The following is a 115,343-nucleotide window of genomic DNA, read 5'->3' as shown; positions in this document are numbered from 1 at the left end:
CGCTCCGTCACCCGACGTTGGCGACCCGGATCGACGTTCTTGCTGGTCAGACGGCCGTCCTACTTGCACCACCAGCGGACATAGAACCTGCTGTCCCCCGGAAAACGGCAGAATCAGGCGGCTTCCCGGACGCCGGCATCCAGGATCCGGGCGGCTTTGGTGATACTGCCCGACATCAGGTGCGCTCCTCGCACTGCTTGCCGAGCGCGTCCCGGAAGCGAATCGAAGGGCGGGCCGCCGGTGGCGAGCGGCGCCCCACCGCCCGGACCCGGGTCAGCCCGAGACGCTCGCCCGGCCGTTCTCGATGTGCCCCATCAGCCGGCGCCGGAAGGCGTCGTCCCCGTCGACGCTGACGTCCAGGTCGTACCAGCCGTGCGCGTCGGCCGCCGAGTGCACCACGGTGCGGCTGCGCCCCGGCTTGACCTTGACGGTCCTGGTCCAGTCGCGCAGGTCCGCCTCGTCGACGTACCCCAGCGGCCGCACCGTGAAGGTGAGCGTCGTCCGCCCCGTGTTGCGCAGCGTGAGATGCAGATCGCGCTCACGGGCGTCGACCCGCGACGCAACCTCGGCCGGGGCACCGTCCTTCGCGGACCCGGCGAACTCGCGGCGGAAGCCGTTCGGCCCCGTCACCGTGAACCGGTACGCCGCGCCGGTGACGGGCACCGTCCACTGCGTCGTGCCCTTCACGTCCCGGTGCTGCGGAACGGGGAACTCGCCCGCGTACGGATACAGCGCGAAGTGCGCCGACGAACGCCCCGTGTTGCTGAGGACCACCTGCACCGCACCCTTCACCACCTTCGCCTGCGCGTCCGGCTGGTACGGCAGCGCACGGGCCGGGCGCGCGCCCGGCTCCTGCACGGGCATGTGCTGTACGAGGGGCGGCCTCGGCGACCAGCGGCCACTGAACGGCGGAATGGCGCCCGGCTGCTCCGCCTGGGGCCGGCGACGCCCTCGCGAGAAGTCGAAGGCGGAGGTCAGGTCGCCGGTGACGGTGCGCCGCCAGTCGCCGATGTTCGGTTCCTCCACCCCGGTCCAGCGCTCCAGGAAGCGGATCACGGAGGTGTGGTCGAAGACCTCGGAGCAGACGTAGCCGCCGATGGTCCATGGCGACACGACGAGCATCGGCACCCGGATGCCGAGACCGGTGGGCTTGCCCTCCCACTGCTCCTCGGTCACCTCGGGCGGGGCGACCGGCGGCGGCACGTGGTCGAAGAAGCCGTCGTTCTCGTCGTAGTTGATGATGACGGCGGTGTGCCGCCACACGTCGGGGTGCTTGCCCAGCGCGTCCAGGACCTTGTAGACGATCGTCGCGCTGTGGATCGGCGAGGAGACACTCGGGTGCTCCGAGTCGACGGCGGACGGCACCAGATAGGAGACCTCCGGCAGCGTGCCCGCCGCCACGTCCTTGGCGAACTCGTCGGCCAGCGTTCCGGTCTCCACCCGGCGCAACGCCCGCTCGAAGAGGCGGCGTTCGGCCTTGTCCAGGGTTGCGACGCCCTGCTCCAGCAGGCCGAACAGCCGCTCCCGCTCGGCTGCGTCCGCGTCCCGCACGGCGGAGTAGAACGACTCCATGTACGTGTGCCCGCCGGTCTTCGCCAACGCCTTGCGGGCAATGGCCTTGAAGGTGGCGAAGAACTCGATCTGGTTGTCGGTGAAGTTCTCCCACTCGGTGTACGTGCGCCAGCTGCGCCCGGCCTTCTCCAGCCGCTCCGCGTAGGTGCCCCAGTCGTATCCGGGGTGGGTGCCCTCGTCGTACGCGTCGTTGCCGACGGCTCGCTTGCCGTTCGGCTCGTTGCCTGTCTTCCCGCTCCACAGGTGGTTGCGGTTGGGGCTGGTAGAGGAGTGGATGGAGGAGTGGTAGGCGTCGCAGACCGTGAAGGTGTCGGCCAGCTCGTAGTGCAGCGGGATGTCACGGCGGTCGTAGTACGCCATGGTGGCGGCCGTCTTCGCGGATACCCAGCCGTTCATCCACCCACCGGCCCACGCCTTGCCGCCGCCGCTCCAGGAGTGGTCGAGCGCACCGATGTACTGGAGGTCCTTCTTCTGCGTCTCGGCGGCGCCTCGCACCGGGAACGGCAGCACGGAGGTGCCCAGGGGTGCGGGCTGCTCGAAGACCGGCTTGCCCGAGGGCAGCTCGACGGCGTTGCGGTCACCGAAGCCCCGTACGCCCCGGAGCGTCCCGAAGTAGTGGTCGAAGGAACGGTTCTCCTGCATCAGGATCACCACGTGCTTGATGGCTCCGAGCCCGTCACGGCCGCCGGACCCCGCCGAATGTGCCGGCTGCGCGGCTATCGCGGCCTGCAGCGAAGGCGGCAGCAGCGACCCCGCCGCCGCAGCGCCGAGCGCACCGCCGCCGAGCGCGAAGAGCCGTCGCCGTGAAATGTCCGTGGTCAAGTTGAGCCTCCCGAGTTCTGTCGTACAGCCGGGAAGCTAATCAAGCCGGGTGGCGCGGGGAAGGATTTCGTACGGCTACGCGGTGAACCTCCAACAGGTCGTATGGGAAGTCCAACCGCCCAGCACGCACCCCAGCAGACCCGCACCGCACCGCCCGCATCGCTCGCCCCGTCCGCATCGCTCGCCAACGAGCCGGCCGAGCCGGCCGAGCTGGCCAGCCTGCCGAACCAGGGAATCCGTGCTCTCCGCGCGAACGGAGGCGAACCGTACTTGGGCGACATGGCCATGCGGGCGGATGCAGCCCGGCGGCCCTGGTTGTCGGGTGGCGGCGGGCGGTCAGGCCTCAGGGTCGACTTCGGGGTGCGTGAACCGCACGGGCTTGCCCAGCGACCGGGCGTAGGCGATTTCGGCTCGGGTGCTGTCTCCGATGTAGTCGCCGACCACGAGCACCTCATCGGCGAGCCGGATCTTCGCCCGGTGCAGATCGTCGAGTCGAGCCTTCAGCGCCTCGGCCTCGACGGGATCGGACCAGAGTTCGTGCGGCGACTTCATGTCACAGCCCGGTTTGACCACGATCCTTCCGGCTCCGGTCTCCCGCAGATCGGCCTCGTTCATCTCGGTCATGAAGCGGGTGGATCCGCAGATCACGACGATACGCGGAAGGCTCAACTGCTTCTTCGCGTCGGCGAGCCTCTCCTCGGGGGTGAGCAGTCGCGGGTAGGACACCGGTTCCTCCTGGTGGTGTGGTCCAAGGGATGCCTGCGGAGACGAGAAGGAGGGTGTCCAGGATCGTTTTTTGACGAATCGACGTGGCCACCCTCGCGACGGCACTCTATGCGACGACCGACGACATGCTGAAGGAGCGTCCCGACCTGGCGGCGTGGCTCCCGCCGGTCGGCATTGCGCCCCGCCTGAGCGATGCCGAAATGGTCACCCTCGCCGCGATGCAGGCCGTAATCGGCTGCACCTCCGAGGCCGATTGGCTCCGCCCTGCCCGTGGTCACCTGCGCCACCACCTCGAACGGCACCGAGGCGCACACGCAGAGGTGTCGTGGCCCGCGCCGACGACCAGCGCCTACGCGCCGTCGTCGACGGGCCGAACGTTGCCTGCCGCGGCAACAGATCTCTTCCGGTCGGCTGTCATCGGTTGCCCGAGGGCTCACACGGCCCAGGTCACTCCGGCCCCGCCCTCTCCTCGGGCGGTGTGTTCCGTGGGGCGGGCCGGGACACGAGTGCGGGCAGGGAGCGGGCCGCCGGCGCGCCGATCAGCTCGGGGTGCACGAAGAACCCCTTCTCCTCCTCGGGCTTGACCGCGTCGGTGGTCAGCGGGTTGGCCCTGGCCCAGTCGTCGCAGCGGACTCCGGTGATCTGCCAGCAGACCTCAAGGCCTGCCCCGCCCCCCGCGATCGCGAAGGTGTGGTCGGCGAGGGGGCGGCTGACGTGGAGACCGGGGGCGGGGGCGCCGACGGCGGTGAGCTGATAGCGGAAGGACTCGTTCAACGACTCGAACCAATCCGGCAGTTCGACCGTCGCACTGCCGTCCTCGTCGAGGACGGCAGTGCCGTCGTAGACGTTCTTCAGCTCGGAGGAAACGACCGCGGCGTGGACCAGATAGCGGTCCTCGGGCTGGATCGGGTGGTCGATCCTCACGCGGTTCGCGCCTTCGTAGAGCGTTCCGGTGATCACGACGTCGCCGTCCAGATAGGCGGCTCTCGACGCCCCCTTCGCGTACAGACCGGTGGCTCCATCCGCTTCGACTCCGTAGCCCTGGGCGCTGGTGCCGTGGACGCCCGAACCGAAGGTGCAGGTGCCCTCGACGCCGGGATTCGTGCCGCCGCCCTTGCCGAACACCCCGGCGTTTCCCGTACTGCTCCCGGACAGGCCGGGTCCGGCACCTCCGGTGCCCTGCACTCCGGGGTTCGCGCCGCCGCCCTTGCCGGACACTCCCACGCCCTGCGTACTCGTGCCCGAGACACCGGTGCCCTGTGTGCTCGACGCGGAGACACCCGCGCCACTCGTGCTCTCGGCGAGGACTCCCGCACCGCTGGTGCTGACGCCCTTGAGGCCGGCCCCGCCGCTGCCGGTGCCGACGACTCCGGCGCTGGATCCGCCTCCGGTACCGGTGACGCCGACGCCTCCAGCACTGGCGCCGGACACGCCCGGACCCGAGGCGCCGGTTCCCTCCACTCCGGCGTTCGCACCGCCGCCCTTCCCGGTGACGCCCACCCCCTGCGTGCTGCTGCCGGAGACTCCGGAGCCCTGCGTGCTCGTACCGAGCACACCCGCGCCGGACGAGCCGACACCCTCGACGCCGGCGGAGGCCCCTCCGCCCGTTCCGTGGAGGCCCGGACCGCCGGTGCTGGTGCCCGAGACTCCCGGGCCGCCGACTGCGCGGCCCGAGACGCCCGCGCCCTTGCCCTTGCCCTCACCGGTGACACCGTCGCCCTTTGTGCTGGCGCCCGAGACTCCGGGACCTTCCGTGCTCGTGCCGGACACTCCCGGTCCGGCCGGGGACTTCCCGTCCACTCCCGGGGAGGTGCTGCCCGCCTGGCCTACGACTCCGGAGCCTTCCGCACTCGTTCCGGACAGCCCGGGACCTGCGGTGGCCGTGCCGACGACGCCCGCGCCCCTGCTGCCGCCCGTGCCCGTGACGCCGTCGCCCTGGGCGCTGGATCCGTCGACCCCTGGGCCGGTGACGCCGGCACCGATGACTCCCGGGCCGGAACCGGTGCCCTCGCCCGAGATGCCGGGGCCGCCGGCACTCGTGCCCGACACACCGGGGCCGGCGGCCGAGGACCCGCGCAACCCGGGGCCGGGGCCGGTGGCCGTTCCGGACACACCCGCGCCCTGGACGCTGTTGCCTTCCACTCCAGGACCCTCGATGCCGATGCCGAGGACGCCGGGGCTCTTGAGAGCTCCCTCGCCCGTGACCCCGACCCCTTGCGTGCTCTCGCCCTTCACGCCCGGGCCTTGACCACCGGTGCCGAGCACCCCGGGGCCGATTCCCTTGCCCAGGCCCGAGACCCCGATCCCGCCGACGCTGATCCCGGCAACGCCCGTGCCCCCCTGGACGTGCTGGGACCGGCCCACGACTCCTACGCCGCCGTCCTGTTTGTTGTCGCCGAACACACCGCCGACCGGTTCCTCGGCCGTGCCCGTGTTCCCGCTGCTGCCGATGACGCCGCTCCCCCTGGAGCTGTCCCCCCACACACCGAACACCTGCGGCTCTGTGTACCCACTGGATTCGTCCTGCCCTGTGATCGGTCCCGCGGCTGACATGGTCGTCTCCTCTCGGTGCGCCGAAGGGCGCTCCGGACGGTCACTGGTAGGCCAGTCGGACGCAGAAGACCTTCACCGCCTTGTTCGCTTCCGCGCCGTCGACGTCGACCTTCAGGTAGTAGCGGCGCGACTCGTTCGAGATCTTCACGTCGCCGTCCAGTGGGACGGGAGTGCCCAGATTCGTGGACTCGACGAGGACGTTGGTGCCGCCTCCGGTGTTCCTGATGTCACGGCCGATGAGACTCACCTTCAGCGTGCCGGTGCCGGACAGATTGGTCCCGGTCACCAACAGCGACCGTACGAAGGCACCGTCCGGGAGTACGACGTTCATGAAGCCGTGCGCCTCGGTCTTGCTGTCCTGCTTCTCGACCATGTCGATGGCCTGCGACCAGGCAACCCGCTCGGCTCCGGCGTCGGTGTAACGCACCAGGGCCGGGGTGAGTGTGAGAAATCTCGTCGGTGCGCCCAGCGCGTCGATGATCTTGTTGATCTGGTTCTGCGCCAGCCCGGCGAACTCGGCCTCCAGCAGGTGGAAGCGCTGGTTGAGTCCGTCCTCGCCGCCCGCCTGGACGCGGTCCCGGTTGTCGATCCAGTCCTTGTGGCTGAACTGAGGTCGGTAGAGGTCAATCATGACGGTCGTCCTTGCGTAGGTGGATGAAGGGCGATGAGAAGGGATCCGCGACGTGATACGTCGGGAAGGTGTGGAGGCGGGGCCGTTCCGTCTCCTCGGGGTCCAGACCGGCCAGGCTCCTCAGCCGGTCGGTGCGGCACTCCACGCCGAGAGGGTGGAACCAGTTGAGGACGTTGAGGATCAGGTCGTACTGCTCCTTCGTGACGGCGGCGCCGGGCTTCGACTCCAGCGAGGGTTTCAGCCGGACCTCGCACTGGTAGGGCCGCAGCCCCTCACCGGGGAGGTACGTGGTCCGGATGCTGACCCGTCCGGGCACGCGGCCGACGACCTCGCACACCGGGGCGCCGGGCGTCGCCGGTTCGGCGGCGCCGTTGCCGTCCGGAGTGGACGACCACGCAAGTACCTCACCCATGCCGGTGCCCAGCGGAAGCTCGGCGTCGAGCCGCGGCGGAGCGGGCGGACGTTCACCGAGCGGTGCGGGATCGGCAAGGAGCACGGTGCCGCCGTGGCGCGGAGCCATGACGAGGCAGGGCGGGTACGGGGCACCGGAGGGACTCGCGGCGAGGGCGGTCCCGCCTCGTCCCGGGCTGAACACCTGCGGCAGGCGAGCGTCGGTGGCGACGTCGACGAGGTGCACCCGGCCGGCCGCCGATGGTGTGCCCTCCGTCGCCGTGTACAGCAGCTTCCCGTCGCCACCGAGGCTCAGCGCCACCGGCTCGGCACCCGCGGGGAATCCGTCGATGAGTGCTGTCGGATTCTCGTCCGGCGGGTGGTAGACCCGGATGCCACCGCCGCCGTCCGAACCTGCTCCGGGGCAGATCACGTACAGCTTGTTCCCGTCAGGTGTGACGGCGGCGGAGTGGGCCTTCGGGTCGCCGGTGTCGACGGTCTCGCGCAGGGTCAGCGTCGCGCGTTCCACGCGGCACCACCGGCCGTTGTCGAGAACGGCGAACAGGAAGGGACTGCCGGCGGCAACCACGAGGGACTTGGGTACGGCAGGCAGTTGCAGCGGGGTCGCCTGCTCGCCGGTCGCCAGGGCGAAGGCGCGCAGTGTCCTGTCGCCGCAGCCGGCGTAGAGCCGGTCGGTGTCCGTCGCCAGGGATACGGGGCCGGGGCAGGTGAGCTCCGAGGGGGTGGCCGGCTCCAGGTTCGCGGGAGTCAGGACCGAGATGCGTCGGAGCCGTTCGTGCGCCACGAAGAGGCGTCCGCCGCCGAAGGCGAGAGCACCGGGGAAGGGTGCGACCCTGCGTGAGGTGCCCGGACGAATCCGCGGGGCGGGGCGCTGCGATTCGGCCTGGAGGGCGAAGGAGGTGACCCGGTGCGTGCCCGGCTCGGCGAGGAAGAGACGTGAGCCGTCGCCGGCGAAGCAGGCCGCGGTGGGTTCGGCGGCGGGGGCCGTCTCGAAAAGGGCGGACTCCTGGGTGTCGACCTCGCTCGGGCCGGTCACCGTGAGCTGCTCGCCGGGGGCGACGGCGACGCGGACGGTCTCCGGTCCGCCCGGCTCGTCGGGTCCGTCGATCCGGATGAGGTCGAAGCGTGCCGCGAAGGCCCGTGCCGCGAGGGCCGACGCGGTCAGCGTGGGGTGGCGGAGCCGCAGGGCCCGGCCCTGGGCGTGGAGGGCGGTGTCGGGGTCGGGGCCGGGGGCGGCGGGGCCGTCCGGGGGCGGTTCGCCCTCGGCCTCCGGGACATACGACTTGAGCACCATGAGGTCACCGGTCAGGTCCGAGAGCCGGTCGAGCAGCCGGTCGAGGGCGTCGGCGGTGACGCGTTGCATCATCCGGTTGCCGGGCTCGGTGCCGTAGTCGACGCGGCGCGGGGGCTGGGTCAGGTCATCGGTGCGCACGTGCAGCATGTGCGGGTCGAAGTCGGTGGTGGGCGGACCCGCCGCGGCCACCTCTGCGGGGTCGCGGCGACCGGTGCCGCTGATGCTCTGTCCGGCCGTGAGTGCGCTGTCGGAGAGGCCGATCCGGATCAGGCGGGTGCCGCTGCCGACGTGGCCGTGGCGTACGACCTCGACCCGGACCGAGACGTCGCCGGCGCCGAGGGCGTGCAGGGTACCGGGCTCGCGGGGCAGGAAGACGGCGTCACCGGCACCCGAGCGGAGGACGGACCAGCGGATCTCGGCATCGGTGAGGTGGGAGAGGTCGGGCTCGATGCCGAGGACGAGTGCGCCGCCCTCCGTGACATCGGGCAGGTCGGAGGGCGTGTCCGCGGGGCCCGTGGTGATGCTGAGGACATCGCCGCGCGGCTGGGCGGCGTAGATGTGGCCCTCCCTGGTGTGGTGGACCCAGCCGAATCCGGCCGCATGGGCGAGCGCGCCGAGTTGTGTGGGGCCGATGTCCGGCTCGTGGGTGAGGAGGACGGCCCGCCCGACGCCGTGCAGGCCGGTGGCGGTGGCGTCGTACGCCTTGAGGACGTGAAGTGAGCCGGTGGCCGGGACATCCGGTCCCGTGGGCCGGTCCAGTGCGGCGAGGCGGCGACGTAGTGCGTCCAGGGCACGTACGACGACGAGTTGCATCCGGCGGCTGTCCTCGCCGTCCGCGAAGGTCAGTCCGGGATCGTCCGGATGGCTGATGAGCCAGGCCGGGTCGAAGTCGGGTTCGTCCCGTGCGGCGGTGCCGACGGCGGACTCCTCCGGCGTGCCGAACTCGCCCTCGGCGGTGACGGACTGGCTCACCAGGAGTTCCGTCGGGAGCACGCGCAGGGAGTGACCTCCCGTGGCCACGGCTCCGGTTGGCTCGCGCACCTCGAAGGGCTCGGGGTCCTCCGGGGCCACGGCGATCGCTTCGGCCGCCGCGTTCACCGCGGTCCGGAATCCGTCAGTGGTGGGCAGCAGCCAGCGGTGGAAGATACGGAGCCGGCGGCGGTACTGCTCATCGGCTTCGCCGGTGACCGGGCCGAAGGTCGAACGGGCCGCGTCGGAGATCCGGACCTCTTCGATCAGGCCCGCGTACTGCGCGGTGGACTCTCCGTCGTCCAGAGCCTCCGTGCCCCGGCCGATCACGAGGTCGGCGGTGCTGGTCAGTGTGCCGAGGGCTGTTCCGGTGGCGCGGTGGGCCACCTCGTGTCCGTCGAGGTACAGCAGGACGGTGGCGGTCGGTCCCTCGCGGTCGAGCGCGCCTGCGATGTGGTGGAAGGCTCCGTCGCCGAGGTCGCGGTCGGCGAACAGGGCGACCTCGGTGCTGCCGTCGGAGACGGAGAAGCGGAGGTTGTGGTCGATGCCGCGGAAGGTGCCCACGGTCAGGGACCAGCCCTTGTCCTCGGGGGTGTTGAGCTTCCTGCGTTTGGAGATGACTGCTCCGGTCGTCGCGGTGGTGGCCCGGTCGGGTCGCACGACCGCTTCGACGGTGAAGGGGGCGGTGGCGGGGAGGTCGAAGACCGGAGCGTCGTCGACGCTGATGAGGCCCTTGCCCGGCCCGAAGCCGAATGCGTGCGAGAAGCGTCCCGTCCGGCCGCTGTGGGCGCCGGTGTTGTGCCCCTGCCGGGTGGGTGTGCCGGGTGCGGCGGCGTCGACGACGGTGGTCACCTCGGCTTCGGGGTCCGGGGGTTCGTCCTCGTCGGGCGGCGGGACGTCGTCGAGGTGGAAGAGCGCGGTCGTGTCGTCGTCCACCGCATGCGGCCGGGGCGGAAAGCGGGGTGCACCGAGGTCGAGGCCCAGCAGGTCCAGGCTGACGCCGTGGGCGGTGTCGGTGTTCCGCTGGGCCGTCACGTCCCGGAGGTGATCGGCGATGGTCTCGTGTTCCGCGCCGATGACCCAGAGCAGTTTGGCCATGTTCCCGAGCAGTGCGGTGACTTCCCAGCTGACGGTCCCGAAGGTACGGGCGGGGGCGACGGGGGCGAGTTCGACGAGCTGCAGCCGGTCGGTGATGTCGGCCGCGGAGCCGGAGATCGGGACCGTCACGGCGCGTCCGGCCGGGTGACCCGCCGGGATCGGCACGTCCACGCGCTCCGGGGCCGCTCCCACCTCCCGGGTGAAGGAGACCCGGACCGTGAGGGGTTCGGTGACGTCCTGCCGGGGGGCGAGCAGGTAGCGGGGCGAGGCGGGCGGCTTGCCGTAGAAGCGTTCGTAGGCCGCGAAGCCGTACTCGCCGACGACGATCGTCCCGTCGTCCCGCGCGGTTTCGAGCGGAACGGTCATACGCTCCATCCCCCGGTCGTACGTGGCCGGGAGGGCGTCCCGCATGACGGCCAGTGCGCCGCCCGGCAGCGGGTCACGGAAGCGGGGAAGGCCGCAGGGATTCGGCGTGCTCATGTGACCACGACCTGGAGGTCGGCCATGGAGGTGTCCACGGAGAAGCGGGCGATCTCGTCGGGGGCGAGGTCCAGGTTCTCGCCCACGGACAGTTCGTGGGAACCGCCGTAGGTGCCTCCGCCGTAATAGGTCTGCCCGAAGGCGGGGGCGAAGCGCCGCAGACGCAGGCTCTGCACGTCCACCACTCCCGCGGCGGTGCGGGCGCCGAGGACGATGTCGGAGTGGAGCACGCCGTGTCCGAGCCGGAGCCGGTTGACGGAGGCTCGTACGGCGTCGAGGATCTCGCCCTTGACGGCTTCCTCGTCGTGGCCCGCCTCGACGACCAGCGTGGCGCGTATCCCGACGTCGACCTGGTTGGCCGCGAGGATGTCGGGGAACACCGATATCGGCCGCCACTGCCGTACGACGTCGAGGACTTCGTCGTACACGCCGGGGACGAGCGCCTCGCCGCTGTTCCAGGGCCAGCCGGGCTCGGCGGCGACGACGAGGTCGAAGAAGTAGGGGGAGCCGGTCTGGCGCTCCCTGGAGAAGGCGCGGCTGCCGAAGCGGAAGGTTCCGAAGGAGCGCCGGGTGGCCTCCACCCCGCCGAGGGGGTCGAAGATCGCCGCGTCACGCACGCCGTTCACGTCGAGCACCTGGGCGAGCAGCGCTTCCTGGGTCCACACGGTGCGGGGGACGCCGAGCAGACGGGCACGGTAGACGGCGTCGGACTCGCCGAGGTTCCCGTCGTGGAAGGTCTGCTGCACGACGGGCTTCACCTCGGCGGTGCCCAGGTTGAGGTTGTGCCGGGCCCACTCGGGGTCGAGTCGCAGCTCGCGGCCGGCGGGAATGTTTCCCGCTGCGCCGCGCGCGACGGCCTCGACCTCGACCGGGGCGGACGGCTGCTCCGTGGAGAGGACGACTGCCCGTGTGCTCCGGAAGGCCAGGATGCGCTCGTCGGGCGCGGGCACGGTCACGACGAGCGTGCCCTGCGGGAAGACGTAGCGGCGGTCGGCCTCCGGCTGGGCGATCGTCAGGCCGACCGGCCCGCGGGCGCGCAGTTCGCGGCGGGGCAGTCCGAGGTCGCAGCCGAGCAGGTCCAGGCTGGGGCCCGCGGCGGTGGTGATGAAGGTGCCGTAGTACTGGGATTCCAGGGCCCGCCACAGCTCGTGGCTGGAGTAGGCAGCGGCGTCCAGGACCTTGCGCAGGGCGCTGCCGGACGTGAGGTCGACATCGTCGCCGAACATGGCTCGGGCGCGGGTCTGCTGATCGGCGATGATCCGGTCGATGCCCTTGACGACGAACCCGTCCTCGGCGACGCCGAACCGTTCCTCGGAGGTCATGGGGTTCCCCTTGCTCGGAGGGTGAGAGTGGTGTTCGCGACGGTGTCGACGACTGCGTAGACCGCGTAGATCCGTGCCGCGTGCGCGGCGGCCACCTCCCGGCGATGGGTCTCCTCGTCGAGTCCGGGCCGCAGCTCCAGATAGCGCGGGTCGTCGTCGAAGAACACCTCGCGCACGTCGGTGACCCGGAAGTCGGAGCTGAGGCAGCGGACGAGTTCCATCGTGAGGAACTCCTTGCGCGTGGGCAGGTCCTGGGCGTAGGCGCCGATTGCCAGGCGGTCGAAGCCGAACCGGGTGTTGAGCCGGTCGCTGCCCGCCTGGGTGGCGACGCCCAGCTCCAGTGCCTGGTTCAGGGCGTCGGCACCGACGACGAGGGCGAGGTCGTGGGAGCGTCCGTCGAGGACGAGATCCCCGTCGTCGAGGGCAAGGCTCCGGCCGAGGCTCGGTGCGCCTTCCCGGGGGACCTCGCCCGACAGGTACGGGCGGATGCCGGCGGCCGGCTCCCCGACTGCGGCCGAGGGGTCGAAGGCGGTCGCGGGCGTCGCGGTGGGCGGCGAAGCGCCGGCCCTGAGCGAGTCTCCGGCCTGCCCGCCGGGCCGGTCCGCGGCCTCGGCGCCGCCGGCAGGAGGGCCCTCGCGCCGCTCCAGCGGTTCGTTCCCGGTCATAACAGGGCCTCCAGCACGCTCTGGCCGGTCGTCTCCACCGTCCACAGCCCGGGTCCCTGCCCGCTCGCGGTGACTCCGGAGGCCGTGGCCAGCAGGACCGGGGTGCCGCCGACGGTCAGCTTCTTCGACCAACCGTCGGGGGTCGCCGGGGTGATGACGCAGGGCTGGGGGCCGGCCGGAGTGGTCGCGGTGCAGGGCGTGATCATGCCCGGTACGGGGGTGGCCGCCGAGCCGAACACGAGGCCGCCCTCCTTCCCGGCGAGGATGACGCCTCTGCCCTGGACGGTGACCCGGGGGTCGCCTGCGGCGAACGTGAGCCTGCCCTGGTGGGTGCACTGGATGATCGCGCCTTCGACCAGTACGAGGGGCATCAGCTGATCGCCACCTTTCCCTTGCCGATCGTGAGGGTCGCTCCCCCGGACTTGAGCACCACGTCCTGGCTTCCGCCGTCGACGGTGACGTTGCCGTCGGCGTCGATCTTGACGGTGGTCCCCGACTTGTGGGTGAGCAGGAAGACTTCGGCGTCCCCCTCGGTGGGCCGTTCGCCGACGGGTGAGCAGGCTTTCTCGCCGATCGCGATCTTCAGCCCGATCGCCTCCACGACCCGGCGGCCGTCCGCGGCGGTCAGGTCGTTGACGCCCTTGCCGGTGGGCTTGGGCGAGTTGCCGCTGGTGAGCTCGGTGGGCAGGCAGAGCCACCAGTCGCCCTCCTTGGACTTCGGGCGGTCCGCCTTGGGGTCGTTGGCCCACAGGAATCCCGTCACCACGGTGTCGTCGGGGTCGTCCTTGACCTGGTTGAGGAGTGCGCGCATGCCGCTGTACACCGGGACCGACAGACCGACGTTGTGCCAGGCGAAGGGTGACGCGACAGGCTTGTCGTGCCGTTCCCCGTTCTCCCCGGTGACCGCCACGTCCACGCTGGGCGACGCCATGGCCTCGTTGGGCCGCTGGCCGACGAGTACGCTCGCCACCCGCTGGGCCGGATCGGCCTTGTCGACGTGGCCGACGTCGACGGACGGGTTGACGGCGGCGCGCTCCTGGGCCTTGCCTGCGATCAGGTCGGCGATGGAGTGGGCGCTCGCCTTGCGGGCGAGCTCACTGCGCCGGTGGTTGCCGCCCTCCATGCTGAACTCCACGGCGCGGCCGGTACAGGTGTATCCGGTCCGCGGCGAGAACGTGTGGGTCAACTGCAGGACGCGGAAGCCCCGGAGCGGCTTCTCGTAGCCCTCCACTCCCGCTGCCACCATCTGCCCGGCCCGCAGAGAGGGGACGCCCAGCACCGTGAAATCGAAGACCCCGACCTTCTCCGGGTCGGCCGGGTCGGTGGTGAGAGTCTGTTTGCCGACCGCTTCCAGCTGTGCGGGTTTGAACTCTGCCAGCCGGGCGGCGGTCATCGTCCTGTGCGCGACGAGGCATTCCTCGCTGAGCATCATCGCCGCGAGCACCGCGTCCTTGGGAATGTCGGGGAACCTGCTCTTCTCGGGCGGATGGCTGAGGGTCTTCCCGCACTGGACCGCCCCGTCCTGGACGAGGATTTCGTACCCCCATTCGTCGGCCATTGTTCTGAGCAGTGCGAAGGCGTTCTTCCCGGTCCTGTTGATCTCGCGGAGATAGGCGCAGGGTTCCTCCGGACCCACCGTCTTGACCCCGGCGAGCCCGGCGATGTGCTCCGCCGCGTCAAAGGGCGTCGTCCCGGCCTTCGAGAAGGCGGCCCTGGCCGGACTGCTGCCCGGGTCGGTGTGGTTGAGCAGCCGGTACGCGGCCTCCTCGAACCCGGTGAGGCGCATGGCGAGCGGAGGGAACCGGGTCGTCGACTTGATCGCGTCGACCCTGCCCGACAGAACCACTTCCCGCGCGGAGGGGTCGTCCAGGTATCCGAGGTGGATGTCGACGTCGACTCCGGCCTCGGGGCCGGTCTTCTCCACGAGAGCGGCCGTCAGCGCCTTGTGAAGGTCGATCGGCAGGTCCGCGAAGGTGATGTCGAACGTTCCCGGTTCACCGATCTCGTACTTGACGGTGATCTCGGCGTCGGCCAGCACCGACCCGCTGCGGGCGTCGTTCGAGATCTTCTGCCGCAGGATCGGGAAGTCGAGCAGGTACCAGAGGATCACGCCCATCGCTGTGCCACCCCGATCACGATCCGGGAGCCGTAGTGGCCGCTTCCGTTGAGGTTGCCGCGGGCCACCACCGCCTCTACGAGCTTGACTGCCAGCGGTCCCGCCGCGTGGACGAGATCCGGCTCGGGAACGAGCTTGCGCAGGAAGAGGACGCGCGGGCCGTCGGCGCCGGGGCCACTCACCCTGAGCACCAGGTGGCCTGGGGGCACGGGCTGCAGTTCGGGTCTGATCGGCTGGGGCGACCGGCTCCACTCGGCGAGGTCGTACAGCGTCTCGGGCGGATCGTCCTCACCCCCGTCGAAGTTGGCGTACAGGGCGAAGTCGTAGGCGATGTCGCCCACCGGGCACCGGAATGCCTGTGGAAGCCCCGCGTCGGGCTCGACCGGAAGCCGGTGGAAGAGGAGTTCGGCGGTCATAGTCCGCCTCCCAGCTGGCGGGCCGGGGAGATCATCTCGCTGACGCTGGGGATCGCGACGGAGCCGGCGGCGAGCGCGATGTCCATGGCTTCCCCGAGCATCGCGGTCAGGCTGGAACGAGGTACCTGTTCGAGACTGATGGTGACGTCGAGGGCGTCGCGCTTCTGGTTGGACTGGGTGAAGCGCAGGCTCGTGATCTGCATGTCGAGGCTGACGGTCATCCCGCAGACGACCGGCAGCCCGGCCACCTTCATCAAGGGTGCCGTGGAGCCCGCCAGCGCACGCGAGGTGAGCGCCATCGCCTCCAGCCCCTTCTTGGACAGCAGACGGGTCCTGCCGACGAGTACGGCTTCCACACTGATCGATCTGGTCGTCGGCGCGACGAGCTGGGCGAGGCGGCTGCCTGCGATCCTGGCCACCTGATACCCCTCGCTCAGGGACAGACTGGTGACCGTGAACAGCGGCACCGCGCCGATCAGGACGGGAACGTTCACACCGGCGGGCATGGTCCACGCCTGCTTTCCCTGGTCATTTCTCCCGGCCTCCTTGCTTGTTCGCCCGCTTCTTCTTCCGTGCCGGCTTCTGCGGGTCCTCGACGACGTCGTGCAGCGGTTCGCCCAGCACGTCTTCGGAACCCACATCGACGCGCGTGCGGGGTTCGGGCTCCACGCGAATGCGCGGCTCGGGCTCCACGCGGATGCGCGGTTCGGGCTCCACGCGGATGCGTGGCTCGGGCTCCACGCGGATGCGTGGCTCGGGCTCCACGCGGATGCGTGGCTCGGGCTCCACGCGGATGCGGGCGGCGTCTGCGGACGGCTCTGCGGGCTGAGCCTCGGTCGCCACCCTCGTGTGCGCTTCCGCTTCGGGGAGGGGCTCGGTCTCGGACGTGGTCGCGGACTCGGGCCTGACCTCCGGCTTGGCCTCGGGCTTGGCCTCGGACTTGACCTCCGGCGGTGCGGCCTCGGTCTTGAGCTTCGCCTTGCGCTTGGGTGGGGCCTCGGATCCGGCCTTGGCGTCGGGCTCGGGCTTCGCCTTGGGCCTGGTCTCGGACGCGGGCTTCACATCGGCCTTGGGCCTCGCCTCGGACGCAGGCTTCACATCGGCCTTGGACTTCGCATCGGCCTTGGGCGACACATCGGACGCGGGCCTCGCCTCGGACGCGGACTTCACCTCGGACGCGGACTTCGCCTCGGATACGGGCTTGGCCTCGGCTACCGGCTTGGCCTCGGGCTTCACCTCGGGCTTGGCCTTCGCCTTCGCCGGGGGCTGAGGGTTCGGGACCGGCCCGGGGCCCGTCGTCCTCGGGCTTGCCTTCCGGGGCGCCCGTGGCGCCCTCTTCCTACGCGGTGGGGCCTTCACCTTCTCGAGCAGCTCGAGCTGCTCCGCGTCGGTCAGCCACTCCAGGTTGTGCTTGTACCCGTCGAACCACTGGGCGAAGTTCTCGCTTCCCGCACCCGTGGCGGGGGGAGGGTGCCACCCGTGGATGAGGTCCTCCTTGATCCTGGACATCTCGTGGACCACACCGTCCGCACCACTCTGCTTCCTGGCCTCGACCAGTCGCCTCGTCATCTCCTTGTAGTAGTTGTCCGTGTGCAGAACCTGATGACGTGTCCCGGCCTGAGCGATGATCTTCGGGTCCGTGGAAGTCTTGGGCAGGTAGATACCGTTCAGCGGGTCGTCGTCCGGATTCACACCCGCCCATTCGAGGATGTCCCTCACCGGCTCGGCACGGCGGTCCGACGCCGGCGCGAGGTGGTGCGCGTCCTCCCCGTACGCCTTGTGCTGGCCGATGCCCTCCATGGACGCCGTCAGCTCGTGCGACGGCGACCCGGCCTCCCCGGTCTTCGACTTGAGCTTGTCGCGGGTACCCAGCTGCTCCGCCGGGGCCTCACCGGGCTCGTGGTGCAGGGCCTTGGCCTCACGGCTCGCCTTCGCCTCCGCCTCCGCGAAGATGTCGGCGACGTGGCCCTCGGTCGTGCCCTGGGCCCTGAGCGCATCCTCGAACTTCTCCAGGTGCTCCATGGCCTTCGCCGGGTCGGTCTCGGACATCCGCGCGATCTGCTGCAGCGCGTTCCCCATCGCCTTCGGGTTCTTGACCTTGTTCTTCGGGAACCGCTTGCGCAATTCCTTGATCCGCTGCAGTACCGGGGCCCGTTCGGCGACCGTCGCCCTGACAGGGGGTGCCTTGAGCGGCCGGTCCACCCTCCGCCAGGCACCCTTCTTCCCCTGGCGCAGCTTGTCGAGGAGTTCGCTGAACTCCACCGCCTTGCCGTCGGCGACGTCCTTCGCACGGATCTTCTCAAGTCTCGCGATCATGGCGTCGAAGACCTCCGCCCCTCCGGCGGAGCGGGCGTGCATCTGACCCACGACCGTGATCCCGTACTGGTGGACGGCGTCCATGCGCCGGCTGTCCCCGGCCAGCATCGCCAGCAGGTCGGCCTTCACCTCGGCCTGGGCCCCGATGCGGCCGAAGCCGATCTGTTCCAGCATCTTGGTGAACCGAGCACCCTCGCCCTCCTGGAGCGCGTCTGCCACTCGGCCGACCTCGGCTATCGCGAAGCCGTCCTTCCCGGTCAGCCGGCCGAAGGCGTACGCCAGTTCCGGCGTGAGGCCCCCCGACTTGGCGCCGAACACGCGCAGGACCTCGGCCTTCCCTCTGATGTCGGTGAGGACGGGGCCGAGCCGTGGATGCTCCATCAGCGCTGTCAGATGGCTGCCCTTGGGCACCTCGACCTCTTGCAGGACCGCGCCGAGGCGGGCGCCGTCCTCCTCGGGCAGCATGATCAGCAACTCCGCGACCGCGTGCTCGTCCTTGAGCCCGTTCAGTACGGCGCTGCCCGCGTGCAGCGCCTCGGCCAGCCGGGTGAAGCGCGCGGCGATCCTCTCGCCTTCGAAGACCTTGAGCATCTTGAGAAAGCGCAGGACGGCGACGATCTTCTCGATCTTGACGAGTGCCTCGACTGCGGCCTGGATCTCCGTGATCCAGGTGAGCGCCTCGATGATCACGGCCCATTTGATCCTCGTGGCCACGCGTGGGCCGACCCCGAAGAGAGCGGCACCGCGCAGACCCTCGACGAGCGTGGCACCGACCTTCGTGAGCAGAACCTGCAGTTGCCTGGTCGACTCGGCGTGACCGTAACTGGCCAGGTAGCAGGTGACCGTGAGCTTGTGGAGCTCCCAGAGCCCGGAGAGAATCTTCTCGGGCTGGGTCAGCATGATCTTGAAGGAGTCGAGCGTACCCAGGACGAATCCCATCGCCGCCCTGATGGCCTCCTCGAACTCGATCATCATCTTGAGGTCGACGACAGCGGTCTGCTCCTGCTCGACGTTCCGGCTCAGCCCGGTGTCGTGGTGCATCGACAGATTGAGTGACTCGGCCACGAGTCCGATGAACTCCCGCACGGTCAGGGACTTGTGGTCCCCGAACTTCTTGCCGACCTCCGTGAGCAGCTCCCAGAGCTCGCCTCCCATGTCGGCGAAGAGCTGCTCGTACAGGCCGGCCCGGATCAAGCGGTCCCGGACCGCCTGCAATTGGGCCAGGCCGTCCAGCGATTTCATGATCTCGATGATCGCGTGCCGCTGTTCCTCGAACGTCCACGCCTTGACCAGGATCTCCAGGTACTTCTCTCTCGTCCTCTCGTCCACCAGGGCGAAGGCCTTCGCGTTCATCTCGCCCAGCTGGGCGGCGGCCTTCTCCAGGCTTTCGTCGTTCCCGGCGAGGCCGGCGTCCACCAGGCGGTCGAGCTCCTGAAAGGTGAGGAACTTCAGTTCCTCGGCCGAAAGCCAGTGTTCCTGCGGGGACTTGCTGATCCGGATCCAGCGTTTGCCCTCGTCCGCGCTCCCCCACACCCAGCCGCGTTCCTTGGTCCACAGCAGATTCACTCCGTACCGGTGACCGTCGAGCGTGGTGACGACGGGCAGGACGTGGAAGCCCGTGAAAGTGCTTATCCTCTGGCCCTCGAGCTCCCAGCTCGCCACCTCTTTGCCGATGATCTCGTCGGTGACGGTGGGTGCGGTGGCGACGGCCCAGTAGAAGCTGCCCGACGTTCCGAGCGGCCCCTCCAGGACGGCGAAGGAGCGGGCGCCGAAGAGGTGGTCGCCCAGTTGGACCGCATGGATCAGGCTGCGCGAGCGTACGTGGCGGGTCGCCTCGCCCAGCATCACGAGCTGGGTGGCGCCGATGACCATCACGGCGCGTCCGTCGACCGGGCTGGGCCCCTGGATGACGTCGCTCTGCGGATCCGTCACCACCGTCACGTCGGGGTCCTGTTCGGAGTCCGCCTCGGTAGCCCCGCCGGACCCGCCGGCCTCGCCGGACGCGGGTACGGATGCCGTCGTCGCGTCTGTGCCGATCGTGGCGGTAGGGGCGGTGGGCGCGGCCGCCTCGGGGAGGGGCGGCGGCTGCGACGCGGTGTCGGTGGTGGGGGCACCGGTCTCGCTGTCGCCCGGGTCCGTGTCCGGGTCCGTGCCCGTGTCCGTGGTGGCGGCCGTCTCGGAGGTCTCTTGTGTGCCGGCCGCCGGCGAGCCGATGTGTGCGGCGGTCTCCTCCGTACCGTCCCCTCGTTTCTCGCCGGGACCGGCCGCGCCGGTCCCCTCTCCGGCACCGCCCCTTGCCTCCTTCTCGTCCCCCTCGTGCCCTCCCGGCCCTTCTCCCCCGCCGTCGTCCGTGCCGTCCACGGCCATGGCGAAGGTGAGGTGGCCGGAACTGCCCGGATTGGGCTCCACCGGTGTTCCGGCCTCCGCCCCGTCGCCGGACGGCGGCGCCCCCGGCTGTGGGCCGGTGATCCCCGCGCCCTCGTCGTCCTTGTCGATCGCATCGGCTACCGCGCGGAGCAGCAGTGCTTCCAACAGCCCTTCGTAGGTGGGACGTTCGGCGTACCCGGTGAAAGCGACCGACGTCGGCAGATGTAGTCGCCGGAATGCCACGCCGCGTACCGCCGGCTGCGCGGCGGTGCCGGGTGTGGCTTCGACCGGTGTGTTCACGGCGCCGCCCACGAGCGGTCCGGCTCCTCGGCCGGGATGATCTCGGTGTATCCCGCCGCCGCGATCCTGGCCCGCGCGAAACGCAGGCGTGCGATCAGGGCCTCCTCGACGACCTCGCCCAGTCGCTGCAGAGCGGCGGGCGAAGGACTCCCCGTGACCCTTACGGTGATGGGGAAGTGACAGGTGATCGTGGGCATGTGAACACTCCTGTCGCGGTCTCGGCCGACGGCCTCGTACATGGCCCGGCCGACGGCCGCGAACTCAGCTGAGGGCCTCGTGCAAGGCCTCGTAGATTCCCGACACGAGGTCCTGGCGGGTCTCCTCGGCGATGTCTCCCACCAGGACCACCTCGATCGGGAAGTGGAAGTGGAGGTCGGCCCCCGGACCGGAGACCACGACGGGCTCCGGCCCGGCGACCTCGGGCAGCGTGCCCTCGGGCTCGGCTTCCTGCTGTGACATGGGGTCCTCCGCACTCCGGTCAGGCGCTGGTCGGGGTGACTTCCAGGCAGACGCAGTTGAAGGTGGTGGTGGGCACGCCGTCGATGAGGATCGTGCTCGCCGCGGACGTGATGTAGCAGTCGTTGAACACGATCTGCTGGAACGTCCAGTCGCTGCCGGAAGCCTCCTGGAGCCCGATGTTGAAGCTCTTGTGCTCCAGAGCCATCTGGGTGAGCTTGGCGACCGCCGGGCCGATCGCCTTCACCGCCATGGAGAAGGTGAACGCCTTGGGCTGGACGACGTGGGCGACGTTGTCGGCCTCCAATGAGTGCAGAGGCTGCACCGGACTGTTGAACGTGGGATTGAAGGAGTCGATGGGGGTGACCACAGTGGTGTCGAGCATCACCGTCAACCGGGTGTCCCACTTGACCTCGGGCATCTCATCGCTCCTTAACCTTTGAGAACCAGCTTGACTGCGATCTGGTGGATCACGCCCGCATAGACGACCGAGACCTCCATGTCGACGCTCCTGCCGCTCCGCCCGTCGCCGATCTGTTCGAGCTCGTCGGCGCTCAAGGTGGCGCGCTCGCGTTCCAGGAGCACGAGCAGCGGGATGTGGACGGTGTAGTCCTCGATCACGCCGCGGGTGACGAGCGGTGAGAGCACGCTCTGGACGAGCGTCACGACCGTACGCAGGCCCGGGCGGTCGATCCGGAGGTCGCCGACGGCCTCGATCAGCGCGGCCTTGATGCGGAAGCCGATGTCGTCGAGCGTCCGCACGATGTCGATGTACTTCTTGTTGCCGCTCGGGCTGGCGGTGAGTCCCTCACCCAGGTACAGGCTGTGGCCCGGGAGCATCACCGGACTCGTCACCCAGTTGATCGAGTTGTCGTAGTAGGTCTGGATCTCGGTGGCCGTGAAGAGGTCGGGCATCTCGATGGAGAGGGACTTGAGCAGGAGGGAGATGTGGGGTTCGTGGCCCGCGATCACGCCGGCCACCGCCGCGGCCACATCGTCCTTCTCCGACTTGTGGGCGACCAGCACCATCCGGTTGTCGTGGATCGCTCCCTTGTTCAGGGCGACCTGCTTGTCCTGCGTCAGCGTCCGGTCCAGCATGGCGACCCCGATGCGCTCCTTGCCGTCTCCGCCGGTGTTGGAGACCTCGATGACGTGCTTCGCCAGGAGTTCGACCGGGTGCTTGGTGCTCGGCTGCTCGTTCAGCGGTGTGTTGGCGAGCATCACGATCTGCGCCGGAACGTCCTCCGCCGCCGTGAGGGCGGTGGACCAGACCGGATTGTTGAAGGCCACCTCGATGCCCCAGACCTTGGTCGGGGGCGGGGTCTGCCGGAAGGCCAGGGAGATGGCGGCGGCGAGTTCGCTGAGGTCCAGCCCGACCACCGGGTCGTCCGCCGCGTGGGCGCTCTTGAGGTCTTCGTCGAGAGTCAGGGTGAACTTGCCGGCCGCGTCGGCCACCGCCTTGATCGTACGAACCTCGGCCTCCCCCTCCTTCCCGATCGCGACCTCTGTACCGACAGGGAACTTGGCCGCGGAGGTGACGGTGCCGGTGGGGGGTTCGACCTTGTCCGCCAGCTTCGTCGCCCCCTGCGGGTACGCCTTCACGGCCTCGCTCGGGTACGTGAACGACTGGGCGCCCGAACCCGCGCTCCCGAGGGCTCCCTTGCCGATGACGAGGATGTCCCCGAAGGCTCTGGTGGCGGGCGTGAAGAGATCACTGCTCGCTTTGACAGTGACGTAGTTGAACGGCATCGACTGCTCCTCACCGTGTGCGCGCCCGGTCTTCGAGGACGAGGCGCGGCCGGTTCCCGCCGGACTTCAGGGCGCCGTCTCGAAGGCGGCGACGAATCCCTGGGTCGCCAGCAGATCGCCGACCAGTTGCTCGGTCGTCTGTGACGGTTCGTCAGTCGTGGTGGCGGGGAAGACCGCCAGCCACGCACTGGAGGCGAGCATGGTGCCTCCGTCGTGGACCTCGGGCTGTGGGCTCGCCGCATCGACCGCCCGCTTGGCCTGACTGAGCCGGCGCAGCGCGTCGGCGAGGTCGAGGCGGTCGAAGAAGAGCGTCGACACCCGCAAGGGCAGCCTGCGGGCCGGCGCTGCAGGATCGAAAGAGGGTGGATCCGCGTACTGGAGCCGGTAGGGCCGCTCGAACCCGTCCCGCCGTGCCCCGGCACCGTCCGCTGCCGCCCATGCCTCCGCGTCCACGGAGGTCAGGAGGCTGCCGGCCGGTGCCGCCTTCACCGCGACCACGGTCTCCAACGACATGTCGATCCAGTGCACCGGGGGTGTCGCCGGGATCTCGACGGTGGCCCGGGCCTGTTCGGTCGTGGGGACCGACTTGTCCCACGACCCGTGGACGGCGATCGAGGCGTGGACGGCGGTCTGGAACTCCCTGTGGACGACATCGACGGACTCCACCGACCTGATGTCGAGGAAGGACGGATCGTAGGCGGAGACCAACAGCGACCGCACCCGCTCGTGCTCCGGGTCGGTGGCCGGAAGCAGCAACGCCCTCACGTTCTCCGGTTGCAGGTACCGGAGCATCAGACCGTCCGTGAAGGGGATCGTCGCTGACATCTTGTCATCACCATTTCCCAGCGTACCCCCCGGAGAGGGCCGGGTCATTTCGGGCGCGGAAGTCTCCGACTCCTCACGATTCAGCCAGTGTTGAACTGGGGGAGGCAGTAGGCGCAGCCGTTGAAGCCGCGGACCAGAGCCTCCTCTATGCGTGCGTACGGCTTCTTGTTCGCCGGGCTGAGCTGTTCCCAGAAGGGACAGGTGTCGATGTGCACCTCGCCGCTCTTCGGGTTGCCGAAGAACCACTCGTGCAGGTCCTTGACGGCGGTGATCTCGATCGTGATGCGTCCGGCCACCTCGTGGTCCTGGAGCTGGGTGGCGATGAAGTCGTAGTTCTTGAGGTGCACGGCCTCGTGGGCGAAGTCGATGGTGAGCTCGGCCGACACGTCGTCGTTGGCGTCGAGCCGGAAGCCGTCGACGTCCGCGGTATTGCCACCCGACATCTGCAGCGTGGAGCGCACCTGCCCGGTCTCCGTCACCTCGACGTTGCTGAGGGTGGACGGCTCGACGATGCGGCTCAGGGTCCGGATGGTGATCCGGGTGTCCGGCGGCATGGCCGTGGCGTCCAGTTCCCACGCGCCGTCCGTCGCCGTCGGCGCCCCCCTGAGCGCGATGGTCATGGTGGTCTGGCCGCCGAGGACGGACTTCTGCGGGTACACGTTCCGCTGGCCCACGTTGTTGTCGAAGCGTACGAGGCGGTCGTGCGGCACCGGCTTGCCCGATGTCGCGACGACGGCGGGGTCGTCCGCACCGTGCACGACCGCGATCAGGCATTCGTGATCGGGGATGGTCGGTGTCCAGGGGAAGGGTCCGACGCGCACCGATCCGCCGGGTGGGATCGGTGCGTGGATCGTCTCCGTACTGATGACCTTGAAATGGTCGGGCCACGTCATGCCGGTGCCCGGGTCGCACCGGCGTGTCTCGACCGTGAACCTGTCCGGCTGGGCCTCGGCCGTCCCGCGGTTGTGCACGCGCACGTACAGGTAGTTCGGCCGGTTCATGATGGGTTCCTGGTGCCCTGCCTCAGGGTCGTCGCCGGGGCCGACCGCGTTGCGGACCCAGATGTCGGGGGACGTCCAGAACGGGTCCGTGTCGCTGCCGCTCGGCACGAGACCGGTGTCCCCCGGCCTGTCCGCGATGAAGACGTCGACGTCGGGCTTGGCGAAGAGTCCCTGGCGGACGAACGCGTCACTCATCACGTTGCGGTACACACCGCCGTTGACCGTGACGTCCGAGGCGATGAGCGTCTCGGCCAGGTGGACAGCGTTCTTCTTGCTCTGTGTGGTGTCCGCCCCCAGGCGCGGCACCATCGCCAGCATGGTCTTGATCATCTTGTCGGCGGCCTTCTGACGCACGACATCGTCCTTCGATTTTCCCCCCATGCCCAGGTAGCACTGCCACAGGGCCGAAGCCAGCATGGAAGCACGCAGGTCGGGGGTGTAGTCGCCGAAATCCGCGTCGTCGAAGCGCTGCGTCAGGTCGAGCCGACGGCCCTGGCTCCACTCGTCCTGCAGGTTGTTGTCGAAGGGGAACGTCTCGGTCCGGCGGTTGCCCGCGGGGTTGAACCGGTCCCGGTAGATGCCCGCCATGGCGTCGCAGATGCTGTGCTCGTACTCCAAGGGACCGGTCGCGCCGGTCCGGAGCCACTGCACGACCCCGTGCGTGTACTCGTGCACGATGATGCCGAGGTCGGCGGCCCCGGGCACGAACTTCATGTCGAAGCGCATCCGCGGGGGTGTCGTCGTGCCGATCCACTCGCTCCTGTCGGTGCTCTCGGCTCCCTGCGGGTCGACCTCGACCTGGACCATGCGGGCGTTGAGCGCCGCGTTGCCCAGGCTGCGGAGATAGCGGGCGAAGGAGTCGGTCCAGTAGTAGGCGTTGGCACTGAGGAACGCCTTGTCCTTGGGGTGGGTGTCGAACACGAAGGTGGGCGAGTCCGATGCGGGCTGGGGGAAGTCCGGGGCATCCCAGTCGCTGCAGCGGCACCACTCCCCCTCCAGGTGGAACATTCCGTCGCCGTCGGCCGGGCCGATCTCCGTCTGGACCTCGTGGGCGAACGGCTTCAGCTTTTCGTCGTCCGACAGGGAGCTGAGCGAGCCGTCGTCGGACTCCGTCACGGGGTCGGGCAGGTAGACCTTGAGCGTCGCCGTCACGTACTTCCCCGCGCCCTCGATCCAGAGCAGTTCCCCGCCGACGGCGTCGACGACGACCCGGAAGTGCTCGAAGGGCCCGCTGGTCTCGACGATGAGGTCGTGGACCAGGTGCAGTCTGCCGTCCGGTCGCCTCCTCCCCTCTCTCAGGAGCGCGACCGAGGCGGAGGGGCTGCCGGCCTCCGGCAGCGGGGGCCTTGCGGTGTCCCGCAGGTAGACCAGGTTGTCGCGGACGACGGCAGCGGCTTCGTACCCTTCACGGAACGGCGCGAGCGCGCTCGTCCCGACGACGTCGAGGTCCTGGGCCTCGCTCACGTCCGGGGCGTCGGAGACGTCGAGTTCCGTGGCGTTGTCGACCTGAACGACAGCTGCCTGCCCGGTGTCGGCCACCATCTGGAGCGTGGCTCCCAGGATGGGAACGTCCTGGTGGAACTGCTGATAGCGGACGTTCAGCGTCGCCGTGTCCTGGTCGTGGGCGACTTCACGGAGGTCCGCGCCCTCCGTCCCGAGTTCCTTCGCACGCTCTCGTACGAAGGTGTTGACGGCCCTACGGGCGGTTGGCGCACGGAAGAGGGTCGCGCCCGGATCGAAGTACCTGCGCAGGACGCCGTCGGCGCCTCTGTCCTCACCCACCCCGGGTACCAGCCTCAGGGGCAGGCCGGGCTGTGGGCCCGGGTCGTTCCTGTGCCTGCGTTCCTCGTTCCGGCCCATGACGTGCTCCTCTGCGCACATGGATCGACACCTCCTGGCAGCCCGCCCCTCGGTGATCGGCGCCGTCGCACAGACATGGCAGTCCGCCGGCCGCGGCGCCGCGGACGACTGTGGCGCAGCCGATTACGCCGAAGAGCGTGGCCTCGGTCTCCGTCTCGGCCAGGCCGGCGCTGTGGAAGCGCATGCGACATGTGACGAGAGCCGTGCCCCGCTGACCGCGCAGGGCCGGCCTTGACGAGGACGTGGGGCACACAGCCCGGTCCGTCGAGCGGCAGTCCCGACGGAGGTCCTGTCCTGATGCTCCGTCATCACCTGGATGAACGTGCCGTCGATCCGGGAGAGCGAGGAGGTGCGGGCAAACTCCGCCGCACATCTCCTGTCGAGAACCGCCGTGCACGTTTCGAAGGCGGTGAAGTCCTGCCTGCCGCTCATGGCTCCTGCTCCCATCGCCTGCGGCCGCGTACCCCTCATCAGCTTAAACCCGTGCACGCCGGTAGACCACGCAGCCAGATTGGTTGAATGCTTCCTTGTCCGGCAGCCGTCCCTGTCTGCCGGACAAGACCGCGGACGGGTCCCGAGCCGGCGGTCAGCGGAGTGCGGGCCGCTGGACCCGGGGCCGGCAGTACGACAGCCACCGCGTCGTCGGCGACCGCCCGCCCGAGCTCGGCTGAGGTGACGTCAGGCCTGCGAGGGGGCGTCAGGTGCCGCCGACAGCCGGGCGGGCACCGGCTCGATTCACGGAGCCGCAGCACGGAGTGAGCCGCGGCACGGCAAGGAGCACCGTCCGGCCGGAGGACCAGGACCGGCGCTCCGAGCAGGACGTCGCCCGACGCCTGCTCGATCCGGCCGCGAAGCCGCCCTACGACCCGGCCACCGAAGCGGACCGAAACGCGCCCCTCAACACGGGCCACCACGGCGCGAGTCCGGAGTGGAACACCCTCTACGGCACCGCCTACTGGCAGGAGTTGGCCGACACAGCGCAAGGCACTGACACGCCGGCCCTTCGACGGCGGCGGGGACCGGGCATCCGGCTCCGTCAGTCCCCCACGAGCGCCAGCTGATCACCGATGGATTCGGCAGCTCGGCGGACGGCCGCCAATACCTCCGGGAGCCGGCGGTCGGGGACCCGGTGCTCCAGCGCCGCGACGCTCACCGCTGCGACGGCACTCCCGGAGGATCCGCGGACCGTGACGGCGATACCGAGAATGTCCGTGTCCAGTTCGCCCCGGCTGATGGCGTATCCGTCACGACGGATCTCGGCGAGCCGCTCCATGAGAGCGTCGACATCCGTGATCGTCCGCGCGGTGAACCGCTGGAGCCGCTGAGGCGCCAGCAGTTCCCGGCACTCCTGCTCGGGCAGCCACGCGAGCAGCGCCAGGGCGGACGCGCCTGCGTTGGGCGGCAGCACGCTGCCGCGTTCGTAGGAGATCCGCACCGGGTGGTCCGCCTCGCATCGCTCCACGCAGATGGCAGCCGCTCCGGCGCGGCGCGTCAGCAGCACCGTCTCACCGACCTCGGCGCACAGATCCCGCATGACTGGCAAGGCGATCTCCGACAAGCCGTACCCTCGCCGAGCCAGGCGCGCCAGCTCCAGGACGCGCAGGCCCAGCCGGAAACCGCCGCCCGGGTCCTCTTCGAGGAAACCGCTGCCGACCAGGCTCTGGAGGTAGCGGTACGCGGTCGAGCGCGCCGTCCCCAGAGCGGTGGCCACTTCCTGCCCCGAGATGGTCAACTTGGCCTCGGAGAACAGACCGAGGATGTCCAGCGCGCGATCCGCGGTCGAGTTGCGTTCGCGGTACTGGCCTACTGGAACAGCTTCTACCGACTTACGTCCTGCCATGCAGGACATCATACCCGGCGAACCGCCCCGCCCCCTTCGACTCGGCAGAATTGCCTGGAGCCCGCCGGGCCCGGACGACAGCCGGGCCCCACCTCGGCGCTCCCGCGCCCGGGCACTCCCACGCTCCACCGAGATGGCGCCCCGCACGTGAACTCCCGCCAGGAGAGGAAGCATCGGAGGCGGGAGGGTGCTCGCCGGCCCTCGACTACTGCACCGGCTGGTAGGCGGCCCCGCCGTCGAGGAGCAGACGCTCGGCCTCCGCGCGGATCTCCTCGGCCGAGCGGCCGAAGTCGATGGTCTTCCGGAAGGGCTGCCGCACGTCCCGCTCGATGCGCAGATAGACCTCGTTGCGGTTTCCCTCGGGGTCGAAGAAGTAGATACCGAAGGCGTTGCCGTGGGTCACCTCCTGCTGGACCACGACCCCTTCCTCCTCGAAGCGCCGGTGGAAGTCACGCAGATTCTCCAACGACTCCACGCGCCAGGAGATCTGGTGCTGCTGCTTGTCACCGATGGGTGAGGTGCGCCCGGCCTGGAGCACGAACTCATGGTGCTCCTCGTCCGGCCGCGCACTGAGGAACACGATCCCCAGGTCCCCGTCCTCATCGGTCACCGTCAATCCCATGACGCGGGCGTAGAAGTCCCGCATCTTCGGCAGGTCGTAGACCCACAGCCCGGTGTGGCCGAGCCCGGTGATGGCCATGGCGCCACCTTTCACTCTGTCTTGTTTAACAGGACGTCTATCCTGCAATACGAGACGAGACTACGATCACCTCGGACATCAGTCAACGAAGGAAGAGAAGATCCGCTATGCGACTTGCGACTCTGCACACGGACAACGGAACGCGGGCGGCCCGGCGCGACGGTGACGCCTACACCCTGCTTCCGCACACCGACGTGGGCTCCCTGCTGAGTTCGGGCGACGACTGGGCCCGGCGGGCCGCCAACCGGGGAAGCGAGCGCATCGGCGCGGCCGAGGCCTCGTTCGCGCCCGTGGTGCCCCACCCGAACAAGATCATCTGCCTGGGGCTGAACTACGCCACGCACATCAAGGAGATGGGCCGGGACACGCCCAGGTACCCGACGCTGTTCGCCAAGTACGACGGTTCACTCATCGGGGCCCACGACCCGGTCACCCTGCCGCTGGTCAGCGACACCGTGGACTGGGAGGCGGAACTGGCCTTCGTGATCGGCCGGCCCGCCCGTCACGTCCCGAAGGCCGCGGCCCTCGACTTCGTCGCCGGTTACACGGTCTGCAATGACGTGACCGTACGCGAGTACCAGCGCCGCACCCGGGAGTTCCTGGCCGGGAAGACCTTCGAGGCGACCACTCCCCTGGGTCCCGAGCTGGTGACGGCGGACGAGTTCGGCGGCGAGGAGCCGGACCTGGAGATCCGCTGCGAGGTCGACGGCGAGGTCATGCAGACCTCGCGCACGTCGGACCTGCTGTTCGGCATCGCCGACATCGTCTCGTACGTCAGCGACATCGTCACCCTGCTACCGGGCGACGTGATCTGCACCGGAACGCCGGGGGGCGTCGGCGACGGACGTGACCCCCAGGTCTACCTCCGCGAGGGCCAGCTCCTCCGGACCGTCATCGAGGGCCTCGGCGAGACACGCAATCGCTGCGTACGAGAGGCGAAGGTCCAGGGCTGAGCAGTCGCGCGGGGTCGAGGGCGGCGCCCCCGGCCCCGGCCTCCGCGGCAGTCATCCCGACGAGTGACCGGTGGCCTCGTCAGCCATTCGCTCGAACTCGGCGAGGAGTGTCTCCAGGGCCGGCAGGGCAGCCGCGAGGCGGTCCATCTCCTGGGGCGGAACCGCCGCCAGGGCCGCGTCCACGACCCGGACACGCTCTTCCCTGAAACGCTGCAGAACAGCCTGTCCGTGCACGGTGGGTGCGAGCAGCACCGACCGCCGGTCGAACTCCGACGGCCGACGCTCGATCAGTCCGTCGTCGACCAGGTCGCGAACGAGGTTGCTCACCGTGGACCGCGCCAGCCGGAGTTCGTCCGCCACGGCGGCCGGCGCCATGGGTCCGGCCGCCACGAGTGTGCGCAGGATGGACACCTGGGATTCCAGCACGGGCATGCTCGCGTGCGCGGGAGTCGCCCGCACCATGAGCTTCCACAGCGCCGACACCAGATGCGAGAGTTCGGCAGCCGCCTCGGACCGTCGTACATCCGTGGACGCCACGGGCCGAAGCTCGCCTGTCACCTGAGTCTCCTTCCCCATGGACCGAGTCTAGCGTCCGCCCTGCCGCGCCTGGCGCGGGAGGGATGTGGCGTCGCGCCGGGGAACGGGCCGGGCGACGCGGCCCACACCGAGCGCGCCCCGGCCGCGGCCACGGGGTTCCGGGCACTGCTCGTTGCGCAAGTCAGGACACCTCGCCGCACGGCATGCAGCACAGACATACTTAGGTTGCGCAACAAAACCATGTGCAAGGGGCGGCGGCGATGAGAAGGTGGCGTGCCGAGCAGACAGGCCTTCTCGCACCCGTCTCCCCGCGTCCGGATCACTCTCCGCCAGGAGGAAGAACATGACTTCCGACACGAAATCCAAGAAGCTCGCCCACAGCCTCCACCACGCCAATATCCCGGTCACCGACTTCGACCGGACCACCGAGTGGTACGCGAAGGTGTTCGGGCTGGAACCGGTCAGCATCAAGAAGTTCGTCGAGAACCCCACAACGCTTCTGATGAGCAACGGCAACTTCCACGTGCACTTCGAGCTCTACCCGGATGTCGTGATTCCACGTTCGACGTTCGAGCACCGCCGCGGCGCCAACCTGTTCCACTTCTGTATCGAGGTGACGGACTGGAACGAGTTCATGGCACACCTCGACGAACTCGGCATCGAGCGGTACGACATGAAGGTCCGCCCGCAGGACAACTCCAAGTCGTGTGACCTGCTGGACCCGGACGGCCACCAGGTCGAGGTCGCCTGGCACGGCAATCGCTCCTGGTGAACCAAGGGCATGTGGTCCGGGACCGCTCCGGTCCCGGCGGCCGGCCGCCCTCGTCACGCATCTGATCGGGTGCTCCGGCACGGCGTCCGCCGCGGTCCGCCCGCACCACCGTTCGCGTCACGGCCCGTCGGGCTCGCCACGTCCCACAGCATGCCCATCGGCTCTCTGCGACGTCGCCGCCCGGCCGCCCCGACGATTTTCCCCTCCCGCATGCCCGAAAGTCCGGCGTGCGCGGCCACGCGTGAACCGAGGATCTCATGTTGCATTCCCTGCGGGCTCTTTCTGTCCGCAACTATCGCCTTTACGCGGCCGGCGCGCTCGTCTCCAATCTCGGCACGTGGATGCAACGGATCGGGCAGGACTGGGTCGTCCTCCAGCTCACCGGCAACAGCGGCGTGGCTGTCGGTGTGACCACCGGACTCCAGTTCCTTCCGGCACTGCTCTTCTCACCGATGGCCGGTGTGATCGCCGATCGCTTCCCCAAGCGCCGGCTCCTGCAGTGCACGCAGCTCATGATGGGCATACCGTCGCTCCTCCTCGGAATCCTGGCGGTCACCGGCGCCGCACAGCCGTGGCAGGTCTACGTGATCGCCTTCGTCTTCGGCCTCGGGTCCGCGCTCGACGCACCCGCGCGGCAGTCCTTCGTGCCGGAGATGGTCGATGAGGACCTGCTGACCAACGCCGTCGCGGTGAACTCGGTGTCGTTCAACGGAGCCCGCATGGTCGGCCCCGCCCTGGCGGGCGGAATGATCTCGCTCCTCGGCGGCGGCTCGGAGGCCGCCGGCTGGACGATCCTCATCAACGCGGTCACCTACGCGCCTGTCATCGTGGCACTGCAGTTGCTCGATCCGGCGAAGCTGAAACCCCCTCGCCGGCCCCGTGTGCGGGAACGCCACCAGGTTCTGGCCGGCATCCGCTACGTGCGCGATCGCCCGGACCTCACCCTGATCTTCTTCGTCACGATGTTCTCGGCCACCTTCGGCATCAACTTCCAGCTCACATCGGCGCTGATGGCGACGCAGGTCTTCCACCGCAGTGCCGACGGGTTCGGTGCCATCGGATCCATGCTGGCGATCGGTACGTTCGCCGGAGCCGTGTGGGCGACGCGACGGACAACGGTCACCGCCAAGGTGGTCGTGGCGGCCTCGCTCTGTTTCGGCATCGCGCTCGCCGTAGGTGGCTTCGCCCCGTCATACGTGGTGTTCCTCGCGTGGGCACCGGTCATCGGCCTGTGCACGATGACGATGGTCACGAGTACCCAGATGACGGTCCAACTGTTCACACCCCCGGAGTTCCGCGGCCGCGTGACCTCCCTGTACGTGCTGCTCTCGCAGGGCGGAGCCGCACTCGGCGCCCCGGTGATCGGCTGGATCGGACAGTACCTCGGTGCCCGCTGGACCTTGCTCGTCGGCGGCATCGTCGTCGTGACGGCCTCCCTCGTCGGCTCTGCCGTGCACCGCCGGCTCACGGCTGCGGCCGTGCCCGGGGCCGGCGAGGTCTCCCGGCCGGACGACGGGCCCACGCCCGGGAACCAGGCGCCGGGCGCCGACAGGAGGGGCGCTGTATGACCGCGCGGGGGTGACGGGTGCCCCGGCACGCGAACAGGGCCGGTCGGGCTGCTGCCGACCGGCCCTCCCTTGATGCCTCAGCGCGCGAAGAGCTCCTCCACGCCGAGCCGCCTCGGTGTGATGCCCTGCTGCGCGGCGTAGTCCAGGAACTCCTCCAGCGTCGGCCTGCTGGACTCCACGCCGTACGGCCAGACGTCGGCACCCAGGAATTTCATGGTGCGGTTCGCGTTCGACGTCGTCCACGGCAGCGGGTACATCGACACCGAGACCTGCGTGGCACGGGCGACGGCCCGGTCCTTCGCCTCGGTGAAGACCCGGACCAGGGCGTCGGCGACCTGTGGCCGCTGCCGCAGGAACTCCCGCCGCACGGCGAGCGCGTGCATGATCGGGTAGATCCCGGTCGCCTCGACGTAGGACATCTCCTCGAAGGTCCACTTCGCGAACAGCCGCTTCACCGGGCTGTTCCTGCCCTTGAAGGACGCCGGGGGCCGTGAGCTGATGACGGCGTCGAGCCGGCCGTCGGCGAGCATCGCATCCAGCGTCGGGCCGGGCACCGGTGTGATGTCGAACGCCCCGCGTTGCGGTGTACGGGCAGTGGCGCCGGGTGTGTTGAGTCCACCCTGGAACCAGCGGATGTCCTCCAGCCTGATCCCGTACCGCGATGCGAGCAGGCCACGTACGAAGATGCCGCTGGTCTGCGACCAGTTGGTGATGCCGATCCGCTTGCCGGCCAGCTCTGCCGGGTCCTCCGGGAATCCGGCGCCGACCCAGATCGCACCGTGCCGGAACGCACGTGCAAGGAACACCGGCAGCAAAACCAGGGAGTCGTCCCCGGCGCCGATCCGTTCCGTCACCTGCGCCAATGACACCTCGGCTGCGTCCCATTCGCCGTCGGCGAAGCGTCTGAACACCTCGCCGGCCCTGTCCGGGACCGTGCAACGGAGTGTGACGTCGGGTGAGGTGACCCGCCCGTTCCACAGGTCCCGGGTGTGGTCGTAGTCGGCGAACCCGACTCGTACAACAGGTATGTCCGTCATCTCTTCCGCTCCTTGCTCGAGTTCCCGGGCGTGTTCACCCCTGCCGGGCCGGCGTGTCGAGGCGCTCGACCCGGTGGGTGCCCGAACGGACGCAGCTGCCGGTCGCTATTCCGAGTGGCTCGGCGCGTCGGCAGCTGCGTCCCGGATCGGGGACAGTCGGTGCAGTGGAACGTCCAAAAGGGCTCCGCGCTCAGTCCGCATCCACGATCGGGAAGTGGCAGGCGGCGAACTGACGTGGCCGGACCTCCCGCATCCCGGGACTTTCGCTTCGGCAGATCTCCCGGGCCTGCGGACAGCGGGTGTTGAACCGACAGCCGCTCGGCGGTGCCAGGGGCGAGGGGACGTCTCCCTCAAGTGCCGGTCCCTCGAAAGGGTTCTCCGGATCCGTGGTCGGCACCGAGTCCAGGAGTGCGCGCGTGTAGGGATGCGCCGGACTGTCGTACACCTCCGCCGAGTCACCGAACTCGCAGACCGCTCCCAGGTACATGACCATCACGACATCGCTCACCGACCGCACCACGCCCAGGTCGTGGGCGATGAAGACGACCGTGAGGTCGTAGTCCGCCTTGAGGTCCTCGATCAGGTTGAGGATCTGGGCCTGCACCGAGACGTCGAGTGCGGAGACCGGCTCGTCGCAGAGGAGCAGCTTGGGCCCCACCGCCAGGGCTCGCGCGATGGCGACGCGCTGGGCCTGTCCGCCGGAGAGCTGACGAGGCAGTACGTCGGCGAACCGCTCGTCCCCCAGCCCCACGCGCTCGAGGGTGGAGGACGCCACCTCCGCCTGTTCCCTGGCGGACTTCCCCGCGACCGCGAGCCCCTCGGCCACGATGTTCCTCACCGAGCGCCTGGGGTTGAGCGAGGCGACCGGATCCTGGAAGATCATCTGCATGTCACGGCGCAGTTCGCGCATGCGCTTCTCCGGAGCCTGATCGACGCGCTCGCCGTCGAAAGTGATCCGTCCTGCCGCGCCGTGGTCGAGCCGGAGGATCGCACGTCCGGTCGACGACTTCCCGCAGCCCGACTCGCCGACGATCCCGAGGGTTTCACCCGGCATGACGTCGAAGCTCACTCCGGCCACGGCCTGCACCGTGCCGGCCGCCGTGGTGTACTCCACCACGAGGTCCTCCACCGTGAGAAGAGCACTCTCTCCTCGAAGGTGCGCGTTCCCGCTACCGGGCAACGGACTCTCCTTCCGTCGAAGCAACGGTCGTCGTCCCGACCGGGTGAACGCACCAGACCTGACGCCCCTCGTCCACCTGGCCGATGCCGAGGAGGTCACCCGCCGAGCACGCGCCGGACGCGGCGTGGCAACGAGGCGCGAACCGGCACCCCGGTGGCGGCCGGGTCGGATCGGGCAGCGCACCGCTGATCAGATTGAACCGGGCATGACGCTCGTGGCCGAGCGTGGGTGTGGCTTTCAGCAGCGCCTCGGTGTAGCGATGCCGCGGCGCCTCGAACACGTCGGAGGTCGATCCGAGCTCGGCCATGCGCCCGGCGTACATCACGCCGACCCGGTCGGTCTGTCCCGCCACGACCGCGAGGTCATGGCTGATGAGCATCATCGACATCCCGTACGTGCGCTGAACCCGGCGCAACAGATCGAGGATCTGCCGCTGGATCGTCACGTCGAGAGCGGTGGTCGGCTCGTCCGCGATGAGCAGGTCCGGCTCGCAGGAGAGCGCCACCGCGATCATGACGCGCTGCCGCATACCGCCGGACATCTCGTGCGGGTAGTTGCGCAGCCGGCGCTCGGGGTCGGAGATGCCGACCTCCTTGAGCAGTTGAAGCGCGCGGCCATGGGCCTCGCTCCTGCTCACTCCCAGGTGTTCCCGCATGCCTTCGGTGAGCTGGCGCTCCACGCGGACCACCGGGTTGAGGGAGCGTCCGGGGTCCTGGAAGACCATGGCGATCTCCTTGCCCCACACGCTCCTGCTCTCCTTCCGGGAGAGGGAGAGCAGGTCACGTCCCTTGAACACGGCCTCACCGGAGACACCGGTCAGCCGTGTCGACAAGCCCATGATCGAGCGCGCCATGACCGATTTCCCGGAACCGGACTCCCCCACGACCCCGAACGACTCTCCCTGGCCAATGTCGAACGAGACCCCGTCGACCGCCCGGACGATTCCACGCGGTGACCTGATGTGCGTACGCAGGTTGCGTACGGTCAGAAGTGGCTCACTACTCATGCTGCTGGGGGCCTTCCCGGACGTGGCCGCATCGGTTCCGGGCGCTGCCGGGTCCTGTGTCGCCATCAGTCCCGCACCGTCCTGTCCAGGCGGCCGCGCAGATGGTCGCCCACCTGGTTGAGGGCGAACACGGTGAAGAAGATGCACAGGGACGGGACGAACACGATGTGCGGGGAGTCGGACAGCGCCGACTGCCCCGAGCTGATCATTCCGCCCCACGACGGCCGCGGTGACGGGATGCCCAGACCGAGGAAGCTGAGTGACCCCTCGGCGACGATCATGGACGCCATCACGACGGGCAGGTACGCCGCCAACGGCGGGATGACGTTCGGCAGGATCTCCTTGAACAGGAGACGTCTGTGGCCGGCTCCCATGTTGCGCGCGGCCCGTACGAACTCGCGCGTCGACCAGGACAGGGTGTTCGCCCTGGCGAGCCGGATGAAGGTCGGAATGCCGACGATGCCCAGGCCGAGGGCGACCGTCTTGATGTCCGGTGTCACGACGGAGGCGATCGCCAGCAGGAAGATGAGCGGAGGGAAGGCGAGCATGACGTCCGTCAGCAGGGCGATGCCCGTGTCAAGGCGCCGACGGAAGTATCCGGCGGTCAGCCCGACGAAGGAACCTACGACGAACCCGAACACTCCCGCGCACGCCGAGACGACGAGGGAGACCTGTGCGCCGGAGATGACGCGGGACAGCTCGGACCTGCCGAGGTCATCGGTGCCGAGAAGCAGCGCGAAGGAGTCGAAGCCGGGGCCGAGCCTCGGCAGTCCGGCCGGTGTCGCGTAGGAAGGCAGCGGCAGGAGCGGAGCGATCACCGCCAGCCCGACCGCGGTGAGGAGCCAGCCGTAGGAGATCCATACCAGGAACTTCCGTTGACTCCTTCCGGCCGGGACCTCGGGGCCCGCCTCTACGACGACGCCGACGAGTTCACTCGCGGATTTCTCGTACCCCGGACCGGAGGTGGCTTGTGCTTGCGTCATGCCGCCATCACCTTCCGCACGCGCGGGTCGAGCAGCCCGTAGCTGGAGTCGACCAGAAGGTTCATCACCACGTAGATCGCCGCCACGAACGTCACCACGCCCTGAACCATGATGATGTCGCGCGAGGTGATCGACTGGACGAGGAGCCCACCGACCCCGGGCAGTGAGAAGAGCACCTCGACGATGACCGTCCCGCCGAGGAGACGGCCCAGGTTGATGCCGAGCACCGTGATGAGGGAGAACGACGACGGCCTGAAGGCGTGGCGGAACATCACGTACATCCGGCCCATGCCCCGGGCCCGGGCCGCCGCGATGAAGTCCTCGCCCAGCGTCGAGATCAGGTCGGTGCGGAGCAGGCGGTGCAGGGCGGCGATCTCCTGGATCGCGATGGCCAGTGCCGGCAGGAAGGCGGTCCGGAGGTTCGCGCCGAGCCCCTGGCCGAGCGGAGCCCATCCCAGTACGGGGAACAGGTGCAGCTGCATCGCGAAGAAGTAGACGAGCAGCGGTCCGGCGATGAAGCCCGGGGTGGAGAGGAAGACCGATGTGGTCGCGTTGAGGGCGCGGTCGATCCGGCTGCCCGGATTCGACGCGCCGACGACGGCGAAGAGCGTGGCCACCACCATCGCCAACGCCATGCCGAGGAACGCCAGCTCGAAGGTGACCGGCAGGCGCTGGACGACGGCTTCCAGCACGGGCTGCTGACTGACCAGGGAGTTGCCGAGGTCCCCGTGCAGCGCGCCCCCGAGCCAGTCGAGGTACTGCTGCCAGGCCGGCTGGTCGAGGCCCAGTTCCCTGTTCAGATCCGCGATGTTCTCCGGCGTCGCGTTCTGCCCGAGAATCCCCTCCGCCACCGTCCCGGGGGCGAGGCTCAGCAGCGCCTGTGCCGCGATCGTCACGAGGAGAACCACGAGGAGGCCGCGGGCCACCCGTTTCCCCGTTGTCGTCACCATTGGAGTACTTCCGTTTCGCCCGGCCTCATGCCCATGCCCATGCCTTCATTCCTTCTGTGACTCGTGCCCCGGCCTCCGAGAAGGCCGGGGCACACGGCTCTACTTGTCCAGCCAGAGGCTGTCGGCCAGGAGCGATCCCCCGCCGTACATGCTGACCCCGCCCACCTTCGTGCTCGCGACCGTGACCAGGGCTTCCCGCGTGTAGAAGATGCCGGGCACGACCGCCGCCAGCCGCTGCGCGGCGGTCTCGTACGCGGTCTTCCTGGAGGCTGCGGTGGTGCCGTTGCTCCCGGCCTTGAGTACGGCATCGAGCTGCGGGTCACTGATGCCGACCGAGTTGCGCGGCGACGTGCTCAGGAAGGCCCGGGGAAGCGCCGGGTCGGGATCCTGGAAGCTGGCCGCGGCGAGGGTGGCGTCGAAGTCGTGCGCGCCGAGGATGCGTCCCGTGTCGGCCCACTCGGCGACCTTCACCTCGACCTTCACGTTCTTGTACGGACTGAGCTGAGCCTGCAGGGCCTCAGCGATCTTCTCGCTGCCCTTGAAGGTCGTGAACGTGAAGGACACCGGCTTCCCCTGGGCGGCGAGCTGGTCGAACAGCTGCTGCGCCTTCTCCTTGTCGTACGTGTGCAACGAGACGTCGTTGTAGAGGGGGTTGCTCTTCGGGAAGAGCGTTTCGACCGGCTGTCCGTGGCCCTGGTTGACCGCCAGGTCGAAGGCGCTCGTGTCGAGGGCGTAGCTGACCGCCTGCCGTGCGACCAGGTTGTCGAACGGCGCACGCGCCAGGTTGAAGGCGATGAACTGACCGCCGCCGACCGGCTGCGTGCTGACCTGGAGGTTCGCCGCCTTGGCCTTCGCCACCACGCTCCAGTCCTCGATCATCGAGACATCGGCGCCGCCGGCCTGAAGGCTGTTGAGCCGCTGGGTGGCGTCGGGCGAGAAGGTGATGTCGATTCCGTCGAGGTACGGCTTCGGCGCGTTCCAGTACGACGCGTTCTTGGCGAGCGAGAGCGTCCCACCACGGCTCCAGCTCTTCAGCTTGAACGGCCCGGCACCGACCGGCTGAGCGTCGAAGGGCTGCTTTCCACGCTTGAGCGCGGCAGGCGAAGCTATCCAGTTCAGTGAGGAGAGCGTGACGTTGCTGCCGTAGCGAGGCACGGCCTGGGTCAGCGTGACCTTGAGGGTCGTCGTGTTCTCGACCTTCGTACTCGCGATGAGCTTCGCGTCCTGGAGCGTGCTGCCGCCGAGCTTCGGGTCCTTCTGCCGGTCCCAGTTGTACTTGACCGCAGCGGCGTCCAGCGGTGTGCCGTCCGAGAACTTCAGCCCGGGGCGCAGGGTGAGCTCGAAGCTGTTGCCCTGGTCGGACGTCGTGAAGCTCTTCGCCATGTCGCTTCCGACGGCGCCCGTCGTCGGATCGCTGACGAGGAGCGTTCCGTACAGGGCGTTGCCCAGCAGGCCCTGGCTGCGGTTGTTGTTCTGCAGGATCGCAGGATCCAGGTTCCGGGGTTCGCTGAGGAGTACCGCCCGGAGCGAACCGCCCGGGACCGGCTTGCCGGACGGACCGCTCCCGGTCCGGGTCGTACCGCTGTCTCCGCCGCATGCCGCGAGAAGAAGCATCAGCGAACTCACGGCCGCAGCTGCGAGCAGACGTGGACTTCCGAACATCATTGTCCCTTCGTAGAAGTCGCTTCGTTGCAAAACCTCGGCTGCGCTCACTGCCCGAGCGCCGGCCGGTGCCCTCTGGTGCGCCGGCCTCGCCGGGCCTCCGCCGAGGCCGGAGGCCGCGTGCCCTGCGTGCCCTGCGTGCACGATAGTGATCGTGGTCCTATTTTTTAAGACTCCCGACCTAACTTTCAGGATTCGTTAGGATCGGTACACGTACGTGGACGACGCCATCGATCACTTCCACGTCGTAGGTACGGATCGGCTTCCTGGGAGGTCCGTCGGTGACCGCTCCGGTCCGCAACGAGAACCGCCCCTCGTGCAGGGCGCACTCGATCTCGCACGTGACCGGCAGGACTCTCCCGGCGTCGAGCCACCACGGCCGGTGGGTGCAGCGGTTCCCGACCGCGAAGATCTCCCCGTCGCAGGCGAGCGTGAGGATCTCGTGGCCGCCTGCCTTCGTGACGACACGGTCGCCGTCCTCCAGGAACCGGCCGGCCGGACCGACCTCGACGAGGGAGCTCTCTTCTCGCTGCTCGGCGGCGTCCACGTCACCCCTCGTCGGATCCGGTGTCATGGTCGGAGTGGTTCTCGACGTCCTGCTTCCAGTAGGCGCGGCTGTGAAGTGCCGCGCGCGGAAGGCCGAGTTCACCCAGGACATGGCGCCGGATGTCGCGCATGGCACCGGCCTCGCAACCGATCCACACGTCGCCCGGCCCGTCCGGCAGCACGACGTTCCCGGCGGCCGCCACCAGCTCGGCGCAGGGCCGCCCGGACTCGACCGGCCATGCCGCCGACACCTCTGCCGCGGACTTGAGCTCCGTCGCGTCCGCGGCGTCCGTCACCTCGACGAACACGATCGCCTCCATGCCCGAAGGCAGCGATTCGAGGACGGACGCGACCGCCGGCAGAGCGCAGTGATCGGCGAAGAGGACGCACCATCGTGCCCCGTCACTCGGTGCGTACCCCGGGCGCGCCTCACCGGCGACGGCGAAACGGTCACCGACCGCCGCCGACCGCGCCCACTTCGTCATCGGGCCGTCCGCGTGGAGGCCGAAGTCGATCGTGAGCCGGCCCTCGGTCCGGTCGAAGGCGCGAACGGTGTAGGTGCGCATGACGGTCCCGTCGTCCGCTGCCGGAACAAAGACCTTGAAGTGCGCGCCCGGACCTCCGTCGTTCCAGCCGTCGAGCTCACCGGTCGCCACGACGCGCACGAGGTTGGGGGTGATCCTCGTGACCGAGGCCACCTCCACGGCGCGTCGTGGAGGCCTCGCGCGCCCGCCGCGGCCACCCCGCCCGCCGCGGTCTTCCGGTCCGCGGCGGGCGGACCCGCGCTCCGCCGGGGTGCTCACTGCGAGGCCTCGGGCGTCGTCTCCGCCGCGTCACGCAGGTGGTCACCGAACAGGTGCAGCACCCGGTGCCAGGTCCTGCCCCCCGGGTCCGAGTGGTCGTCGATGTCCGCCTTCGCCAGGAACCCGTGTCCGAGGCCGGGGAGGATCTCGTACGAGAACTCCGGGTTGGCCTTCTCGGCGAGACCCGTATAGGCGCGGACATGGTCGAGTCCCACCCCGTGGTCCTCCTCGCCCCAGAAGGCCAGGACCGGGCCTCGCTGGCTCTCGACCACGTCGATCGGGCGGGGCGGTGGTGTCACGATCGTGGACTGCGGAACCGGGAAGCCGTAGTACGCGACGGTGACCATTGCGCTGCGGACCGAGGCGAGGTCGAGGGTGAACGTGCCACCCATGCAGAACCCGATCGACCCGACCTGGGCGGTTCCCGTCTCCGCGGCCAGCCAGCCGCACGCGTCATCGAGATCGCGCATCGTCTGCTGCTCGTCGAGCTCGCCGCGCCGGGCGAAGGCGTGCTCGATCTCCGGCCCGGCCGTCGGACCCTGACGGAAGAAGTAGTCCGGCAGCAGAACCGTGTAGCCGGCACTGGCGAGCCTGGCCGCGAGCGCCTCGTAGAAGGGGCTCGGGCCGTGGATGTCGGCAACGACAAGGATGCCGGGGCCCTCGCGCCCGTCGGTGAAGAGCGTGCCCGGCATGGCCTCGCCGCTCGCTACCGGGACATGGACCTCCGTCCGGTCGACGAGGGGCGTCGCCTGGCCGTCGGGAACGTCGGTGTGACACATCGTTCTATCTCCTGACTCTCGTTCTAGGCGGACGCCGCGTCGGGCGCCCGCAGGAACAGCTCGTCCGCGTCGAGCCGGTGGGGTGTGATCGACTGGTCCGCGCAGTAGTCGAGGAACAGCTCGATCGAGGCGCGGTTGGGCTCGACGCCGTAGGGCCAGAAGTCGTCGCCGATCAGGTCGCGCGCACGCGCGGCGTTGGCTGCTGCCCAGGGCAGCGGATAGCTCGGTACGACGGCACCCAGCGCACGCCGGACCGATCGGTCCTTCGCTTCGGTGAACATCCGCTGAAGCTCGTGCGCGGCGCCCGGGTTCGCTTCGTGGAACTCCCGGCGCACGACGAGTACGTGCATGATCGGGAAGATCCCGGACCTCTTCGCGTAGTCCATCTCGTCGAAGGTGTGCTTCTTGAACAGTCGCCTGACCCGCGGGTCCCGCTGCTCGACAGAGGCTGGCGGACGCGCGCTGACCACCGCGTCGACCTCCCCGTCGAGCAGCATCCGGTCCAGCGTCGCCCCGGGGGCCGACTCGACCCGGAACGCGTCGAGGGGCACGTCGACCGGCTCCTTGCGGCCCGGTACGTCAACCCCCGCCCGGACCCACTGGACCGAGCGGATATCGACACCGAACTCCGAGGCGAGGAGCCCGCGTACGTAGACACCGGCGGTCTGGGCCCAGACCGGGATGCCGACGCGCTTGCCGGCCAGGTCCGCGGGCTCCCCCACCGGACCGTCGGCCCGCACGTAGATCGCCCCGTGCCGGAAGGCGCGAGCGGGGAACACGGGCAGCAGCACGAGCGAGTCGTCGCCCCGGCCGCGCAGCGCGGTTGCGACAGCGAACGACATCTCGGCCGCATCCCACTCGCCTCCCTCCAGGAAGCGGGAGAAGATGCCCTCCGGCGAGTCCACCACGGTGGCGTCGAGGTCGAGAAGGTCGCTCGTGACGCCACCGGCCCACAGGTCCCGCGTGTGGTCGTAGTCGCCGAAGCCGGCCCGGATCGCGATTCGTTCGGGAGCAGCCACTGCCGTCACCACTCCCGACCGATGTGCCGGGTCGGCTCGGCGCCCGGCCCGTCGGGGTGTCCCCCGCCGCCGGTCCTCGACCGGAGTCCGACCGTGGGACAGATGACGCCGCGAAGGCTGTGAACGGGAGACTTCACCGTCTCTGGGCTGGAGGCCATTGTGTTCCTTTCGAGTGTTCCCGGATCGCTCGCTGTGTGCCGAGCACCCGAGGTGTGGAATGTGACGCGGCGGCCGAAGGCGTAGCGTTCGACGCGGCGTCCGTGGTTGGTCAACGTAACCGCACGAGAAATACTGAGCAACGACCTCACAGTCAATCAATGAATGCTCAATCCGACGTGATCGCGCCGCTCCGGGGCCGGCCGATACCGCTTCCCCGCGGCACTTTTTGACCAGTGACGGGAAAAAGATGGCGACTCGGTGCAGCAGCCGCCTCCGCCAATTCAGTGGCGCGGTCCGATATTCGGGCAGGTAATGGTTCGCCCGTGCGGCCGTGGCCGGAATGGTGGACGGACGAGCTCCGGGGGCGAACGGAAACCTTCCGCGGACGGCTGGAAGCGCCTCGAGAGCCTGGGGTTCCGATGGTCTTCTCCCTTTGGTGCTCGACACGCCCCGACCTGCAAACCTGCTGGTGGTCAGGCTCACCGGCACGCGGGCCGTCCGATCTCGGCCCGGATCCGGTGGTGCTCTCGCGGATGACTCCTGCCGCGCCCGGACAGCGGGTTCACGTGAATGCCGTCGACCCTCGCCCATTTCATCGGTGATCCCGATGTGCCATGCGTTCGAGCACGGAGGATTCTCGGAGTTCATCGCCGTACGGCTCTTCCGGAGAAAGTACCCGTGACACTCCCCCGGGACGCGTCAAGGAACATGCCCCCGAATTCCTTGCCGGTGCCCCTCACCTGAAGATCGAGCATGCCGGCGGGATTTCCTTCTTCGTCCGGAGTTCTGCCGTGGATTCCGCGGCCGGTTGATTTTCTCGGTCCGGACCGACCGGAGTTCAGCCGGGCACCGGACAGGCCAGGCGTTCGGCGATTTCGGCGGCGGCACTCCTGACGCGCCGCTCCACCTCGTTCGCTCGCGTGGCCGTCAGGCGCGACACGGGAGCGGCCACACCTACCGCGGCGCGCACCTCGCCGTCCCTGCCGAAAACCGGAGCCGCCACTCCGACGACGTCCTCGTCGAGTTCCTCGCGCGTGACGGCGACTCCGCGGACACGGATCCGCTTGAACCGGGCCATCAGCTCATCCGGATCGGTGAGCGTTCGACTCGTCAGCTTCATCAGTGGCCGGTGCCCGAGTACGGAGAGGATGTCCTCCTGGCCCTCCCATGCCAGCAGCGCCATGGCCGAGGCCCCGGCGTTGACCGGGAGGATGTGGCCCCGCTCGTAGGAGAGCCGCATCGGACCGTCCGACTCGACCCGGTCGAGACACACGACCATCGAGCCGGACCTGCGAGTGAGGAGAACGGTCTCGCACAGTTCGTCGCGCAGGCGCTGCATCACCGGGCGTGCCACGGCTTCCAGCCCGATCCCCTTTCTCGCCAGCCGGGCCAGGGCGAGGACCCGTGGACCGATGCGATACCCGGCCGGGCCCTCCTCGACGAGACCGGCGGCCAGCAGGCTCTGCAGGTAGCGGTACGCCGTGGAGCGGGCCACCCCCAGATGTCTCGCTACCTCCGCCCCCGACAGCGACAGCCGCTCATCGGTGTACAGGAGCAGGATGTCCAGAGCGCGGTCTGCTGTCGAGTTGCGCTCCCGGTAGGTACCACGAGCGAGCGTTCCTGCCATGGAGAACTACCTGTCCGGGAGGCGGATCCTTGAGAAGCGGTGCCGGGGCGGACTCCGGTCAGATCGGCTCGATCAGCGACTGCCGCATGCGGATGCCCATTTCCTGCGGGTCGAAGTCCGGTGTCGGGTGGAACTCCCACTGCCGGGCCTTGTATCCGTAGTCGACGACCAGCTTGCAGCGCTCGTACCGTCGCTCGGTGTAGGCCGTGAGAGCCTGCTCCAGGGGATCACCGCCGGTGAGGCATTCCGTCAGTACGATGCCGTCCTCGATGGCCTGCGCCGCTCCCTGGGCGGTGTTCGGCGTCACCGCGTGGGCCGCGTCACCGATGAGGACGACCCTGCCGTTGTGCCACGGCGCCGGTGCGAGCAGCCACTCCTCCGGGCGCAGCACGATGTCCTCGTCGGTGTCGATGTAGTGGTCGCGCACGACTCCGGCAGGACCGCCGAAGCCGGCGAGCTCCTGCTTGAGGAGCTCGCGGAGCTCGTCCCTCGACGGCCGCACCGTGCGGTCCCAGACGATGTTCACGAACAGGTAGCCGATGTCCTCGGAGAGCGGAACCATGCCCACGCCCACCCGGTCGCCACGCTGGTTCCTGCCTTCCTGACGCACGATGGCGTCCATCTCGGGGAGCCGCGGAATGTTGATCCGGAGCACCGACTTGCCGGTGTACCGCGGCTCGTACACCGTGTCGAAGACCAGGTTGCGCACGACCGAGCGCACGCCGTCCGCACCGACCAGCAGATCCACCGTCCGAGTGGTGCCGTCGGTGAGGCCCACCTCGACCCGGTCGTCGTACTGCTTGACCTCGGTAATGGTCTTGTCGTACTCGACCGTCGCGCCGGCCTCGATCGCCTTGTCGGCGAGAATGGTGTGCAGCCGCGGGCGGGTGATGCCGTTCATCGCCGGGAAGTCGAAGCCGGGGATCCGCGGGCCCGGGACGGTCCTGACCAGGTTGCCCTCCCTGTCGTACATGCGGTTCATGTTCTCCGCCGGGTACCCCTGCTCGATGCACTGCCGGGCACAGCCGATCGCGTCCAGCGCACGGAGCTGGTTCGGCGCCTGGATGATCCCGACGCCGTACACCGAGGAGTGCAATGTGGGCTGCACCTCGATCACGGTGGTCTCGTAACCCGCGTTCGACAGCGCGATCGCGGTCGCGAGCCCGCCGATGCCGGCGCCGAGAATCAGTACCTTCTCGTGGGCTTTTCCGTGGGACATGGTGACTCCTCCTAGCCGCCGGCCCTGATGTGGCCGGATGATGCCGACTTCGTTGTGGACATGAGGGAAACGCCGGCGGACCCGCCCAGCAGGTCCGCGAGCTGATGAGCGACCCCGGTCGCCTCCCCGGGGGCGAAGACCGCCGCCACGTAGCGATCGGGGCGGACGACGAGGAAGGCCCCCTTGGCCGGGGCCAGCGCCGCTTCGAGCGCTCCGTCGACATCGGCGACACAGATGCGTTCCGGTGCCGAGTGCGGAATCCGGTCCCCCAGCACGACGTCGACGGCCACGGCGCGCAGCCGGCCGTCGAACGCCGAACTCACCTGCCGCCACTGCGCCGCGTCGACGTCCACGCCGACGATCGCGAACCCGTCACCGAGCACCGTGTCGGCGCGCTGCGGCCTCAGGCCCGGGGGAACCAGCACCAGCGGTTGTGGCATCTCCCTCCCCGTCAGCACATGGGGCCGCCCCACGACCACGCCGTCGGTGTGCACGGCGACCGGCCGGAAACGCATCTCGGAGAGGTACCGGCGTCCGCGGCCGGTCAGCCGCATGGAACGGACCACCAGGTCGCGCACAGTCGCGCGGGCCCTGCTCGTGGTCATGACGATCCGGCCGAGGCGCTCCGAGTACCGCACGGTGGCGACCGCGTGCGGCTTGCGCTCGGTTTCGTAGGTGTCGAGTACGCGTTCGCCGAACTCGCCGTGCCAGACGCCGGCCAGTTTCCACACGAGGTTGGCCGCGTCACGGACTCCCGAGTTCAGCCCCTGGCCGGCGAACGGCGGCATCATGTGAGCCGCGTCCCCGAGGAGGAAGGCCCGCCCGGCGCGCCACGTGCCGGCGACAACGGCGTTGAACGTATAGGCGGTACTGCGCTCGACCTGGTCCTCGGTGATCGACCGGTGCGGCGACACGAAGCGGTGCACCGTCTCGAACGAGGGCTGTTCACCCCGGGCACTCTCGCCGGGGAACTGGAGGAACTCGTACCGGCACCGGCCGTCCCGGCCGGGCACCACCACGGTCGGACGACGGGGATCTCCGTGATGCATCCCGTAGCGTTCCCGGTGGTGGTCGCCGACCGTGTCGACGACGAGCCAGACCTCGTCGTGACTGGTCCCGTCCATGCCGATTCCGCCGAGTTCACGCACGGTGCTCCGGCCCCCGTCGCAGCCGAGGACCCAGCTCACCGATTCGGTCCTGGTCAGCTCGGAGCCGACATCGCGCAGCGTCACAAGGACGGTGCCGTCCGGCTGTTCGTCGTACGAGACCAGCTCCGTCCCGAAGTGCACTTCGGCCCCGCTCCGTCGGCCGAGCGCCGCGAGCAGAGCCGCTTCGAGTTCGGGCTGTGCGAACTGGTTCTTGAACGGGAACCCGCGCGGGTGGGGCGGTGTGGGGCCGCAGGCGTGGAAGAGCGCCCGGTTGCGGCGGTCGAAGTACTTCGTCCCCGTGCCGGGCACCACGATCTTCAGCACGGTCTCGGCGAGACCGGCGGCGGCGAATGTACGCAACGACTCGTCGTCGATGCTGATCGCCTTCGCCTCATCGCTGGTCGTGGCATTGCGTTCCACTACGAGGACGGGGACGTCACGGGCTGTCAGCATGCTCGCCACGGTCAGACCCACGGGTCCGGCACCGACAACGAGCACGCGGGGCGGGGTTCCAGTCGCTGCATCGATGGTCACGGCGCGACCGTACCAGGGTGTCCTACTATTCGGTCCAGTGTTCTGTTTTGCAGGACAACACTCAGGGAGGGGCCGAACTCCGGCCGGTCCGTCACGACTTGCACGAGACCGCACACGACTCCCGCTCGCATCCTGACGCACGCGCGATCGACCGGCAGGGCCGACGACGCATCGGCCGGCAGGCCGGCCGGCACGCCGGCAAACGGGCCGGCGGACACTTTCACCTCGCCCGCAAGGCGGAAGGTCAGTCCGCAGCAGTCCCGGGGGGACAGCGCCGCACCGCAGAGGGGTTCACGTACGGGCTCCATCCGCGCCATGCCGCCACCCCTCCGCTCGACCCGCCGATGACTTTCCTTTCGGCTACCGGGAGTTGGCACCATGAAGGCGTCATGATCAGCGCGCGACCATGGCTGCTTCAGTGGCGAGCGAGTCCGCGCAGCCGCATTCACATCACCGCACCGAATGCGGTCCATCAGTAGTTTTGTGACCAATATTATATTGCCCGGCGGCTGCGTCAATGGTCGCGCGCGAAAAAGCTTCCACCCGCCCCACCTGCGCCCGAACCGCCCGACCACAACTTCATTTTGTACCCAATATCACCTGCGCAGATCGACCTGTCAACGGTCGCGCCACAGGGAAGCGGCGCCACCACTCATCCCCGCCCTGACCCGCGGCGGGAAGCCCGGCCACACCTCCTCCCCAAGCCCCGACCGTCCACCCGTACACCTCCACCGGTGACACACGGCAAGAAGGCGGGAGCGCGACATGACCGCGTCGGCATGGCCGTTGACACGTCGACCGGGATAGATAATATTGCCAACAAAACTAAGTCCGGCGGGATGCGCACTCCGAATCAGGAGACTTCCGCACCGCGGACGAAGCGCCATGCCGTCCGGACGCCCGGCCCGGTTCCCGGACGGACGACCGCACGACCCAACTCACCACAGGAGTGAGCATGTCAACCAGTCACGCGTACAGCCTTCACCACGTCAACTTCCCGACAGCCGACCTGAAAGCCACCGAGGAGTGGTACGGGAAGGTCTTCGGCATGACGCGGGTCGAGCCGGCCCGCAAGCCCACCAACGGGACCATGCTGCTCACCCGAGGCCACTTCGACCTGCATTTCCGCCCGGTGGACAAGGCCGACGTCCAGACCGGCCTGATCCACTTCGCGATCGAGGTCGACAACTGGGACACCTTCCTCACGCATCTCGACAAGGTCGGCGTCGAGTACGTCGAAGAGCCCTTCCGCGGCCACGACATGTCCAAGACAGGCAGCGTCGCCGACCCGGACGGCCACCGAGTCGAGTTCACCTGGCACCCCGACCGGAACTGGTAACAACCGCCGGCTGCGTGGCCCGTGCCCAGTGGCACGGGCCACGCAGCTGCGTGTCACGATCGAATCGGCTTCCGCGGGAGGCCTGGTACGCGCACCGACGCCCTGCGCGCTCATGCAGTGCGTCGAGGACGAGGCGGCCTCCCCGCACCCGGCCGGCTCGGCTCGCCTCCGCACGCCCCCGGACGGATTCATCCCGGCCGCGAGGCGGCCGGACGCATGGCCTCCGCGCCCCTCAGACCAGCGCGGCCAGCGCCGCCGCCGTCACCAGGGCGAGGACGCCGCCCACCCCCGTGACCAGCGCTCCGATGTGGCGCGGCACAAAGGACGGTGTGCGGGCGGTCGCGGAGTCCGGGTCGTGCTCGCCGTAGTGAACCGTCACGAACCCGCCCCGTTTCACGTCGAGTTGAGCCTGACGCTCCTCGAAGGTGACGGTGCGCCCGTCCGCCGTACGGAACTCCAGCGTGGCGTGGGAAACCGCCGTCGGCACGCCCTCGGCGTCCGTGATCTCCTCCGTACGCACCCCCGTACACCGCGCCTCGGCCGTGAGGCCGTCCCAGGCAGTCCGCAGTCGCGGCCCCTGAAGCTGCCGGTCCAGGGTCCTGCCGAACGTCACGGCGGCGGCCAGGGCGACGACGAAGTAGACGACAGCGACAACCATGGCTCTCCATGAGTAGGACCGGTCCGGCCTCCGCCCCGGGTGGCGGCCAGGAGCCGGGCGCCGCGGCGCGGTCGCCATGATCTCCCGGTACGGGCCCGGGGAACAAGAGCCTCTCGCGGTCCGGGAGTACCCCGCCCGTGAAGGGATCGCGGGGATTCCTCGCTCGGGGGTAGGCCTGCACCGCCCTCTTGCTATACCTTCCGTCCAACAGCTTGCTAGACGTGACGTCTAACAAGCCGGGGCGACGCTCGGCAGCCGTCGATCTCATCGGCGGACACGGGATGGGAGAACAGGCCGGGCAGCCGCCGGATCGAACCGTTCTCGATTCAAGGAGCCGCAGCATGGCAAGCAGCACCGTCCGGCCGGAGGACCAGGACCGGCTCACCGAGCAGGACGTCGCCCGACGCCTGCTCGATTCGGCCGCGAAGCTCTCCTACGACCCGGCCACCGAAGTGGACTGGAACACGCCCCTCAACACAGACCACCACGGCGCGAGCCCGGAGTGGAGCACCCTCTACGGCACTGCCTACTGGCAGGAGTTGACCGAGGCACAGCGCAAGGCACTCACCCGCCAGGAAGCCGCCTCCGTCGCCAGCACCGGCATCTGGTTCGAGATGATCCTCCAGCAGATGGTGCTGCGCGACATGTACGCCAAGGACCCCACCGACCCGCGGTTCCAATGGGCGCTGACCGAGGTCGCCGACGAGTGCCGGCACTCCATCATGTTCGCCCGCGGCGCCGCGAAACTGGGCGCACCGGCCTACCGGCCGCGCCGTCCGGTGATCGAACTGGGCCGCGCCTTCAAGACACTTGCCTTCGGCGAGGCCGCGTACGCGGCGATCCTCGTGGCGGAGGAGGTGCTCGACGTGATGCAGCGCGACTGGATGCGCGACGAGCGGGTGGCACCGTTCGTACGGACGATCAACAACATCCATGTGGTGGAGGAGTCGCGGCACATGAAGTTCGCCCGCGACGAGACCCGCAAACGGCTGCGCACCGCGGGCCCGTTGCGCCGCCACGTCAACTCGTTGGTGGTCGCCATCGCCTCGTACTACATCGTCACCAGCATGGTGAACCGGGACGTCTACATGAACGCGGGCCTTGACGGCGAGCGCGCCCGCACCGAGGCCAGGGCCAACGAACACCACAAGTCCCTTATGCGTTCCAGCTGTTCGGGCCTGATGGAGTTCCTGGCCTCGGCCCGGCTCCTCACGAAGCCTGCCCTGTTCTTCTACAAGCGCGCCCACCTGATCTGATCCGAGCCGAGAGCCCGAGCTGACGCGATGACCTACGCCATCACCCAGACCTGCTGCAGCGATGCCACCTGCGTCGCCGTGTGCCCCGTCAACTGCATCCATCCGACGCCCGAGGAGCAGGCCTTCGGCAGCACGGAGATGCTCTTCGTCGACCCTGCGACCTGCATCGACTGCGGCGCCTGCGCCGATGCCTGTCCGGTCGACGCGGTCTTCCCGGTGGACAGTCTGTCCGAGGCGCAGAGGGAGTACGCCGGAATCAACGCGGCGTACTACGCGGACCGGGAGCCGGAGCCGGCCGCCGGGCCGAACTTCCACGCCTGGGGCGAGCCGACGTATCCACGCAGCCTGCCGTCGGACTTCGCGCCGATACGGGTGGCGGTCGTCGGCACCGGCCCGGCCGGGATGTACGCGGCCGAGGACCTGCTGCTGCACACCAACGCCGAGGTCACGTTGATCGACCGGCTTCCGGTGGCGGGTGGCCTCGTCCGGTACGGCGTGGCGCCCGACCACCCCGCGACGAAGGGGGTCGGCGAGGCCTTCGCACGGTTCCACTCCCACCCCCGGGTGCGGATGCTCCTGGGCGTCGAGGTGGGCAAGGATCTCACCGCGGAGGAGCTCGCCGCTCATCACGACGCGGTGATCTACGCGGTCGGCGCCTCCACCGCCCGCAGGCTCGGCATCCCGGGCGAGGACCTGCCCGGCAGCATCCCGGCCACGTCGTTCGTTTCCTGGTACAACGCTCACCCGGAGGTCGCGCCGGAGTCCGTCGGACTGTCCGCGGAGCGGGTGGTCGTCGCCGGCAACGGCAACGTCGCGCTGGACGTGGCACGCATCCTCGTCACGGACCCTGCCGCGCTGGCGCGCACCGACATCGCCGGCCATGCGCTGGCCGCCCTGAGGGACTCCGCAGTGCGCGAGGTCGTCCTGCTCGGGCGGCGCGGCCCCGAGGACACCGCCTGCACCGTCTCCGAACTGCTCGCCCTCAAGCATCTTCCGGGTGTGGACCTGGTGGTCGACGTCCACGACCCGCGCACCGGTCCGGCACTCGACGAGGCGGCGGCGGGCGAGAAGGCCGCCGTGCTGCGGGGGCTGACCCGGGAGACGGTCGACTGGTCGCAGCCCCCGCCGAAGGGGCGCCGTATCGTCTTCCGCTTCCACTCCGCGCCCATGGAGGTACTGGGGCTGGACGGGGTCGAGGCCGTGCGGGTGTCGGCCGGCGCCGGCGACCGGGAGATACCCGCGGGCCTGTTCCTGCGGGCCATCGGCTACCGGGGACTGCCGGTTCCGGGCCTGCCCTTCGACGAGGCGACCGGCACCGTGCCCCACGAGGGCGGCAGGGTGGCGGGCATGCCCGGCAGCTACGTCACCGGCTGGATCAAGCGTGGCCCGTCGGGGGGCATCGGGGCCAACCGCACCTGCTCCGCGGAGACGGTCGGCACTCTCCTGGCCGACGCCGTCGCGGGCGCCCTGCCCTCACCGGCGCACCCGGCCAAGGCGTTCCGTCGTCTGGCCCGGAGCCGCGGCCGCCAGGTCGTCGACGCACGCGGGCTGGCCGCCATCGACCGCGCCGAACAGGCCCGCGGCCGCGAACAGGGCAGGCCCCGGATCAAGTTCGGCACGGTCCCCGAACTGATCGCCGCGTCGAAGGGAGGCCGCCTGCGGTCTCCGCGCTGAGCGGGAGACGGAGACGGGCGGGCGGACCCCCGCGACGGGCGGGCTTCGGCGACGGGCGAACGGCCCCCGGCATACCGACACCGGGGTCCGCGGCTGTTCCGCTACGTCATGTGCCCATACCTCGTGTGCCCGGAGTCCGAGGACCGGGACCGCCACCCGGCCGGGGTGCGCCCCGTCCATGTCTCCCGCCGCGGTCCGAGCCCGCCCGGCCCCTGGCGGGCTCGGCGCCAGACACGGGACCGGCGTCCTCCGCCCTCCCGCGCGCCCGAGACGGGCTCCGCTCAGCCCTCGTCCGGCTCCGCGGTCTGTCCCTTGGCCCGCTTGCCGACGACGGCGGCTGCCGCCGCAGCGCTGCCCACGAAGGCCAGGGCGACCATCCACGGCTGGTTGAACGCATGCCGGGTGGCGTGGTCCACGGAGTAGCGGCCCGGACCGGTCAGGCCGATCGCGGCTGCGGTGAAGCCGAGGAAGGCGGGGTATTCGTAACCACCGCCCTGCGCGAAGAACCCCGCGGGGGCGTGTACGGCCACGGCCCCTGCCATGGCACCCGCGGCAGCGGCTCCGGCCGCCGGGGTGGCCAGGCCCAGGGCGAGCAGGACGCCGCCGCCGGCCTCGCCGAGACCGGCGGCGACGGCGCTGTGTTTCGGCGGATGGAAGCCCATGGCCTCCATCGCCGCGGTGGTGCCTTCGATGCCTCCGCCGCCGAACCAGCCGACGAGCTTCTGACTGCCGTGCGCGGCCAGCACCGCGCCGGTTCCGACACGAAGGACAAGCAGGCCGAGGTCACGACGGTTGACGCTGCCCATGGAGGTCTCCGGGAGAGTTCGGGGGCCCGGCCGGAGGACGGGGCCCGGGTGCGGTACGGAACCACTCTCCGCGCCCCGGCGTCCCGACGGGTCGCGTTGTTACGCCGTCCGAGGAGGCCCGGGGCGGCACGTGACCCGTGACACAGTGCGACGAACGCCATTGTGCAACTTGTTGCACAATGGCGTTTCGGTGCTCTAGAACTGGCGTACCGACACTGCGCGAGGAGCCGCCGCATGAGCCCGTACCCGCACCTGCTGAACCCGCTCGACCTCGGGTTCACCACCCTCCCCAACCGGGTGCTGATGGGGTCGATGCACATCGGCCTGGAGGAGGTCGAGAACGGCTTCGAGCGCATGGCCGCCTTCTACGCCGCCCGCGCCCGCGGCGGGGTGGGCCTCATGGTCACCGGTGGCATAGCGCCGAACGACGCCGGCTGCACGTTCCCGGGCGGCGCCAGGATGACCACCGAGGCGGAGGCGGCGCAGCACGCCCGGGTGACGTCTGCCGTACACGCGGCGGGCGGCCGGATCGCCATGCAGATCCTGCACTTCGGGCGCTACGCGCACCACCCCGGCCTGGTGGCGCCGAGCGCGATCCAGGCGCCGATCAGCGGGTTCGTCCCGCATGCCCTGACCGACGACGAGGTCGAGTCGACGATCGAGGACTTCGTCACCGCGGCCGCGCTGGCGCAGAGCGCGGGGTACGACGGCGTCGAGATCATGGGCTCCGAGGGGTACCTGATCAACGAGTTCATCGCCTCGGCGACCAATCACCGCGAGGACCGCTGGGGCGGCTCGTACGAGAACCGCATCCGCTTCCCCGTCGAGATCGTGCGCCGGGTCCGTGAGCGGGTCGGCAGCGACTTCATCCTGATCTACCGGCTCTCGATGCTGGACCTGGTGCCCGGCGGATCCTCGCTGGAGGAGGTCGTGCGGCTCGCCCGGGAGATCGAGGCGGCCGGGGCGACCATCATCAACACCGGCATCGGCTGGCACGAGGCCCGTATCCCCACCATTGCCACGTCGGTGCCGCGCGGCGCCTTCACCTGGGTCACCGAGAAGGTGCGCGGCGCCGTCTCCGTACCGCTGGTGACGAGCAACCGCATCAACACCCCCGAGGTCGCCGAGCAGATCCTGGCGGCGGGCCACGCGGACATGGTGTCGATGGCCCGGCCGTTCCTCGCGGACCCGGACTTCGTCGCGAAGGCGAGCGAGGGCCGCGCCGACGCGATCAACACCTGCATCGGCTGCAACCAGGCCTGCCTGGACCACATCTTCAGCGGCCAGGTCACCTCCTGCCTGGTCAATCCGCGCGCCTGCCACGAGACGGAACTCGTCCTGTCGCCGACGCGCACCCGTAAGCGGGTCGCGGTCGTCGGCGCCGGTCCGGCCGGGCTCGCCTGTGCCGTGACGGCCGCCGAACGCGGACACGAGGTGACGCTCTTCGACGCGGCCGACGAGATCGGCGGCCAGCTCAACGTGGCACGCCGGGTGCCGGGCAAGGAGGAGTTCAACGAGACGCTGCGCTACTTCCGCACCCGGCTGGCGGAGGAGGAGGTCGAGCTCCGGCTCGGCACCCCGGTCGGCGCCGGGGAGCTCGACGGATTCGACGAGGTCGTCCTGGCGACCGGGGTCACCCCCCGCACACCGGCGATCCCGGGCGTGGACCACCCGAGCGTGGTCAGCTACCTCGACGTACTGCGGCACGGAGCGCCGGTGGGCGACCGGGTGGCCCTCGTCGGGGCGGGCGGGATCGGCTTCGACGTGGCCGAGTTCCTGACCGACGGCGGGGACGCGGCGAGCCTGGACCCCGAGGTGTTCTTCCGGCAGTGGGGCGTCGACACCGAGTACCGCGAACGGGGCGGACTCGGCACCGCCGAGCGCCCGAAGTCCTCGCGCACCGTCCACCTGCTCCAGCGCAAGGCGAGCAAGGTCGGCGCCGGCCTCGGCAAGACGACGGGCTGGATCCACCGAACCGAGCTCCGCCACCGCGGCGTCAAGATGATCGCCGGAGTCGGCTACGACCGGATCGACGACGAGGGCCTCCACATCACCGTCGACGGCGAGCAGCATCTGCTGCCGGTCGACACGATCGTGCTCTGCGCGGGCCAGGAACCCCGCCGGGACCTGTACGAGGAACTGCGCGCCGCGGGCCGTCCCGCGCATCTCATCGGCGGCGCCGACGTCGCGGCCGAGCTGGATGCCAAGCGGGCGATCCGTCAGGGCACGGAACTCGCCGCCTCGCTCTGACCGCTGGGGCCGGACAGGCCCCGGGCCCCTGACGGCCGGTCCGGCAGATCCCGCCTTCCGGGCGGACTGCCCGGCCGTCGGGCCGTCCTTAGGATGCACCTCATGTCACTCCCGCACGCGATCCTCACCGCCCTGCTCGAAAAGCCTTCGTCGGGGCTGGAGCTGACCCGCAGGTTCGACCGTTCGATCGGCTATTTCTGGTCGGCCACGCACCAGCAGATCTACCGCGAGCTGGGAAAGCTGGAGCAGGCCGGACAGATCAGGGCGCTGGCGCCCGCCCAGCCGGCCCGGGGGCAGAAGAAGGAGTACGAGGTGCTGCCCGCGGGCCGCGAGGCGTTGTACTCCTGGGTGGCCCGCCCCGAGGACCCCAAGCAGATCCGCGATCCGCTGCTGTTGCGGATGCGCGCGGCGGCGGTCGTCGGCGCACCCGGCCTCGACGCGGAGCTGCGCCGCCACCTCGCGCTGCACCGGCGCCGTCTCGCGGAGTATCTGGAGATCGAGGAGCGCGACTTCCCGCCCGGGCGCGACGCGGCGGAGGACCGGCTGCGCCATCTCGTGCTGCGCGGCGGTATCGATCTGGAGAACTTCTGGATCGGCTGGCTGACCCGGGCGCTGGAGGAGGACGCCGGCGCCGCGGCGTCCGCACTCGGATGAGCGCTGTCCCGCAGTTCCAGGGATTACGACGACAGCCCTCAGCGGCCGGCCCTGATCCGTCGCAGATGTCCGTGTGACGGGCGGAATGCGGCCTGCGGGCTCCTGATGACCACCCTCGACGGGGTGCTCGGGGCCGGTCCGGCCACGGCCGCTCCGGCGGGGGGTGCGGTCGCCGCCTGGGCGCGGCTGAGCAGGACCACTCCGCGTACGGCCGCCGCCGTGCCCAGCAGGGCCGGGAGCAGGCCGGCCGTTCCGCCCTGGAGCCGCTCCCCCAGCAGGGCCAGGCCGATGGCCGCTGCGGCGACCGGGTTGGCCAGGGTGACGACGGCGAGCGGTGCGCCGAGGCCGCCCCGGTAGGCGGTCTGCGAGAGCAGCAGTCCGCCCATCGCGAAGGCCGACACCAGCACCGCGACGACCAACAGGCGCCAGCTGAACAGCGGTCCGGTGGTGTGGTCGGTGACGGCGACCGTCAGTGTCTGGGTGAGCGCGGAGGCGACACCGGAGGTGATGCCGGAGGCCGCCGCGTGCCGCAGTCCGGGGCGGGCGCCCGGCCGGCTGAGACCGGCGACGACGGCCATGGTCCCCGCGCCGACGGCCAGCGCCTCGGTGAGGCTGAGCGTCTCGTGCGGGGCGGAGCCGCCGGCGGTCATCAGCAGGGCTCCCAGGCCCAGCAGGGTCAGGAACGTGCCGCGCCACTCGGTCGTCGAGACCTTCCGGCCGGCGGCCCGGGCGCCCAGCGGTACGGCGGCGACCAGGGTGAGCGCGCCGAGCGGCTGGACGAGGGTCAGCGGGCCGTACTTCAGCGCGGCGACGTGCAGCAGGGCGCCGCCGGCGTTCAGCCCTACGGCCGCCCACCACGCGCCGCTGCCGAGCAGCCGGAGCGTTCCGGTGCCCGGTGCGGTGCGTCCCGCGAGCCGTGCCTGCGCCACCGCGGCCGAGGCGTAGGCGGCGGCTGAGACGAGCGACAGCGCGACGGCGGCCAGGGTGGCGTTCATCGCCCGGTCCCGGAGGAGGCGTAGGAACGGCCGGAGCCGTAGGGCGTGGCGACCGCGTGGGCCGGCACGCCGGCCACGGACGGCCAGGGCAGGGGCGCCCTGACCGGTTCCGCGCGCGGCAGCCGCAGCGCCGCGAACACGACCGAGAGCAGCGCGGCGACCACGATCGAGTCCAGCCAGTAGTGGTTGGCGGTGCCGACTATGACGAGCAGGGTGATCGCCGGGTGCAGCAGCCACAACCAGCGCCACCGCGAGCGGGTGGCGACGACGAGGCCGACGCCGACCATGACCGCCCAGCCGAAGTGCAGTGAGGGCATGGCGGCGAACTGGTTCGCCATCGAGTCGGTGGCGGGCGTCGCCCCGTACACCGTCGGTCCGTAGACCTGCCCGGTGTCGACGAGGCCGGTCGCGGCGAGCAGCCGCGGCGGGGCGAGCGGAAAGAGCAGATGCAGGGCCAGCGCGGCGCCGGTGAGCACGGCGAGAATGCGGCGCGACCAGACGTAGTGACGCGGGCGGCGCCAGTACAGCCAGGCGAGGAAGAGCAGGGTGGCCGGGAAGTGCACGGTCGCGTAGTAGGCGTTCGCCAGGTGGATCAGCGTCTCGTCATGGAGCAGCAGAGCCTGTACGGCGCCCTCGCCGGGCAGGTGCACAGCGCGTTCGAGATCCCATACGTGCCCGGCGTTGCGGAACGCCTCGTCGACGTGACCGTTGGCCGCCTGACGGCCGAACTTGTAGATGACGAAGAGTCCTACGACGAGAAGAAGCTCGCGGACGAGGGGCGGTCGGGCAGAAGTGTCCGGCTCCCGATCGGCGGGCCTGCTACCGGCGAACATCACCCGGTGCCCCTTTGCTGACGAAGCGGTGTTTCGGCGGCGTGGACGGATTCCAGGCCGTATCGATACGCCAGTGTACCGATACGCGAACGTATCGGAACACCTGCGTATCGGTACACTGGCGTATCGAGGACCTCGTCGCAGAGTCGCAGAGAGGGAAAGCGCATGTCGTCGCTGGAAACGGAGCCGGAGCAGGCCACCGCGTCGCGCCGCTCGAAGATCACGCCGGAGCGGGCCCAGGAGCTCTACACGGCCGTGCTCGACATGCTCAGGGAGAGCGGCTACGAGTCGCTCACCATGGAAGGCGTCGCCTCCCGGTCCCGTTGCGGCAAGTCCACGCTCTACCGTCAGTGGGGTTCGAAGCCCGAGCTGGTCGTCGCCGCGCTGCACGGAACCCGGCGCGGACTGCTGGGCCGGATCGACACGGGCACACTGGCCGGGGACCTGCGTGAAGCGGCGCGCGTCATCGGCGAGGGCTCCGGGCGCGACACGCCCCTGATGCTGGCCCTGAGTCATGCCGCGCTGCAGAGCCCCGAGCTGCTGTGCGCAATGCGCGAGTCGCTGATTCTGCCCGAACTGGCAGCGATCGACGCCATGGTCGCGCGCGGCGTGGAGCGCGGCGAGGTGGCCGCGGACAACCCGGCCAGGGAGTTCGTCTCCGCGCAGCTACTGGGCGTGGTGCGCGCCCGCCCACTGCTGGAGTGCACCTACGCGGACGAGACGTTCCTCGTCCGCTTCATGGAGGGTGCCGTCTTTCCCGCACTCGGCCTGGACGCTCACGCGTCCGGGTCCTGACAGACGTGGGCCGTCGCTCCGGCGGATGACGACGGTCCACCCGCGCCGCACCGTGGGGACGGGGGCGGCGCACCACCCTGCCGGCCGGCGACTTCTGCGGAAGTCACCGGCCGGCCGCGTTTCTCCGCCGGGAAACGGGTCCCACCGGACCCGACGGACCCTCGTCGGCCCCTTCCCTCTCCCACCCCCTTTTCGTCCCCTTGACGATATAGGGACACTCCCGTTATCGTCCCCATGACGAGAACGAGGGGGCCCAACATGGCCGACATCACCCGGCGCTTCGGCTGGCGCCATCTGCGCTCCGCGCCCACCGCCCACATCCGCCACCACAAGCGCGGCCGGCTCACCCACGACGGGGCGGGGCTGAGCTTCTGGTACCGGTCGCTGAGCGCCGCGCTCTCCGAAGTACCGGTCAACGACCGCGAACTGGCCATGGCGTTCCACGCCCGCACCGCCGACTTCCAGGACGTCACCGTCCAGGCGACCGTGACGTACCGGATCAGCGATCCCGCCGAGGCGGCCGCACGCCTCGACTTCTCCGTCGATCCCGACACCGGCGCCTGGCGCGGTGCGCCGCTGGAGCAGATCGCGACGCTGCTCACCGAGACGGCCCAGCAGCACACCCTGGACGTCCTGGCCCGCACCCCGCTGGCCGGCGCGCTCGTGGACGGTGTCGCCGCGGTACGCGAACGAGTGGCGACCGGCCTCGCCGGCGAACCACGGCTGCCCGCCACCGGCATCGACGTGGTGGCCGTGCGCGTCGTCGCGATCCGCCCAGAGGCCGAGGTGGAACGGGCCCTGCGCACCCCCGCCCGCGAGCAGATCCAGCAGGAGGCGGACCGGGCCACCTACGAACGCCGGGCCGTGGCCGTCGAGCGTGAGCGGACGATCGCCGAGAACGAGCTGGCCAGCCAGATCGAGCTCGCCCGTCGCGAGGAGCAGCTGGTCGACCAGCGCGGCACCAACACCCGCCGCGAGGCCGAGGAGCACGCGGCGGCCGACGGGGTGCGCGCCGAGGCGGAGGCGGCCCGCACGGTGCGCATCGCCCGTGCCGAGGCGGAGGCGGCCCGCGAGATCGGCGCGGCCCGCGCCGAGGCGCAGGCGGCCTGGCTGCGGGTGCACGCCGAGGCGGACACCGCGACGCTGCACGCGCTGGCTGTGACCCGGCTCGCCGAGAACCTGCCGCGCATCGACAGCCTCACCCTCTCCCCCGACGTCCTCACCGGCCTGCTCGCCAGGCTCGGCGGCCCGGCCCCGGAGACCCGGGCGTGAGCCTGGCCCCGCGAGCGGTACTGGTCCACCGCACCACCGAGTACGAGGAGCTGCTGGCCCGGCACGGCACGCACGGCCAGGCCGCGTTCTTCCTCTCCAGCCGGGGCCGGTCCATCGACGAGGTGGCCCGGCGGCACGAGCGGACCCGGCAGGCGCTGGCCGACGTGGCGGCGGCCGTTCCTCTCCAGTGGCGCCGCTCCCGGGTGGAGCGGGCAGATCTGGACCGGTTCCTGTTCGCACCCGAGGACGTCGTGGTCGTCGTCGGCCAGGACGGGCTGGTCGCCAACGCCGCCAAGTACCTCTCCGGCCAGCCGGTCGTGGGCATCGACACCGATCCCGGCCGCAATCCCGGCGTCCTGGTCCGCCACCGGCCCGCCGACGCGGCCGCCCTCCTGCGGGCCGCAGTGGCGCCGGGCGGCCGGGCGGACGAGCTCACCATGGTCGAGGCGGTGGCCGACGACACCCAGCGGCTCCTGGCCCTCAACGAGATCTACCTCGGCCCGTCCGGACACCAGACGGCGCGCTACCGGATCGGCGCGGAACCGGTCGGCTCCCCCGCGGAGTCGCAGGCCTCGTCCGGTGTCCTGGTCGGCACGGGGACCGGCGCCACCGGGTGGCTGCGCTCCCTGTGGCAGGAGCGCCGCAGCCCGCTCGCACTGCCCGGACCGACCGACCCCCGGCTGCTCTGGTTCGTCCGGGAGGCCTGGCCGTCACCGGCGACGGGCACCTCGCTCGTCTCGGGTGAGCTGGCCCGCGGCCAGGGTCTGCGGCTGACCGTCGAGTCCGACCGGCTGGTGGTCTTCGGCGACGGCATGGAGGCGGACGCGCTGGAACTGACGTGGGGCCAGACCGTGCGGCTCGGCATCTCGGCCACCTCGCTGCGACTGACCGGCTGACCGCCGCCCGGCGCCCGGGCCGAGGCCCCGGACCAGGGTCGAGGCCCGGACCGGCGTCTCGGACCGGGGCACCCGGACCGGGCAATGACGGCGCGCGGCCGTCAGCGTACGACGGTCACCGCCGGCCAGGGCCCACACCTCCCGCGGAGTCCCGTGCCCCCGGGCGTACGCCCTCGATCGACGCCACGGGAACACTACGCAGCAGGCATCCGTTCCGGGCGCCTGCCTCGGCCTGTGCGCCGGCCCCGCCCGTAGGATCTACGCCCCGTACCGGTCACCGAACCTCTTGAGGAACACCATGGACAGCGCCGCGACGCCCCCCGTCCCCGCCCGCAACTCCCGCCCGCCCCTGGCCCAGGCGGCACTGGGCGTCGGCGTGCTCGTACAGGACGGGCAGGGGCGGATCCTGCTCGGCCGGCACCACAGCGGCACCTGGGAGCTGCCCGGCGGCAAGGTCGACCCGACGCACGAGTCGATCGCGGCTGCGGCGGTGCGTGAGCTCCGGGAGGAGACGGGGCTGGTGGCCGCCGAGAGCGAGGTCCGTGTCTTCGCGATGCTGCACGACGTGATCCACGGGATCAACCGGGTGACGATGGCCGCGCTGGTCACCGTCGGGGACGGCACCGCGCAGGTGACCGAACCCCATCTCATCAGCACGTGGCAGTGGACTCGGCCCGAGGAACTGCCGACGCCGCTCTTCGACCCCTCGGCACAGATCCTCGCGGCCTGGCGCCCCGGTCTCGGCATCGCGCACCCGCCCGTCCACAGGCTGGACATCGTGACCGAGAGCACACAGGCTCAGGCCTACATCAATTAATAGTTTGCCTAGGGCTCATAGGCAGAGTTAGCGTCGTCGGTATGAAGGCCGTGACCGAACAGGACATCCGCGCATCGTTCGTCAACTGCTCCAAGGGAGAGGCCGGGCGGCTGCCGCTGCCCCGCGATCTCGACGAGCTGCCGTGGGACGATCTCGACTTTCTGGGCTGGCGTGATCTCTCCGCCCCGGGGCGGAGCTACATCGTCACCGAGCGCGCGGACAAGTTGACCGGGATCTCGCTGCGCTTCCCCTCCCAGCAGCGTGGATTCCTCCACCGGAGCATGTGTTCGCTCTGTCTGACCACGCACCCCGGCAGCGGGGTGTCGCTGATGACCGCTCGCAAGGCGGGTCCGGCGGGGCGCGAGGGCAATTCGGTCGGGCTGTACATGTGCACCGACCTGGCCTGCTCGCTCTATGTGCGGGGGAAGAAGGCCGTGGCGTCGGGTGCCCGCTTCAAGGAGTCGCTGACCCTGGAGGAGCAGATCGACCGCACGACGGCCAATCTCTCCGCGTTCGTCGCCAAGCTCTTCTGAGCCGGGCGGGACGACCGTGCCCGCCCCGAGGGTCGTCGGGGCGGGCACGGCACGGCGTACGGACCGGCTACCGAGCGGTGCGCCGTGCGGCGACCGCCGCGTAGTCCGGCGCCGCGTTCTGCTTGCCCGTGACGCCTCCCAGGACGGTGCCCTGGTTCACCAGCCCGACCGCGTCGGGTCCGACACCGCTCTGTTCGGCGGTGACGGCCAGCGCGATGGTGTTGTCACCCTGCGGCTTCAGGAATCCGGCGGGGATGACGAACTCCTTCTGGGGTCCGACGTTGTTGACGTACTGGCCGGTGTTCCAGCCGTTGACGAAGACCTGGACGCGGTACTTGTCCGCCTTCGCACTGTCGTCGGTGATCCGCAGGCCGACCGCGGTGTCCGCGCCCTTGGGCAGGTTCAGCCGGGCCGTGGTGCGGTACCACTGCACGCCCGGGCGCTCGCTCTTGAGCGCGCCGGTGCGCGCCCAGGACGTGTCCGGTGCGCCCGGCAGGTGCCAGCCCATGCGTTCGCCGTACAGCCCTCCGTTGTTGTAGACCCCGCGCGCGGTGTCCACGGGCTTCGGCCCGCCGAGGGCGCCCTGGATCCGCCAGTCGACCTTGCCCGCTCCGGCGATGTCGACGTCGGCCAGACCCCGGCCTCCCTTGGACCGGCCGTCCGAACTCCAGTCCTCGTACTGGCCCATGTTCCGCACCAGGACCGCCAGTACGGCGGGCTTGCCCGGCTCGACCAGTCCCGCAGGGACCGTATGGGTGGCTGTGCCGTCACCCTGGGCGCCGAGGTAGCGGCCGTTCAGCCAGACGAGAGCATGGCCGGCCGTGCCGGTCCTCACCGTGACCTCGACCGTGCTGCCCGCGGTGGCCGGTGTGTAGTGGCCGCGGTACCAGGTGTCGCCCTCGTGGAATCCGTACTCGTCCGTGTCCAGCACGACTCCGGAGACCGCCCCGGGCCCGTGGCGCGGATTGGCGGCCGTGGTCCGGTCCGCCGCCGTCCAGCCCGAGTCGTCGAACGCTGCCGTCCGTTCGGGATCGGACCCGGCGGTGCGCCAGGTGTCCAGGGCCGGCAGCGACACGTCCGCGGGGCCGGGCAGGTCGGCCACGAGTGCTCCCGCGGCGTCGCGGCTCGTCGTCAGGACCCGGTTGTTCCAGGTGAGGCCGGACACGCCGGTGGGAGCGAAGACGCGCACCTGGCCCGCCTCTCGGGTGTCACCCGTCAGATCGAGCCGGGACCCGCTGACCTGGGCCGTCCGTGCGAGCTCCGGCCCCAGGACGAGCACATCGCTGCTCCCCGCGTCGAGCTGCCAGGTGTCCGCGATGCCGTCCCGGTCGGAGATCACGACCGTGAGTACGCGGCCGCCCCCCGAGACGCGCACCGTCCGGGTGCCGTCGTGCACGTAGTTGATCCGCAGGTCCTTGCGCTCCGGGTCCCAGGTGGTCTCCACCGGGGCTCCGTCCAGGGTGGTGACCTCGGGCTTCTCCTCGTAGCGCAGGACGGTCTCGCCGTCCGTGCCCTTCGCCCCGTCGAGAACCAGCAGATCGCGTCCGGCGTTCAGCTGGGTGAGCACCTGGGAGGTGGAGTAGACGAGCCGGTGGGGACCGAAGGCGTAGTCCGCCACGAGGGTCGCGGCGTCACGCCCGTCCACGGTGACCGCTGTGCCCTGTTTCTGCGGGACACGGGGGTAGGCGGCGTCGCCCGGGGGTGTACCGGGCTCCGTGGTCGGACTCGTGTCGATGGCGTCGACGGAGACGAAGGTTCCCTGGGACGCGGCCGTGCCCTTCTCGCCGGTGACGACGATCTTGAGCGTGTGCGGACCCGCACCGAGGTCGTTCGCCTCGTACAGGACCCTTTGGAAGACGGGTGACGCGGCGTAGCTGTCGACCGTCGTCTTCTTCACGCCGTCGACGTACACGTCCGCGGTGCCGTGGTTGGAGGAGTCCGGCCCGATCCAGCGCACGGTCGGTCCGTCGAAGGCGGCTTCGACGCTGTCACCGGCCACCGAGGAGAACGTCTCGTCGTCCTTGTAGTCCCCGCCGGTCCACGACTGACCGGACGCGCGGTCCCAGGAACCGGTGAACTTCAACGCTGCGGTGTCCGAGTCGTTCCAGGCGTACGAGGGATCCTCCGGCGGAACGGGAGGGGTGGCCAGGTCCAGGGGAAACGTGACCCGGCTGGTCGTGGTGTCGTTGGAATCGGGGTGGCGCAGCGTGATCAGCCGCATGCCGTTGCCCGAGACGGAGGTGTCGCCCGCCTCCTCGGTGGACAGGCGCTGCTGGGCCCTGACGGGGCCGCCGCCCGTGACGGTGACCGGCGGGGCGGTGACGGCCCGGGCCGAGGCGATCGGCTTCACGGCGTTCTGCAGGTAGCCGAATTCCTTCTGGACGGCGAGCTTCGGGGTGATCGCGCGGTTCTCGGCGATCGCCGCCCCGTAGTCGTACGAGGTGAATCCGGAGCCGGGGTCGCCGGTCCAGCCCCAGTTGGTGCCGCCGTACTCCATGTAGGAGTTGAACAGGGTGGCCCCGTTGGCGAGGTTGTTCACGGCGAACTGGCGGATGAACGCGGCGTCCGTGAACTTCGCGCACTCGTCCGTCTGGAAGTCCCGGCCCCAGGCGGTGAACGCACCGCCCTGCCCTTCGGCGATGAAGACGGGCGTGCCGGGCGAGTACCCGCGGATGCGGGTCTCGTAGTCGCTCAGTCGGCCCCGGCCGCCTGCGCAGTCGAAGCCCAGCGGATACGTGTCGAAGGCGTAGAGATCCAGCTCGGACCCACCGGGCCCGCCCGGCACGTTCCAGCCGTGGCCGTTGCCGTAGTCGTTGTGGAACAGCGGGACGGTGATGCCCTGTCCGACGACGGCGCTCTGCAGTTTCTCGATGTAGTCGATGTGCTTGGCCGAGTTGTCGATCTGCTCGTTCTCGACCTGGTAGGCGATGACGCTGCCGCCGCCGTCGGTGATCTGGTGCCTGCCGATAATGGCGTTGACGGCCTTCAGCCACTCCAGGTCGGCCGCCAGGTTCTGCGGGTCGGCCGTGCGCTGCTCACCCCCGTGGGTGGTCATGTACGCCGGCAGGCCGCCCATGCTCACCTCGGCGTTGATGTACGGGCCGGGGCGGGCAATGACGTAGAGGCCCTCCTGTTCGGCCATGGTCAGGAGCCGGTCGACGTCGCGGACGCCGGTGAAGTCGTAGGAGCCGGGTTCGCTGGAGTGGTAGCCCCAGAAGAAGTACAGCGACACGGCGTTGAAGCCGGACGCCTTGAGTTTCTGCAGGACGTCGCGCCACTGGTACGGGCTCGGCAGCCGCCAGTAGTGGAACTCGCCGGACCACACGACCAGCCGCTCGCCGTCGATCTTGAGCGACTTCTCGTCCCAGGCGACGGTGTGGGGACGGTTGTCGTTGCCGGGGAAGGGATGGCTGACGGCTGCCGCGGCGGCTGCGGGGGCTCGCGCGGACCGGTCCGCGGTGTGCGCGGACACCGGCAGGGGTGAGGCGAGGGACAGCAGGAGGCCGGTGGCCAGGCCGCCGACGACGGCGCGGCGTCGTAAGACGCCCGGCCGGTGGGGGTGGTTCGTCATGAACGCCCTTTCGCTGGTGTGCGGATGGTGCGGTTCATCCGTCGTACGGGGCCGGACCGGCCGGCCCCGTACAACGTGGTCCTCTTCTCGGGAAGAGGGTGTCCCGACTACTGCATCCGGCTCGCGGCCTGCGCGAGGAAGGTGTCGAGCACGCCGTCGCCGACCTTGGGCCGGACGCTGCCCCACGAGTTGCGCGGCGGGTCGACCCGCACGGCGCGTGCCTGGTCCTGCAGCCCCTGCGAGGCGGCGAGCAGGCGCGCGGCCGCGTCCTTGTCGCCCGTGCTCCAGGCGTCGAGCGCGTCCAGCGTCGTCACCGCCGCACCGCCCCACAGCGCGGTGGCGTCCAGCCAGGGCGCGGAGTCGGTGACGAATCCGGGCTGGACGGCGCCGCCGCGGATGGCCTCGGGAGCGTTCCTGACGGCGTTGGCGTACGGGCGCAGTTCCGCGAGGGCGCCGGTCCGGTCGCCGGCGTCCCACGAGGTCCAGAACTCCGCCGTGCGGCGGGCGAGTTCGGGAGCCTGGGGCTGCCAGGGCGTGGCGCCGAAGGTGGGCGCCAGGTGTTCGAGGTCGCCGAGGACCAGCAGGGCCTCGGTCGCCGCCCGGTCGCCGCCCGCGAGGTAGGACATGGCCCGGCGCCACTCGGAGCGTGCGTCGTAGGCCGTGTCGTTCCAGGCGAAGCCCGCCGCCCCGAAGACGGCGATCTTGCTGGCGTACGGCTGGTTCATGGGGTTCGCCACGATGCCGGTGAGGTGTGTGGACAGGCCCGCCTCACGCTTGTCGTACGGTGCGAGGAGCAGCCGCCCGCTGGTGTTCCCGTAGTCGTTGACGGGGTAGTTGTCCCACACGAACACCTTGCGGCCGAACAGCTTCGCCGCTCCTTCGGCCTGCTGGTCGGTGATGCTCGGCGGCACGACGTCGGTGCCGGTCCACATCACCTCGATCGCGGGGTCCAGCGTGGCGCGCAGGGTCTGCTTGTACGCGGTGTCGGTCAGGTCCCCGTATTCGGTCGGCACCATCTGCAGCGGCTGTGTGCCCGGGTGGGTGGCGATGAAGTCGTGCTGCAGGCCGTTGAGGAGGTCGACCTGCGCCTTGGCGGCGGCCTCGCGGCCGGGTTCGCCGAACTTCGCCCGGTCACCCTCGCAGTTCCAGCGGGTGTAGCTGATGTCGTCCAGCGGGATGGAGAACGCCCGTGTGCCCAGGTCGTACATGGCCTGGAGCTTGGCGTCGAGGTCCTTGCGGTGGGCCGCGTCGGAGTAGCAGATGGACTCGCCCGGGGAGACGGCGAAGGTGAACCGGACGTGGTTGGCGGTGGCCCGCTGCACCAGTTGGCCCAGCTCCGCGAGCTTGTCGGCGGGGTAGGGTTCGCGCCACTTGCCGCGGTGGTACGGGTCGTCCTTGGGCGCGTAGATGTAGGTGTTGGCCTTCACGTCGCCGTAGAAGTCCATCTGGTCGAGCCGCTCGGCATGTGTCCACGGCGTTCCGTAGAAGCCTTCGATGGTGCCGCGCAGCGGCATGGAGGGGAAGTCGGCGGCATACGCCCCGGCCACCTTCCAGCCCTTGCCTGCGCGCGTGAACAGCTGGCGCAGCGTCTGCACGGCGTAGAACTGTCCGGCGGCGTCCGTGCCGCCGAGGGCCGCCGACCGGCCGGGCCCGTGCCCGGAGACCCGCAGTGCGTAGCCCTCCGCGTGGTCGGGAGCCGCCGTGGTGCCGAGTGCGCGGGCGATGTCCGGACGGGTGGCGGACCCCAGCCGCACGGTGAGCAGGCCTGCGGCCGCCGCAGGTACATGACCGGGTGTCACGACGTCGACCCGGCCGGCGCCGTGCGCCTTGAGCTCGGCGACGAGGCGGTCGAGCGCCGCGGTGTCCGTCGCGTCGTCGGCGACGACGAGCACCCGGCCGGTGACGGTGGCGTCGGATCCGGAGCGGCCGATGGACTGCGGGGCGGGTGAGACCGGTGGGAGGGCGGTGGCGGTGGCACCTGCCGGACCGGCAGGCCGGGTGGCGCCGGCGGGCGATGCCAGGCACATCACGGCGGTTGCCGTGGCCAGCAGGCATGCGAGCGTGGTCACATCGCGACGTCTCACAGAGTCTCCAAGTGGTCTAAACCAGCGAAGTGTTCAGGAGAATCCCGCACCACAGCGGGGCCGTCAAGGACTTTCGTTCGATCCTGTTTGGTCTAGACGTTTAATAATGTTGGATACCGGGCGGTCGATGGGCAGACCGGTCGACCGGCTCCGCCGGCCCGGGGCCGCGGAACCGGTCGACCCGCTCCCAGGTCAGCTGATGCCGACCGTCACCTCCGAGGGGACCAGCCGCGTCCCGTCGGCCAGCCGGAACTCCAGCGTGATCCGGTGCGTGCCGGACGCCGCTTCCGCGGTGGCGCGCACGGCGACACGCTGGGCACCGCCCTCGGTTCCGCGCACCTTGAGCGTGCCGTTCGCCGGCTCCAGGAGGACTCCGTCGGGCGCGGTGGCGGACCAGTGGACGGTGTGACCGGTGAAGTCGACGTCCTGGGCCTCGACATCGAGCGCCGCGGCGTCACCGCCCGGTGCGAGCACCAGGGACGCCGGGTTGCCGAAGCCCGCCGCAGGGCTCGCGTAGGTGTCGACGACACCCTGGCGGATGCCCGCGTCGTCGTACGGTGCCTGGCCCTGCGGGCCGTTCCACCGCCACCAGGCCTGCATGTTGGGCAGGCAGATCCCGTTGAACCGGTTGCGGTGCACGAGCGCCCGGTACTCCCGGCGGGCGGCGTCGAGTTCGGCGCTGCCCGCCTGCGCCAGACCGATCCTCATGTCGGCCAGGGCGATGTCGATGTTGCGGGTCAGCCGGTCGAGCAGGGTGCGGGGCGCCGCGCCCGTCACCTGCCCGGTGGCCTCCTGGAGTGCCGCACGGGCCTGGGTGTAGTTGGTGGTGAGTACGGCGGGCCCATGGGTGTCCGGGTCGAAACGCGTCAGGTCGTAGTAGCGACGCATCGCGGCTGCCGCTCCGGTGCCGAAGCGGGCCTGGAGGTAACCGTCGAGGAAGGCGCCCGCGTCCAGGCCGCTGTCCCAGGCCAGCGCGGCGAACAGGCTCTGGACGTGTTCGTACGTGATCCAGTCGCCCGGCTCGCTGTACATCCCGTAGCCGTTGAGCCCGAGCCCCGCCTCGAAGCCGACGTCACCCGCGATGGTGGCGAGCGGGTGCACCGGCAGACTGCGCCAGCGGTAGCGCCGGTAGTACTCGTACATCGCCAACGGGCCCCGGTGCGTCGTGCGCCAGGCCCGCAGCGCGTTGGCGAACGACACGTTCGCACTGATCGCGGGGTCGCCGAGGTGGCCGTCGTAGTTCCGGGAGTACGGGGCGAAGTCCACGATGACCTCGGGGTCGCTCGCGTACTCCGGGTCGGGCGGCCGCACCGTGGAGGCGTACGCGATCCGTTCGACCCGGACGCCGGGCAGTTCTTCCCGCAGCACCCGGACGAGCTCGTTGACCACCACCGATTCCGCGTTGGCGGGGCTGCCGTAGCGGTCGAGAACGGGCTTCTGGAAGGCACCGACGTCCGGCGGCCAGCAGTCGAAGACGGTGATCTCCGGGCGCTCCCGGAGGAAGCCGACGACCTTGGCCACGTACGCGTCCAGGGCCTCGGGGTTGTAGATGTCGAAGAGCGGTCCGCCGGATTCGTAGAACTGCGGGTAGTCGGCCTCCGGCAGGAAGCTGTCGTAGCCGTGGCCGCCGGTCTCGATACGCAGGGCGCGCTTGCCCGCCTCACGGACCAGCACGTCGCGCACCCCGTCGTACGTCGTGACGCCGAGGCCCAGGTAGTCCGTCGGGTAGACGAAGGTGTTCAGCCGGTTCTTCGCCATCCAGTCCAGCAGCGGCGGCAGGCTTGCCGCGGTGTGGCTGAAACCCTCCTCGGCGTACTGCCGTCGCAGCTGCGAGCCCGGGCGGTCGGTGAGGCGCACGGGCGGAAGGCCGAGCGTACGGCTGCCCGGTACGTACTCGTGGTGGCCCTCGTACGCGGGGAAGGCGGGGGCGAAGAAGCGCACGCCGGTCCGTTCCAGGAGGGCGTAGACGGCGTACAGCGGAGCCCGGTCACCGGTGCCGGTCAGCAGGAGGCAGGTGTCGTCACCGAGGAGGGTGAAGGAGTCCTCGGGGGCGCCGGCGAGTTCACGGCCGGCGTCCGCGAGCGCGGCCGCGGGTATGCCGTCCCGTCCGCCGGTCCCCGCGCGCAGCGCCACGAGGCCGGTGACACCCTCGGGCAGGGCGGTTCCGGGATCGGGGACGGCGCGCAGCGGGAGGCGGGCGCCGGTGATCCGGTAGAGGTAGTCGCGCAGTTCGGTGGCGGCGAACTGCGCGCTGCCACTGCCCCACCAGAGCACCGAGGCGCGGGCCCGGCCGCCGGAGGCCACCCGGAGCGGGGCACCGACGGCCTGTGCGGTGGCTGCCGTGGCCTCGGTGGCGGTGATCCCCGGCAGGAGGGCCGCGCCGGCCAGGCCGGCCGTCCCCACGAGGAATCCGCGCCGTCTCATGGCGCTCGATGCGGTGGTGCGGTCTTCGTGCGAGGCGTCGTTCATGAGCGGTCCGCCTTTCCGGCTGCGGCGTAGAGGTCGCCGAGGTAGTAGTCCGATGCCTTGCCCGCGTTGGGCAGCTTCCCCATGCGGTTGAAGACCCCGGCCAGCTCGTCGAACCAGCCGTCGACCGTGCCGTCCTGGGTGAGCTTCGTCAGCTCGGACGAGGGCAGGATCTTCACGTACTTCGTGGAGCCCTTGAGCTGACCGGCCGGCAGCTTCAGGAAGTCCGCGGCGACGGTCTCCGACTCCTCCGGATGCGCCGCGATCCAGTCACCGGCCTCCTTCAGCACCCCGGTCACCTTCTTGACGAGTTCGGGATCCCCCGAGGCCAGCTTCGGCTGCGTGACGAAGACATTGGGGAAGGTCAGCTTGGGGTAGTAGTCCTGCGTCTCGCTGATCTCCTTGAGACCGGGGACGTTCTTCTTCATCGTGTCGATCAGCGGGTACCAGGTGGCGGCCGCGTCGACCTGGCCGGAGGAGAACGCCGTGACGACGGTCGAGGCGTCCATGGCGACCTTGGTGACGTCGTCCGGCTTCAGACCGGCTTCGTTGAGCGCCAGGTTGAGGATCATGTCGCCGGAGGTGCCTTCGGCGACGGCCACCTTCTTGCCCTTGAGGTCGGCCGGCTTCTCGATGCCGGAGCCGGGCCGGGCGATGACCCGGTCGGCGAGGCCCAGCATGTTGACGGAGACGATGGACGCGCGGCCGGAGGCGGGCAGCCAGAGGGCGCCCGGGCCGAGGTAGCCGAAGTCCAGGCTGCCGGACCCGAGAGCCGTGACCTGGAGCGGCCCGTTGGTGAAGACCTTCAGCTCGGGGGTGACGCCCGCCTTCTTCCACAGCCCCTGCTTCTGGGCGACGGCCAGTGCGACGGAGCCGCTGTAGTCGGCGATGTAACCGAACTTGATCTTCTGCGGTCCGCCCCCGGCGGCGTCCGAGGAGTCGTCCCCGCAGGAGGTGGCGGTGGAGACGAGCGCCAGGGCCAGAAGCAGTCCGGCGGTTCGGCGGCGGACGGCGGGGATCGACTTCATGACAGCATTCCTTCGAGCGGGGCGGGCTGGTGGTGGACGGCGTGCCAGACCTGGGTACGCAGTTCGGCGAACTCGGGTGACAGGCGCTGTTCCTCGGTACGCGGATAAGGAAGCGAGACCGGGATGATCGTGTGGATGCGGCCCGGGCGGGCCGCCATGACGACGACACGGTTGGCGAGGAAGACCGCCTCGTCGACGTCGTGGGTGATGAACATGACGGTGCGCCGGTCGCGTCCCCAGGTGTCCAGGAGCGATTCCTGCATCCGGACCCGGGTGAGCGAGTCGAGCGCGCCGAAGGGTTCGTCCATGAGGAGGACCTTGGGGTCCACTGCGTAGGCGCGGGCGATGGCGCAGCGCTGTTTCATGCCTCCGGAGAGCGTCTTGGGCAGGGAGTCGGCGAAGTCGGTGAGGCCGACGAGTTCGATGACCTCACGGGCCCTGCGCCGGCGCTCCGCCTTCTTGACGCCCGCGACCTTGAGTCCGTACTCGACATTGGCGGTGACGGTCATCCAGGGGAAGAGCGCGTACTGCTGGAAGATGACGCCCCGTTCGGGGGCGGGCCCGTGGACGGGTGCGCCGTCGACGGTGACTTCTCCGTCGGTGGCGTCCAGGAGTCCGGCGGCGATGTTCATCAAGGTGCTCTTGCCGCAGCCGGACGGGCCTACGACGGTGACGAACTCGCCGTCGTCGATGTCGAGGCTGACTCGGTCCAGGGCCAGGAATTCCCCGCCCTTGACCGCGAAGTCCCGTGTCACGTCTTTGAATTGGATGGTGGGCATGGTTACCGCCGTTCCTGCCAGTGAGTGAGCCGGCGCTCGGCGAGAAGGAGCAGCCGGTCCATGGCGAGTCCGATCGCGCCGATCGCGATGAGCTGGACGAAGATGGTCGGCAGGTCGTAGTAGACCTGCGCCTGCTGCATCCGGTAGCCCAGCCCGCCCTGGGCCGCGATGAGTTCGGCGGCCACGACGGTCGCCCAGGAGGCGCCGAGCCCGATCCGCATGCCGACCAGGATGAACGGGGTGGAGGCGGGCACGACGACGCCGAGGAAGACCTGCGGGTCGCGGGCGCCGAGCACCCGGGCCGCGTTGACGAGGGTGACGTCGACGGAGACGACCCCCTGGAAGGTGGAGACGACACAGGACAGGAACGAGGCCAGGAAGATGACGAAGATCTTCGGGGTCTCGTCGATGCCCATGAGGACGATGGCGAGCGGGATGATCGCGAGCGGCGGCACCATGCGGAAGAACTGCAGCCAGGGTTCGATCAGCCTGCGGACGACCGGGTACCAGCCCATGAGGAAGCCGACGGGAATCGCCAGGGCGACACCGAGGACATAGCCGATGAGGACGCGTTTCAGGCTGGCGCCCGCGTCTTCGAGGAGCGTGCCGTCGGCGATGAGATCACCTGCGCGGCGGGCCACGGCGACGGGGCCGGGGAAGCCCTCGATGCCGCTGTTGGCGAGCACCACCCAGACCAGCAGCCCCAGCACGGCGGAGGCGAGGCCGAGCAGGGTGTTGGCGACCCGGCCGGTTCCCCGCTTCTTCCTGGTGCCGCGCGCCTCCTTCGGGGACGACGGTTTCGTGCCCTGCGGGCCCGGTGGACTCGTCCGTTGTTCCTCGACGGTTTCGGTCGGTGTCTTCATGCCACTTCCTCCGCGACGCCGTCGACGTCCGCGGCCCGGTCGCCGCCGATGTCGGCCATGTAGCTCATCCAGGTGTAGGCCGGGTCGCCGCGGCGCAGCAGCTCGCGGTAGAGCCGGACGGTGAGATCGCGCCGGACCTCCGCGTAGGCGGGCGCTTCGTACACGTTGTGAAGTTCGTGCGGGTCGGTCTCCAGGTCGTACAGCTCGTGCACGCTCTCCGGGTTGTGCACCAGCTTGTGGCGCCGGTCGCGGAGCATGCGCTGGGAGTACGGGAAGTGGTGGCCGTGGAACTCGGCGACGATCTCGTCGCGGGTGTCCCCGGCTCCGGCCCCGTTGAGCAGGGGCAGCAGGCTGGTGCCGTCGCACAGCTCGGGCACGGGTGCCCCGGCCAGTTCGAGAATGGTCGGGTTGAGGTCGATGAGGGAGGCGAAGTCGTCGCTGACCTGGGCGGGGGCGCCGGGGACGCGGGCGATGCCGGGGATGTTGTAGATGTCCTCGTACATCGCCGGGCCCTTGTCGTTGAGCCGGTGGGCCCCGGTGAACTCGCCGTGGTCGGCGGTGAAGAAGACCGCGGTGTCGTCCCACAGGCCGTGCCCCTTGAGCGCCTCGATCAGCCGGCCGGCCTGGTGGTCGATCATCGTGACGTAGCCCCAGTAGACGGCGATGAGCTTGCGCCAGGCGGCGGCGTCGAAGGCGTCCGAGGACCAGTACGCGCTGTACTGGCGCTGTACCTCGGGCTTCCCTGCGAAGGTCTCGGCCATCGAGGCCGGGAGGGGCACGTCGTCGGGGTCGTACAGGTCGTAGTAGCTGTCCGGGATCAGGTAGGGCAGATGCGGTCCGTACCAGTGGCAGGACAGCATGAACGGTGTGCCGTTCGCCTTCCAGTCGGCGGCGTAGCGGTCGAGCAGGCCGAGCGTGCGGTCGGTGAGGAAGGCCTCGATGGTGGCCTCGGCGGGCTGCTGGAGCCGGCCCGCGATGAGGTGGCCGCGGCCGGTGCCGTTGGCTGCGGTCCCGAAGACGGGCTCGCGTACCGAGAAGGGCGGGAAGCCGTTGTCCTCCAGCCACTTCTCGTACGAGGGATGGTGGACGGGGTTGAGCGCGCCGGGCAGGTGCTCGCCGTCCAGGCCGTAGAACTCGGGGCCGCGCTCGCGGCCGATGTGCCACTTGCCGACATGGCCGACCGCGTAGCCCTGGTCCTTCAACTGGCTCCAGAGCATGGGGTCTTCGTCGGAGAGCTCGTCCTTGCTCCCTCCGTTGCGTTCGGGGTTGTTCAGCATGCCGTGGCGGAAGGGGTGCAGGCCGGTGGCCAGCGAGGCGCGGGCCGGGGTGCAGATCGCGGTCGGGGTGTAGAAGCGGTCGAAGCGGGTCCCCTCGGCCGCGAGGGCGTCCAGGGCCGGGGTGTCGACGAGTGGGTTGCCGTAACAGCCCAGGGTGTCGACCCGGTGCTGGTCGGTCATCAGGAACAGGACGTTGCGCGGGGCCACTCGGTGCCGCCCTTTCGGTGGTCGCTCACGGTGCTGCAGGGGGCCGGCCGGCAGTCCGTCGGGTGACGTCCCGACGCGTGCCGGTGCGGGCAATTGACCGGAACTGTAGGGACGTCGAGTTTTTTACGTCAACCCTCGGGAATAAACATTGTGTGAATTCGTCCCGGACGTTGACAGAAACCCCTTGACCGATCGACCATGCGTCCATGACGGAACGAACCGATGCACTCCAACGCCTGCGCAGGGCCAACGAAGCCGCCGTACTCGGTGAGCTCCGCAGGTCGGGCGCGCTGAGCCGCGGCGAGCTGAAGGCACGGGTCGGTCTCTCCCGCACCACCCTGTTCGCGATCGTGTCCGACCTGCTCGAACGCAGGGCCGTCGTCGAGCAGCAGGCTCCCGACCCCGAGCAGCCGCGCGGACGCGGCAGGCCGGCCCTGGAGATCTCGCTCAACTCCCGTGGCGCCGAACTGATCGGCATCGATCTCCAGCGCCACCACATCCACGTGGTCGTGGCCAACTGCGCCCACGAGATCGTCGGCCGCCACAGCGCGCCCGTCCCGGCGGACAGCGGCGCGGCCGAACGGGCCGCACAGGCGATCCGCGCCGTCGAGGACCTGGTGCGGCGCGAGAACATCAGCCTCGCCCCCGTCGCGGGCATCGGCCTCGGCCTTCCCGGCTTCGTGCAGAACCCCGCCTCCGGTGACCCGCGCACCATGACGCCGTTCGCCGGCCATGTCGCCGAGGAGCTGGGCCGGCACTTCGACGCCCCCGTGCTCACCGACAACAACTCGCGGCTCGCGGCTCTCGCCGAGGTGACCTGGGGAGCGGCGCGCGGGATTGAGAACGCCGTCTATCTGCGCTGGTCGGAAGGGGTCGGTGGCGGACTCGTGGTCAACGGCTCGCTGGTCCACGGCGCCCATGGCACCGCCGGGGAGATCGGCCACACCAGCTGCGACCCCGAGGGAAAGCCCTGCCACTGCGGTGGCCGGGGCTGTCTGGAGGGCCTCATCTCCGTCCCCGCTCTGCTCGCCGCCTGCGCCGATCGCGGGGTGACGGCCGCGGACGCCGCGGAACTGATCGCGCTCGCCGCCGAGGGCCAGCCGGACACCGCGGAGGTGTTCCGGAGCGCGGCCGTCGTCGCGGGACGGGTGCTCGCCGCCCTCGCCGCCCAGGTCGACCCCGAGTGCATCGTCGTCTACGGGGAACCGGCCTCCCTCGACGCTCTCGTCCTCACACCGATCCGCGAGCAGCTCGCCGCGCTGTCCCTGCCGTCCGCGCCTCGCACCATCGAGGTACGCGGATCCACTCTCGGCGGCGAGGCTGCCGCGCTCGGCGGGGTGGCCCTGCTGCTCCGCACCACAGGCCAGGACCTCGCGGAACTCCTCGACCGCCCGGCCCCCGGCGCGGATGCCGGGGCCGGCCGGCCGCTCGACGGGGGGATCTCACGGTGAACGCCTGCTGCGGGCCCGCCCGCGAGAACACCGCGCCGGCCGCAACCACTCCCCCGGCGGACTTCCCCGTCCCCGCGCGACGCCCCGCCGACCTGCTCCGCGGCATGGTGGCGGTACCCGGCGGTCCGTTCCTGATGGGCGGCGAGGACGAGGACGCGTTCCAGGCGGACGGCGAGGGGCCGGTGCGGGAGGTGACCGTCGCCCCGTTCCGCATCGACGCGGCCGCCGTCACCAACGCCCGCTTCGCCGTCTTCGTCAAGGCCACCGGCTACCGCACCGAGGCCGAACTCATCGGCTGGTCCTACGTGTTCGGCTCCTTCGTCCCGCAGGAGGCCCGGCATGCCGTGCTGCCGGGCACCGTGCCCGGCGCCCCCTGGTGGCGCGCGGTCACCGGAGCGCACTGGCGCGCCCCCGAGGGGCCGGGCACCTCGATCGGCGACCGCCGTGACCACCCGGTGGTCCACATGTCGTGGCACGACGCGACGGCGTACGCCCGCTGGGCCGGCAAGCGGCTGCCCACCGAGGCCGAGTGGGAGAAGGCGGCACGCGGCGGACTCGTCCGGGCACGCTTCCCGTGGGGCGACGAGCTGACCCCGAACGGCCGGCACCGCTGCAACATCTGGCAGGGCGACTTCCCCGTACGCAACACCCGCGAGGACGGCTTCGCGGGCACCGCACCCGCCAAGGCGTACGCCCCCAACGGCTTCGGGCTCTACAACACCTCGGGCAATGTCTGGGAGTGGTGCGCCGACCGGTTCAGCGCCGACTGGCACGCCGAAGCCCGCCCGGAGACCCGCTCGGACCCGGCCGGGCCGCCACACGGCGAGAGCCGGGTGCTGCGCGGCGGCTCGTACCTGTGCCACCGCTCGTACTGCAACCGCTACCGGATCGCCGCCCGCACATCCAACACCCCCGACAGCACGACGGGCCACGGCGGGTTCCGCTGCGCGGTCACCCTCTGACCCCCCGCATCGCGAGTCGCGCACATCCGGCTATCCTGGCCGCCGCACCGGACACGGGGTGCCCCTCAGGGGGCTGAGAACACACCCGTCGAACCTGAACCAGTTAGCACTGGCGGAGGGATGTCTCATGTCATTGCCGTATGCCCAGGACCGGCACACAGCCGTCGAAGCACAGCCCGCATTCGACGGGCGCATGCCCACCGCCCCCGGCGACCTGCGCATCGAGGCGCACGGCATAGCCCCCGTACCCGAGGACCGCCGTTACGGCGGCCCCGGACGGCTGTTCACCGTCTGGTTCGCCCCCAACCTGACCATGACCGGGGTCTTCACCGGCACGGTCGGCATCGCGCTGGGCCTGGACTTCACCACGGCGCTCGCCGCCGTGGTGCTCGGAACGCTCGTGGGGGCCGCGCCCACCGCGTATCTGGGCACCTGGGGCAGCCAGACGGGTGCCGGTCAACTCCCGCTCGCACGGCTGGCGTTCGGCCGCGGTGTCGTACTGCCCGGCGCGCTGCAGTGGTTGTCGTCCATCGCCTGGGACGCGCTGATCGGCCTGTTCGGAGGGGACGCGCTGGCCCAGCTGTGCGGCTGGCCGTTCTGGCTCGGAGTGCTGGTCATGATGGCCGCCCAGGGCGCACTCGGCGTCCTGGGGTACGAGGTGATCCACCGGCTCCAGACGGTGATGACGTTCGCTCTGGCCGCCGCCTTCATCGTGCTCGCCACGAAGCTCCTGCACGGCGTCCAACCCGTCACCACCGGCTCGGTGCACGGTGCCGACCGGGCGGGCGCGTTCGTCCTGACCTGCACCATCGCGCTGAGTCTCGCACTGTCCTGGGCCCCGTACGCCAGTGACTTCAGCCGCTATCTGCCGCGCACCACGTCCCGGCCGCGCATGTTCTGGTGCACGCTGCTCGGCATCGGTGCCTCCTTCGTGGCGGTCCAGGCCCTCGGCCTGTGGGGGGCGTCCGTCTTCACCGATCAGACCGCGCGCGGCATCGACACACTGCTCGGCGGCGGCGCTCTCGGAGCGTTCGGGCTGCTCTCCGTGGCCCTCGCAGCACTGTGCAGCAACGCCATGAACGACTACAGCGGATCGCTGGCGTTGCAGACCATGGGGGTCCGCCTGCCGCGCCCCGTCGCCGCGGCACTCGCCGCCGTACTCGGTTTCCCCCTCGTGCTGTGGATGCACGCGGCCGACACCACGACACGTTTCCAGAACGTCCTGCTCCTCGTCGGCTACTGGATCCCCGCATTCGTCGCGATCGTCGCCGTCGACTGGACCGTCCGGGCGCGGTCCCGCAACGGTTCCCCCATCGACCTGGCCGACGAGAGCTCCCGCCGGCAGCCGTGGTGGCCGGCGCCGACCGCCTTCGTCCTCGGCTTCGCAGCGGCGACACCGTTCATGAACACCAGCCTGTACGTGGGTCCGGCCGCCGACGCGCTGCACGGGGCGGACCTCGCCTACGGCGTGGCGTTCCTCGTGGCCCTGGCGGTCTACACCCCGCTACGGCTGCGCCTCCGGCCCTGACGGCGCATGACATTTCGCCGCAGGGCCGGCTCCGCAGGCGGGCCTCAGGTCCGGTTTCGGGGCCGGAGCCTCAGCCGTTGGCCAGGGTGCGGCCGAGAAGGGGCAGCAGACGGTCCCAATGGCGTTGCAGCGCGGCAGGGTCGAAGGCATCGGTGTCGGACATGGTGAAGCCGTGAATCGTGCCGGGGTAGATCTCGGAGGTGTAGGCGACACCCGCGGCGTCCAGGAGCTGGTTGAGCTCGCCGAGGGTCCCGGGAGTCATGTCCGTCCCGGCGTGGCCGAAGTGGACCTCGCCGGTGAGACGGCTGAGGCTGCCGGGCCCGTCGGCGCCCACGGGGCCGTGGAATCCGGCGACAGCGGCCACCTTGCCCGGATGGGCCGCGGCGGTACGCACCGCCAGGAGGCCGCCTACGCAGTAGCCGGTCACCGCGACCGGTCCGGCGCCGACTTCGGGCCGGGCGGTGAGGAACCCGAGGTAGGCGTCGGCGTCGCTCAGGGCACGTTCGACGGTGTGCGCCTCGATCAGGGGCATCAACTGCTCGAACAGCTTCGCCCGGACCTCGTCCCCGATGTGCTCGGGAAGTTCGATCACCGGCGCCGGGCCGTTCCGGTAGAAGATGTTGGGGACGAGCACGTAGTACCCGTGCGACGCCAGTTCGCGGGCCATCTCCCGCAGCGCGGGCCTGATCCCGAAGCCGTCCGCGTACATCAGGACACCCGGGAACCGCTCGCCACCGTCGGGAAAGGCGGCGAAAGCGTCGGCGAGGCCGTCCGCCGTGGGAATGTGCAACGTCTTGCTGGGCATGAGCTCTCCTGTCGTGGTTGACGTGTCGAGTTCTGATCAACACGACAGGAGGCGGAGCCCGCGCGGCAGCGCCGGATCCGTGTTCCCGCAGCGGGCCGGTACCGGCCCGTGCGGCGCTCAGAGGAGCGCCGGGTAGCCGATCCGTGTGTGGCGCAGTGCCGTCCCGGTAGTCATCGCCTCACAACGTAGCCCACCGGCCGGAACCGATGCCAGGTCCCCGGACCCCCGCGCTGTTCCCACTCCACTGACCACTTCCGCACGGAGAGATACTGAGTACTATCTCAGTATGAGTACGTACGCACCAAGAGAGAGCCGCCGAGACCCGCGGTGGCCCGCCCCGGGCGTTGCTGGAGTACGACGATGAGCGCCCGCGACGACGAGGTTCCCGACGCCCGGTCACTGCTGAACTCGCTCGCCGAGGTGATCGGCCCACTGCTGGACCGTACGGCCGCGATCTTCGCGCGCCACCAGGTGCCGTTCTCCCAGGCCGATCTGCTGGTACAGATGAACGAGATGGGCGGACCGCGCCGGATGACCGTCCTCGCCCGGGCCCACGGGGTGGTGCCGCGAACCCTGACGTCCCTGGTCGACGGGCTGGAGAAGCGGGGACTCGCCACCCGCACCCCCGACCCCGACGACCGCCGGGTCGTTCTCGTCTCGCTGACGGAGAAGGGTGAGGCCCTGATGCGGCAGATCGACGAGACATCCGCACAGCTGGCCGACGAGATCTTCGCGCAGGTACCGGCCGATGACCGGGTGGCACTGGCGAAGCTGCTGTGCGGACTCCGCGTCCAGAGCACCCCTGGGGAACCGGAGTCATGACCGTCGGGAGCAACACGCCTGCGGTTGTCCTCACCAGGGCCCGGAGCCGACGGCGTTGGGCCGGTCTCGCCGTCGTGGCGTCGGCGCAACTCGTGGCCATGCTCGACGAGACGGTCATCAACATCGCACTGCCCTCCGCGCAGAAGTCGCTGGGCATGGCGTCTGCCGACCGCCAGTGGATCATCACGGCCTACACCTTGGCCTTCGGCAGCCTGCTCCTCTTCGGTGGCCGATTGACCGACCGTTTCGGCCCCAGGCGCACCTTCATGGTGGGCATCACCGGCTTCGCCCTCACGTCCGCCGTCGGCGGCAGCGCCACCGGCGGCGGCATGCTCATCGCCGCCCGCGCGTTGCAGGGCGCCTTCGCGGCCGTCCTCTCCCCCTCCACGCTGTCGATGGTCACCGCTCTCTTCGACGACAGGAAGGAACGGGCGAAAGCCTTCGGCGTCTACAGCGGCATCATCGCCGGCGGAGCCGTCCTCGGCCTGCTGATCGGCGGCCTGGTCACCCAGTATCTGTCCTGGCGCTGGTGCCTGTTCATCAACGTACCCATCGCCGCTCTCGCGCTCGCCGCGGCCCCGGTGCTGCTCCCGGACGTCCGGGGCGACCGCGCCGCCCGGCCGAACGTGCAGGACGTCGTGCTGACCGTCGCCGGCATGGCCTCGCTGGTCCTCGGATTCTCCGAGGTGGAGGGGCACGGCTGGGGATCGGCCCGGGTACTCGTACTGCTCGCGCTCTCCGCCGTCCTGCTCACCGGATTCGTGCTGCGGCAGGCGCGCGCCCGGCAGCCTTTCCTGCCACTGCGGGTGGTGCGCGACCGCAACCGCGCGGGCGCCTTCCTCGCCGTGGCGCTCGCGGAGTTCGGCCTGCTGGGGATCTCGCTGTTCGCGTCCTACCAGCTCCAGGTGATCATGCACTACAGCCCCGTCGAGGCGGGTCTGGCCTTCCTGCCCATGGTCGCGGTGACCGTGGTCGCGGCCACCCAGGTCGCGGCCCGGCTGATGCCGCGGGTGCCCTCCCGCTGGCTGATCGGGCCCGGCCTGCTGTGTATCGCGGCAGGCGTCGCGATGTTCAACCTGATGTCCACGGACAGCACGTATCCGGGCACGATCCTGCCGACCTGGACCGTGCTCGGTCTCGGGCTGGGGCTGATCACTCCGTCCGCGACCCATACGGTCATGTACGGCACGCTGCCGAACGACCGCGGCATCACGGCCGCGTTCCGCACCACCTCCCAGCAGGTGGGCGGTTCCGTGGGGCTGGCACTCGCCAACACCGTCGCGGCCGGCGCGATCGCGTCCTTCGTCACCGCCCATCCCACTGGGCACACGTCCGCGGACTACACGGCTAAGGCTCTGGTGCATGGCACGGCGGTGGCCGCCACCTGGTCCGGCATCCTCATCGCCGTGGGCACGATCGCGGTGTTCTGGCTCGTCAACTCCCGCCCCGAAGCCAAGGATCCGGTCCCGGTCGTGGAATAGGGCCGGTCATCGGAGGCTCAGGGACTGTTCCCGGGCCCGCCCCTCGCGGTCGGCTTCCTCGAGATCGCTGGCCGACGAGGCCCAGGGCGCTCCGCTTCCGTCCAGGCCGCGAAAACGGCCGGGAAACGACCGGGAGAACGGCTGGCAGAATCGTCGCGGGAACGGTCGCGAAAACGATCGTGGGCCGTTTCGGATTGATCCGAAACGGCCCCACGATCTACGACTCTTTCAAGTCGGGACGACAGGATTTGAACCTGCGACCCCTTGACCCCCAGTCAAGTGCGCTACCAAGCTGCGCCACGTCCCGCTGCCAGTCCCCCGGTGTTCCCGGGCGGCTGCGCAGGACAAACATTACCTCACTCCGAGGACCGGATCGACGCCCGTGCCTGCTGGGCGCGCGTTGCCAGCCCCTCGGCGCCGCAGGCGGTGGCCAGCTTGTGTGCGCGGGCCAGCTCTCGCGGCGACCGGGTGGCGACGCCGTGGTCGAACAGAGCGAGCGCGAGTTCGTAGCCGGACGGCGACGCCTCCAGGTGGCGGACCGCCTCGCCCAGCAGGTGGGCGGCCTCCTCCGGGCGGGCGAACAGGGCGACACAGCGCAGCGCCTCACCGATCGCCGTGTCGGTGCCGAAACGCTCGGCGTGCACCCGGGAGGTGTTGGCGAGCTGGGCGGCGCGGCCCGGGTCGTCGTCTGCCAGGGCGCGGGCCAGGTCACCGGCCCAGGGGCCCCAGATGCCGTTGAACCTCCCGCGCGGTTCGAGGGCCTGTCCGGCAGCCTCCAGCTCCGTGACGGCCTCCTTCGTACGGCCTTCGGCGAGCAGCAGCCGGCCGCGGACACACGGGGCGTCGGGCAGCACCATGGCGCTTGGGTAGGGCAGACCGAAGTCGTACCGGTCGGCGACCTTGCGGGCCTCGGTGATGCGGCCCCGGGCCACCAGAGTGTCGATGAGCAGACAGGCAGCGTCCCAGTGGACGGGCAGTCCGCTGCCCACCCGGTCGGCGAGGCGGAGTCCCTCGCGCAGGAATCCCTCCGCCTCGGCCAGGCGGCCGCGACGACGGTGGACCAGACCCAGCAGCGTGTGGGCGAAGGCCAGGTGGGCGCCGCTCCAGCCAGAGATCTCGAAGGCGCGCACCGCCTCACCGAAGAGCTCCTCGGCGCGGTCGAGTTGGTCGGTGAACGCGTAGGTGATGCCGAGCAGGGTCGGGAGCTCGAAGCCCCATTCGGTGTCGGTCCAGCCGAGGCCGCGGGCCGGGTGACCGTTGACCAGAGCGCGTTCGCTGAGGTCCACGATCAGCTGGGAGTTCTCACCGCGCAGCATCGCGTCGAAGGCACGCAGCGTGAGCAGCGCCCGCTCGGCGTTGTCCCGGCCGGTGAGGTGGTCCGCGTTGGTGGCGAGCCGGCGCGAGCGGCCGGGGCCGTCCTCCTCGGTGGCCTGCATGCCTTCCCAGAGGAAGTGCGCGGCCTGGAGGCGCATCAGGCCCGGTCCGGGTGCCGTGCGCTCGGCCTCGGCCGCCAGGGCGAGGGCCGCCTCCTTCAGCTGGTTGTTGTGCGACAGCGCGGCAGCGAGCCGGAACGTGGCGTCGACGCGCAGTTCGTCGGCGAGGCCGGGCATGTCGAGGGCGGCACGCAGGTGCTGCACGGTGGTGGGAGGCGAGCTGAGCAGCGTGGCGCAGCCCAGTTCGTAGAGCAGGGTGGCCCGCGCGTCATGGCGCGGGGGTTCCTGGAGAGCCCGCTCCAGGCAGCGGCGTGCCGCCTCGGGGGCGCCGACCGCGAGGTGCTGTTTGGCGGCCGCCCGCAGCTGCTCGACCAGCTCCTGGTCGTCGTCCGGATGGACTTCGAGCAGGTGGCGGGAGGCGGCGGCCGGCCCGAGTCCGGCCCGGGTGATCGCCCAGGCGGCTCTGCCGTGCATGGCGGTGCGGGTGGCCGGCGGAATGGAGCGGTACACGGCAGTGGCGATCAGAGGGTGTACGAACTCCAGGGGGTCGAAGCCGCTGACGATGCGGGCCTCGCGCAGCCGGGCCGTGCAGTCCGCCGCCTCGGCGGGACTCATCCCGGCCAAGGTGGCGGCGAGGTCCTGGGAGATGTCCGTACCGAGCACGGCGGCGGCCCAGGCGAACCGGTTGGCGTTGGTGCCGAGCCGTTCGAGCCGGGCGACGAGTCCGCTTCCCCGGGCAGACGCGCCGAGTTCGCGCAGGAGTCCCGCGGACTCCTCCAGCGGGGCCAGTTCGCGGTCCTGGACCTTGGCGACGAGTTCGACCGCCTCGTACGGGTTGCCGCCGGTGACGGCCCACACCTCGCGGCAGAACGGGTCGTCGGCGTGCTCCCCGAGGGCGGCCCGGACCAGTTCGGCGGTGGCGTCGGGGGTGAGAGCCCGCAGGGCGACCCGGACCTGTGCCGGATGGCCGCCCGCCACGGTGCGCTGGGCCTCGCGGGCCGCGAGCTCCACGGGGCGGTGTGCCTGGACGACCAGGACCTTCAGTTCGCCGAGCCGGGCGGTGAACGAGGCGAGCCAGGCGAGGGATTCGCCGTCCGCCCAGTGCGCGTCGTCGATGATGAGCAGCAGCGGGCGGTGGCTCCAGCGGGAGGCGAGCTGGGAGACGACCCAGTCGAGGCCGTCGCGCACACCCTGCGGGTCGGGCTGCGGGCCGGTCGGCTCGGCGAGGCCCAGGGCCGGTGCCGCGATCTCGTACCAGGACCCGAACAGGGATCTCACTTCATCGGCGGGGAACTGGTCCAACGCGGGCTGGAGCAGTTGGCGTACGACGTGGAACGGCACCGAGGTGACCGTCTCGCCGCCGCGGGCGGACCAGACGGTGCACCGGTCGGCCGCCATGGCCCGGATCTCGGCCAGGAGCGCTGTCTTGCCGATGCCTGCTTCGCCGCTGAAGACCAGCAGCCCGCCGGTCGCCTGCGCGCCGCAGAGTGCGTCAACTGCTTCTGCGGCGGCGGCGAGTTCCGGTTCTCGCTCGTACAGCGGCCGGGACGGCTTCATGCCTACCCTCCCCCAAAGTCGTATCGATGACAGTCGAGCCTAGTCGTGCGCGGGGGGCCACCAACAGTGGTTCGGGCAGTTCATCGCAGGTACGAGGCACAATCGAGGGGTGGACGAGACTCGCAGGGACCGGGACACCGAGGGCCGGGCGCACAATGCGCGCCCCCGGGACGGGCTGGGGCGCCCGCTGCCGTACGGCACCCCGGGGGTGGAGCGGCAGCCGGAGGGAGTGGTCCGCACCCCCTCGGAAACCGTAGGGGAGGCACAGCGGCTGCTGGACGCGGGAATGCCGTTCCACGCGCACGAGGTCTTCGAGGACGCGTGGAAGTCGGGCCCCGAAGCGGAGCGGGAGTTGTGGCGCGGGCTGGCCCAGCTGGCCGTGGGGCTGACCCATGCGGCCCGGGGGAACGCGACGGGCGGGGCACGACTGCTGCGGCGGGGTGCGGCAGCGCTGACGGAGTTCGCCGGAGCGGGCGGGCCCGTGGAGGTCGCCGACGCGACGGCTGCGGCCGACGTCCCCGCCGCGACGACGGCGCACGGGATCGGCGTCGGCGCACTGACCGGCTGGGCCCTGGAACTGGCGGCGCGGGTGGAGGACGCGGACGCACCGGCCGTCGACGCTGCCGCCGAGGCGCCGCGGCTGCGACCCGACGGCGGGTGACCGGCCTCGCCCCGCGACCGGAGACGACTGACAGCACGGACGTATGACACCACGGGTGCAGCAGAAGTCGGACGGCAGAGGACCCGGGCGCCAGAGGACTCGGACGGCAGAGGACTCGAACGGCAGTCGACTCGAGTGGCAGTGGACTCGGGTGACGGAGGACCCGGGCGCCAGAGGACTCGGGTGGCGGACGACTCGGGCGGAACCGAACTCCCCTTACTTTCCCTGCCCTTGACCCGGAGCGGTGAACACTGCCGCGCAAAACCATTACCATCCGGCGTCATGAGCACTTCTGACCAGGACCAAGCCGTGGACGCACCCATAACCGCACCCGAGGACACCGCGGAAGCCGAGGACCGGAGGCTGACGCCGCGGCAGGCGAGACGCCTGCGCATCGTTCTCTCCTCGGTCGGAATGGCGGCGATGGCGGTCGTTCTCGGGCTGCGGATCGCGAGCAGGTCGTCCGTCCTGGTGGTCGGGGTGTACGGGCTCGCGCTGATCCTGTGCGGGATCGTGATCGAGCTCAGCAGGAACGGCCGGACCCGGCTCGGCAGCTGGCTGCTGGGCGTCGGTCTGGTGGCGGCGGTCGGTTCGGACTGGCTGCTGATCCCCTGAGTGTCCGGATGATCCCCTGAGAGCCGGTCAGCCGACCGAGACGCGCACGGTGCCACCCTGCGGGTCGGCCCGGTCCACCCAGTCGGCGGGCAGGTGGAAGGGGCGCCCCGGCCGAGCGGGCCGGAGCAGGCGCCGGTGGTACAGCTCCAGCCCGTCCTGATGGACGACGAGCAGCGGGGCCGTGAGCTGTCGGCCGGTGCGCAGGATGAAGCGGTTGTTCAGGGGCCGGTCACCGTCGGGGCCCATCAGGTTGGGCGCGATCCATTCCAACGGGGCCGTAACGGCGAGCGCGGGCCGGCCCGCGGGCCAGACACCGGTCGCCAGGTGGTGTCGTACGGGGGCGGCAAGGGACCGGCCCTCCGCCGCCGCGGTGCCGGCGCTCTCCACCGCGTGGAGCAGGTTGCCGACGGCGAAGACGCCGGGTGCGCGGGTTCGGAAAGCGGAGTCGTGGGCGGGGCCTCGGGTGCCGGGGTCCAGGGGGACGTCGCCGCGCCGTGCCAGTTCGTGGTCGGGGATCCAGTCGCCGGTGAACACGACGGTGTCGCAGGGCAGGGTCGTCGTGCGGCCGTCCTGATGACGCACCGCGACCCCGGTGAGCCGGGTGCGGCCTGTCAGCGCCGTGACGGTGGTGCGGGTGAGAAGCGGGGCGCCCCGGCGTGGTCCCAGGGCTGCGGGCAGGACCGGTGGACGGTCGGTGACCCGGGCGACCACTTCGACTCCGGCGGCGCGCAGGGTGCCGGCGGCGGCGATGCTGACCGCTTCGTCGCCGACGATCACGGCCCGGGTGCCGATGTGCTGGTGGTGGACGTGGACCGCCTGCTGAAGTTCTCCGGTGGTGTAGACGCCCGCCGGGCGGGTCCCGGGGACGAGCCGGGCGCTGCGCGGGCGTTCGCGGGCTCCGGTGGCGAGGACGACGGCGCGTGCGGTGATCCTTTCGAGCCCGCCCGGTCCGGTGACGTCGAGGGTGCGGGGTCCGGCCCAGCCGGTGACGGTGATGCCGGTGCGCAGGATGGCGCCCGCCCGTGTCGCCGCGGCCGTGGACCGGCGGGCGTACTCGGGGCCGTTCGTTCCGCCGTTCGGACGGTTGCTGCCGAACCCCGCGTGGAGGCAGTGGCGCGGGATGCCTCCGGCGCTCTGTTCGCGTTCCAGGACCTCGACCCGGCGCACGCCGGACGCGGCGAGTTCGGCCGCGGCGCCCAGTCCGGCCGGTCCTGCTCCGACGACCAGCACGTCGACGGTCCTCTCGCGGCGGGTCATGGCCCGGTCCCCTCGATGAGTGCGCGGAGCCCGGCCCCGCAGTGGAAGCCCTGGCAGCGTCCGTTGCCGGCCCTGGTCCTGCGGGCCAGACCGGCGACGGATCGCGGCGGGAGCGTGGAGCCCAGTGCGTCGCGGATCTCGCCCGCGGTGACGCGTTCGCAGTGGCAGACCAGGGTGCCGTACGCCGGGTCCCGGGCGATGAGTTCCGCGTCCAGGTACGGGCGTTCGGTCGCCTCGCCGAGGCCGGGCATGGTGAGGGGTGCAAGTTCGGCGGGGGCGCCCGGGTCGAGTCCGGTCCGGGCGAGCAGTCCGGCGACGTGGTCCGCGATGGCCATGGACGCGGTCAGCCCGGTGGAGCGGATGCCGCCGACGGCGATGTAGCGCAGGCGGGGGTACTCCTGGATTCGGTAGTCCTCCTGCCCGGTGGCTGCCCGCAGTCCCGCGTAGACGGCGGTCACCTCCTCGTCGAGGAGCCGGGGCAGGATCCGGCGTCCTTTCTCCCGCAGCAGCGCGATGCCCTCGCGTGTCGACCCGGTGGCGGTCTTGTCGCCGAGCTCCTCGGCGGTGGGACCGAGGAGGACGTTGCCGAAGACGGTCGGTGCGACCAGAACCCCCTTGCCCGCCGCGGTGGGCACGGGAAGCAGGATGTGGCGGACGAGGTCGCGCGCGAGCTTGTCGAACACGATGAGCTGGCCGCGGCGTGGCGTGACGGTGAAGACGTCGTGGCCGAACCGGCGGTCGATCTCGTCGGCGTGCAGCCCGGCGGCGTTGATCAGGAAGCGGGTGCGCAGCGGTCCGCGGCCGGTCGTCAGGGTGTGGACGTCGTCCCCGGGTTCGATGTCGCGGACCGGGCAGTCCAGGTGCAGATGGACGCCCGCCCGGACGGCCTGGGTGGCGAAGGCCAGGGGCGTGGTCCAGGGGCAGATGACCGACTCGTCGGGGACCTCCATCGCGCCGAGCGCTCCCGGGCCCAGGTGGGGTTCACGTTCGGCGACCTCGCCGGCGTCCAGCAACCGGGCCGCGTGGTAGCCGTTGGCCTCGGCCTTGGCCAGCAGGGCGGGCAGCGCGGCAAGTTGTTCCGCGTCCCAGGCGACGAGGAGGGCACCTACGCGTTCGACGGGGATGCCCGTCTCGGCGGCGTACGCGGAGAGCCTGTGCTGTCCCTCGCGTACGAGGCGGGCCTCCAGCGATCCGGGTACGGCGTCGAAACCGGTGTGCAGGATCGCGGTGTTGGCCTTGGATGTGCCGTTGCCGATGTCGTCCGAGGCCTCGACGAGGGCGGTGCGCAGGGGGTAGCGGGCCAGTTCGCGGGCGATGGCGGTGCCGACCACGCCCGCCCCGACGACGGTGACGTCGTACGGGGCTCCGCCGGGCAGCGCCGGCAGCGGTTCCCCGGCGCTCGTGACGGTGTACGTCATCGGGCTGTCCGGGCAGCGTTCATGACCGTTCCAGGAGGGTGTCGACGGCCGCACGGAATCCGGCGAGGCGCTCGGCCGCCTCCTCGGGGCCGATCCGGGGTTCGTACACCGCGGCCGGCCGCCAAGCGGGTACGGCCTCGGCCAGGGTGAGCCCGGGGTCGATGCCCAGCCGGGCCACCGCCCCGGCTCCGAGCGCGGTGACGTCGGGCAGCGCGGACACCTCGACGGGGCGTTGCAGCAGATCGGCCTGGGTCTGCATGAGGAGTGCGGAGCGGGTCAGTCCGCCGTCGACGCGGAGCGCTGACAGCGGTGAGCCCAGATCGGCCGCCACCGCGTCGGCGAGTTCGACGACTTGTGCGGCGATGCCCTCGCAGAGCGCCCGCACGAGGTGGCCTGCCGTGGTGTCCAGGCTCAGGCCGGTCACCGAGCCGCGCAGGTCGCCGCGCCACCAGGGGGCGGCGAGACCGGCGAGCGCCGGGACGAAGGTGACGCCGCCCGAGTCGGGTACGCCGCCACCGACGGGGTCGAGGTCGGCGGCGCCGGAGATCACCCCCAGGTCGGTGAGCCAGCGGACCGCGGAGGCGGCCGTGTAGACCTGTCCGTCCAGGCAGTAGCTGGTACGTCCGCCGAGCCGCCAGGCCACGCAGCTGACCAGGCCACTGGTGCCGCGCCGCGGAACGGGGCCGGTCTGGGCAAGGAGGAACGCGCCTGTGCCGTAGGTGCACTTGGCGGTTCCGGGTTCCAGGGCGCCCTGTGCCAGCAGGGCGGCCTGCTGGTCGACGAGCAGGCCGGTCAGCGGAAGTTCGCCGCCGAACGCGGTCGTCGTGCCGAACGCCCCGGCCGCGTCGACCACGGACGGCAGTCGTTCGCCGCTCAGGCCGAAGAGGTCCAGGGCGGCAGGCGACCAGCCGACTTCGTCGAGGTCGAGCAGCTGGGTGCGGCCGGCCGTGGCCGCGTCCGTCACGAACTCACCGGTGAGCCGGTGGACCAGCCAGGAGTCGCTGGTGGTGACGACGCCCTCCCTGGTCAGTTCGCGGCGGATCCAGGCCATCTTGGGCGCGGCGAAGTAGGGGTCCAGCGGAAGTCCGGTGAGGTGCTTCAACTCGTCCTGGTGTGCGGCGAGTTCCTCACAGATCCGCTCGGCCCGCCGGTCCTGCCAGACGATCGCGTCGGTGAGCGGCTTCCCGGTGTCCGGGTCCCAGGCGAGCACCGTCTCCCCCTGGTTGGCGAGGCCGACGGCGACGACGGGTTCGGCAGCCTCCGCCAGGGCCTGCGCCCCGGCGTCGAGGACCGATCCGAGCAGTTCGCCGGGGTCCACCTCGACCGTTCCCCCGGGACCGTACCGTGGGCGCACCGGAGCGGAACCGGAACCGATCACGCCCCGCTCGGGGCAGATCACCAGTGCCTTCGTCCCGGAGGTGCCCTGATCCACGGCGAGTACCGGGCCTGTCATCGGGTCTCCAGCGGTACGAAAGCCCTGCGGCTTGAACGGAATCGTGATCTTCGGTCGCAGGAGCCCAGGGTGGTCCAGCCCGGCGGCTACGTCAAGCGACCGCAAGGCATGCGTACGGAACCCCGCACCGACTGCCAACCTCCTGTTTGCAAGCGCGACTTGAAGAAGATCCACGATTCGTTCGGGAGTTGGACCCCCAGGGCTCTACACTCACCGCCGAGCAACAACCGGACGCTTTACAGCAGTTCACCATTCAACTGCTGCTCCACCCCCCACGTCCAGAGGATCGATGAGTCCGACACCACGCCCCGAGCACGTCCATGGCCAACAGTGATTTCCGGCCGGTCTACCATCCGGCCGGGCACGACAACGAACTCCGCTCCGCGTTACAGGACTTACGCACCGGGCGCTGGCTCGCCATGCGCGATCTGCTGGAGAGCACCCCGGACTGGACCCTGTGGACCCAGCGGACCCAGGTGCTCGGGGCGGTCGCCGCGGGATCGGACGCGGTACAGGCCTGGCTGACCGAGGAGCCGCGCAGCGTCGCGGCCGCCGTGATGCACGCGCGGGTCGCCGTCGAGCGGGCGGTCCGCGCACGCCGCGCGGACCACCCCAGCGGGCAGGAACTCTGGCAGGCGGCCTGGGAGGCATGCCGTTCGGCTGCCCACGCATCGCCCGCCGACCCGGTGCCCTGGGTGTGTCTACTGGCCCTCTCCCAGCTGGACGAGCGCCAGCGCCTGGAGGAGCACCGGCTGCATCCGCCCGGGCCCATGCTCTTTCCCGGGCCATGGGGCCTGCTGGCGGAGGCCGACAAGCGCGATCCGTACAACCGCGAGGCCTACCACCGCATGCTCCAGTTCGTCTATGCCCGCCGGGCCGGCGGATCCCTCTCGGAGGCGGTCAACTTCGTTCAGTGGGCGGCCTCTTCGGCGCCCGACGGATCACCCCTCCACGTACTTCCGCTGTATGTGCGGGTGGAGCGGTACCGCCGCGAGAAGGGCCACGAGAAGGCGCTGGACCTGCACTGGGTCACCGAGGACGCGGAGCGCGAGGCCCTGCGCGCCCTGGAGATCTGGTTCCTGCGCACCCCGCGGTCCACCCACACCCTGCTCGATCTCAACCATCTGGCACACGCGCTCTGGGGCGCGCTCCAGTTCGCCGACGCGGCTCCCGTGTTCCATGAGCTCGGCCCGTACTTCACCTCGCTGCCCTGGGCGTACCGCACCCGCATGCCCAAGGACTCCGGCGGCGCCGAGGAAGTGTTCCTGCGCGCCCGCAGCCGCGCCCTCGCAGCCGCCCGCGATCCGGGCCGGGGGGCCACCCGCGATCCGGGCCGGGGGCCGCACGGCTGAGTGTGAGACCGCTCCTGCCGCGTCCTCGCGCCCCGTTCCCCGTTTCCCCTTCGCCTCTTTTTCTCTTTTCCCCTTTCTCCTTTTCCGCTCACGGAGGTCTCCCCATGTCCATATCCACCTCGAACCGGAAGGGTGCCGAGGCCGCCCCGCCCAAGGACGAGGAGCAGCGTCTGCGCGAACTCGGCTACCAGCCGGTGCTGGCCCGCCGCATGGGCGGTTTCGGCAACTTCGCCATCAGCTTCTCCGTCATCTCGATCCTGTCGGGCTGCATGACCCTGTACGGCTTCGGCATGTCCACCGGCGGTCCGTCGGTGATGCTCTGGGGCTGGGCCGGGGTCGGCCTGTTCGTTCTGTGCGTCGGCATGGCGCTGGCCGAGGTCACCAGTTCGTACCCGACGTCCGGGGCGCTGTACTACATGGCGGACCGGCTCGGTGGCCGCAAGTGGGGGTGGTACACCGGCTGGCTCAACCTGCTCGGGCTGCTCGGCGCGATCGCCGGCATCGACTACGGTGCCGCGCTGTTCACCGGTGCGCTGATGAACCTGCAGTGGGGCTTCACCCCCACCCCGGGCAAGACGATGATCATCTTCCTCTGCATCCTGCTGCTGCACGCCGTGCTGAACCTCTTCGGCGTCCGGCTGGTCAGCGTGCTCAACTCGATCAGCGTGTGGTGGCATCTCGCCGGTGTCGCGGTCATCGTGTCCGTGCTCGCGATCGTTCCCTCGCACCACCAGTCGCCGTCGTTCGTCTTCACCGAGTTCGTCAATGACACCGGCTGGGAGAATCCGCTCTATGTGGCGGCGATCGGTCTGCTGCTGGCGCAGTACACCTTCTGCGGCTACGACGCCTCCGCCCACCTGTCGGAGGAGACCTCGGACGCCTCGGTCTCCGCGCCCCGTGGCATCGTCCGTTCGATCTGGGTCTCGTGGCTGGCCGGCTTCGTACTGCTCGCCGGGCTGACCTTCGCGATCCAGGACTACACGGGGACCCAGGAGAGTGCCACCGGAGTGCCGCCGGCCCAGATCCTGATCGACGCGCTGGGGACCTCGGGCGCCACGGCGATGCTCCTGATCGTGATCGCCGCACAGCTGTTCTGCGGCAACGCCGAGGTCGCGGCCACCAGCCGGATGGTGTTCGCGTTCAGCCGGGACAACGCGCTGCCGGGCTCCTCGCTGTGGCGCAAGGTGAGCGCCCGCACCCAGACGCCGGTCAACGCGGTGTGGCTGTCGGTCGTCGTCGCCGGGGTGCTCGCCCTTCCGTCGCTGTACTCGGCGACCGCTTACGGGGCGGTGACCGCGATCAACGTCATCGGCATCACGCCCGCCTACGCCATCCCGATCTACCTGAAGCTGCGTGCGGGTGACCGCTTCGAGCGCGGGCCGTGGCACCTGGGCCGCTGGTCGAAGCCGGTCGGCTGGATCGCCGTGGTGTGGGTCGTTCTCGTGACCGTGCTGTTCCTGCTGCCGCAGCGGTCTCCCGTGACGATCGACTCGATGAACTACGCGTCGGTCGCACTGGTCGCCGTGCTGGCCCTGGCCACCGTCTGGTGGTTCGTCGCCCGCGGTTCGTACGGCACGCCGTCGGCGTACGGAAACGCTCGCGAGCAGGCGGAGATCGAGGAGGACATCGTCTGACGGACGGTATCCCGGTCATGCCGGCCCTTCCGGATCGCAGCGATCCGGGAGGGCCTCGGACGCTCTCACGGGTTCAGGAGCAGTTGCAGCCCGCCCAGCACGGTGGCGCCGATGACGAGGCGTTCGAAGAGCCGCTGATTGATCCGGTCCACGCACTTCCGGCCGATCCAGGCACCCGGTACGACGAACACCAGCATGCAGGCGTCGAGCAGCAGTGACTGCGCGTCGATCAGCCCGAGGCCCACACTGAACGGCACCTTGGACGTGTTGACGATGAGGAAGAACCACGCCGACGTACCGAGGAATCCGAGTTTCCGGAACCCCGCGGAGAGCAGATAGAGCGACATGACGGGGCCGCCGGCGTTGGCGACCATGGTGGTGAATCCGCCGAGCACCCCGTACGAGCGCGCCTTGAGCCGCTCGGCCGCTGTGGGCGGGGCCGCGTCGGCCGTCGGTTCCGCTCCCACGGCCGCGGTGCGACGCCGCCAGATCGTGACGCCCGCCATGAAGATCAGGATCGCGCCGATGGAGGTCCGCACGGCGGCGTCTCCGGCCCACATCATGAACAGGGTGCCCGCCACCACGCCCACCGCGACGGCCGGGAAGAGCCGGAGCAGGGTGGGCCAGTGCGCGTGACGCCGGTAGGTGAGCACGGCGAGCAGATCGCCCGCGATGAGGATCGGGAGCAGTACGCCGGTGGACTCGCGGGCGGGCAGTACCGCCGCGAAGACCGCGAGACTGATCGTGTTGGCACCGCTGACGGCCGTCTTGGAGAAGCCGACGAGTGCGGATGCCGCGGCCAGCGCCGCCAGTTGCCAGAGTGTGAGGGTGTCCATGCCAGGGACAGATCGTAATCCCCATGATTTTCGGCCTTGCGTGAGCCCTGGCCGCCGCATGGCTATGCTGCGCTCCAAGCGCTCACCGGAAGCGCTCAAACGCGCATTGCGCAGCGGTGGGGCCGGTTCTCCGTCTTTACGGCCCTGACCCGCCGGACGGATCTCAGGGGGCCAGCAGCATGCGGGAGCCGGTTGAACTCAGGCGTCAGCGAATCCTGGCGGTGGTGGAGTCGCGCGGCGCGGTCAAGGTCAGCGCGCTCGCGGAGGAGCTGGCCGTCTCCGTGGTCACGGTGCGGCGGGACGTGGAGGAGCTGGCGCGGGCGGGGCGGCTGCGGCGCGGTCACGGAGTGGCCCGGCCGGTGCGCGATCCGGCGGGGCCGCCGGCGCTTCCCGCGCCGCGGGGCGGCGATCCGGCCGCCGACGGTGGCGCGGTCGCCCTGGTCGTACCGGAGCGGCACTCGTACCTGTACGAGACGTTGCACGGCGCCCGGACCGTGCTGGAGGAGTCCGGGATCCGTATCGCGCTGTACCTCGCACCGCAGTCGGCCGATGCCGAACGGCCCCTGGTGGAGCGGGCGCTTGCGGACGGGGCACGCGGACTGCTGATCGCCCCCCGGTGGCGCAGCGTGCTCTCCGAGGAGCTGGACTACGGCTGGCTGGCGGATGCCGGCGTGCCGACCGTGCTGATGGAGCGGCGGCCCCGGCCGGGCAGCACCTTACACGCCCTGGACTCCGTCTGTTCCGACCACTGGTACGGGACGCATCTCGCCGTGGAGCACCTGGTGTCGCTGGGCCACCGCCGGATCGTGCTGGCCGCCCGGGACGACAGCCCGACGGCACGCACCGTGCGCGCCGCGTTCGCCGAGATCGCGGCCGCCCACCCTGACGTGGAGGACTGGACCGTGGTGCTGAGTTCGCCGGACGCGGTGCCCGGCCCCGGCCCGTCGGGGGTGGGTTCGGTGCCCGCCGTCCCGTCCGGAAGCGGTGGCGGCGCACCCGACCTCGATCTCGCCGCACTGCTGCGGGAGCGCGGGGCCACGGCCGCGGTGCTGCATGGCGACGTGGACGCGCTGATGCTGGTGCAACGCCTGGCCGAGAGCGGGGTGCAGGTGCCCCGGGACTGCTCGGTGGTGGCGTACGACGACGTGGTCGCGGCGCTCGGCAGCACACCGCTGACCGCCGTGTCGCCGCCGAGGGCCGAGATCGGCAGAGCGGCCGCCCAGCTCCTGCTCCACCGGCTCTCCGGAGCGGCCGGTGCGCTCGGCCCGGTGCGCCGGACACAGGTGCTGCCCGAGTTGAAGGTACGGGGATCGGCGCAGGCGATCACTCCTGTCACCCCCACCATGAACTGATCGTTTGACCGCTTCATTTTTCTTCTGATCGATCTATTGACCGCTACCGATCAGCCGATCAGTATTCCCCGTGTCTTCATTCAGGAGCCGCGGGAGGCGCCCATGCCCGGTCGACACAGCCGTCGATCCGTGCTCGCCACGATGACCGCACTACCACTGGCGGGCGCGCTGAGCGCTTGCAGCGGTGGCACATCGGGGGCGGACAGCACGACCAGGACCACCACCGGCAACAGGGCCGGCCGTAACGCCACACGCATCACCTTCTGGTCCGCCCTGCGCGGCAGCCAGGAAGTCGTCGACGCGTTCAACCGGACGCACGACACGATCCAGGTCGACTTCCAGCAGATCCCCTCGGGACCCCAGGGCGGTTACGCGAAACTCAGCAACGCCTCCCGGGCCGGCAACGGCCCGGACATCGCGACGATCGAGTACCCCCAGCTCCCCGGGTTCGCCATCGACGGCGTCGCCCGGGACCTCACGGACCTGGTGAGCGACTCGCTGCGGTCCAAGCTGCTGCCGCAGGCACTGGACCTGACCACCTTCGACAAGCGCGTCTTCAGCCTTCCGCTGGACGTCGAGCCGATGGTGATGCACTACCGCAAGGACCTCTTCGAGCAGTACGGGATCGAAGTCCCGGGGACCTGGGACGCGTTCGAGGAGGCCTCCCGCACCGTGCGCCGCAAGGCGCCCGGCCGCCGGCTGTCGGCCTTCGCCACGGACGGCGCGTTCCAGTTCGCCGCGTTCGCCTGGCAGGCCGGTGCCCAGTGGTTCGACACCCGCGACGGCGCCTGGAACGTGTCGCTGGCCGACGAACCGAGCCGGCGCGTCGCGTCGTACTGGCAGCGGATGATCGACCAGGACCTGGTCTCCATGACCCCCGTGGACAGCAGGCAGTACGACGCCCTGCTCAGCGCCGGCAAGATCCTGGTCCGGCTCAGCGGCGCCTGGGACGCCGGGGCGCAGATGAAGGCCCGCCCCGGCCAGAAGGGCCAGTGGGCCGTCGCACCGCTCCCCCAATGGAACGCGGGGGACGCGTCGGTCGGCACCCACGGCGGCTCGACCTTCGCGGTCACGAAGGACAGCGAACACCCGGAGGCAGCAATCGAGTTCATCGAGTGGCAGGTCTCGCACCCCGACGCGCTGAGGGCCCGGCTCTCCAGCGGCGCCAGCAGCCAGTACCCGGCCGCCCCCGGTCTCGTCGCCGTCGGCCGCAAGGCCTTCGACCGCGGCTACTACAACGGCCAGGACATCTACACCCTGTTCGAGCAGGAGGCGGACAAGATCCGGGACGGCTGGACCTGGGGACCGCGGATGACCGCCACGCAGAAGGTCATGCAGGACGGCTTCGCCCGGGTGGGCGGCGGCCAGGGATCGGTGCTCGAATCCGTGCGCGCGGCCCAGCGGGGCACCATGCCCGACCTCAGGGCGCTGGGTCTGTCCACCACCGAGCACAGCAGCTGAACCGTGATCCGTCCCCTTCCCAGCAGCAGAGAGGCAGGTGACTTCCGATGACCACCCCCGTCACCACGCCGGCTTCCGCCCCCGTGAACGTCTCCGCGGCGGCGCCGGCACCCACCACGTCCCCGCGCACTGCCCGAAAGTCGGCCCGCCGCCGTGAACTCGGCGCGGCCGGCGCCCTGATGACCCCCTTCTTCGTCCTTCTGGTGACGGTCTTCCTGATCCCGGTCGCCACCGCCGTCTGGCTCAGCTTCTTCAGCGACGACCAGCCGGGGCTCGGCTTCGGCCCGGAGCGCACGGTCTTCGTCGGCCTGCGCAGTTACACGGCCGTACTGACCGACCCGACGTTCCTCAGCGGTCTCGGCACCGTCGTCCTGTACTGCGTGATCTACATCCCGCTGATGGTCGTCGGCGCGCTGGCACTGGCGCTGCTGCTGGACTCCGGCGTGGTACGGCTGCGGTCCTGGGCGCAGCTCGGGCTCTTCCTGCCGCACGCCGTGCCCGGCATCATCGCCGCCGTCATCTGGCTGTACCTCTACACACCGGGGCTGAGCCCGGTGATCGACCTGCTCGGCAAGGCCGACATCACGATCGACTTCCTCGGTGTGCACACGGTGGTGCCCTCCATCGTGAACATCGCCCTGTGGAGCAACCTCGGCTACAACATGGTGGTCTTCTACGCCGCCCTGCAGGCGGTGCCGCGCGAAGTCATCGAGGCATCCGTCGTCGACGGCGCAGGCCCCGTCCGCACCGCCCTCCAGATCAAGACGCCCCTGGTGCGTTCCTCCGTCGTGATGGTCGCGATGTTCACCCTGATCTTCGCGCTCCAGCTCTTCACCGAGCCGATGCTGCTGAGCCAGTCGACCCCGATGATCAGCTCGCGCTTCTCGCCCAGCATGTACATCTACGACGCCGCGTTCACCCGTAACAACTACGGCCTGGCGGCTGCCGCCTCGGTCGTTCTGCTGGTGTGCACGATCGCGCTCTCGTACGGCGTGACCCGCTGGACCAACCGCTCCGCCGCCGAGGAGGACGCCCGATGAGCGCGACCGCTCCCACCCGCACCGCCGCCGTCCTGCGGCCCCGGCTTCTCGGCCGCTCCGTCGTCAACCTGGTCGTCGGCGTCTCGGTGCTGTACACACTGCTGCCGGTGCTGTGGCTGGTGCTCGCCGCGTCCAAGGACCGGGACGCGCTGTTCGGCAGCGACGTGCTCTCGCTCGACCACTTCTCCTTCGCGCAGAACCTCAAGGACCTGTTCGCGACGGACGGCGGTCTGTACACCCGGTGGTACGGCAACAGCCTGCTGTACGCGGTCCTCGGCGCCGGGCTCGGGGCGCTGATCAGCATCGCCTGCGGGTACGCCTTCGACAAGTACCGATTCGCGCACAAGGAGAAGCTGTTCGGTCTCGTGCTCGCGGCGGTGATGGTGCCGCAGACCGTACTGGCCCTGCCGCTCTATCTGATGGCGTCGGGCACCGGTCTGGTGAACACGTTCTGGTCGGTCTTCATACCGGTGCTCTTCAATCCGTTCGGTGTGTACCTCGGCCGGATCTTCAGCCAGGGCTACGTGCCGAACGAGGTGCTCGAAGCGGCCCGGGTGGACGGGGCCGGCGAGCTCACGACGTACTTCCGGGTCGCCCTGCGGATGCTCGGCCCCGGTCTGGTCACCGTGTTCCTCTTCCAGCTAACCGCGATCTGGAACAACTTCTTCCTGCCCATGGTCATGCTCTCCGACCAGGACCTCTATCCCGTCAGCCTCGGCCTCTACACATGGAACAGCGCCGCCACCGTATCGCCCGAGTACTACCCCGTGGTGATCATGGGTTCGCTGCTCGCGGTCCTGCCGTTGATCCTCGCCTTCGCGCTGCTCCAGCGCTTCTGGAAGTCGGGGCTCACGGCGGGCGCCGTCAAGTAGCCGGACCCCGCAGCCCGTCCCCGGACCAGGAGAAAGATGACCGGCACCTCCCCTCTCGCACCGATCGACGGGCGACGGCCGCGCGCCGCCGTCGCCATGCAGCCGGGCACCGCGTCCGCGCTGCTGAACACCCGGTCGCTGGCCGCGCTCTCACAGGTGTGCGACCTCGCACCGCTTCCCGTACTCGACGACTTCACCACCGACCGGGCCCGTGCCGTGCTCGCGGACACGGAACTCCTGGTCACCGGCTGGGGCTGTCCGCCCCTCGACGCGGCGGCGCTCGCCTCCGCGCCCCGGCTGCGGGCGGTGGTGCACACAGCGGGCAGCGTCCGCGGGCACATCACCGACGCCTGCTGGGAACGCGGCATCGAGGTGTCGTCGGCCGCGGCCGCCAACGCGCTCCCGGTCGCGGAGTACACCGTCGCGATGATCCTGCTCTCCGGCAAACGGGCCCTGGAGCGGGCGCACTCCTACCGCACCGAGCGCGGCCGCGACGACTCGCTGACCACCTCGCCCGCCCTTGGAAACTACGGCCGGACCGTGGGCATCCTGTCCGCCTCTCTCATCGGCCGCCGGGTCATCGAGCTCCTGCGCCCGTACGACCTGCGGGTGCTGCTGCACGATCCGTACGTCTCCGACGCGGAGGCGGCCGCGCTCGGTGTCCGGCCCGTCGGACTCGGCGAACTGTTCGCGCGGAGCGATGTGGTGAGCGTCCACACCCCGCTGCTGCCCGCGACGCGCGGACTCGTCAGCCGGGAGCTGCTCATGTCGATGCGCCCGGACAGTGTGCTCATCAACACCGCGCGGGGCGCCGTGGTCGACCAGGACGCGCTCGTCGATGTCCTGAGGACGGACCGCATCCGGGCGGTGCTCGACGTCACCGACCCCGACAGGCTGCCGCCCGGCCACCCCCTGTGGGAGTGCGAGAACGCCCTGATCACCCCGCATCTCGCGGGCTCGCAGGGCAATGAGTGGCAGCGCCTGGTCGACCTGGCGGTGGGCGAGGCCGAACGCTGGGCCGCGGGCGACGGATTCGCCCATCCCGTACGACGCGAAAGGCTGGCATTCCTCGCATGACCGATCCGCACCCGAACTCCCCGCTGGAACTCCCCGCCGACGACCGGAGCACCAGCCCGGTCACCGGCTACACCCGCGCGCACTGGGAGGCGGCGGCCGACGGACTGCTCAAGGCCGCCTGGCAGTGGGCGACGCCCGGCGGCGCGCTCCTCGACCTGCCCGGACGCCCGTCCGCTTCCGGGGTCCGTTCCGACGGCCTGGAGGGCTACGCGCGCACGTTCCTCGCCGCCGCGTTCCGGGTCGCGGGCGCGGACGGCAAGGACCCGCACGGCTGGCTCGACCGGTACGCGGACGGGCTCGCGGCCGGTACCCGCACGCCGGGCCGGGACGACGCCGAGTCCTGGCCGCTGATCCTCGACCACACCGTCTTCGGCCAGCCCATGGTGGAGTCCGCCTCGGTCGCCATCGGACTGCGGCTCACCCGGCCGTGGCTCTGGGACCGGCTGGACCCGGCGGTGCAGGACCGCGCCGAGGAGTGGTTGCGCGGCGCCCTGCGCCACACCCCCGCGCCGAACAACTGGTACCTGTTCCCCTACTCGGTGGCCGGGTTCCTGGAGTCGGTGGGCCGCGGGGACGCGGAGACGGCTCGCGCCCGTGACCGGGCACAGGACCTGATGGAGAGCTGGTACCGCGGTCAGGGCTGGTACGCGGACGGCGACGGCCGCGCCTTCGACCACTACAACGGCTGGGCGCTGCACCTCTACCCCGTGCTCGACGCCCACCTCTCCGGTGACGCCGAACTCTCCGCGCACTACGGGGCGCGGCTGCGCGAGCACCTGGAGAGCTTCGCGCTGCTGTTCGGCGGGGACGGTGCCCCGATCCACTTCGGCCGTTCGCTGGCCTACCGGTTCGCGGCCGGTTCGGCGGTCGGGCTCGGCGCGCTCACCGGGCACACCCCGCTCACGCCGGGCGCCTCGCGGCGGGTGATCAGCGGGTCGCTGCGCTACTTCCTGGACCGTGGCGCGACCGGCACCGACGGCCTGTTGAGCCTGGGCTGGCACGGCCCGCACGAGGCGACGCTCCAGCCCTACTCGGGTCCGGCCTCCCCGTACTGGGCGTCCAAGGCCTTCGTCTCCCTGCTGGCCCCCGCGGACCACCCCCTGTGGACAGCTACCGAGGAGCCGGCACCGAGCGAGGGGACCGACCGGGTGCTGGCGCTGCCGGCGCCGGGGCTGCTCGTCCAGTCGACCCGGGCGGACGGGATCGTACGGCTGCACAACCACGGCAGCGACCATGTCCGCCCGCACGAGGGTGAGTCGGCGGTGCAGGACGACCCGCTGTACAGCCGTCAGGCGTACTCGACGGTCACCGGTCCCACCGCGCGGGCGAACACGGCCGACAACCACCTGGCCGTGGTCGTCGCCGGGACCCGCAGCGGCCGTCGGGCCATTCAGCCGCTGGGCGCGGGCGGGGGCGACGGCTGGGGCTGGGCGGCGTCCTGGCACCGCCCGGTGTTCGCGGGCAGGGCGCCGATGGTGCCGGGGCTGCGGGTGGAGAGCGTGACGGTGGTCCGCGGCCGGTACGAGCTCCGCGTGCACCGGGTGCTCGGCGCCCCGCACGGCGCCCGGGTGGAGCAGACGGGCTGGGCGACCGGTCCCGGCTCCGCGGTGACGTCCGCGCTGCACGGGCTGCACGGCTGGGAGTCGCGGGACGAGGTGCGTGCCCCGCAGGGCACGGCGTACACGCCGTGGGCGGTGCTGCCCCGGCTGGGCGCGGACGCGGAGGGCACGGTGGTCCTGGTGGCGCTGGCGTCGCTGAGCGCGGAACCGGCAGCGGACGCGCTCGACACGGTGGTGAGCGGGGTGAACGTCGACGGGGACGCCGTCGAGGTGTGCTGGGCCGAGGACTCGGCGACGACCCGGATCGCCTTCGGCCCGGTGACGGTCACGCACGGGTGAGCCGGTGGCGGACGGGGGTGCGCGCCTTCCTGCGGCGCACCCCCGTCGGTCGCGTTACACGTCCGTGCGGATCACGACGGCGAGGGTGCGCGGCCCGTGCACGCCCTCGACCCGTTCGAGTTCGATGTCCGACGTGGCCGAGGGACCGCTGATCAGCGTCGTGGGCCGCTCCGGCACCAGCCGGGCCACCGCCTCCGGTACGCCCACCTCCACGGTCGACAGATCGACGACGCAGACGTGCAGGTCGGGCACCAGGGACAACGCCCGCCGGCCCTGGTCGGGCGATCCGTCCAGGAAGATCGTGCCGGTCTCGGCGCAGCTGACGGCCGAGGCGGTGACGACTCCGTCGAGGTCGTCCAGTCGCGGGGCGGGGATGTCGGCGGAGTCCTGCTGGACCTCGCCGTCATGGGCGGTGAGCCACTGCGGGTCGAGGCCGGCGGGCACGCCGATCCGGCCCGCTCCCCGCTCCCGCAGCACCTCGGCGACGACTTCGGCCGTGCGGTCGGCGGTGCAGGGGTGGACCTGCGCCTTGTAGTCGACGAGGCGGTCGGTGAACAGCGCCAGGCGCTCCTCGTCGGGGAGGGTGCGCCCGGTGCGGTAGGCGCGCGGGATCGGGGTGTCGGTGGCGGGTGCCAGGGCCAGGGCGTCCCGGACGCGGCCGAGCACCGTTTCGCGAGCGGTCGTCACTTCTCCTCCTCCTGCGGCTGGTTCTGCGCGTACGTGTCGGCGGCGGCCCGCATCGTCGCCGTTCCCTCGGCCGAGGCCAGCCAGGAGCGGAAGGTCTCCTTGGGCGGGGCGGGGGTGTCGCGGCTGTCGCTCCAGCCGTTGAACGGCGGGGGCAGATGCGAGATCTTCCCGTCCCGTCCGGCGAGTACGCGGCCGAGCCCGGACGCCTTCTGCGCGGCCGTGAACAGCTTCGGGCTCTTCATCACCCCGGCCGCCGCCTTCATGGCGAGCTTCTCGGCCGTGGTGCCGGACTGTTCGGTGTGCTGGTGGCGCAGCTCGACCAGCAGCGACGGAATGTCGATCTTGACCGGGCAGGCGTCGAAGCAGGCTCCGCACAGACTGGAGGCGTAAGGCAGCGAGCTGTTGGGGTCGTCCTTCGCGGCGTGCATGCCCGCGAGCTGCGGAGTGAGGACGGCGCCGATCGGTCCGGGGTACGTCGATCCGTAGGCGTGGCCGCCGGCGCGTTCGTACACCGGGCAGACGTTGAGACATGCGGAGCAGCGGATGCAGTTGAGTGCCTCACGGCCGATCTCGTCGGCGAGGGCGGCCGTGCGTCCGTTGTCGAGCAGCACCAGGTGGAAGGTCTGCGGTCCGTCGCCGGGGGTGACTCCGGTCCACATCGAGGTGTACGGGTTCATCCGCTCGCCGGTGGAGGAGCGCGGCAGCAACTGGAGGAAGACCTCCAGGTCCTGGTAGCGGGGCAGTACCTTCTCGATGCCCATGACGGTGATCAGGGTGTCGGGCAGTGTCAGGCACATGCGGCCGTTGCCCTCGGACTCGACGACGGACAGGGTGCCGGTCTCGGCGATGCCGAAGTTGGCTCCGGAGACGGCGACCTTCGTCGTCATGAACTTCTCGCGCAGATAGGCGCGGGCCGCGGCCGCCAGGTGGGCGGGGACGTTGTCCAGGGACGGGTCCACGCCCGGGATCTCCTTGAGAAAGATCTCCCGGATCTCGTCCCGGTTGCGGTGGATCGCGGGCACCAGGATGTGCGAGGGCTTGTCGTGGGCGAGCTGCACGATGAGCTCGGCGAGGTCTGTCTCGTACGGGGTGATGCCGATCGATTCGAGGTGCTCGTTGAGGCCGATCTCCTGAGTGGCCATCGACTTGACCTTGATGACCTCCTTGCTGCCGGTCTCCTTGATCAGCCGCGCGACGATCTCGTTGGCCTCGCCGCCGTCCCGTGCCCAGTGGACGGTGCCACCGCGCTCGGTGACCTTGCGCTCCAGCTCCTCCAGGAGTTCGGGGAGCCGGTTCATGGTGTCGGTCTTGATGGCCGATCCCGCGTCGCGCAGCTCCTCCCAGTCGGGCAGCTCGCCGGTGACGTTGAGGCGTTTGGCGCGGATGGTGTGGGTGGCCCTGCCGAGGTTTCGGCGCAGTTGTTCGTTGCCCAGGTCTTCATGGGCGGCGGCGGGGAAATTCCGGTCGCCGCGCAGGTTTCCCGTGCCGTACGGGGAGCGGGGCGGGGTCGCCGGCATGCCGAGAAAGGTGCTGCTCATCGGGCGGCCTCCGTCAGGACGTGCGGCGAGGTGCGGGTGGCGGAGAGGATCTGGGCCAGGTGCAGGGTCCGGGTGCCGGACCTGATCCGGGAGAGTCCGCCGCCGATGTGCATCAGACAGGACGAGTCGCCCGCGGTGCACACAGCGGCGTCGGTGGTGGCGATGTGGCGCATCTTGTCCTGGAGCATCGCGGTCGACGTGTCGGCGTTCTTCACGGCGAAGGTACCGCCGAATCCGCAGCAGGCATCGGCCTCGGGCAGCTCGACGAGGTCGATCGAGTCGACGGCCCTCAGCAGCCGCAGCGGTTTGTCGCCGACCCGGAGCATGCGCAGGGAGTGGCAGGTGGGGTGGTACGTGACGCGGTGCGGGAAGTACGCGCCTACGTCGGTGGCGTCCAGCACGTCGACGAGGAACTCCGACAGCTCGTACGTTTTGGCCTTGACCGTGGCGACGCCCGCGCGCAGCGCCGCGTCCCCGTACCGTTCAGCGACGATCTCGTGCTGGTGACGCACCGAACCCGCGCAGGAGCCCGACGGCATGACGACGGCGTCGATGGAGGCGTCACCGAACTGTTCGGCGAAGTTGCGCACCAGAGGGACGGGCTCGCGTTGGTAGCCGGTGTTGACGTGCATCTGCCCGCAACAGGTCTGCCCCGGCGGGAAGACAACTTCGTGGCCCAGGCGGGCCAGCAGCACCGCCGTGGATTTCACCGCCTCGGGGAAGAGCGTGTCTCCCAGACAGGTGGCGAAGAGTCCGATGCGCATGGGTCTCCCCGATCAATTCTCTGCATGATCTTCAACGTGCTTTATGGTCCGACCATACTATCCTCAAGCCGAAACGAGGAAGGGTGCGACATCGGCGGACGGGTGACTCGCACCGGTCTGTCCGCGCATGCAAAGCCGTCCCGGCACCCCTGCCAGGGGCGGTCGATTCCGGTCCGGGGAGCGATGAACCCTGACTGGCGCTGGAATTGATCATGGTTCTGACTGCGGATCTCCCCGTTCAGGTGGGGTTGCTGAGCCCGGAGACGTACGCAGAGGTTGATCTCCGCGGGGTGACCGGGCCTTCTGGATGTGCTCGATTCCGAGGGGCTCAGTGGTCGCAAGCGGTCAAGGCGCACAGGACTGGCCGGCCGGTGTGGGCGTTGTGCCGCATTGCGGCGGTGAGGACGAGAACGCGCCGCAGGACGCAGCGCCTCAGCCACCGCGCCTCGGAGGTGAAACGAATGAGCGGTTTCACGTTGAAGCGCGGCCGAGAGGTAGTCCGACTCTGTCTTGACGCGCCGGCATTGGACTCCGTCGCCCCGACTGCGCAGGGGATCGCGGCAATCCCGGCGTGGATGCCCTCGGCTACGGCGTCAGCACGATCCTGCCGAAGACCTCGCCCGCGTCCATCTTCTGGTGCGCCAGCACGGCTGCGTCCAGTGGCAGCACCTCGTGCACCACCGTTTCGATCTCGCCCCGGCCCGCCGCGGCGAACTGCTCGCTCCGCACGGCACGCCGGTCGGCTCCGGCGACGGTGGCTGCACTGAAGGCGGCGAAGGACATCGACTTCTGGAACGCCGCCATGATCCTCGTTCCGAAGTCCGCCGGCGGCTGTCCTGCGACAGCGCCCACGGCCACCAGGCGGCCGTTCGGGTTGAGCCGGTCGAAGAACGACGGCATGTCCTTGCCGGCCACCACGTCGATGATGACGTCATAGCCTGCGGGAGCCCGTCCCCCTCCTTCGCCGGAGCGGTCCAGCACGTCGGTCGCGCCGAGACGTCGCAGCCGCTCGCCCCGCTCGGCCGAGGAGGTGGTGACCGCCACCGCGGCGGCACCGCCGCGAGCGGCGAGTTGCACCGCCATGATCCCGATGCTGCCGGCCGCACCACGCACCAGGACCGTCTCCCCGGGAGCGAAGTGGGCGTGGCGGAGCCCGAAGTGGGCCACCACGCCGGAACTGCCGAGTGTCACCGCATCGACTGCGGACAGGTCCACGGGAAGGGGAACGATCTCCTCGACCGGCGCGAGGGCCTGTTCGACGTAGCCTCCGCCGGTGCCGGTGAAGGCCCACACCCGCCTGCCGATCCACGAGGCGTCGACACCGTCACCGACCGCGGTCACGGTGCCCGCCACCTCGCTGCCCGGGATGTGGCCCTCCTTGAAACCGTACGCGGCCAGGGCCCCGCTTCGAATCACGGTGTCGACTCCGCCGACGCCCACGGCCTCGGTGGCGATCACCACCTGTCCGGCAGCAGGTACCGGCACCGGCAGGTCGACAACAGCCAGACCTTCGGGACCTCCGTACGCCTGGATCGCGATTGCCTTCAATGCCGTCTCCCATGTTCTCGGACCGGTCAAATGCGGTCGTGCTCATCACCCGCCGCCGGTCGCTGTCGGCGACGGGAGGGGGTTCACGGCGCGACAGGGTTCGGTCCCGGTGCTGTGCGCCCCGATGATCTCGGTGAGCTGCTACGTCCTGAACGCTAACGGACGCCCCCGTCCGTTTAGGTAAAGTGAGAGCATGATCGACCGCTTGCCTCACACTCTGCGTTCCGACGCGCTGGACAACCGCGAGCGCATCCTCGATGCGGCCCGAGCACTGTTCTCCGCCGACGGCCTGGACGTGCCGATGCGGGAGATCGCGCGGCATGCGGGGGTCGGACCCGCCACCTTGTACCGTCACTTCCCGACCAAGCAGGTGCTGGCCACCGAAGCCTTCGCGGACCAGTTGCGGGCATGTCGCACCGTCGTCGACGACGGGTGCGCCGATCCCGATCCGTGGCGTGGCCTCTGCCTGGTGATCGAGAAGATCTGTGAACTGCACGCGCGGAACCGGGGTTTCGGCGAAGCCTTCATGTCGGCCTTCCCGGGGGCGCCGGATGTCGCGGGCCGTGAGTACACGGTGAAAGCGGTCGCCGGTCTGGCCCAGCGGGCCAAGGAGGCAGGGCATCTGCGGTCCGACTTCGTCGTGGACGACCTCGTTCTCGTCCTCATGGCCAACAAGGGGATCCACACGAGATCGGCCGACACCCAGGTCATGGCCTCCCGCCGCTTCGCAGGGTTGGCGATCCAGGCGTTCGCAGCCTGCCCTCAGCACGCACCACTACCACCGGCGGCACGGCTGGTATCCGTATCACCGGACAGCGCCTGACCGTGGGCGAGCGGTATCCACGCCCGACGCACGAACCACCGAACCCCTTGGAACAGATCGTCCAGGGCATGTTCTACGGGTCCGCAGGGTGACCTTGTTCGGCTCCTGGGCTTGTGGCGTCATGGAGGACCAGCTCACCCATGAGGCCGCTGCCCGGCCACGACGGCACAGAGCGATCAGGAGGCACCACCGACAACTCAGGATGACCGAGCAGGAGACCACTGGCGGATACGCGACACGTCAACTTGCGAGAACCTGCGTGCCCACCGGACCCGCACCGGGGTTCGTGGTTCAGGCAGTGGTCTTCTCGTCGACCAGCTTTCCGTGCAGCCCCCGGATGTGCGCCTCGACCACATCGGCGGCCCTCGCACCCTCGCCCGCCCGCACCAGGCGGAGCAGTTCGGTGTGGTCCGCGTTGAGTGCGGCAGCGGTGGCCGGCCAGTTCTCGGCGGCCTCCAGGGCCCGCAGGATCAGCGGCCGGACCGACTCGCGGACGGCGGAGGTGAGCGTGGACGTCAGCTCGTTGCCTGAGCTGCGGGCGATCTGGACATGGAAGCGGGTGTCCAGGTCGTTGAACTCCGGCACGTCGACCCCCGGCTCCCCCATCCGTACGAGCAGGGCCTCGGCCTCGTCCAGATCCGCCGCGGACGCGTGCCGCGCGGCGGCCTCGAAGCTGGACCGCTCCAGCGTGACGCGCGCTTCCAGCACGTCCTCCAGGCTGTAGCTGCCGAGGGCGAAGTGGAGGCGGAGCAGCCGCCCCAGCGCGTCGTCGGGGTTACGGACGATGCGTGCCCCGGCGTCCGGGCCCCGGCCCGGCTGGGCCACCAGGACACCGATGGTCTCCAGCACCCTCAGCGCCTCACGCAGGGCCGACCGGCTGACCCCGAGGACCGGGGCGAGCTCCCGTTCGGGCGGCAGCCGGTCACCGGCCTTGAGATCCCCGGAGAACACCCGCTGCTCGATGCTCTGGAGCACCAGCTCATGTGTCCGCGACTGCCGTACGGGCTGCCATTCGACGGGCATCCGCCACCCCCTGCCCGGCCGGAGCCGTTCCCTTGCCGACCACTGTTGTCCGAATCTCCCACTATGTCACACACGACATGTGGTCGGACCAGAAAGGTGGAGGGCGTCCACTGCGCCAACATGTCACCAGGACGCGGCGGCCGATGGCGTCCACCCGCACCTGCCCGCCGAACAGGACGATCGAGTGCGGATCCGTGTGGCCGCGGTCGACGTCGAGGACGGCCCCCTCGGGGGCGTACCCGCTCAGGGCGCGCAGCGCGGACTCGCGGTCGCCGGGCCGGGGCTTGGTGGGATATCGCAACGCCGTCATCCGATGGGCCTGACCAACCACCCGCGGACTGCCCGCCGGCATTCGCCCGCATTCGCGTCACTCGCAGGGACTCGCAGGGACTCGCAGGGACTCGCAGGGACTCGCAGGGACTCGCAGGTCAGGCTACGACGGGCCGGTCGGCGTGCCCTGGTGGAAGTACATCCGCCAGCCCGACTCGGAGCGCCGCCAGAGTGAACTGCGCCTGACACGACGACCGTTGCCCTCCGATACGTACGTCAGATGGACGAGCCCCGGTGCCAGCAGCACACCGGACATCTCGGTGGCGGTGCTCCGGTCCGGAGCGCTCCCGTCGACGGCTGAGGTGACGTCCAGGATCGACGTCCTGTCGTAGCGCCGCCCCGAAGCTCCGAACTCGACGAACTCCGGGTCGAGTAGCTCGGTCACCGCTTCGGGCGACGCCCGCACGCCGGGATCCAGCAGCTTCAGTTCGCCCTCGACGGCGGCCCGCACGGACCGTTCCTCCTCATTGCTTGCGCTCATGCGTGGACCCTAAGGGCTGTTCGGCGATTCCTGGCGGATCAGCGCGCGGCGTCGGATGCGGTGCCTGGCAAGGCGGAGGGACGCCCGAACACTGGATGCATTCGGGCGTTCCGACAACGCCGCGAGGTGCCGTAGCTGTCGTCGCGCGCCCGCCAGGAATTGCGCGACAACCCTTGGGCGAAGACGCGCGGACACGCACGGACCCCGCCCTCGATCCGGACCGAGGGACCCTCAGCCCACCGTCCCCCACCTCAGTCGCCGAAGGCTCCGTGACGGCCGGCCCCGCGGCCGAACCGGCCGGCACCCGCCTGCGTCTCCCCCGCCGTCAGCGGCACCAGACCGTGCCGGTACTCCGCGGCCAGTGCGTCCGGCTCACTCAGATCGTGCTGTTCGCGCACGGAGAGCCGGTCGTGGCGCAGACACAGCTGGGGAAACCCGGCGATCTCCCGGGCGAGTTGCTCCGCCGCGCTCCGGGACCCGCCCGTGGGGACGAGCCGGTTGACCAGCCCCATTCCGTACGCCTCCTCGGCCGGGACCGGCCGGCCGGTGAGAATCATGTCCATGGCCCGGCTCTCACCGATGAGGCGCGGCAGCCGTACCGTGCCGCCGTCCACCAGCGGCACACCCCATCGACGGCAGAACACCCCGAAGACCGCGTCCTGTTCGGCGACCCGCAGATCGCACCAGGCAGCCAGCTCCAGACCGCCGGCCACCGCGTGCCCGGCGACTGCGGCGATGACGGGTTTTCCGAGCCGCATCCGGGTGGGTCCCATCGGTCCGTCACCCTCGGCGGTGACGGTGTTGCCGCGTTCGGTGCCGATCGACTTGAGGTCGGCACCGGCGCAGAACGTACCGCCCTCACCCCACAGCACGGCCACCGCCGCATCGGGGTCGGTGTCGAACATGCGGAAGGCGTCGGCCAGTTGGCGGGCTGTCGGGCCGTCGACCGCGTTGCGGGCCGCGGGACGGGACAGGATCACCGTGAAAACGGGTCCGTCGCGCTCGATCCGTACGGCGGGACTCTCGCTCATCGTTCGCCCTTCCACGGGTGCCGGCCGGGCCCGGCGCCGGGCCGTTCGTCCACCGGGCCCGGCCCCTTCGCGAACCGTACGGGAGGGACCGGTCATACGGGAGGGACCCGCCGTAGGTCACACAGCAGCCACGCCCCTCGCGGGCCACAAGGTCACCGGCGGCTGCCGGAGTCCGTCGGCGATGAAGGAGGCCTGCGGGACGCGGCTCACCCCGGGCACGCCGAGGGTCAGGTCCGGGATGGCACCGATCAGCACCCCGAGCACGGCGTCGGCCTCCATCACGCCCAGCGGTGAGCCCGGACCGAAGTGGACGCCGCGACCGAAGCCTGTGGGCGGCGCTCACCACCCGGCTCCGGGCAAGCGGCGACCGGCCCTGGGCGCGGACGGCGACACGACAGCAGAATGCCGAAGATCCTGATCAAGAGAATCCGCCCAAGCCATCTGATGCCTCACATGTCGGACTGTCGGCTTCCGCTCGGTTCATAGGATTCTCACGCAGCGCGGTTACGGTTGCTGCCGTGACGCAGACGAGCCCGCCCGGCTGGCATCCAGACCCCGGGTACACAGGATTTGGCCCCATTCAGGAACGCTGGTGGGACGGCACTCAGTGGACCGATCAGCTCCGGGTCCCGCCGGCCACGCTCCGCAGCCGCCGGATACGGATCGGCGCCGGCATCACCGCGGCGGTGGTGGTCCTCGCCGCCGTCGGCGGCGGCGTGTATCTGCTGTCGGACGATTCCGGCAAGACGGACAACACCGCCACGGCCCCCTCCACCTCCCCGTCCCAGGCCCCCAGCCGGCAGCCCGGCGCACCGGGCGGCAGCGGAGGCAACGGCGGCGGGGACGAGAGCCCCGAGCAGCAGCTGCCCCAGACCGAGGACGGCTATGCGACGGACATGGCCAGCGGTATCAGCATCCCGGTCCCCGACGGCTGGAAGGGCGAGTCGGGCATGGGCGCCGGGGTGACCACCGGTACGTACACCTGCCCCGGGGACAGCGGCGAGACCTGCGTACGCGGCGGCGTGTTCTCCGCGCCGGCCGCGGCGCTGAAGCTGAGCACCACCACCGCCAAGGCCACGGCGGAGAAGGACATCGCGGCCAATGCCGAGCAGAGTTACGGCGGGGAGACCTACGACGGCATCACCTCGCACCAGCAGTTGAAGTCCGAGGCGGTCACGGTGGCCGGCCAGCAGGGCTACCGGGTGCGCTGGAAGGTGGTGACGAAGAACGGCGACGACGGATACGTCGAATCCCTGGCGTTTCCCTCGCCGCAGGCCAAGGACATGCTGATCGTCGTCCGGTCCGGGTTCGACATCAACGCCAAGGCACCCGCCCTGTCCGTCCTGGACGACATCACCAAGGGCATCAAGGCCGCCTCGGGCACGGGTTCCGGTCCGGGCACCACGGCGTAGCCCGTCGGCGTGGTGGGCCGCAGCGGCCCGGGTGAGTACCCGGGCCGCCCGGACTGAGTACGTCGGCCGATCCCGCGCCGGTCCACCGTTGGTGGAATGGGGTCATGGCTCCAGACGCACCGCGCCCCCGCATGCAGCAGATGACCAGCACCGGCACCACACTGGCCGTCACGCTGGCCCCGCTGGTGATCGGGGTCCTGCTGGCCCGCACCACGATGGCCCTGGACCCGCTGACCCCGGTGAACGCGCTGATCACCCGCACCGGCCACGGGACGGGCGTCTCCCCCGCCGAATGGCGCGGCTGCGGCCGGAGCGCGCTGCGCCGGTGCAGGACCTGGAAGCCACTGGCCCGGCACGGCGCCCGCCGATCCGCCGCCCCGGGCCGCGCCCCGGCTCAGCCGGCCCGGTAGACGAAGGTGGGCCACGGTTCTCCCGTGGCCCGCCGCCAGGACTGCCGCACCCCCTCCGGGTCCCGGTCGCGTGCCCGGGCGAAGGCACTGACACACTCGGCGTGGACATCGGTCAGCGTGGTACGCCCGGTGAGCTCCATCATTCGGCGCAGGACCGTCACCGCCGCGTCGGCGCGGCCGGCGTCGAGGTGGCCGTCGGCCGCCGCTCCCAGGGCCTTGGCGAGCCCGGACTGTGCGGCGGCGAGCCCGTCCTCGTACGGTCCAGGATCGTCTGCCGCCATGAGCTCCCGCAGGAGCGTCTCCGCCTCCTCGAAGCAGGCCGCGGAGCCTTCGTCGTCCTCCGCCCCGTACCGGGCCCGGCCGAGGACCGACAGCCGGCCGGCAACCGCTGACCGCTGCGCCTCCCCGCCGGACTCGGCAAGGCGGCGGGTGATCGACAGCGCTTCGCCCGCAGCGGCCACTGCGCCGCCGAAATCGCCCGTCACACGCAACCGAACGCTGAGATTGGCCAGCGTCCGGGCCAACTCCGTTTCGTACAGCGAGGGATCGCGTCTGACGGCGCGGCGGTAAAGCTCCACGCAGCGTTCGCCGGCGGCCACGGCCGCGTGGCCCTCGCCGTCGCGGGCGCGACAGTGGGCCAGCGAGTCGAGGGCAGCGGCGAGCCCGGGCTCGTGAACATCCGGAGCAGTGACGGCCAACCGCTCACCGATCACTACGAGTTCCTCGCACACCGCCCGCTCCTCGGCGTGCGCGTCCAGCCGGTCGAGGTGGTGAGCCAGGCAGTCCAGAGCGAGGGCGAGCAGGGACTCACCCACCACCGGGTCGTCGTTGCCGCGCAGTGCCCTGCAACGTGCCACGGCCTCCTCGGCCGTGGCACGGGCCCGCGGAAGGTCTCCGGTGACGCCGATGCACCACGCCAGGTCGATGAGCAACCCGGCACCCAGCAAGCGGGCTTCCGGGTAGAGCCTCGCGACGAAGGGGGCGATGCGCTCCCCGGCGCTGTCGCCCACCTCGACCGCTTCCCCGAACCGGCCGAGCACGCGCAGACCGCCGGTCAGTTCGGCCAGCACCCTGAACTCCAGCACGACCAGCCGGGCCTGCTGCCACAGGGGCAGCGCCCGCATCAGTTCGGCACACTCGAAGTAGACCGTGACGGATTCGGCTGTGCGCCCGGCCCGGCCGAGGACCCACGCCTGCGCGCGCAGCGCGGCGGCGGTGCTGCCCAAGTACCGGTCGGCCCGCCGGGGCACCGCGGACCGGTAGCCGGCCACGCTGCGCCGGGCGGCCACGACAGCCTCGTCTGGCCGGTCCAGCCAGGCCAGCGCGAAGGTCCGCATCAGATGGCAGAAAGCGATCTGCCGCGATGAGGCGTGGCTCTCCGGGACCGACAGGGACCCCTCGGCCGCTGCAAGCGCCTCCTCGTATCTGTCGGTCTGGACCAGCAGTTGGGCGTGCAGTCCGAGCGAACGGGCGAGCAGGCCGGGAGCACCGGGCCGCGCGCGAACCACAGCGGCCCGGCCCACGGAGACGGCCTCCTCGCTCCATACGAGCCGGCGCTCCAGCGGCTTCGGCCGCACGAGCGTCCATCGGGGCGAAGCGCATCGGAGCAGGGCGACGGCCAGCAGCCTGCCGCCCGGGCGCCTCCCGTCCCGGCCGGTGGCCGCCCGCAGCAACGGCAACAGCATCCGGACAGCTCCCATGCGCTCCCCCTTCGGAACCCGTCGGTGGTAGAGGTGACAGCCGGAAACGCCCCATGGTTGCGCGCGATGCGGTACGGATCCGTCCCCGGCCCGCCCCAGCGTTGTCACAGCAGGAAAAACCGCTTCCCCCGCGCTCACCCGGTTCTCTAGACTCGCCACGAAATCGCGCGCCGGCACTCCGACGCGGCGCGCACACCGTGACCATCGAGGGGAGACCTGCCGTGCGCTACCGCACCGCTGTCGTCGTTCCCCTGTCGCGGTACGAGGTGATCCTGGTGTCTACCTCCGCCCGGCGCCGGCTGCGCGGCCGGCCCCGGACCCCGTGACGAACACCTGAGCCCTGTCCACTTTTTGACGGACCGTCGACGCGACGGCGCGCCCCTGCGCGCCGCGGTCGGCGGCGGGAGCTCCGCGGCACCTTGAACGGCCGCTTCGTCCGGGCATCGCGCCGTCTTCTTCCGGATCACCCGAAAGGCCACGGACCGTGCGTACCGAACCTCACCGTCAACTCACCGGCGCTCTCACCGACGTTCGCAACCTGGGCATCCTCGCCCACGTCGATGCAGGGAAGACCACCGTCACCGAGCGGATCCTCTACGCCACCGGCACCACCCACAAGCGCGGCGAGGTCCACGACGGGACGACCATCACCGACTTCGACTCCCAGGAACGCGACCGCGGCATCACCATCTTCGCCGCCGCAGTGAGCTGCACCTGGGCGGGGCACCGGATCAATCTGATCGACACTCCGGGGCATGTCGACTTCGCCGACGAGGTCGAGCGTTCGCTGCGGGTGCTGGACGGCGCGATCGCGGTCTTCGACGCGGTCGCAGGCGTGGAGCCGCAGAGCGAGTCGGTGTGGCGCCAGGCCGACCGGCACGCGGTGCCGCGTATCGCCTTCGTCAACAAACTCGACCGGGCCGGCGCGGACCTGGACACGGCGGTCGCGTCGATCCGGGAGCGGCTGCACACGATCCCGCTCGTGGTCCAGCTGCCGATCGGCCGGGAGGAACAGTTCGGCGGAGTGGTCGATCTGCTGCGCATGCGGGCACTCGTCTGGGCCGACGGCCGCGACACGTACGAGGAAGGGGAGGTGCCCGATGAGCTGCGGGAGGAGGCACGGCGGCGCCGACGGCTGCTGGAGGAGGCGGTGGCGGAGCTCCATCCGGCCGCGCTGGAGGAGTTCTGCGCACGCTCGGAACTCTCGGAGCGGACGCTGTCCGCGGCGCTGCGCGATCTGACCCGTACCGGTGAAGGTGTCGTGGTGCTCTGCGGTTCGGCCTACCGCAACCGCGGTGTCGAGCCGCTGCTGGAGGCCGTCGTGGCCTACCTGCCCTCCCCGCTGGACGTACCGCCCGTGCGCGGCACGCTCGGCGACGCGGTGCAGGAGCGGGCCGCCGATCCGGCGGCGCCGTTCGCCGCGCTCGCGTTCAAGGTCAACGCGACGGCGACGGGTCGGCTGACCTATCTGCGCGTGTACTCGGGAACCGTCAGGAAGGGGGAGACGGTGCTGGACGTCGGCGCCCGGCGCAGCGAACGCATCGGCCGGATCCTTCGGGTCCAGGCGGACCGGCATGTCGACGTCGACACGGCGGTGGCCGGGGACATCGTCGCGGTCATCGGCCCCAAGGCGGCCCGGGCCGGAGCCACCCTGTGCGCGCCGGACGCCCCGCTGGTCCTCGAACCGCCGACGGTGGCCGATCCTGTCGTCTCGGTCGCGGTCGAGGCCCGGCGGAGCACCGACACGGAACGGCTGATGGCGGCGCTCGTGCGGCTGGTCGAGGAGGATCCGTCGCTGGCGGTACGGACGGACTCCGAGACGGGCCAGACGGTGCTCTCGGGCATGGGCGAGCTGCACCTGGAGGTGGCGGTGGAGAAGATCCGCCGCGCCCATGGCCTGGACGTCCGGGTCGGCCGGCCGCAGGTCGCCTACCGCGAGACGGTCGCCCGCGGTGTGTCCGGTCTGGTCTACCGGCACGTCAAACAGGACGGTGGGGCGGGGCAGTTCGCCCATGTGGTCATCGATGTCGAGCCGTGGGCGGGCGAGGAGGGTCCGGGCGCGGTGGAGTTCGTGTTCCGCTCGGCCGTCGTCGGAGGAAGGGTTCCGCAGGAGTACGTCAGGGCGGTCGAGGCGGGCTGCCGGGACGCACTGGTGGAGGGTCCCATCGGTGGACATCCGGTGACCGGGGTGCGGGTGACGCTGACCGATGGCGCCACTCACCCGAAGGACTCCTCGGAGATGGCGTTCCGCACCGCCGGAAGGTTCGCGCTGCGTGAGGCGCTGCGTGCCAGTGCGATGGTACTGCTGGAACCGGTCGTCGAACTCACGGCGACCGTGCCCGACGACGCCGTCGGCGGGGTGCTCGGTGATCTGGCCGCGCGGCGCGGCCGGGTGTCCGGCTCCACGGCACGGGCCGGTGCGGCGGTGATCACGGCGACCGTGCCGCTGGCCGAGCTGTTCGGCTACGCGACGCGGCTGCGCAGCCGCACGCAGGGCCGGGGGACGTTCACCACCCGGGCCACCGGCTACGCACCGGCACCCGTGGCGGTGTCCGGCGCGAACCCTGTGCGCTAGCGCGCAAGGGCCGGTCCCACCCGTCAGCGGGT

Annotated in this window: 94 protein-coding genes, 1 tRNA gene, 2 pseudogenes and 1 riboswitch; of the genes and pseudogenes, 35 read left to right on the top strand and 62 right to left on the bottom strand. The window is 70.5% G+C overall.

Annotation, left to right across the window (positions count from 1 at the left end):
• Positions 1-273: 273 nt before the first annotated feature.
• Positions 274-2,394: a phosphocholine-specific phospholipase C gene (locus ABT025_RS12210; protein WP_350992799.1), complete on the bottom strand. Its 2,121-nt coding sequence runs from the start codon at positions 2,392-2,394 to the stop codon at positions 274-276.
• A 336-nt stretch (positions 2,395-2,730) separates the two neighbouring features.
• Positions 2,731-3,120 (bottom strand): hypothetical protein, encoded by a 390-nt coding sequence (locus ABT025_RS12205; protein ID WP_350992797.1) that lies wholly within the window; start codon positions 3,118-3,120, stop codon positions 2,731-2,733.
• A 125-nt stretch (positions 3,121-3,245) separates the two neighbouring features.
• Here ABT025_RS12205 and ABT025_RS12200 point away from each other — a divergent pair.
• Positions 3,246-3,407 (top strand): annotated as a pseudogene (locus tag ABT025_RS12200) (IS982 family transposase); the annotation flags it as partial.
• 160 nt (positions 3,408-3,567) lie between these two features.
• Here the strand turns inward: ABT025_RS12200 and ABT025_RS12195 are convergent.
• The 16 genes from ABT025_RS12195 to ABT025_RS12120 all read right to left on the bottom strand — a co-directional run bounded on the left by ABT025_RS12195 (position 3,568) and on the right by ABT025_RS12120 (position 25,949).
• Positions 3,568-5,673 carry an autotransporter outer membrane beta-barrel domain-containing protein gene (locus tag ABT025_RS12195; RefSeq protein WP_350992795.1) on the bottom strand — a complete coding sequence of 702 codons (2,106 nt, stop codon included), beginning with the start codon at positions 5,671-5,673 and terminating at the stop codon, positions 3,568-3,570.
• 40 nt (positions 5,674-5,713) lie between these two features.
• The gene (locus tag ABT025_RS12190) at positions 5,714-6,304 is read right to left on the bottom strand and encodes a hypothetical protein (protein WP_350992793.1); all 591 of its coding nucleotides are present in this window, start codon (positions 6,302-6,304) and stop codon (positions 5,714-5,716) included.
• Positions 6,297-10,556: a LamG-like jellyroll fold domain-containing protein gene (locus tag ABT025_RS12185; protein WP_350992789.1), complete on the bottom strand. Its 4,260-nt coding sequence runs from the start codon at positions 10,554-10,556 to the stop codon at positions 6,297-6,299. Before ABT025_RS12185 ends, ABT025_RS12190 begins: the two co-directional genes overlap by 8 nt.
• Positions 10,553-11,878, bottom strand: coding sequence for a baseplate J/gp47 family protein (locus ABT025_RS12180; RefSeq protein ID WP_350992786.1), 1,326 nt, complete (start codon positions 11,876-11,878; stop codon positions 10,553-10,555). The genes ABT025_RS12185 and ABT025_RS12180 overlap by 4 nt, the downstream gene beginning before the upstream one ends.
• Positions 11,875-12,543 (bottom strand): hypothetical protein, encoded by a 669-nt coding sequence (locus tag ABT025_RS12175; protein WP_350992784.1) that lies wholly within the window; start codon positions 12,541-12,543, stop codon positions 11,875-11,877. The genes ABT025_RS12180 and ABT025_RS12175 overlap by 4 nt, the downstream gene beginning before the upstream one ends.
• Positions 12,540-12,914 (bottom strand): hypothetical protein, encoded by a 375-nt coding sequence (locus ABT025_RS12170; protein ID WP_350992782.1) that lies wholly within the window; start codon positions 12,912-12,914, stop codon positions 12,540-12,542. Before ABT025_RS12170 ends, ABT025_RS12175 begins: the two co-directional genes overlap by 4 nt.
• Entirely contained in the window at positions 12,914-14,653 is a 1,740-nt protein-coding gene (locus ABT025_RS12165; RefSeq protein ID WP_350992780.1) for a hypothetical protein, read from the bottom strand. Before ABT025_RS12165 ends, ABT025_RS12170 begins: the two co-directional genes overlap by 1 nt.
• Positions 14,650-15,075: a hypothetical protein gene (locus ABT025_RS12160; RefSeq protein ID WP_350992778.1), complete on the bottom strand. Its 426-nt coding sequence runs from the start codon at positions 15,073-15,075 to the stop codon at positions 14,650-14,652. Before ABT025_RS12160 ends, ABT025_RS12165 begins: the two co-directional genes overlap by 4 nt.
• Positions 15,072-15,581: a hypothetical protein gene (locus ABT025_RS12155; RefSeq protein WP_350992776.1), complete on the bottom strand. Its 510-nt coding sequence runs from the start codon at positions 15,579-15,581 to the stop codon at positions 15,072-15,074. Before ABT025_RS12155 ends, ABT025_RS12160 begins: the two co-directional genes overlap by 4 nt.
• A gap of 22 nt (positions 15,582-15,603) precedes the next feature.
• Complete coding sequence (locus tag ABT025_RS12150) at positions 15,604-20,070, bottom strand: AHH domain-containing protein (protein WP_350992774.1); 4,467 nt, start codon at positions 20,068-20,070, stop codon at positions 15,604-15,606.
• Positions 20,055-20,255, bottom strand: a complete 201-nt coding sequence (locus ABT025_RS12145; RefSeq protein WP_350992772.1) for a hypothetical protein — start codon at positions 20,253-20,255, stop codon at positions 20,055-20,057. The genes ABT025_RS12150 and ABT025_RS12145 overlap by 16 nt, the downstream gene beginning before the upstream one ends.
• 64 nt (positions 20,256-20,319) lie before the next feature.
• Positions 20,320-20,517 (bottom strand): hypothetical protein, encoded by a 198-nt coding sequence (locus ABT025_RS12140; RefSeq protein WP_350992770.1) that lies wholly within the window; start codon positions 20,515-20,517, stop codon positions 20,320-20,322.
• A gap of 19 nt (positions 20,518-20,536) precedes the next feature.
• Complete coding sequence (locus ABT025_RS12135; RefSeq protein WP_350992768.1) at positions 20,537-20,935, bottom strand: hypothetical protein; 399 nt, start codon at positions 20,933-20,935, stop codon at positions 20,537-20,539.
• Between the two features lie 11 nt (positions 20,936-20,946).
• Positions 20,947-22,263, bottom strand: a complete 1,317-nt coding sequence (locus ABT025_RS12130; protein WP_350992766.1) for a hypothetical protein — start codon at positions 22,261-22,263, stop codon at positions 20,947-20,949.
• A 66-nt stretch (positions 22,264-22,329) separates the two neighbouring features.
• Positions 22,330-23,088: a hypothetical protein gene (locus ABT025_RS12125; protein ID WP_350992764.1), complete on the bottom strand. Its 759-nt coding sequence runs from the start codon at positions 23,086-23,088 to the stop codon at positions 22,330-22,332.
• An 80-nt stretch (positions 23,089-23,168) separates the two neighbouring features.
• The gene (locus ABT025_RS12120; protein ID WP_350992762.1) at positions 23,169-25,949 is read right to left on the bottom strand and encodes a hypothetical protein; all 2,781 of its coding nucleotides are present in this window, start codon (positions 25,947-25,949) and stop codon (positions 23,169-23,171) included.
• Between the two features lie 527 nt (positions 25,950-26,476).
• Here ABT025_RS12120 and ABT025_RS12115 point away from each other — a divergent pair.
• On the top strand, positions 26,477-26,620 hold the full coding sequence (locus tag ABT025_RS12115; protein ID WP_350992760.1) for a hypothetical protein: 144 nt from the start codon (positions 26,477-26,479) through the stop codon (positions 26,618-26,620).
• Positions 26,621-26,704: 84 nt separating this feature from the next.
• Positions 26,705-26,948 (top strand): annotated as a pseudogene (locus ABT025_RS12110) (diiron oxygenase); the annotation flags it as partial.
• A 37-nt stretch (positions 26,949-26,985) separates the two neighbouring features.
• Here ABT025_RS12110 and ABT025_RS12105 read toward each other — a convergent pair.
• Positions 26,986-27,789 carry an IclR family transcriptional regulator gene (locus ABT025_RS12105; RefSeq protein WP_350992758.1) on the bottom strand — a complete coding sequence of 268 codons (804 nt, stop codon included), beginning with the start codon at positions 27,787-27,789 and terminating at the stop codon, positions 26,986-26,988.
• A gap of 205 nt (positions 27,790-27,994) precedes the next feature.
• Positions 27,995-28,489 (bottom strand): VOC family protein, encoded by a 495-nt coding sequence (locus tag ABT025_RS12100; RefSeq protein WP_350992756.1) that lies wholly within the window; start codon positions 28,487-28,489, stop codon positions 27,995-27,997.
• A 107-nt stretch (positions 28,490-28,596) separates the two neighbouring features.
• Between ABT025_RS12100 and ABT025_RS12095 the strand changes: the two genes are divergently transcribed.
• Positions 28,597-29,442 carry a fumarylacetoacetate hydrolase family protein gene (locus ABT025_RS12095; protein ID WP_350992754.1) on the top strand — a complete coding sequence of 282 codons (846 nt, stop codon included), beginning with the start codon at positions 28,597-28,599 and terminating at the stop codon, positions 29,440-29,442.
• 51 nt (positions 29,443-29,493) lie between these two features.
• On the opposite strand, the gene ABT025_RS12090 is transcribed toward ABT025_RS12095, so the two are convergent.
• The gene (locus ABT025_RS12090; protein WP_350992752.1) at positions 29,494-30,000 is read right to left on the bottom strand and encodes a MarR family winged helix-turn-helix transcriptional regulator; all 507 of its coding nucleotides are present in this window, start codon (positions 29,998-30,000) and stop codon (positions 29,494-29,496) included.
• A 322-nt stretch (positions 30,001-30,322) separates the two neighbouring features.
• Here ABT025_RS12090 and ABT025_RS12085 point away from each other — a divergent pair, with 322 nt between their 5' ends.
• Both ABT025_RS12085 and ABT025_RS12080 read left to right on the top strand, forming a co-directional pair.
• Positions 30,323-30,751 carry a VOC family protein gene (locus ABT025_RS12085; RefSeq protein WP_350992750.1) on the top strand — a complete coding sequence of 143 codons (429 nt, stop codon included), beginning with the start codon at positions 30,323-30,325 and terminating at the stop codon, positions 30,749-30,751.
• 257 nt (positions 30,752-31,008) lie between these two features.
• The gene (locus ABT025_RS12080) at positions 31,009-32,319 is read left to right on the top strand and encodes an MFS transporter (protein WP_350992748.1); all 1,311 of its coding nucleotides are present in this window, start codon (positions 31,009-31,011) and stop codon (positions 32,317-32,319) included.
• A gap of 77 nt (positions 32,320-32,396) precedes the next feature.
• Here ABT025_RS12080 and ABT025_RS12075 read toward each other — a convergent pair whose 3' ends face one another.
• The 13 genes from ABT025_RS12075 to ABT025_RS12015 form a co-directional block, all read right to left on the bottom strand.
• The gene (locus tag ABT025_RS12075; protein ID WP_350992746.1) at positions 32,397-33,356 is read right to left on the bottom strand and encodes a substrate-binding domain-containing protein; all 960 of its coding nucleotides are present in this window, start codon (positions 33,354-33,356) and stop codon (positions 32,397-32,399) included.
• A gap of 190 nt (positions 33,357-33,546) precedes the next feature.
• Positions 33,547-34,536 (bottom strand): ABC transporter ATP-binding protein, encoded by a 990-nt coding sequence (locus ABT025_RS12070; protein ID WP_350992744.1) that lies wholly within the window; start codon positions 34,534-34,536, stop codon positions 33,547-33,549.
• Positions 34,526-35,542, bottom strand: a complete 1,017-nt coding sequence (locus tag ABT025_RS12065) for an ABC transporter ATP-binding protein (RefSeq protein WP_350992742.1) — start codon at positions 35,540-35,542, stop codon at positions 34,526-34,528. Before ABT025_RS12065 ends, ABT025_RS12070 begins: the two co-directional genes overlap by 11 nt.
• Positions 35,543-35,607: 65 nt before the next feature.
• A complete protein-coding gene (locus tag ABT025_RS12060) occupies positions 35,608-36,525 on the bottom strand; it encodes an ABC transporter permease (RefSeq protein ID WP_350992740.1) in 918 nt (305 codons plus the stop codon).
• Entirely contained in the window at positions 36,522-37,475 is a 954-nt protein-coding gene (locus ABT025_RS12055) for an ABC transporter permease (protein WP_350992737.1), read from the bottom strand. Before ABT025_RS12055 ends, ABT025_RS12060 begins: the two co-directional genes overlap by 4 nt.
• Before the next feature lie 99 nt (positions 37,476-37,574).
• Entirely contained in the window at positions 37,575-39,140 is a 1,566-nt protein-coding gene (locus ABT025_RS12050) for an ABC transporter substrate-binding protein (RefSeq protein WP_350992735.1), read from the bottom strand.
• 178 nt (positions 39,141-39,318) lie between these two features.
• Positions 39,319-39,711: a Rieske (2Fe-2S) protein gene (locus tag ABT025_RS12045; protein WP_350992733.1), complete on the bottom strand. Its 393-nt coding sequence runs from the start codon at positions 39,709-39,711 to the stop codon at positions 39,319-39,321.
• Positions 39,686-40,381, bottom strand: a complete 696-nt coding sequence (locus ABT025_RS12040; RefSeq protein ID WP_350992731.1) for a siderophore-interacting protein — start codon at positions 40,379-40,381, stop codon at positions 39,686-39,688. The genes ABT025_RS12045 and ABT025_RS12040 overlap by 26 nt, the downstream gene beginning before the upstream one ends.
• A gap of 101 nt (positions 40,382-40,482) precedes the next feature.
• The gene (locus ABT025_RS12035) at positions 40,483-41,265 is read right to left on the bottom strand and encodes a dienelactone hydrolase family protein (protein ID WP_350992729.1); all 783 of its coding nucleotides are present in this window, start codon (positions 41,263-41,265) and stop codon (positions 40,483-40,485) included.
• A 23-nt stretch (positions 41,266-41,288) separates the two neighbouring features.
• Positions 41,289-42,284 (bottom strand): substrate-binding domain-containing protein, encoded by a 996-nt coding sequence (locus tag ABT025_RS12030; protein WP_350992727.1) that lies wholly within the window; start codon positions 42,282-42,284, stop codon positions 41,289-41,291.
• Between the two features lie 997 nt (positions 42,285-43,281).
• Complete coding sequence (locus tag ABT025_RS12025) at positions 43,282-44,070, bottom strand: IclR family transcriptional regulator (RefSeq protein WP_350992725.1); 789 nt, start codon at positions 44,068-44,070, stop codon at positions 43,282-43,284.
• Positions 44,071-44,128: 58 nt separating this feature from the next.
• On the bottom strand, positions 44,129-45,289 hold the full coding sequence (locus tag ABT025_RS12020) for an FAD-dependent monooxygenase (RefSeq protein WP_350992723.1): 1,161 nt from the start codon (positions 45,287-45,289) through the stop codon (positions 44,129-44,131).
• 11 nt (positions 45,290-45,300) lie between these two features.
• Positions 45,301-46,971, bottom strand: a complete 1,671-nt coding sequence (locus ABT025_RS12015) for an FAD-dependent monooxygenase (protein ID WP_350992721.1) — start codon at positions 46,969-46,971, stop codon at positions 45,301-45,303.
• A gap of 955 nt (positions 46,972-47,926) precedes the next feature.
• Here ABT025_RS12015 and ABT025_RS12010 point away from each other — a divergent pair.
• Positions 47,927-48,310 (top strand): VOC family protein, encoded by a 384-nt coding sequence (locus ABT025_RS12010; protein WP_350992719.1) that lies wholly within the window; start codon positions 47,927-47,929, stop codon positions 48,308-48,310.
• Between the two features lie 232 nt (positions 48,311-48,542).
• On the opposite strand, the gene ABT025_RS12005 is transcribed toward ABT025_RS12010, so the two are convergent.
• A complete protein-coding gene (locus ABT025_RS12005; RefSeq protein ID WP_350992717.1) occupies positions 48,543-48,968 on the bottom strand; it encodes a DUF3592 domain-containing protein in 426 nt (141 codons plus the stop codon).
• 341 nt (positions 48,969-49,309) lie between these two features.
• On the opposite strand from ABT025_RS12005, the gene ABT025_RS12000 reads away from it, so the two are divergent.
• Positions 49,310-50,224 carry an AurF N-oxygenase family protein gene (locus ABT025_RS12000; RefSeq protein ID WP_350992715.1) on the top strand — a complete coding sequence of 305 codons (915 nt, stop codon included), beginning with the start codon at positions 49,310-49,312 and terminating at the stop codon, positions 50,222-50,224.
• A gap of 27 nt (positions 50,225-50,251) precedes the next feature.
• A complete protein-coding gene (locus ABT025_RS11995) occupies positions 50,252-51,898 on the top strand; it encodes an FAD-dependent oxidoreductase (protein ID WP_350992711.1) in 1,647 nt (548 codons plus the stop codon).
• Positions 51,899-52,179: 281 nt separating this feature from the next.
• On the opposite strand, the gene ABT025_RS11990 is transcribed toward ABT025_RS11995, so the two are convergent.
• Entirely contained in the window at positions 52,180-52,704 is a 525-nt protein-coding gene (locus tag ABT025_RS11990; protein WP_350992709.1) for a DoxX family protein, read from the bottom strand.
• 234 nt (positions 52,705-52,938) lie between these two features.
• Between ABT025_RS11990 and ABT025_RS11985 the strand changes: the two genes are divergently transcribed.
• Together ABT025_RS11985 and ABT025_RS11980 are read left to right on the top strand one after the other, a co-directional pair.
• Complete coding sequence (locus ABT025_RS11985) at positions 52,939-54,954, top strand: FAD-dependent oxidoreductase (protein ID WP_350992707.1); 2,016 nt, start codon at positions 52,939-52,941, stop codon at positions 54,952-54,954.
• A gap of 102 nt (positions 54,955-55,056) precedes the next feature.
• On the top strand, positions 55,057-55,608 hold the full coding sequence (locus ABT025_RS11980; protein WP_350992705.1) for a PadR family transcriptional regulator: 552 nt from the start codon (positions 55,057-55,059) through the stop codon (positions 55,606-55,608).
• 38 nt (positions 55,609-55,646) lie between these two features.
• Here ABT025_RS11980 and ABT025_RS11975 read toward each other — a convergent pair whose 3' ends face one another.
• Both ABT025_RS11975 and ABT025_RS11970 read right to left on the bottom strand, forming a co-directional pair.
• Positions 55,647-56,603, bottom strand: coding sequence for a DMT family protein (locus tag ABT025_RS11975; protein ID WP_350992703.1), 957 nt, complete (start codon positions 56,601-56,603; stop codon positions 55,647-55,649).
• Positions 56,600-57,436 (bottom strand): phosphatase PAP2 family protein, encoded by an 837-nt coding sequence (locus tag ABT025_RS11970; protein ID WP_502971926.1) that lies wholly within the window; start codon positions 57,434-57,436, stop codon positions 56,600-56,602. Before ABT025_RS11970 ends, ABT025_RS11975 begins: the two co-directional genes overlap by 4 nt.
• Positions 57,437-57,601: 165 nt before the next feature.
• Between ABT025_RS11970 and ABT025_RS11965 the strand changes: the two genes are divergently transcribed.
• From ABT025_RS11965 to ABT025_RS11945, 5 genes are all read left to right on the top strand, one after another.
• A complete protein-coding gene (locus tag ABT025_RS11965) occupies positions 57,602-58,231 on the top strand; it encodes a TetR/AcrR family transcriptional regulator (protein ID WP_350992699.1) in 630 nt (209 codons plus the stop codon).
• A gap of 258 nt (positions 58,232-58,489) precedes the next feature.
• Positions 58,490-59,503, top strand: a complete 1,014-nt coding sequence (locus ABT025_RS11960; protein ID WP_350992830.1) for an SPFH domain-containing protein — start codon at positions 58,490-58,492, stop codon at positions 59,501-59,503.
• Positions 59,500-60,399, top strand: coding sequence for a hypothetical protein (locus tag ABT025_RS11955; protein WP_350992697.1), 900 nt, complete (start codon positions 59,500-59,502; stop codon positions 60,397-60,399). Before ABT025_RS11960 ends, ABT025_RS11955 begins: the two co-directional genes overlap by 4 nt.
• A 298-nt stretch (positions 60,400-60,697) precedes the next feature.
• On the top strand, positions 60,698-61,216 hold the full coding sequence (locus ABT025_RS11950; protein ID WP_350992695.1) for a nucleotide triphosphate diphosphatase NUDT15: 519 nt from the start codon (positions 60,698-60,700) through the stop codon (positions 61,214-61,216).
• Positions 61,217-61,257: 41 nt separating this feature from the next.
• Positions 61,258-61,749, top strand: coding sequence for an FBP domain-containing protein (locus ABT025_RS11945; RefSeq protein WP_350992693.1), 492 nt, complete (start codon positions 61,258-61,260; stop codon positions 61,747-61,749).
• Between the two features lie 67 nt (positions 61,750-61,816).
• Here the strand turns inward: ABT025_RS11945 and ABT025_RS11940 are convergent, their stop codons facing one another.
• The 7 genes from ABT025_RS11940 to ABT025_RS11910 all read right to left on the bottom strand — a co-directional run bounded on the left by ABT025_RS11940 (position 61,817) and on the right by ABT025_RS11910 (position 74,024).
• On the bottom strand, positions 61,817-65,320 hold the full coding sequence (locus ABT025_RS11940) for a beta-galactosidase (protein WP_350992691.1): 3,504 nt from the start codon (positions 65,318-65,320) through the stop codon (positions 61,817-61,819).
• A gap of 107 nt (positions 65,321-65,427) precedes the next feature.
• Positions 65,428-67,347, bottom strand: a complete 1,920-nt coding sequence (locus ABT025_RS11935) for a glycoside hydrolase family 84 protein (RefSeq protein WP_350992828.1) — start codon at positions 67,345-67,347, stop codon at positions 65,428-65,430.
• A 249-nt stretch (positions 67,348-67,596) separates the two neighbouring features.
• Positions 67,597-69,873 carry a DUF4838 domain-containing protein gene (locus tag ABT025_RS11930; protein ID WP_350992689.1) on the bottom strand — a complete coding sequence of 759 codons (2,277 nt, stop codon included), beginning with the start codon at positions 69,871-69,873 and terminating at the stop codon, positions 67,597-67,599.
• On the bottom strand, positions 69,870-70,898 hold the full coding sequence (locus ABT025_RS11925; RefSeq protein WP_350992687.1) for an aliphatic sulfonate ABC transporter substrate-binding protein: 1,029 nt from the start codon (positions 70,896-70,898) through the stop codon (positions 69,870-69,872). The genes ABT025_RS11930 and ABT025_RS11925 overlap by 4 nt, the downstream gene beginning before the upstream one ends.
• Complete coding sequence (locus ABT025_RS11920) at positions 70,895-71,677, bottom strand: ABC transporter ATP-binding protein (protein WP_350992685.1); 783 nt, start codon at positions 71,675-71,677, stop codon at positions 70,895-70,897. The genes ABT025_RS11925 and ABT025_RS11920 overlap by 4 nt, the downstream gene beginning before the upstream one ends.
• Positions 71,678-71,679: 2 nt before the next feature.
• On the bottom strand, positions 71,680-72,540 hold the full coding sequence (locus ABT025_RS11915; RefSeq protein ID WP_350992683.1) for an ABC transporter permease: 861 nt from the start codon (positions 72,538-72,540) through the stop codon (positions 71,680-71,682).
• A complete protein-coding gene (locus ABT025_RS11910) occupies positions 72,537-74,024 on the bottom strand; it encodes a sulfatase family protein (RefSeq protein ID WP_350992679.1) in 1,488 nt (495 codons plus the stop codon). The genes ABT025_RS11915 and ABT025_RS11910 overlap by 4 nt, the downstream gene beginning before the upstream one ends.
• A 206-nt stretch (positions 74,025-74,230) precedes the next feature.
• On the opposite strand from ABT025_RS11910, the gene ABT025_RS11905 reads away from it, so the two are divergent.
• From ABT025_RS11905 to ABT025_RS11895, 3 genes are all read left to right on the top strand, one after another.
• Positions 74,231-75,475: an ROK family transcriptional regulator gene (locus tag ABT025_RS11905; protein ID WP_350992677.1), complete on the top strand. Its 1,245-nt coding sequence runs from the start codon at positions 74,231-74,233 to the stop codon at positions 75,473-75,475.
• Complete coding sequence (locus ABT025_RS11900; protein WP_350992675.1) at positions 75,472-76,437, top strand: formylglycine-generating enzyme family protein; 966 nt, start codon at positions 75,472-75,474, stop codon at positions 76,435-76,437. Before ABT025_RS11905 ends, ABT025_RS11900 begins: the two co-directional genes overlap by 4 nt.
• A gap of 44 nt (positions 76,438-76,481) precedes the next feature.
• Positions 76,482-76,575: riboswitch (TPP riboswitch) on the top strand.
• Complete coding sequence (locus ABT025_RS11895) at positions 76,565-77,965, top strand: purine-cytosine permease family protein (protein WP_350992673.1); 1,401 nt, start codon at positions 76,565-76,567, stop codon at positions 77,963-77,965. Its footprint overlaps the riboswitch before it by 11 nt.
• Positions 77,966-78,035: 70 nt before the next feature.
• Here the strand turns inward: ABT025_RS11895 and ABT025_RS11890 are convergent, their stop codons facing one another.
• A complete protein-coding gene (locus ABT025_RS11890) occupies positions 78,036-78,770 on the bottom strand; it encodes a dienelactone hydrolase family protein (RefSeq protein WP_350992671.1) in 735 nt (244 codons plus the stop codon).
• A gap of 360 nt (positions 78,771-79,130) precedes the next feature.
• Between ABT025_RS11890 and ABT025_RS11885 the strand changes: the two genes are divergently transcribed.
• Positions 79,131-79,592 (top strand): MarR family winged helix-turn-helix transcriptional regulator, encoded by a 462-nt coding sequence (locus tag ABT025_RS11885; protein WP_350992669.1) that lies wholly within the window; start codon positions 79,131-79,133, stop codon positions 79,590-79,592.
• A complete protein-coding gene (locus ABT025_RS11880; RefSeq protein ID WP_350992667.1) occupies positions 79,589-81,073 on the top strand; it encodes an MFS transporter in 1,485 nt (494 codons plus the stop codon). Before ABT025_RS11885 ends, ABT025_RS11880 begins: the two co-directional genes overlap by 4 nt.
• A gap of 233 nt (positions 81,074-81,306) precedes the next feature.
• On the opposite strand, the gene ABT025_RS11875 is transcribed toward ABT025_RS11880, so the two are convergent.
• Positions 81,307-81,380 (bottom strand) — tRNA-Pro (locus tag ABT025_RS11875).
• Between the two features lie 49 nt (positions 81,381-81,429).
• On the bottom strand, positions 81,430-84,063 hold the full coding sequence (locus tag ABT025_RS11870) for an ATP-binding protein (RefSeq protein WP_350992666.1): 2,634 nt from the start codon (positions 84,061-84,063) through the stop codon (positions 81,430-81,432).
• 109 nt (positions 84,064-84,172) lie between these two features.
• Between ABT025_RS11870 and ABT025_RS11865 the strand changes: the two genes are divergently transcribed.
• Positions 84,173-84,724 (top strand): DUF309 domain-containing protein, encoded by a 552-nt coding sequence (locus tag ABT025_RS11865; protein WP_350992665.1) that lies wholly within the window; start codon positions 84,173-84,175, stop codon positions 84,722-84,724.
• A 282-nt stretch (positions 84,725-85,006) separates the two neighbouring features.
• Complete coding sequence (locus ABT025_RS11860; RefSeq protein ID WP_350992663.1) at positions 85,007-85,339, top strand: hypothetical protein; 333 nt, start codon at positions 85,007-85,009, stop codon at positions 85,337-85,339.
• Between the two features lie 27 nt (positions 85,340-85,366).
• Here the strand turns inward: ABT025_RS11860 and ABT025_RS11855 are convergent, their stop codons facing one another.
• The 3 genes from ABT025_RS11855 to ABT025_RS11845 are packed head-to-tail and all read right to left on the bottom strand — an operon-like array spanning position 85,367 to position 89,467.
• A complete protein-coding gene (locus ABT025_RS11855; protein WP_350992661.1) occupies positions 85,367-86,596 on the bottom strand; it encodes an NAD(P)/FAD-dependent oxidoreductase in 1,230 nt (409 codons plus the stop codon).
• Positions 86,593-88,014, bottom strand: coding sequence for an NAD(P)/FAD-dependent oxidoreductase (locus ABT025_RS11850; protein WP_350992659.1), 1,422 nt, complete (start codon positions 88,012-88,014; stop codon positions 86,593-86,595). The genes ABT025_RS11855 and ABT025_RS11850 overlap by 4 nt, the downstream gene beginning before the upstream one ends.
• 19 nt (positions 88,015-88,033) lie before the next feature.
• On the bottom strand, positions 88,034-89,467 hold the full coding sequence (locus ABT025_RS11845) for an FGGY family carbohydrate kinase (RefSeq protein WP_350992656.1): 1,434 nt from the start codon (positions 89,465-89,467) through the stop codon (positions 88,034-88,036).
• Positions 89,468-89,787: 320 nt separating this feature from the next.
• On the opposite strand from ABT025_RS11845, the gene ABT025_RS11840 reads away from it, so the two are divergent.
• Both ABT025_RS11840 and ABT025_RS11835 read left to right on the top strand, forming a co-directional pair.
• Positions 89,788-90,819 (top strand): hypothetical protein, encoded by a 1,032-nt coding sequence (locus ABT025_RS11840; protein ID WP_350992654.1) that lies wholly within the window; start codon positions 89,788-89,790, stop codon positions 90,817-90,819.
• Positions 90,820-90,923: 104 nt separating this feature from the next.
• Entirely contained in the window at positions 90,924-92,453 is a 1,530-nt protein-coding gene (locus ABT025_RS11835; protein WP_350992652.1) for an amino acid permease, read from the top strand.
• Positions 92,454-92,518: 65 nt separating this feature from the next.
• Here ABT025_RS11835 and ABT025_RS11830 read toward each other — a convergent pair whose 3' ends face one another.
• Positions 92,519-93,289, bottom strand: coding sequence for a sulfite exporter TauE/SafE family protein (locus ABT025_RS11830; protein WP_350992650.1), 771 nt, complete (start codon positions 93,287-93,289; stop codon positions 92,519-92,521).
• A 179-nt stretch (positions 93,290-93,468) separates the two neighbouring features.
• Between ABT025_RS11830 and ABT025_RS11825 the strand changes: the two genes are divergently transcribed.
• The 6 genes from ABT025_RS11825 (at position 93,469) to ABT025_RS11800 (ending at position 100,989) form a co-directional block, all read left to right on the top strand.
• Positions 93,469-94,641, top strand: a complete 1,173-nt coding sequence (locus ABT025_RS11825; RefSeq protein WP_350992648.1) for a substrate-binding domain-containing protein — start codon at positions 93,469-93,471, stop codon at positions 94,639-94,641.
• A gap of 102 nt (positions 94,642-94,743) precedes the next feature.
• Positions 94,744-96,102 (top strand): ABC transporter substrate-binding protein, encoded by a 1,359-nt coding sequence (locus ABT025_RS11820; protein WP_350992646.1) that lies wholly within the window; start codon positions 94,744-94,746, stop codon positions 96,100-96,102.
• Between the two features lie 47 nt (positions 96,103-96,149).
• The gene (locus ABT025_RS11815; protein WP_350992644.1) at positions 96,150-97,142 is read left to right on the top strand and encodes a carbohydrate ABC transporter permease; all 993 of its coding nucleotides are present in this window, start codon (positions 96,150-96,152) and stop codon (positions 97,140-97,142) included.
• Positions 97,139-98,014, top strand: a complete 876-nt coding sequence (locus ABT025_RS11810; protein WP_350992642.1) for a carbohydrate ABC transporter permease — start codon at positions 97,139-97,141, stop codon at positions 98,012-98,014. The genes ABT025_RS11815 and ABT025_RS11810 overlap by 4 nt, the downstream gene beginning before the upstream one ends.
• A 36-nt stretch (positions 98,015-98,050) precedes the next feature.
• Complete coding sequence (locus tag ABT025_RS11805) at positions 98,051-99,091, top strand: hydroxyacid dehydrogenase (protein WP_350992640.1); 1,041 nt, start codon at positions 98,051-98,053, stop codon at positions 99,089-99,091.
• Positions 99,088-100,989: a DUF2264 domain-containing protein gene (locus ABT025_RS11800; protein ID WP_350992638.1), complete on the top strand. Its 1,902-nt coding sequence runs from the start codon at positions 99,088-99,090 to the stop codon at positions 100,987-100,989. The genes ABT025_RS11805 and ABT025_RS11800 overlap by 4 nt, the downstream gene beginning before the upstream one ends.
• Positions 100,990-101,043: 54 nt before the next feature.
• Here the strand turns inward: ABT025_RS11800 and ABT025_RS11795 are convergent, their stop codons facing one another.
• The 4 genes from ABT025_RS11795 to ABT025_RS11780 all read right to left on the bottom strand — a co-directional run bounded on the left by ABT025_RS11795 (position 101,044) and on the right by ABT025_RS11780 (position 105,526).
• The gene (locus ABT025_RS11795; protein ID WP_350992636.1) at positions 101,044-101,676 is read right to left on the bottom strand and encodes a LutC/YkgG family protein; all 633 of its coding nucleotides are present in this window, start codon (positions 101,674-101,676) and stop codon (positions 101,044-101,046) included.
• Entirely contained in the window at positions 101,673-103,214 is a 1,542-nt protein-coding gene (locus ABT025_RS11790) for a LutB/LldF family L-lactate oxidation iron-sulfur protein (RefSeq protein WP_350992634.1), read from the bottom strand. Before ABT025_RS11790 ends, ABT025_RS11795 begins: the two co-directional genes overlap by 4 nt.
• Positions 103,211-103,978, bottom strand: coding sequence for a (Fe-S)-binding protein (locus ABT025_RS11785; protein ID WP_350992632.1), 768 nt, complete (start codon positions 103,976-103,978; stop codon positions 103,211-103,213). The genes ABT025_RS11790 and ABT025_RS11785 overlap by 4 nt, the downstream gene beginning before the upstream one ends.
• Positions 103,979-104,563: 585 nt before the next feature.
• A complete protein-coding gene (locus ABT025_RS11780; RefSeq protein ID WP_350992629.1) occupies positions 104,564-105,526 on the bottom strand; it encodes a zinc-binding dehydrogenase in 963 nt (320 codons plus the stop codon).
• A 193-nt stretch (positions 105,527-105,719) separates the two neighbouring features.
• On the opposite strand from ABT025_RS11780, the gene ABT025_RS11775 reads away from it, so the two are divergent.
• Positions 105,720-106,349: a TetR/AcrR family transcriptional regulator gene (locus tag ABT025_RS11775; RefSeq protein WP_350992623.1), complete on the top strand. Its 630-nt coding sequence runs from the start codon at positions 105,720-105,722 to the stop codon at positions 106,347-106,349.
• A gap of 291 nt (positions 106,350-106,640) precedes the next feature.
• Here ABT025_RS11775 and ABT025_RS11770 read toward each other — a convergent pair whose 3' ends face one another.
• The 5 genes from ABT025_RS11770 to ABT025_RS11750 form a co-directional block, all read right to left on the bottom strand.
• A complete protein-coding gene (locus ABT025_RS11770) occupies positions 106,641-107,372 on the bottom strand; it encodes a FadR/GntR family transcriptional regulator (protein WP_350992621.1) in 732 nt (243 codons plus the stop codon).
• Positions 107,373-107,433: 61 nt separating this feature from the next.
• Entirely contained in the window at positions 107,434-107,682 is a 249-nt protein-coding gene (locus tag ABT025_RS11765; RefSeq protein ID WP_350992619.1) for a hypothetical protein, read from the bottom strand.
• Between the two features lie 123 nt (positions 107,683-107,805).
• On the bottom strand, positions 107,806-108,183 hold the full coding sequence (locus tag ABT025_RS11760) for a nuclear transport factor 2 family protein (protein WP_350992617.1): 378 nt from the start codon (positions 108,181-108,183) through the stop codon (positions 107,806-107,808).
• Positions 108,184-108,434: 251 nt separating this feature from the next.
• Positions 108,435-109,214 (bottom strand): crotonase/enoyl-CoA hydratase family protein, encoded by a 780-nt coding sequence (locus ABT025_RS11755; RefSeq protein ID WP_350992615.1) that lies wholly within the window; start codon positions 109,212-109,214, stop codon positions 108,435-108,437.
• Between the two features lie 117 nt (positions 109,215-109,331).
• Positions 109,332-109,493 carry a hypothetical protein gene (locus ABT025_RS11750; protein WP_350992613.1) on the bottom strand — a complete coding sequence of 54 codons (162 nt, stop codon included), beginning with the start codon at positions 109,491-109,493 and terminating at the stop codon, positions 109,332-109,334.
• Positions 109,494-109,732: 239 nt separating this feature from the next.
• On the opposite strand from ABT025_RS11750, the gene ABT025_RS11745 reads away from it, so the two are divergent.
• Together ABT025_RS11745 and ABT025_RS11740 are read left to right on the top strand one after the other, a co-directional pair.
• On the top strand, positions 109,733-110,626 hold the full coding sequence (locus ABT025_RS11745) for a DUF2510 domain-containing protein (RefSeq protein ID WP_350992611.1): 894 nt from the start codon (positions 109,733-109,735) through the stop codon (positions 110,624-110,626).
• A gap of 104 nt (positions 110,627-110,730) precedes the next feature.
• Entirely contained in the window at positions 110,731-111,036 is a 306-nt protein-coding gene (locus ABT025_RS11740; RefSeq protein WP_350992609.1) for a hypothetical protein, read from the top strand.
• Here ABT025_RS11740 and ABT025_RS11735 read toward each other — a convergent pair.
• Positions 111,021-112,736: an ATP-binding protein gene (locus tag ABT025_RS11735; protein WP_350992607.1), complete on the bottom strand. Its 1,716-nt coding sequence runs from the start codon at positions 112,734-112,736 to the stop codon at positions 111,021-111,023. The two genes, ABT025_RS11740 and ABT025_RS11735, sit on opposite strands and share 16 nt — an antisense overlap.
• Positions 112,737-113,220: 484 nt before the next feature.
• Between ABT025_RS11735 and fusA the strand changes: the two genes are divergently transcribed.
• Positions 113,221-115,311, top strand: coding sequence for an elongation factor G (fusA, locus tag ABT025_RS11730; RefSeq protein ID WP_350992605.1), 2,091 nt, complete (start codon positions 113,221-113,223; stop codon positions 115,309-115,311).
• Positions 115,312-115,343 lie beyond the last annotated feature (32 nt).

The organism is Streptomyces sp. NPDC002809 (assembly GCF_040295435.1).
Lineage (GTDB): Bacteria > Actinomycetota > Actinomycetes > Streptomycetales > Streptomycetaceae > Streptomyces.
Note: the sequence above shows the minus strand (reverse complement) of the source record. Positions and strands in the feature narration are given on the sequence as shown.

Coding starts and splice junctions, on each gene's coding strand:
- ABT025_RS11905 (WP_350992677.1), top strand. CDS start 74,231: ATGACGGAACGAACCGATGCACTCCAACGCCTGCGCAGGGCCAACGAA.
- ABT025_RS11770 (WP_350992621.1), bottom strand. CDS start 107,372: ATGCCCGTCGAATGGCAGCCCGTACGGCAGTCGCGGACACATGAGCTG.
- ABT025_RS11845 (WP_350992656.1), bottom strand. CDS start 89,467: ATGACAGGCCCGGTACTCGCCGTGGATCAGGGCACCTCCGGGACGAAG.
- ABT025_RS11750 (WP_350992613.1), bottom strand. CDS start 109,493: ATGGAGGCCGACGCCGTGCTCGGGGTGCTGATCGGTGCCATCCCGGAC.
- ABT025_RS11920 (WP_350992685.1), bottom strand. CDS start 71,677: ATGCCCACCATCCAATTCAAAGACGTGACACGGGACTTCGCGGTCAAG.
- ABT025_RS12145 (WP_350992772.1), bottom strand. CDS start 20,255: ATGCCCACGATCACCTGTCACTTCCCCATCACCGTAAGGGTCACGGGG.
- ABT025_RS12100 (WP_350992756.1), bottom strand. CDS start 28,489: ATGGCCATCACCGGGCTCGGCCACACCGGGCTGTGGGTCTACGACCTG.
- ABT025_RS12085 (WP_350992750.1), top strand. CDS start 30,323: ATGACTTCCGACACGAAATCCAAGAAGCTCGCCCACAGCCTCCACCAC.
- ABT025_RS12170 (WP_350992782.1), bottom strand. CDS start 12,914: ATGCCCCTCGTACTGGTCGAAGGCGCGATCATCCAGTGCACCCACCAG.
- ABT025_RS12050 (WP_350992735.1), bottom strand. CDS start 39,140: ATGATGTTCGGAAGTCCACGTCTGCTCGCAGCTGCGGCCGTGAGTTCG.
- ABT025_RS11925 (WP_350992687.1), bottom strand. CDS start 70,898: ATGAAGTCGATCCCCGCCGTCCGCCGCCGAACCGCCGGACTGCTTCTG.
- ABT025_RS11885 (WP_350992669.1), top strand. CDS start 79,131: ATGAGCGCCCGCGACGACGAGGTTCCCGACGCCCGGTCACTGCTGAAC.
- ABT025_RS11765 (WP_350992619.1), bottom strand. CDS start 107,682: ATGACGGCGTTGCGATATCCCACCAAGCCCCGGCCCGGCGACCGCGAG.
- ABT025_RS12075 (WP_350992746.1), bottom strand. CDS start 33,356: ATGACGGACATACCTGTTGTACGAGTCGGGTTCGCCGACTACGACCAC.
- ABT025_RS11975 (WP_350992703.1), bottom strand. CDS start 56,603: ATGAACGCCACCCTGGCCGCCGTCGCGCTGTCGCTCGTCTCAGCCGCC.
- ABT025_RS11755 (WP_350992615.1), bottom strand. CDS start 109,214: ATGAGCGAGAGTCCCGCCGTACGGATCGAGCGCGACGGACCCGTTTTC.
- ABT025_RS12035 (WP_350992729.1), bottom strand. CDS start 41,265: ATGTGTCACACCGACGTTCCCGACGGCCAGGCGACGCCCCTCGTCGAC.
- ABT025_RS11895 (WP_350992673.1), top strand. CDS start 76,565: ATGTCATTGCCGTATGCCCAGGACCGGCACACAGCCGTCGAAGCACAG.
- ABT025_RS11880 (WP_350992667.1), top strand. CDS start 79,589: ATGACCGTCGGGAGCAACACGCCTGCGGTTGTCCTCACCAGGGCCCGG.
- ABT025_RS12175 (WP_350992784.1), bottom strand. CDS start 12,543: ATGACCGGGAACGAACCGCTGGAGCGGCGCGAGGGCCCTCCTGCCGGC.
- ABT025_RS11860 (WP_350992663.1), top strand. CDS start 85,007: ATGAGCACTTCTGACCAGGACCAAGCCGTGGACGCACCCATAACCGCA.
- ABT025_RS12095 (WP_350992754.1), top strand. CDS start 28,597: ATGCGACTTGCGACTCTGCACACGGACAACGGAACGCGGGCGGCCCGG.
- ABT025_RS11790 (WP_350992634.1), bottom strand. CDS start 103,214: ATGAGCAGCACCTTTCTCGGCATGCCGGCGACCCCGCCCCGCTCCCCG.
- ABT025_RS11800 (WP_350992638.1), top strand. CDS start 99,088: ATGACCGATCCGCACCCGAACTCCCCGCTGGAACTCCCCGCCGACGAC.
- ABT025_RS11950 (WP_350992695.1), top strand. CDS start 60,698: ATGGACAGCGCCGCGACGCCCCCCGTCCCCGCCCGCAACTCCCGCCCG.
- ABT025_RS11855 (WP_350992661.1), bottom strand. CDS start 86,596: ATGACCCGCCGCGAGAGGACCGTCGACGTGCTGGTCGTCGGAGCAGGA.
- ABT025_RS12185 (WP_350992789.1), bottom strand. CDS start 10,556: ATGAGCACGCCGAATCCCTGCGGCCTTCCCCGCTTCCGTGACCCGCTG.
- ABT025_RS11995 (WP_350992711.1), top strand. CDS start 50,252: ATGACCTACGCCATCACCCAGACCTGCTGCAGCGATGCCACCTGCGTC.
- ABT025_RS11960 (WP_350992830.1), top strand. CDS start 58,490: ATGGCCGACATCACCCGGCGCTTCGGCTGGCGCCATCTGCGCTCCGCG.
- ABT025_RS12180 (WP_350992786.1), bottom strand. CDS start 11,878: ATGACCTCCGAGGAACGGTTCGGCGTCGCCGAGGACGGGTTCGTCGTC.
- ABT025_RS11965 (WP_350992699.1), top strand. CDS start 57,602: ATGTCGTCGCTGGAAACGGAGCCGGAGCAGGCCACCGCGTCGCGCCGC.
- ABT025_RS12195 (WP_350992795.1), bottom strand. CDS start 5,673: ATGTCAGCCGCGGGACCGATCACAGGGCAGGACGAATCCAGTGGGTAC.
- ABT025_RS11775 (WP_350992623.1), top strand. CDS start 105,720: ATGATCGACCGCTTGCCTCACACTCTGCGTTCCGACGCGCTGGACAAC.
- ABT025_RS12055 (WP_350992737.1), bottom strand. CDS start 37,475: ATGGTGACGACAACGGGGAAACGGGTGGCCCGCGGCCTCCTCGTGGTT.
- ABT025_RS11830 (WP_350992650.1), bottom strand. CDS start 93,289: ATGGACACCCTCACACTCTGGCAACTGGCGGCGCTGGCCGCGGCATCC.
- ABT025_RS12155 (WP_350992776.1), bottom strand. CDS start 15,581: ATGCCCGCCGGTGTGAACGTTCCCGTCCTGATCGGCGCGGTGCCGCTG.
- ABT025_RS11825 (WP_350992648.1), top strand. CDS start 93,469: ATGCGGGAGCCGGTTGAACTCAGGCGTCAGCGAATCCTGGCGGTGGTG.
- ABT025_RS11815 (WP_350992644.1), top strand. CDS start 96,150: ATGACCACCCCCGTCACCACGCCGGCTTCCGCCCCCGTGAACGTCTCC.
- ABT025_RS12125 (WP_350992764.1), bottom strand. CDS start 23,088: ATGTCAGCGACGATCCCCTTCACGGACGGTCTGATGCTCCGGTACCTG.
- ABT025_RS11835 (WP_350992652.1), top strand. CDS start 90,924: ATGTCCATATCCACCTCGAACCGGAAGGGTGCCGAGGCCGCCCCGCCC.
- ABT025_RS12160 (WP_350992778.1), bottom strand. CDS start 15,075: ATGACCGCCGAACTCCTCTTCCACCGGCTTCCGGTCGAGCCCGACGCG.
- ABT025_RS11740 (WP_350992609.1), top strand. CDS start 110,731: ATGGCTCCAGACGCACCGCGCCCCCGCATGCAGCAGATGACCAGCACC.
- ABT025_RS12025 (WP_350992725.1), bottom strand. CDS start 44,070: ATGGCAGGAACGCTCGCTCGTGGTACCTACCGGGAGCGCAACTCGACA.
- ABT025_RS12005 (WP_350992717.1), bottom strand. CDS start 48,968: ATGGTTGTCGCTGTCGTCTACTTCGTCGTCGCCCTGGCCGCCGCCGTG.
- ABT025_RS11915 (WP_350992683.1), bottom strand. CDS start 72,540: ATGAAGACACCGACCGAAACCGTCGAGGAACAACGGACGAGTCCACCG.
- ABT025_RS12130 (WP_350992766.1), bottom strand. CDS start 22,263: ATGCCGTTCAACTACGTCACTGTCAAAGCGAGCAGTGATCTCTTCACG.
- ABT025_RS11760 (WP_350992617.1), bottom strand. CDS start 108,183: ATGAGCGCAAGCAATGAGGAGGAACGGTCCGTGCGGGCCGCCGTCGAG.
- ABT025_RS12105 (WP_350992758.1), bottom strand. CDS start 27,789: ATGGCAGGACGTAAGTCGGTAGAAGCTGTTCCAGTAGGCCAGTACCGC.
- ABT025_RS12045 (WP_350992733.1), bottom strand. CDS start 39,711: ATGACACCGGATCCGACGAGGGGTGACGTGGACGCCGCCGAGCAGCGA.
- ABT025_RS11990 (WP_350992709.1), bottom strand. CDS start 52,704: ATGGGCAGCGTCAACCGTCGTGACCTCGGCCTGCTTGTCCTTCGTGTC.
- ABT025_RS11840 (WP_350992654.1), top strand. CDS start 89,788: ATGGCCAACAGTGATTTCCGGCCGGTCTACCATCCGGCCGGGCACGAC.
- ABT025_RS11735 (WP_350992607.1), bottom strand. CDS start 112,736: ATGGGAGCTGTCCGGATGCTGTTGCCGTTGCTGCGGGCGGCCACCGGC.
- ABT025_RS12010 (WP_350992719.1), top strand. CDS start 47,927: ATGTCAACCAGTCACGCGTACAGCCTTCACCACGTCAACTTCCCGACA.
- ABT025_RS11805 (WP_350992640.1), top strand. CDS start 98,051: ATGACCGGCACCTCCCCTCTCGCACCGATCGACGGGCGACGGCCGCGC.
- ABT025_RS12065 (WP_350992742.1), bottom strand. CDS start 35,542: ATGAGTAGTGAGCCACTTCTGACCGTACGCAACCTGCGTACGCACATC.
- ABT025_RS11930 (WP_350992689.1), bottom strand. CDS start 69,873: ATGAACGACGCCTCGCACGAAGACCGCACCACCGCATCGAGCGCCATG.
- ABT025_RS11945 (WP_350992693.1), top strand. CDS start 61,258: ATGAAGGCCGTGACCGAACAGGACATCCGCGCATCGTTCGTCAACTGC.
- ABT025_RS11970 (WP_502971926.1), bottom strand. CDS start 57,436: ATGTTCGCCGGTAGCAGGCCCGCCGATCGGGAGCCGGACACTTCTGCC.
- ABT025_RS12080 (WP_350992748.1), top strand. CDS start 31,009: ATGTTGCATTCCCTGCGGGCTCTTTCTGTCCGCAACTATCGCCTTTAC.
- ABT025_RS11850 (WP_350992659.1), bottom strand. CDS start 88,014: ATGACGTACACCGTCACGAGCGCCGGGGAACCGCTGCCGGCGCTGCCC.
- ABT025_RS12190 (WP_350992793.1), bottom strand. CDS start 6,304: ATGATTGACCTCTACCGACCTCAGTTCAGCCACAAGGACTGGATCGAC.
- ABT025_RS12140 (WP_350992770.1), bottom strand. CDS start 20,517: ATGTCACAGCAGGAAGCCGAGCCCGAGGGCACGCTGCCCGAGGTCGCC.
- ABT025_RS11940 (WP_350992691.1), bottom strand. CDS start 65,320: ATGACGAACCACCCCCACCGGCCGGGCGTCTTACGACGCCGCGCCGTC.
- ABT025_RS11785 (WP_350992632.1), bottom strand. CDS start 103,978: ATGCGCATCGGACTCTTCGCCACCTGTCTGGGAGACACGCTCTTCCCC.
- ABT025_RS11820 (WP_350992646.1), top strand. CDS start 94,744: ATGCCCGGTCGACACAGCCGTCGATCCGTGCTCGCCACGATGACCGCA.
- ABT025_RS11870 (WP_350992666.1), bottom strand. CDS start 84,063: ATGAAGCCGTCCCGGCCGCTGTACGAGCGAGAACCGGAACTCGCCGCC.
- ABT025_RS11890 (WP_350992671.1), bottom strand. CDS start 78,770: ATGCCCAGCAAGACGTTGCACATTCCCACGGCGGACGGCCTCGCCGAC.
- ABT025_RS12120 (WP_350992762.1), bottom strand. CDS start 25,949: ATGGGCCGGAACGAGGAACGCAGGCACAGGAACGACCCGGGCCCACAG.
- ABT025_RS11810 (WP_350992642.1), top strand. CDS start 97,139: ATGAGCGCGACCGCTCCCACCCGCACCGCCGCCGTCCTGCGGCCCCGG.
- ABT025_RS11980 (WP_350992705.1), top strand. CDS start 55,057: ATGTCACTCCCGCACGCGATCCTCACCGCCCTGCTCGAAAAGCCTTCG.
- ABT025_RS11985 (WP_350992707.1), top strand. CDS start 52,939: ATGAGCCCGTACCCGCACCTGCTGAACCCGCTCGACCTCGGGTTCACC.
- ABT025_RS12060 (WP_350992740.1), bottom strand. CDS start 36,525: ATGACGCAAGCACAAGCCACCTCCGGTCCGGGGTACGAGAAATCCGCG.
- ABT025_RS12020 (WP_350992723.1), bottom strand. CDS start 45,289: ATGTCCCACGGAAAAGCCCACGAGAAGGTACTGATTCTCGGCGCCGGC.
- ABT025_RS11935 (WP_350992828.1), bottom strand. CDS start 67,347: ATGTGCCTGGCATCGCCCGCCGGCGCCACCCGGCCTGCCGGTCCGGCA.
- ABT025_RS12000 (WP_350992715.1), top strand. CDS start 49,310: ATGGCAAGCAGCACCGTCCGGCCGGAGGACCAGGACCGGCTCACCGAG.
- ABT025_RS12135 (WP_350992768.1), bottom strand. CDS start 20,935: ATGCCCGAGGTCAAGTGGGACACCCGGTTGACGGTGATGCTCGACACC.